The 111,194-nt window shown below is 64.7% G+C and carries 117 protein-coding genes (2 of these 117 running past the window's edge); 48 read left to right on the forward strand and 69 right to left on the reverse strand.

Annotated features, from left to right (window positions below; genetic code table 11):
• Positions 1-725 carry the 3' portion of an SDR family oxidoreductase gene (locus tag KEC45_RS15590; protein ID WP_062176890.1) on the forward strand. It extends 37 nt beyond the left edge of the window, so 725 of the gene's 762 nt are visible here — the last part of the coding sequence; the start codon falls outside the window, past its left edge; the stop codon is at positions 723-725.
• Positions 726-853: 128 nt separating this feature from the next.
• On the opposite strand, the gene KEC45_RS15595 is transcribed toward KEC45_RS15590, so the two are convergent.
• Positions 854-2,287: an NAD-dependent succinate-semialdehyde dehydrogenase gene (locus KEC45_RS15595; protein WP_062176887.1), complete on the reverse strand. Its 1,434-nt coding sequence runs from the start codon at positions 2,285-2,287 to the stop codon at positions 854-856.
• 137 nt (positions 2,288-2,424) lie between these two features.
• Complete coding sequence (locus KEC45_RS15600; RefSeq protein WP_062176884.1) at positions 2,425-3,024, reverse strand: TIGR02466 family protein; 600 nt, start codon at positions 3,022-3,024, stop codon at positions 2,425-2,427.
• Positions 3,025-3,070: 46 nt separating this feature from the next.
• On the opposite strand from KEC45_RS15600, the gene KEC45_RS15605 reads away from it, so the two are divergent.
• From KEC45_RS15605 to KEC45_RS15615, 3 genes are read left to right on the forward strand one after another with little or no spacing between them, the layout of a single operon-like run.
• Positions 3,071-3,991 carry an SMP-30/gluconolactonase/LRE family protein gene (locus tag KEC45_RS15605; RefSeq protein WP_062176881.1) on the forward strand — a complete coding sequence of 307 codons (921 nt, stop codon included), beginning with the start codon at positions 3,071-3,073 and terminating at the stop codon, positions 3,989-3,991.
• A gap of 27 nt (positions 3,992-4,018) precedes the next feature.
• Entirely contained in the window at positions 4,019-4,483 is a 465-nt protein-coding gene (locus KEC45_RS15610; RefSeq protein WP_083435623.1) for a heme-binding protein, read from the forward strand.
• Between the two features lie 34 nt (positions 4,484-4,517).
• On the forward strand, positions 4,518-5,207 hold the full coding sequence (locus KEC45_RS15615) for a VIT family protein (protein WP_062176875.1): 690 nt from the start codon (positions 4,518-4,520) through the stop codon (positions 5,205-5,207).
• Positions 5,208-5,233: 26 nt separating this feature from the next.
• Here the strand turns inward: KEC45_RS15615 and KEC45_RS15620 are convergent, their stop codons facing one another.
• The gene (locus KEC45_RS15620) at positions 5,234-5,617 is read right to left on the reverse strand and encodes a DUF488 domain-containing protein (RefSeq protein ID WP_252171140.1); all 384 of its coding nucleotides are present in this window, start codon (positions 5,615-5,617) and stop codon (positions 5,234-5,236) included.
• Positions 5,618-5,673: 56 nt separating this feature from the next.
• Between KEC45_RS15620 and KEC45_RS15625 the strand changes: the two genes are divergently transcribed.
• Genes KEC45_RS15625 through KEC45_RS15635 form a run of 3 tightly spaced genes read left to right on the forward strand, consistent with a single transcriptional unit; the run spans position 5,674 to position 7,903 of the window.
• A complete protein-coding gene (locus KEC45_RS15625; RefSeq protein ID WP_062176869.1) occupies positions 5,674-6,777 on the forward strand; it encodes a DUF2855 family protein in 1,104 nt (367 codons plus the stop codon).
• 45 nt (positions 6,778-6,822) lie between these two features.
• Positions 6,823-7,224, forward strand: a complete 402-nt coding sequence (locus KEC45_RS15630) for a hypothetical protein (protein ID WP_062176867.1) — start codon at positions 6,823-6,825, stop codon at positions 7,222-7,224.
• 19 nt (positions 7,225-7,243) lie between these two features.
• Positions 7,244-7,903 (forward strand): HAD-IA family hydrolase, encoded by a 660-nt coding sequence (locus KEC45_RS15635; protein WP_062176864.1) that lies wholly within the window; start codon positions 7,244-7,246, stop codon positions 7,901-7,903.
• A gap of 203 nt (positions 7,904-8,106) precedes the next feature.
• On the opposite strand, the gene KEC45_RS15640 is transcribed toward KEC45_RS15635, so the two are convergent.
• Positions 8,107-9,000, reverse strand: a complete 894-nt coding sequence (locus KEC45_RS15640; RefSeq protein ID WP_062176861.1) for a LysR family transcriptional regulator — start codon at positions 8,998-9,000, stop codon at positions 8,107-8,109.
• Between the two features lie 90 nt (positions 9,001-9,090).
• On the opposite strand from KEC45_RS15640, the gene KEC45_RS15645 reads away from it, so the two are divergent.
• The 7 genes from KEC45_RS15645 (at position 9,091) to KEC45_RS15675 (ending at position 14,821) form a co-directional block, all read left to right on the forward strand.
• Positions 9,091-9,801, forward strand: a complete 711-nt coding sequence (locus KEC45_RS15645; RefSeq protein ID WP_062176857.1) for a CoA transferase subunit A — start codon at positions 9,091-9,093, stop codon at positions 9,799-9,801.
• Positions 9,801-10,679, forward strand: a complete 879-nt coding sequence (locus KEC45_RS15650; RefSeq protein WP_062176854.1) for an HAD family acid phosphatase — start codon at positions 9,801-9,803, stop codon at positions 10,677-10,679. Before KEC45_RS15645 ends, KEC45_RS15650 begins: the two co-directional genes overlap by 1 nt.
• A 1-nt stretch (position 10,680) precedes the next feature.
• Entirely contained in the window at positions 10,681-11,316 is a 636-nt protein-coding gene (locus tag KEC45_RS15655; RefSeq protein ID WP_252171141.1) for a CoA transferase subunit B, read from the forward strand.
• Positions 11,309-11,758 carry a hypothetical protein gene (locus KEC45_RS15660; RefSeq protein WP_062176847.1) on the forward strand — a complete coding sequence of 150 codons (450 nt, stop codon included), beginning with the start codon at positions 11,309-11,311 and terminating at the stop codon, positions 11,756-11,758. The genes KEC45_RS15655 and KEC45_RS15660 overlap by 8 nt, the downstream gene beginning before the upstream one ends.
• Before the next feature lie 70 nt (positions 11,759-11,828).
• Positions 11,829-13,109, forward strand: coding sequence for a serine hydrolase (locus KEC45_RS15665; protein ID WP_062176844.1), 1,281 nt, complete (start codon positions 11,829-11,831; stop codon positions 13,107-13,109).
• Between the two features lie 66 nt (positions 13,110-13,175).
• On the forward strand, positions 13,176-14,153 hold the full coding sequence (locus tag KEC45_RS15670; protein ID WP_062176842.1) for an NAD(P)-dependent oxidoreductase: 978 nt from the start codon (positions 13,176-13,178) through the stop codon (positions 14,151-14,153).
• Positions 14,141-14,821: a glutathione S-transferase family protein gene (locus tag KEC45_RS15675; RefSeq protein ID WP_252171142.1), complete on the forward strand. Its 681-nt coding sequence runs from the start codon at positions 14,141-14,143 to the stop codon at positions 14,819-14,821. Before KEC45_RS15670 ends, KEC45_RS15675 begins: the two co-directional genes overlap by 13 nt.
• Before the next feature lie 92 nt (positions 14,822-14,913).
• Here the strand turns inward: KEC45_RS15675 and KEC45_RS15680 are convergent, their stop codons facing one another.
• Positions 14,914-15,432: a sterol desaturase family protein gene (locus KEC45_RS15680; protein WP_062176837.1), complete on the reverse strand. Its 519-nt coding sequence runs from the start codon at positions 15,430-15,432 to the stop codon at positions 14,914-14,916.
• 208 nt (positions 15,433-15,640) lie between these two features.
• Between KEC45_RS15680 and leuC the strand changes: the two genes are divergently transcribed.
• From leuC to KEC45_RS15705, 5 genes are all read left to right on the forward strand, one after another.
• The gene (leuC, locus tag KEC45_RS15685; RefSeq protein ID WP_062176836.1) at positions 15,641-17,071 is read left to right on the forward strand and encodes a 3-isopropylmalate dehydratase large subunit; all 1,431 of its coding nucleotides are present in this window, start codon (positions 15,641-15,643) and stop codon (positions 17,069-17,071) included.
• A complete protein-coding gene (leuD, locus tag KEC45_RS15690) occupies positions 17,068-17,658 on the forward strand; it encodes a 3-isopropylmalate dehydratase small subunit (protein WP_062176833.1) in 591 nt (196 codons plus the stop codon). The genes leuC and leuD overlap by 4 nt, the downstream gene beginning before the upstream one ends.
• Before the next feature lie 31 nt (positions 17,659-17,689).
• Complete coding sequence (locus KEC45_RS15695; RefSeq protein ID WP_062183374.1) at positions 17,690-18,685, forward strand: NADPH:quinone oxidoreductase family protein; 996 nt, start codon at positions 17,690-17,692, stop codon at positions 18,683-18,685.
• A 71-nt stretch (positions 18,686-18,756) separates the two neighbouring features.
• The gene (locus KEC45_RS15700) at positions 18,757-18,963 is read left to right on the forward strand and encodes a DUF167 domain-containing protein (protein WP_083435622.1); all 207 of its coding nucleotides are present in this window, start codon (positions 18,757-18,759) and stop codon (positions 18,961-18,963) included.
• Positions 18,964-19,037: 74 nt separating this feature from the next.
• Positions 19,038-19,331: a hypothetical protein gene (locus KEC45_RS15705; RefSeq protein WP_062176830.1), complete on the forward strand. Its 294-nt coding sequence runs from the start codon at positions 19,038-19,040 to the stop codon at positions 19,329-19,331.
• Positions 19,332-19,394: 63 nt separating this feature from the next.
• Here the strand turns inward: KEC45_RS15705 and sdhA are convergent, their stop codons facing one another.
• The 6 genes from sdhA to ald all read right to left on the reverse strand — a co-directional run bounded on the left by sdhA (position 19,395) and on the right by ald (position 24,634).
• A complete protein-coding gene (sdhA, locus tag KEC45_RS15710; RefSeq protein WP_062176828.1) occupies positions 19,395-21,197 on the reverse strand; it encodes a succinate dehydrogenase flavoprotein subunit in 1,803 nt (600 codons plus the stop codon).
• 1 nt (position 21,198) lies between these two features.
• The gene (gene sdhD / locus KEC45_RS15715; RefSeq protein ID WP_062176825.1) at positions 21,199-21,606 is read right to left on the reverse strand and encodes a succinate dehydrogenase, hydrophobic membrane anchor protein; all 408 of its coding nucleotides are present in this window, start codon (positions 21,604-21,606) and stop codon (positions 21,199-21,201) included.
• Positions 21,599-22,048, reverse strand: a complete 450-nt coding sequence (gene sdhC, locus KEC45_RS15720; RefSeq protein ID WP_083435621.1) for a succinate dehydrogenase, cytochrome b556 subunit — start codon at positions 22,046-22,048, stop codon at positions 21,599-21,601. Before sdhC ends, sdhD begins: the two co-directional genes overlap by 8 nt.
• Positions 22,049-22,159: 111 nt before the next feature.
• A complete protein-coding gene (locus tag KEC45_RS15725) occupies positions 22,160-23,227 on the reverse strand; it encodes a S9 family peptidase (protein ID WP_083435620.1) in 1,068 nt (355 codons plus the stop codon).
• A gap of 37 nt (positions 23,228-23,264) precedes the next feature.
• A complete protein-coding gene (locus KEC45_RS15730; RefSeq protein WP_252171143.1) occupies positions 23,265-23,495 on the reverse strand; it encodes a hypothetical protein in 231 nt (76 codons plus the stop codon).
• A gap of 23 nt (positions 23,496-23,518) precedes the next feature.
• Positions 23,519-24,634: an alanine dehydrogenase gene (gene ald, locus KEC45_RS15735; RefSeq protein ID WP_062176813.1), complete on the reverse strand. Its 1,116-nt coding sequence runs from the start codon at positions 24,632-24,634 to the stop codon at positions 23,519-23,521.
• A gap of 159 nt (positions 24,635-24,793) precedes the next feature.
• On the opposite strand from ald, the gene KEC45_RS15740 reads away from it, so the two are divergent.
• The 4 genes from KEC45_RS15740 (at position 24,794) to KEC45_RS15755 (ending at position 28,583) form a co-directional block, all read left to right on the forward strand.
• On the forward strand, positions 24,794-25,294 hold the full coding sequence (locus KEC45_RS15740) for an Lrp/AsnC family transcriptional regulator (RefSeq protein ID WP_193749080.1): 501 nt from the start codon (positions 24,794-24,796) through the stop codon (positions 25,292-25,294).
• 105 nt (positions 25,295-25,399) lie between these two features.
• A complete protein-coding gene (locus KEC45_RS15745) occupies positions 25,400-26,752 on the forward strand; it encodes a methyl-accepting chemotaxis protein (RefSeq protein WP_062176810.1) in 1,353 nt (450 codons plus the stop codon).
• Between the two features lie 163 nt (positions 26,753-26,915).
• On the forward strand, positions 26,916-27,608 hold the full coding sequence (locus KEC45_RS15750; RefSeq protein ID WP_252171144.1) for an SDR family NAD(P)-dependent oxidoreductase: 693 nt from the start codon (positions 26,916-26,918) through the stop codon (positions 27,606-27,608).
• A 3-nt stretch (positions 27,609-27,611) separates the two neighbouring features.
• Positions 27,612-28,583 carry a 50S ribosomal protein L11 methyltransferase gene (locus tag KEC45_RS15755; protein WP_062176802.1) on the forward strand — a complete coding sequence of 324 codons (972 nt, stop codon included), beginning with the start codon at positions 27,612-27,614 and terminating at the stop codon, positions 28,581-28,583.
• 41 nt (positions 28,584-28,624) lie between these two features.
• On the opposite strand, the gene phhA is transcribed toward KEC45_RS15755, so the two are convergent.
• The 14 genes from phhA to KEC45_RS15825 form a co-directional block, all read right to left on the reverse strand.
• Positions 28,625-29,500, reverse strand: coding sequence for a phenylalanine 4-monooxygenase (phhA, locus tag KEC45_RS15760; protein WP_062176799.1), 876 nt, complete (start codon positions 29,498-29,500; stop codon positions 28,625-28,627).
• 39 nt (positions 29,501-29,539) lie between these two features.
• The gene (locus KEC45_RS15765) at positions 29,540-30,160 is read right to left on the reverse strand and encodes a molybdenum ABC transporter ATP-binding protein (protein WP_062176793.1); all 621 of its coding nucleotides are present in this window, start codon (positions 30,158-30,160) and stop codon (positions 29,540-29,542) included.
• Positions 30,150-30,845, reverse strand: coding sequence for a molybdate ABC transporter permease subunit (gene modB / locus KEC45_RS15770; RefSeq protein ID WP_083435619.1), 696 nt, complete (start codon positions 30,843-30,845; stop codon positions 30,150-30,152). The genes KEC45_RS15765 and modB overlap by 11 nt, the downstream gene beginning before the upstream one ends.
• Before the next feature lie 107 nt (positions 30,846-30,952).
• Positions 30,953-31,717 (reverse strand): molybdate ABC transporter substrate-binding protein, encoded by a 765-nt coding sequence (gene modA, locus KEC45_RS15775; protein WP_062176788.1) that lies wholly within the window; start codon positions 31,715-31,717, stop codon positions 30,953-30,955.
• A gap of 7 nt (positions 31,718-31,724) precedes the next feature.
• Positions 31,725-33,077: a PepSY domain-containing protein gene (locus tag KEC45_RS15780; RefSeq protein WP_062176786.1), complete on the reverse strand. Its 1,353-nt coding sequence runs from the start codon at positions 33,075-33,077 to the stop codon at positions 31,725-31,727.
• Positions 33,078-33,092: 15 nt separating this feature from the next.
• On the reverse strand, positions 33,093-35,102 hold the full coding sequence (locus KEC45_RS15785; RefSeq protein WP_062176783.1) for a TonB-dependent receptor: 2,010 nt from the start codon (positions 35,100-35,102) through the stop codon (positions 33,093-33,095).
• 69 nt (positions 35,103-35,171) lie between these two features.
• Positions 35,172-35,564 carry a DUF2946 family protein gene (locus KEC45_RS15790; RefSeq protein WP_152682260.1) on the reverse strand — a complete coding sequence of 131 codons (393 nt, stop codon included), beginning with the start codon at positions 35,562-35,564 and terminating at the stop codon, positions 35,172-35,174.
• A 164-nt stretch (positions 35,565-35,728) separates the two neighbouring features.
• Positions 35,729-36,898, reverse strand: coding sequence for a sterol desaturase family protein (locus tag KEC45_RS15795; RefSeq protein WP_062176777.1), 1,170 nt, complete (start codon positions 36,896-36,898; stop codon positions 35,729-35,731).
• A 226-nt stretch (positions 36,899-37,124) separates the two neighbouring features.
• Positions 37,125-39,299 carry an NAD-dependent DNA ligase LigA gene (gene ligA, locus KEC45_RS15800; protein ID WP_062176774.1) on the reverse strand — a complete coding sequence of 725 codons (2,175 nt, stop codon included), beginning with the start codon at positions 39,297-39,299 and terminating at the stop codon, positions 37,125-37,127.
• Positions 39,296-39,691: a putative quinol monooxygenase gene (locus KEC45_RS15805; protein ID WP_238586533.1), complete on the reverse strand. Its 396-nt coding sequence runs from the start codon at positions 39,689-39,691 to the stop codon at positions 39,296-39,298. The genes ligA and KEC45_RS15805 overlap by 4 nt, the downstream gene beginning before the upstream one ends.
• Positions 39,691-40,377 (reverse strand): GNAT family N-acetyltransferase, encoded by a 687-nt coding sequence (locus KEC45_RS15810; protein WP_062176771.1) that lies wholly within the window; start codon positions 40,375-40,377, stop codon positions 39,691-39,693. Before KEC45_RS15810 ends, KEC45_RS15805 begins: the two co-directional genes overlap by 1 nt.
• Positions 40,374-42,059, reverse strand: a complete 1,686-nt coding sequence (gene recN, locus KEC45_RS15815) for a DNA repair protein RecN (protein WP_062176768.1) — start codon at positions 42,057-42,059, stop codon at positions 40,374-40,376. Before recN ends, KEC45_RS15810 begins: the two co-directional genes overlap by 4 nt.
• 47 nt (positions 42,060-42,106) lie before the next feature.
• A complete protein-coding gene (locus KEC45_RS15820; protein ID WP_062176765.1) occupies positions 42,107-42,916 on the reverse strand; it encodes an outer membrane protein assembly factor BamD in 810 nt (269 codons plus the stop codon).
• Positions 42,917-42,977: 61 nt separating this feature from the next.
• Positions 42,978-43,673, reverse strand: a complete 696-nt coding sequence (locus KEC45_RS15825) for a peptidylprolyl isomerase (RefSeq protein WP_193749079.1) — start codon at positions 43,671-43,673, stop codon at positions 42,978-42,980.
• Positions 43,674-43,784: 111 nt separating this feature from the next.
• Here KEC45_RS15825 and KEC45_RS15830 point away from each other — a divergent pair, with 111 nt between their 5' ends.
• The 5 genes from KEC45_RS15830 to KEC45_RS15850 all read left to right on the forward strand — a co-directional run bounded on the left by KEC45_RS15830 (position 43,785) and on the right by KEC45_RS15850 (position 46,218).
• Positions 43,785-44,471 carry a hypothetical protein gene (locus KEC45_RS15830; protein ID WP_062176759.1) on the forward strand — a complete coding sequence of 229 codons (687 nt, stop codon included), beginning with the start codon at positions 43,785-43,787 and terminating at the stop codon, positions 44,469-44,471.
• A gap of 48 nt (positions 44,472-44,519) precedes the next feature.
• Entirely contained in the window at positions 44,520-44,900 is a 381-nt protein-coding gene (locus KEC45_RS15835; RefSeq protein ID WP_062176756.1) for a helix-turn-helix transcriptional regulator, read from the forward strand.
• Positions 44,900-45,433, forward strand: a complete 534-nt coding sequence (locus KEC45_RS15840) for an SRPBCC family protein (RefSeq protein WP_062176753.1) — start codon at positions 44,900-44,902, stop codon at positions 45,431-45,433. The genes KEC45_RS15835 and KEC45_RS15840 overlap by 1 nt, the downstream gene beginning before the upstream one ends.
• Positions 45,434-45,623: 190 nt before the next feature.
• Positions 45,624-45,770, forward strand: coding sequence for an acyl-CoA thioester hydrolase/BAAT C-terminal domain-containing protein (locus KEC45_RS15845; RefSeq protein WP_193749078.1), 147 nt, complete (start codon positions 45,624-45,626; stop codon positions 45,768-45,770).
• Positions 45,754-46,218 (forward strand): nucleoside deaminase, encoded by a 465-nt coding sequence (locus KEC45_RS15850; protein ID WP_062176750.1) that lies wholly within the window; start codon positions 45,754-45,756, stop codon positions 46,216-46,218. The genes KEC45_RS15845 and KEC45_RS15850 overlap by 17 nt, the downstream gene beginning before the upstream one ends.
• Before the next feature lie 179 nt (positions 46,219-46,397).
• On the opposite strand, the gene pnp is transcribed toward KEC45_RS15850, so the two are convergent.
• The 8 genes from pnp to KEC45_RS15890 form a co-directional block, all read right to left on the reverse strand.
• Positions 46,398-48,710: a polyribonucleotide nucleotidyltransferase gene (gene pnp, locus KEC45_RS15855; RefSeq protein WP_062176747.1), complete on the reverse strand. Its 2,313-nt coding sequence runs from the start codon at positions 48,708-48,710 to the stop codon at positions 46,398-46,400.
• A 192-nt stretch (positions 48,711-48,902) separates the two neighbouring features.
• Positions 48,903-49,172 (reverse strand): 30S ribosomal protein S15, encoded by a 270-nt coding sequence (gene rpsO, locus KEC45_RS15860; RefSeq protein ID WP_252171145.1) that lies wholly within the window; start codon positions 49,170-49,172, stop codon positions 48,903-48,905.
• 28 nt (positions 49,173-49,200) lie between these two features.
• A complete protein-coding gene (gene truB, locus KEC45_RS15865) occupies positions 49,201-50,103 on the reverse strand; it encodes a tRNA pseudouridine(55) synthase TruB (protein WP_062176743.1) in 903 nt (300 codons plus the stop codon).
• 31 nt (positions 50,104-50,134) lie between these two features.
• Positions 50,135-50,545 (reverse strand): DUF6491 family protein, encoded by a 411-nt coding sequence (locus tag KEC45_RS15870; RefSeq protein ID WP_238586532.1) that lies wholly within the window; start codon positions 50,543-50,545, stop codon positions 50,135-50,137.
• Between the two features lie 115 nt (positions 50,546-50,660).
• Positions 50,661-50,996 (reverse strand): hypothetical protein, encoded by a 336-nt coding sequence (locus KEC45_RS15875; protein ID WP_062176739.1) that lies wholly within the window; start codon positions 50,994-50,996, stop codon positions 50,661-50,663.
• Positions 50,993-51,538: a GNAT family N-acetyltransferase gene (locus tag KEC45_RS15880; protein ID WP_062176736.1), complete on the reverse strand. Its 546-nt coding sequence runs from the start codon at positions 51,536-51,538 to the stop codon at positions 50,993-50,995. Before KEC45_RS15880 ends, KEC45_RS15875 begins: the two co-directional genes overlap by 4 nt.
• Positions 51,538-52,815, reverse strand: coding sequence for a M20/M25/M40 family metallo-hydrolase (locus tag KEC45_RS15885; protein WP_062176732.1), 1,278 nt, complete (start codon positions 52,813-52,815; stop codon positions 51,538-51,540). Before KEC45_RS15885 ends, KEC45_RS15880 begins: the two co-directional genes overlap by 1 nt.
• A 50-nt stretch (positions 52,816-52,865) precedes the next feature.
• The gene (locus KEC45_RS15890; RefSeq protein WP_062176729.1) at positions 52,866-53,468 is read right to left on the reverse strand and encodes a thymidine kinase; all 603 of its coding nucleotides are present in this window, start codon (positions 53,466-53,468) and stop codon (positions 52,866-52,868) included.
• A gap of 124 nt (positions 53,469-53,592) precedes the next feature.
• On the opposite strand from KEC45_RS15890, the gene KEC45_RS15895 reads away from it, so the two are divergent.
• Positions 53,593-55,014: a wax ester/triacylglycerol synthase family O-acyltransferase gene (locus tag KEC45_RS15895; RefSeq protein WP_062176726.1), complete on the forward strand. Its 1,422-nt coding sequence runs from the start codon at positions 53,593-53,595 to the stop codon at positions 55,012-55,014.
• 7 nt (positions 55,015-55,021) lie between these two features.
• Here the strand turns inward: KEC45_RS15895 and rbfA are convergent, their stop codons facing one another.
• Genes rbfA through rimP form a run of 6 tightly spaced genes read right to left on the reverse strand, consistent with a single transcriptional unit; the run spans position 55,022 to position 61,569 of the window.
• Positions 55,022-55,423: a 30S ribosome-binding factor RbfA gene (gene rbfA, locus KEC45_RS15900; protein WP_062176723.1), complete on the reverse strand. Its 402-nt coding sequence runs from the start codon at positions 55,421-55,423 to the stop codon at positions 55,022-55,024.
• 3 nt (positions 55,424-55,426) lie between these two features.
• Positions 55,427-55,978 carry a DUF1697 domain-containing protein gene (locus KEC45_RS15905; protein ID WP_062176720.1) on the reverse strand — a complete coding sequence of 184 codons (552 nt, stop codon included), beginning with the start codon at positions 55,976-55,978 and terminating at the stop codon, positions 55,427-55,429.
• 36 nt (positions 55,979-56,014) lie between these two features.
• Entirely contained in the window at positions 56,015-58,579 is a 2,565-nt protein-coding gene (gene infB, locus KEC45_RS15910) for a translation initiation factor IF-2 (protein WP_062176718.1), read from the reverse strand.
• A gap of 17 nt (positions 58,580-58,596) precedes the next feature.
• On the reverse strand, positions 58,597-59,367 hold the full coding sequence (locus KEC45_RS15915; RefSeq protein WP_062176715.1) for a DUF448 domain-containing protein: 771 nt from the start codon (positions 59,365-59,367) through the stop codon (positions 58,597-58,599).
• A complete protein-coding gene (gene nusA / locus KEC45_RS15920) occupies positions 59,348-61,024 on the reverse strand; it encodes a transcription termination factor NusA (protein WP_062176712.1) in 1,677 nt (558 codons plus the stop codon). The genes KEC45_RS15915 and nusA overlap by 20 nt, the downstream gene beginning before the upstream one ends.
• A complete protein-coding gene (gene rimP, locus KEC45_RS15925) occupies positions 61,024-61,569 on the reverse strand; it encodes a ribosome maturation protein RimP (RefSeq protein WP_062176709.1) in 546 nt (181 codons plus the stop codon). The genes nusA and rimP overlap by 1 nt, the downstream gene beginning before the upstream one ends.
• 210 nt (positions 61,570-61,779) lie before the next feature.
• On the opposite strand from rimP, the gene KEC45_RS15930 reads away from it, so the two are divergent.
• The gene (locus KEC45_RS15930) at positions 61,780-62,619 is read left to right on the forward strand and encodes an ABC transporter ATP-binding protein (protein WP_062183361.1); all 840 of its coding nucleotides are present in this window, start codon (positions 61,780-61,782) and stop codon (positions 62,617-62,619) included.
• 26 nt (positions 62,620-62,645) lie between these two features.
• Positions 62,646-63,581, forward strand: a complete 936-nt coding sequence (gene dmeF / locus KEC45_RS15935) for a CDF family Co(II)/Ni(II) efflux transporter DmeF (protein WP_062176706.1) — start codon at positions 62,646-62,648, stop codon at positions 63,579-63,581.
• 21 nt (positions 63,582-63,602) lie between these two features.
• Here the strand turns inward: dmeF and KEC45_RS15940 are convergent, their stop codons facing one another.
• Entirely contained in the window at positions 63,603-64,106 is a 504-nt protein-coding gene (locus KEC45_RS15940; protein WP_062176703.1) for a hypothetical protein, read from the reverse strand.
• Between the two features lie 166 nt (positions 64,107-64,272).
• Between KEC45_RS15940 and KEC45_RS15945 the strand changes: the two genes are divergently transcribed.
• Both KEC45_RS15945 and KEC45_RS15950 read left to right on the forward strand, forming a co-directional pair.
• Complete coding sequence (locus KEC45_RS15945; protein ID WP_062176699.1) at positions 64,273-65,403, forward strand: cell wall hydrolase; 1,131 nt, start codon at positions 64,273-64,275, stop codon at positions 65,401-65,403.
• A gap of 42 nt (positions 65,404-65,445) precedes the next feature.
• Entirely contained in the window at positions 65,446-65,832 is a 387-nt protein-coding gene (locus KEC45_RS15950; RefSeq protein WP_062176696.1) for a VOC family protein, read from the forward strand.
• Between the two features lie 97 nt (positions 65,833-65,929).
• On the opposite strand, the gene KEC45_RS15955 is transcribed toward KEC45_RS15950, so the two are convergent.
• The 5 genes from KEC45_RS15955 to KEC45_RS15975 all read right to left on the reverse strand — a co-directional run bounded on the left by KEC45_RS15955 (position 65,930) and on the right by KEC45_RS15975 (position 72,169).
• Positions 65,930-67,519 (reverse strand): ATP-binding protein, encoded by a 1,590-nt coding sequence (locus tag KEC45_RS15955; protein ID WP_238586711.1) that lies wholly within the window; start codon positions 67,517-67,519, stop codon positions 65,930-65,932.
• Between the two features lie 311 nt (positions 67,520-67,830).
• A complete protein-coding gene (locus tag KEC45_RS15960; protein ID WP_062176691.1) occupies positions 67,831-68,601 on the reverse strand; it encodes a TIGR02186 family protein in 771 nt (256 codons plus the stop codon).
• Entirely contained in the window at positions 68,598-69,506 is a 909-nt protein-coding gene (locus KEC45_RS15965) for a sulfite exporter TauE/SafE family protein (RefSeq protein WP_252171146.1), read from the reverse strand. The genes KEC45_RS15960 and KEC45_RS15965 overlap by 4 nt, the downstream gene beginning before the upstream one ends.
• 114 nt (positions 69,507-69,620) lie before the next feature.
• Positions 69,621-70,748 carry a hypothetical protein gene (locus tag KEC45_RS15970; RefSeq protein WP_152682259.1) on the reverse strand — a complete coding sequence of 376 codons (1,128 nt, stop codon included), beginning with the start codon at positions 70,746-70,748 and terminating at the stop codon, positions 69,621-69,623.
• Entirely contained in the window at positions 70,745-72,169 is a 1,425-nt protein-coding gene (locus KEC45_RS15975) for a glycosyl transferase family protein (RefSeq protein WP_062176682.1), read from the reverse strand. Before KEC45_RS15975 ends, KEC45_RS15970 begins: the two co-directional genes overlap by 4 nt.
• A 136-nt stretch (positions 72,170-72,305) precedes the next feature.
• Between KEC45_RS15975 and nhaA the strand changes: the two genes are divergently transcribed.
• Both nhaA and KEC45_RS15985 read left to right on the forward strand, forming a co-directional pair.
• Entirely contained in the window at positions 72,306-73,589 is a 1,284-nt protein-coding gene (nhaA, locus tag KEC45_RS15980) for a Na+/H+ antiporter NhaA (RefSeq protein WP_062176680.1), read from the forward strand.
• Positions 73,589-74,935, forward strand: a complete 1,347-nt coding sequence (locus tag KEC45_RS15985; RefSeq protein ID WP_252172043.1) for a hypothetical protein — start codon at positions 73,589-73,591, stop codon at positions 74,933-74,935. The genes nhaA and KEC45_RS15985 overlap by 1 nt, the downstream gene beginning before the upstream one ends.
• A 3-nt stretch (positions 74,936-74,938) precedes the next feature.
• On the opposite strand, the gene KEC45_RS15990 is transcribed toward KEC45_RS15985, so the two are convergent.
• Complete coding sequence (locus KEC45_RS15990; RefSeq protein WP_062176673.1) at positions 74,939-75,946, reverse strand: NAD(P)-dependent alcohol dehydrogenase; 1,008 nt, start codon at positions 75,944-75,946, stop codon at positions 74,939-74,941.
• Positions 75,946-77,685 carry an amidohydrolase family protein gene (locus KEC45_RS15995; RefSeq protein ID WP_062183354.1) on the reverse strand — a complete coding sequence of 580 codons (1,740 nt, stop codon included), beginning with the start codon at positions 77,683-77,685 and terminating at the stop codon, positions 75,946-75,948. Before KEC45_RS15995 ends, KEC45_RS15990 begins: the two co-directional genes overlap by 1 nt.
• 140 nt (positions 77,686-77,825) lie before the next feature.
• On the opposite strand from KEC45_RS15995, the gene KEC45_RS16000 reads away from it, so the two are divergent.
• Both KEC45_RS16000 and KEC45_RS16005 read left to right on the forward strand, forming a co-directional pair.
• Positions 77,826-78,575 carry a class I SAM-dependent methyltransferase gene (locus KEC45_RS16000; RefSeq protein WP_062176670.1) on the forward strand — a complete coding sequence of 250 codons (750 nt, stop codon included), beginning with the start codon at positions 77,826-77,828 and terminating at the stop codon, positions 78,573-78,575.
• A gap of 4 nt (positions 78,576-78,579) precedes the next feature.
• On the forward strand, positions 78,580-78,891 hold the full coding sequence (locus tag KEC45_RS16005) for an alkylphosphonate utilization protein (protein WP_062176668.1): 312 nt from the start codon (positions 78,580-78,582) through the stop codon (positions 78,889-78,891).
• On the opposite strand, the gene KEC45_RS16010 is transcribed toward KEC45_RS16005, so the two are convergent.
• The 9 genes from KEC45_RS16010 to sucC all read right to left on the reverse strand — a co-directional run bounded on the left by KEC45_RS16010 (position 78,888) and on the right by sucC (position 89,274).
• Positions 78,888-79,412: a hypothetical protein gene (locus tag KEC45_RS16010; RefSeq protein WP_062176664.1), complete on the reverse strand. Its 525-nt coding sequence runs from the start codon at positions 79,410-79,412 to the stop codon at positions 78,888-78,890. The two genes, KEC45_RS16005 and KEC45_RS16010, sit on opposite strands and share 4 nt — an antisense overlap.
• Before the next feature lie 65 nt (positions 79,413-79,477).
• Entirely contained in the window at positions 79,478-80,773 is a 1,296-nt protein-coding gene (locus tag KEC45_RS16015; RefSeq protein WP_062176661.1) for an acyl-CoA dehydrogenase family protein, read from the reverse strand.
• Between the two features lie 20 nt (positions 80,774-80,793).
• Positions 80,794-82,137: a phosphotransferase family protein gene (locus KEC45_RS16020; protein WP_062176658.1), complete on the reverse strand. Its 1,344-nt coding sequence runs from the start codon at positions 82,135-82,137 to the stop codon at positions 80,794-80,796.
• A gap of 123 nt (positions 82,138-82,260) precedes the next feature.
• Positions 82,261-83,256, reverse strand: coding sequence for a cupin-like domain-containing protein (locus KEC45_RS16025; protein ID WP_062176655.1), 996 nt, complete (start codon positions 83,254-83,256; stop codon positions 82,261-82,263).
• Between the two features lie 54 nt (positions 83,257-83,310).
• Complete coding sequence (locus KEC45_RS16030) at positions 83,311-84,591, reverse strand: serine hydrolase (protein ID WP_062176651.1); 1,281 nt, start codon at positions 84,589-84,591, stop codon at positions 83,311-83,313.
• 95 nt (positions 84,592-84,686) lie between these two features.
• Complete coding sequence (locus KEC45_RS16035; protein WP_062176648.1) at positions 84,687-86,033, reverse strand: DUF389 domain-containing protein; 1,347 nt, start codon at positions 86,031-86,033, stop codon at positions 84,687-84,689.
• Between the two features lie 6 nt (positions 86,034-86,039).
• On the reverse strand, positions 86,040-86,972 hold the full coding sequence (locus tag KEC45_RS16040; RefSeq protein WP_062176645.1) for an electron transfer flavoprotein subunit alpha/FixB family protein: 933 nt from the start codon (positions 86,970-86,972) through the stop codon (positions 86,040-86,042).
• 112 nt (positions 86,973-87,084) lie between these two features.
• Positions 87,085-87,834 carry an electron transfer flavoprotein subunit beta/FixA family protein gene (locus KEC45_RS16045; RefSeq protein WP_062176642.1) on the reverse strand — a complete coding sequence of 250 codons (750 nt, stop codon included), beginning with the start codon at positions 87,832-87,834 and terminating at the stop codon, positions 87,085-87,087.
• 234 nt (positions 87,835-88,068) lie between these two features.
• Complete coding sequence (gene sucC, locus KEC45_RS16050) at positions 88,069-89,274, reverse strand: ADP-forming succinate--CoA ligase subunit beta (RefSeq protein ID WP_062176639.1); 1,206 nt, start codon at positions 89,272-89,274, stop codon at positions 88,069-88,071.
• Between the two features lie 209 nt (positions 89,275-89,483).
• Here sucC and KEC45_RS21895 point away from each other — a divergent pair, with 209 nt between their 5' ends.
• Positions 89,484-90,614 carry a M23 family metallopeptidase gene (locus KEC45_RS21895; protein ID WP_083435618.1) on the forward strand — a complete coding sequence of 377 codons (1,131 nt, stop codon included), beginning with the start codon at positions 89,484-89,486 and terminating at the stop codon, positions 90,612-90,614.
• Between the two features lie 3 nt (positions 90,615-90,617).
• Here the strand turns inward: KEC45_RS21895 and KEC45_RS16060 are convergent, their stop codons facing one another.
• From KEC45_RS16060 to KEC45_RS16085, 6 genes are all read right to left on the reverse strand, one after another.
• Complete coding sequence (locus KEC45_RS16060) at positions 90,618-90,929, reverse strand: hypothetical protein (protein ID WP_062176633.1); 312 nt, start codon at positions 90,927-90,929, stop codon at positions 90,618-90,620.
• Positions 90,930-90,934: 5 nt separating this feature from the next.
• Positions 90,935-92,080, reverse strand: coding sequence for a serine hydrolase (locus tag KEC45_RS16065; RefSeq protein WP_062176630.1), 1,146 nt, complete (start codon positions 92,078-92,080; stop codon positions 90,935-90,937).
• Between the two features lie 141 nt (positions 92,081-92,221).
• Positions 92,222-92,902, reverse strand: a complete 681-nt coding sequence (gene msrA / locus KEC45_RS16070) for a peptide-methionine (S)-S-oxide reductase MsrA (protein ID WP_062183351.1) — start codon at positions 92,900-92,902, stop codon at positions 92,222-92,224.
• Between the two features lie 352 nt (positions 92,903-93,254).
• On the reverse strand, positions 93,255-94,466 hold the full coding sequence (locus tag KEC45_RS16075; protein WP_062176627.1) for a pyridoxal phosphate-dependent aminotransferase: 1,212 nt from the start codon (positions 94,464-94,466) through the stop codon (positions 93,255-93,257).
• Positions 94,467-94,595: 129 nt separating this feature from the next.
• Positions 94,596-96,428 (reverse strand): aminodeoxychorismate synthase component I, encoded by a 1,833-nt coding sequence (gene pabB, locus KEC45_RS16080; RefSeq protein WP_062176623.1) that lies wholly within the window; start codon positions 96,426-96,428, stop codon positions 94,596-94,598.
• Positions 96,429-96,466: 38 nt separating this feature from the next.
• Positions 96,467-97,003: a hypothetical protein gene (locus KEC45_RS16085; protein ID WP_062176619.1), complete on the reverse strand. Its 537-nt coding sequence runs from the start codon at positions 97,001-97,003 to the stop codon at positions 96,467-96,469.
• A 135-nt stretch (positions 97,004-97,138) separates the two neighbouring features.
• Here KEC45_RS16085 and KEC45_RS16090 point away from each other — a divergent pair, with 135 nt between their 5' ends.
• On the forward strand, positions 97,139-98,809 hold the full coding sequence (locus KEC45_RS16090) for an AMP-binding protein (RefSeq protein WP_062176616.1): 1,671 nt from the start codon (positions 97,139-97,141) through the stop codon (positions 98,807-98,809).
• Between the two features lie 8 nt (positions 98,810-98,817).
• Here KEC45_RS16090 and KEC45_RS16095 read toward each other — a convergent pair whose 3' ends face one another.
• On the reverse strand, positions 98,818-99,369 hold the full coding sequence (locus tag KEC45_RS16095; protein ID WP_252171147.1) for a glycosyltransferase: 552 nt from the start codon (positions 99,367-99,369) through the stop codon (positions 98,818-98,820).
• 246 nt (positions 99,370-99,615) lie between these two features.
• On the opposite strand from KEC45_RS16095, the gene KEC45_RS16100 reads away from it, so the two are divergent.
• From KEC45_RS16100 to KEC45_RS16130, 7 genes are all read left to right on the forward strand, one after another.
• Positions 99,616-100,017: a hypothetical protein gene (locus KEC45_RS16100; RefSeq protein ID WP_152682258.1), complete on the forward strand. Its 402-nt coding sequence runs from the start codon at positions 99,616-99,618 to the stop codon at positions 100,015-100,017.
• A 61-nt stretch (positions 100,018-100,078) separates the two neighbouring features.
• Positions 100,079-100,513, forward strand: a complete 435-nt coding sequence (locus KEC45_RS16105; protein ID WP_083435616.1) for a MerC domain-containing protein — start codon at positions 100,079-100,081, stop codon at positions 100,511-100,513.
• Positions 100,514-100,616: 103 nt separating this feature from the next.
• The gene (locus KEC45_RS16110; protein ID WP_062176607.1) at positions 100,617-101,081 is read left to right on the forward strand and encodes a Fur family transcriptional regulator; all 465 of its coding nucleotides are present in this window, start codon (positions 100,617-100,619) and stop codon (positions 101,079-101,081) included.
• Positions 101,082-101,233: 152 nt separating this feature from the next.
• A complete protein-coding gene (locus tag KEC45_RS16115; protein WP_062176604.1) occupies positions 101,234-102,757 on the forward strand; it encodes a fumarate hydratase in 1,524 nt (507 codons plus the stop codon).
• 19 nt (positions 102,758-102,776) lie between these two features.
• The gene (locus KEC45_RS16120) at positions 102,777-103,268 is read left to right on the forward strand and encodes a hypothetical protein (RefSeq protein WP_062176601.1); all 492 of its coding nucleotides are present in this window, start codon (positions 102,777-102,779) and stop codon (positions 103,266-103,268) included.
• 92 nt (positions 103,269-103,360) lie between these two features.
• Positions 103,361-104,896 carry a M20/M25/M40 family metallo-hydrolase gene (locus tag KEC45_RS16125; protein ID WP_062176598.1) on the forward strand — a complete coding sequence of 512 codons (1,536 nt, stop codon included), beginning with the start codon at positions 103,361-103,363 and terminating at the stop codon, positions 104,894-104,896.
• A gap of 10 nt (positions 104,897-104,906) precedes the next feature.
• Entirely contained in the window at positions 104,907-105,362 is a 456-nt protein-coding gene (locus KEC45_RS16130; protein ID WP_062176595.1) for a VOC family protein, read from the forward strand.
• Here KEC45_RS16130 and KEC45_RS16135 read toward each other — a convergent pair.
• Positions 105,359-106,540: a YdiY family protein gene (locus KEC45_RS16135; protein ID WP_238586531.1), complete on the reverse strand. Its 1,182-nt coding sequence runs from the start codon at positions 106,538-106,540 to the stop codon at positions 105,359-105,361. The genes KEC45_RS16130 and KEC45_RS16135 overlap by 4 nt on opposite strands.
• Before the next feature lie 132 nt (positions 106,541-106,672).
• Between KEC45_RS16135 and KEC45_RS16140 the strand changes: the two genes are divergently transcribed.
• Entirely contained in the window at positions 106,673-106,948 is a 276-nt protein-coding gene (locus KEC45_RS16140; protein ID WP_062176593.1) for a hypothetical protein, read from the forward strand.
• 7 nt (positions 106,949-106,955) lie between these two features.
• Here the strand turns inward: KEC45_RS16140 and KEC45_RS16145 are convergent, their stop codons facing one another.
• The 3 genes from KEC45_RS16145 to KEC45_RS16155 all read right to left on the reverse strand — a co-directional run bounded on the left by KEC45_RS16145 (position 106,956) and on the right by KEC45_RS16155 (position 109,785).
• A complete protein-coding gene (locus KEC45_RS16145; protein ID WP_238586530.1) occupies positions 106,956-107,891 on the reverse strand; it encodes a TraB/GumN family protein in 936 nt (311 codons plus the stop codon).
• The gene (locus tag KEC45_RS16150; protein ID WP_062176590.1) at positions 107,891-109,030 is read right to left on the reverse strand and encodes an MBL fold metallo-hydrolase; all 1,140 of its coding nucleotides are present in this window, start codon (positions 109,028-109,030) and stop codon (positions 107,891-107,893) included. Before KEC45_RS16150 ends, KEC45_RS16145 begins: the two co-directional genes overlap by 1 nt.
• A gap of 122 nt (positions 109,031-109,152) precedes the next feature.
• Complete coding sequence (locus tag KEC45_RS16155; protein WP_062183339.1) at positions 109,153-109,785, reverse strand: DUF1013 domain-containing protein; 633 nt, start codon at positions 109,783-109,785, stop codon at positions 109,153-109,155.
• Between the two features lie 271 nt (positions 109,786-110,056).
• On the opposite strand from KEC45_RS16155, the gene KEC45_RS16160 reads away from it, so the two are divergent.
• The gene (locus tag KEC45_RS16160) at positions 110,057-110,413 is read left to right on the forward strand and encodes a hypothetical protein (RefSeq protein WP_062176588.1); all 357 of its coding nucleotides are present in this window, start codon (positions 110,057-110,059) and stop codon (positions 110,411-110,413) included.
• Positions 110,414-110,444: 31 nt separating this feature from the next.
• On the opposite strand, the gene KEC45_RS16165 is transcribed toward KEC45_RS16160, so the two are convergent.
• Positions 110,445-111,011, reverse strand: a complete 567-nt coding sequence (locus tag KEC45_RS16165) for a hypothetical protein (RefSeq protein ID WP_062176585.1) — start codon at positions 111,009-111,011, stop codon at positions 110,445-110,447.
• A 74-nt stretch (positions 111,012-111,085) separates the two neighbouring features.
• A protein-coding gene (locus KEC45_RS16170; RefSeq protein WP_062176582.1) for an NAD(P)H-quinone oxidoreductase crosses the window boundary here: on the reverse strand, positions 111,086-111,194 show its end. 872 nt of this gene lie beyond the right edge of the window; only the last 109 of its 981 coding nucleotides appear in the window; the start codon falls outside the window, past its right edge; its stop codon occupies positions 111,086-111,088.

The following is a 111,194-nucleotide window of genomic DNA, read 5'->3' on the forward strand; positions in this document are numbered from 1 at the left end:
ACCGCGTCGGTGCCGCGATTTCGGCGCGCCTCGCGCGCGAAGGCTATGCGCTGGCGATCCACAAGCGCAGTCCAGGCGACGCCGATCCGGTACTGGCGGATGCGCTCGCCGAGACGGGAGCGCTTGGCCACCGCTTCGCCGCCGACCTCGCCGATCCGGCGGCGGTCGACGGGCTGATCCCCGCGGTGATCGAGAAATTCGGCCGCGCGCCCGATTTGCTCGTCAACAATGCCGCGCTCTTCGCCGAAGGTGAGTGGCCCGACCTGTCCGCCGCAAAGCTGACCGAGATGATGCAGGTCAATCATCACGCCCCGGTGATGCTGGCGAAAGCGCTCGTCGCGGCGAGCGAGGGCAAGCGGCCCGCGATCGTCAATATCGTCGATCAGCGCGTCGTCCATCCGGTACCCGACCAGGTCGCATACAGCCTGTCGAAATCGGCGCTGTGGCAGGCGACCCAGACGCTTGCCGTCGCGTTCGGAAGCCGCGCGCGCGTCAATGCCGTTGCTCCCGGGCTGACAATGGCGACCGACGATTATTCGGCGGCGCAGGTCGAACGGCTGGCCAAGCTCATGCCGCTCGGCGCGCTGCCGACGCCGGCGCAGATTGCCGATGCGGTGGTCTATCTCGCGCGTGCCGAGGCGGTGACGGGGCAGACGATCTTCGTCGACGGCGGCGCGCATCTGGCACCGATGGAGCGCGATTTCGTCGCGCTGGAGCGCGACTGACCATATACTTGTTTCGTCAGCCCGGGCTTGGCCCGGGATCCCGCTTTTTCGGCGCCGGCTGACCTCGATTTACAGCGGGACCCCGGGTCAAGCCCAGGGTGACGAGAGAAAAGAAGGACCGACGCCCGTCAGTAAATATGGACGGCCTTCGTCGCGAGATATCCATCCAGCCCCTCGGGCCCGCTTTCGCTGCCGAAGCCGGATTCCTTGATCCCGCCGAACGGCATGTCGTTTGCCGAGATCACGAAGCTGTTGATCCCCACCATCCCGCTTTCGACGCCGTCGGCGATACGGTTGATACGGCGGCCATTCTCGGTGAAGGCAAAGGCGGCGAGGCCATAGGGCAGCCGGTTTGCCTGTTCGAGGGCCTCGTCCTCGGTCCCGAACGGGCGGATTAGCGCCATCGGGCCAAAGGGTTCGTTGTTCATCGCATCGGCGTCGAGCGGCACATCGGCGAGTGCGGTCGGCTGGAAGAAATAGCCCTCGCCTGTGGGCGCGCCGCCTGCGATGACTCGCGCGCCCTTCGCGGTCGCATCGGCAATCATCGCTTCCAAGGCGGGGGCGCGGCGGGCGTTGGCGAGCGGCCCCATCTGCGTATCGGCGTTGAGTCCGCTGCCGATCTTCACCTTCCTCGTCCGTTCTGCGAAACCCGCGACGAAGGCGTCATAGATGCCCTCCTGAACGTAGAAGCGCGTCGGCGAGATGCAGACCTGCCCCGCGTTGCGGAACTTCTGCAGCACGACGCGATCAAGCGTCGTTTCGAGATCGCAGTCGTCGAAGATCAGCACCGGGGCGTGGCCGCCCAGTTCCATCGTGATCCGCTGTACCCGGTCGGCGGCGAGCTTCATCAAATGCTTGCCGACTGCGGTCGAACCGGTGAAGCTAACCTTGCGGATCACTTCGCTGCCGAGCAGGTGGCGGCTGATCATATCCGGATTGCCATAGACGAGCTGGACGACATCGCCAGGGATACCCGCGTCGGCGAGGCAGCGCATGATCGCGCTGGTGCAGCCTGGCGTTTCCTCGGGCGCCTTGGCGATCACGACGCAGCCCGCCGCGAGCGCGGGGGCGATCTTTTTCACCATCAGATTGACCGGAAAGTTCCACGGGCTGAACGCTGCGACCGGGCCCACGGGCTGGCGCAACACCATCGCGCGCTGGCCCGCGGGACGCTGGACGACGCGGCCCCCGATGCGCTTTCCTTCTTCCGCGAAATATTCGAGCAGCGACGAGGCCGACAATACTTCGCCCCGCGCTTCGGCAATCGGCTTACCCTGTTCCAGCGTCAGCAGCGTCGCGATATGGTCGACGCGCTCACGGATGATGCCCGCGGCCTTGCGCATCAGCGCGGCGCGTTCGTCGGGGGTCTTCGCGCGCCATACCGGCCAGCCGCGCGCCGAGGCGGCGAGCGCCTCATCGAGATCGGCTGCGGTCGCGACCGGCAATTCGGCGATGGTGCCTGCGGTCGCGGGATTATAGACCGGCCGCGCCTCGCGCCCCTCGCCGCTCCGCCATGCGCCATTGATGAAGAGCTGGAGGTCGGCGTCGTAGGTCGCGGTCATATGCATTTCCTGTCTGATCCGTTCGCATCGAGCGAAGTCGAGATGCCCCTCGACCTTGCTCCACGCCGATGGGTGTCTCGACTTCGCTCGACCCGAACGGAAATGGGGGTGGTCAGATGCCGACCATATAATGCCGATCAGCGATAGTTAAAGCTGATGCTGATCCGTTCGCCCTTGCCCGAATGCGGCATGACCTCGTGACGCAGCCAGCTTTCCCATAGAAAGACGCGGCCGGCGGCCGGTTCGGCATAGATGAAGGGGCGCAGATGCTCGGGCGCGTCGTCGGTCCGGCCGGGCGCCGCCATCAGCATCGGCAGGCGCGGATCCTCGAGCTTGAGGGCGCCCGATCCCGGCGGGACCGCGACGTAAAAGGTGCCCGACACGATGCTGTGCGGGTGAATATGCCCGCTGTGCGTGCCGCCGGGCTTCAATATATTCACCCACAGGCTGTCGAGCTTGAGCGGCTTGGCGAGGTCGAAGTGGCAAGCCCTGGCAAACGCCTTCACTTCCTTGTCGAGCAGCTTCTTGAGGTCGTGGAACGCGGGGTCGCGCTCGGGCAGATCGCCGAGGCTCGCATAGCTGGTGTAACCCTTATAGCCATGCTCGCGGCTCCAGCGCCGCCCCGCGCCATCCTCTTCGGCGAACAGACGGCTGCTTTCCTCCAGCTCTTCGAGCAGGTCGGGCGTGCCGATGTCGGCCTCGTAAAAATTGGTGGCGAAGAGCGTGCGAACGGGCATGATGGCCGCAAAGCACAGCAAGTGCGGACACGCAAGGGAGATGGGGATGGCCGAGTTTGAACTGATCGCCGACGGATTACGCTTTCCCGAGGCGCCGGTGGTGATGGAGGACGGCAGCGTCATCGTCGTCGAGATCGAGGCGAAGCGCATCACGCGCTGCTGGCCCGGCGGAAAGAAACAGGTCATCGCGACCCCCGGCGGCGGCCCTAACGGCCTCGCCATCGGCCCAGACGGCAAGCTTTATTGCTGCAACAACGGCGGGTTCAACTATGTCGAATCGAACGGCTATCTGGCGCCGCACGGTATCGCCGACGATTATTCGGGGGGGCGAATCGAGCGCATCGATATCGAAACGGGCGCGGTCGAGGTGCTGTACAAATCGGGCGACCATGGCGTCGTACTGCGCGGGCCGAACGATATCATGTTCGACGCCCACGGCGGCTTCTGGTTCACCGATCATGGCAAGGTCGATTATGCGAAACGCTGCCACGACATCGTCGGCATCTTCTATGCCAAGGCCGACGGCAGCTTCATCGAGGAAGTGATCTTCCCAAGCTATAACCCCAATGGCGTCGGCCTCTCGCCCGATGGCAGCAAGCTCTACGTCGCCGAAACCTACACTTGCCGTCTGACCCAGTTCAACATCGTCGCGCCCGGTAAGGTCGACGATGCGGCGGGTCCCGGCGGCCCCGGCATCCCGCTCTATCGCCCGGCAGGTTATAAATTCTTCGACAGCCTCGCGATGGAGGCGAACGGAAATATCTGCGTCGCGACGATCGGCGAGTGCGGCATTTCGGTCGTCGGCCCCGATGGCTCGCTCGTCGAATTTGTCGCGACCGACGACATCTTCACGACCAACATCGCCTTTGGCGGGTCCGACCGGCAGGATGCCTATATCACCCTGTCGGGGACGGGCCGGCTCGTGAAGACGCGCTGGGCCAGGCCGGGGCTGCAACTGCAGTACTGACCCCGCGCCTCTGCAAGGGAGGCGAGGATGAGAATGATCCTGGTGGCGGCGCTGCTGATGGCGGCGCCCGCGAATGCGCAGGTGCTGAACGCCGAACAGGCCGATGCGATCATCAAGGGCTGCGCCGCGCACGCGCGTGCCAAGGGTCAGGGGCATGCGATCGCGGTCGTCGACCTCGGCGGCCATCCGGTCGCGATGTGGCGGATGGACGGCAATGCGTTCGGGATGATGGAGTTTTCACTCGAAAAGGCGCGCGCGGTCGCCGCATGGGGTTTCCCGACAAGCGGGATGGAGGAAGCAGCCAAGGGCACGCCGGGCTTCGCCGATGCACCGCATGTGGTCACCGTCGCCGGCGGCGTGCCGATATTCAGCGCCGACGGACGGACGCGGCTGGGCGGCGTGGGTGCATCGGGCGAGGCGCCGACCGACGATGCCGCTTGCGCCGCCGCGGGGATCGCGGCAGCAGGGCTGAAATCGGAGCGCGCGCGCTGACCATCGTGGCGCCTCCTGCAACAGGGAGCTCACGATGCACGAGGAAACCCATGCCGTCACGCGGATCGGCTGGCTGCGCGCCGCAATCCTTGGCGCCAACGACGGGATCGTGTCGACCGCAAGCCTGATCGCGGGCGTCGCGGCGGCGGGTGTGTCGCAATCCTCGATCCTCGTTACCGGCACCGCTGGACTGGTTGCCGGCGCGATGTCGATGGCGGCGGGCGAATATGTGTCGGTGAGTTCGCAGGGCGACGCCGAAAAGGCCGATGTCGAGCTGGAGAAGCGGCATCTCGCGGCCGACCCAGAGTTCGAGCTTGAGGAGCTGACCCAGATTTATCAGGACCGCGGGCTCAACCGCGCGCTTGCCGAAGAGGTGGCGGTGCAACTGACGGCGCACAATGCGCTCGACACGCATCTGCGCGACGAATTGGGCATGACCGACGCGATGGCAGCGCGCCCGGTGCAGGCAGCGGCGGCCTCGGCGGCAAGTTTCGCGATCGGTGCGGCGCTGCCGCTGGGGACTGTACTGGTCGATCGGGGGGATTCACTCCCCCTCACCGTATCGGCGGCATCGCTCGTTTTCCTAGCGATTCTCGGCGCGCTCGGCGCATGGGCGGGCAAGGCGCCGATGCTGCGCCCCGTCGTTCGAGTCACTTTCTGGGGCGCGATTGCTATGGCGGTGACGATCGCGATCGGATCGTTGCTGGGGACAACGGTGGGTTGATAGCTGCATGTGCAGCTTTTTATGATCTAGCGCCGCTTCAGCCACTCGCGCAGCGCGATGGCATTGTTCCGTTCCTCGCTCTTCGCGGCATAGAGCAATGTTACAGGTCCCGCCTGCGCCGCAGCATTCAGCGTGAAGAGCGCCGCCTTCACCTCCTCGCCGCCCGCTTCGAGCTCGGCAAAATAGTCGCGGCGGAATGCGTCCCACGCCTCGTCCGAATCGGCAGTCTCGCCGTGGAAACGCTTGCGTAGGCCATCACTCGGCGACAGTGGTTTGAGCCACGCCGCGAGCGCCGCCTTTTCCTTCGACACGCCGCGCGGCCACAGCCGGTCGACAAGGAAACGCGTACCGTCGCCGGGAGCCGCCGGTTCATGAATGCGCTTGACCGCGATTGTCAGGGGCGGTGCCATCTGTATGACTATCGATCATCCCGCGTTCGCGGGCAAGTCAATCGGAGGGGTCCGGAATGAGCGCAAAAAGCTGGGCGATCGACATCGATCGCGACGATATCACGCAAGTTCAACTGGTTGAGGAAGCCCCGGCGCCGCTCGCGCCGGGTCAGATCCGTGTCCATCTCGACAGCTATGCCATGACCGCGAACAACATCACCTATGCGGTGTTCGGAAAGCCCGCCGGGTTGTTCGGCAATGATCAGGGCTATTGGGATTTCTTTGCCGAGCCCGGCGAACCCGGCCGCCTGCCCGTCTGGGGTTTTGCGACGGTGACCGAAAGCGCCGCCGAAGGCGTGGCGGTCGGCGACCGTTTCTATGGCTATTATCCGATGGCGAGCGATGCGGTCCTCAATGTCGGAAAAGCGGGGCCCGGCGGCTTTACCGACGTGACACCGCGGCGCACCACCCTGCCCCCCATTTACAACAATTATCAGCGAATCGCGGCGCTGCCCGACTATCGCGCCGCCGACCATGATTACTGGCCGGTGTTCCGCCCGCTCTTCCTGACCGGATGGCTGATCGCCGACCAGTTCGAAGATGAGGCCGATTATGGCGTCCAGCAGATACTGATCGCCAGCGCATCGAGCAAAACGGCCATCGGTCTTGGCTTCGCGCTGGGCCAGCGCGCAGAGCGTCCCGAAACGATCGGGCTGACCAGCGCCGCCAATGTCGATGCACTCGCCGCGCAGGGCATTTACGACCGCGTCGTCAGCTATGACCAGATCATGACGCTGAACGCGTCGACGCCGGCCGCGCTGGTCGACATGGCGGGCAATGGTGCGGTGACGCGTAGCGTGCACAGCCATTTCGGCAACCAGCTCAAGGCATCGATCATCGTCGGCAAGTCGCATTGGGATGCGCAAGCCGATGTCGAAGGCCTGCCCGGCCCCGAGCGGCAGGGCTTCTTCGCGCCGGGCCGCAGCCAGAAGCGCATCACCGATTGGGGCGGCGCGGCATTCGGGCAGAAGATTGCCGAGGCGTGGCTTGCCTTCATGGATGTTGCACCGCGGCTGGCATCGGTCGATAAGCGCAGCGGCGGCGACGCGGCGCTCGCTGCCTATCGGGAGATGCTCTCGGGACAGGCCGACCCCAAACAGGGGATCGTCGTCGTCCCATGAGGGTCGCATGAGCAGTCCCTTCCCCGCCGCACGAAAGGACCGACCATGCTTCGTACCCTAGTCTTCGCTGCCTCGCTCGCGCTCCTGCTTCCGGCGGGAGCGGCACTTGCCGAAACACCCAAGGCCACACCCGCGCACAAGCCCGACCTGGCGGACCGCGTCGCCGGCACTTACAAGGGCGACATCATCTCCGACGCACGCGGCTCGTCGAAAAACGGCGTGACGATCACGGTTACGCGCACCGGACCGAACAAGGTCGAGATCAAATCGAGCCATGCGCGCATCCCGACCGTCACCATCCCGCTCGAAAAGGCGATGGAAGCGATCCTTGCCGCAAGCGGACCCTATGTCTTCCTGCTCGACACGGTACGCTCGCCCGACCGGCTCGACCTTACCATCGACGATGCGAGTTGGTCGGGCAACCGCTCGGCCAGTCCCGCCAAGTAACAAGGTTCATCCCTCTCCCATGACTTATACGACCGTTATTTTCGATTTCGGCGGCGTCATCACCGCCTCTCCCTTCGAAGCGTTCAACCGGCTGGAGGGTGAGCGCGGCCTGCCGCGCGATTTCGTGCGCCGCGTCAACGCAATCAATCCCGACGCAAATGCCTGGGCGAAATTCGAGCGCGCCGAGATCGATGCAGCGACCTTCGACACGCTGTTCGCCGACGAGGCGCGCGCGCTGGGGCATGAGCTGGAAGGCGAAGCGGTGCTCGCCGTGATCGCGGGCGCGGTACGTCCGGCGATGGTAGCGGCGCTCGACACGCTGAAAGATCGAGGCTTCACCATCGCGTGCATCACGAACAATGTGCCGGGCGGCAAGATGGGCATAGGCGGCGCGGGCATGACGCGCAGCGAAGAGGCCGCGATCGAGGTCGCCGATATCATGGCGCGCTTCGCGCATGTTATCGAATCGAGCAAGGCCGGGGTGCGCAAGCCCGATCCGCGGATTTACCTGATGATGTGCGAGAAGCTGGGCGTCGAACCCGCTGAATGCATCTATCTCGACGACCTCGGCATCAACTGCAAACCGGCAAGCCAGCTTGGCATGCACGCTATCAAGGTGACGAGCGGCGAACAGGCGCTTGCCGACCTGTCGGCGGTGTTGGGGGTGAAGCTGCCCTGACGGTGACCTTTCTGTCCCGCCAAAGATGGCGGCATCGGGGTGGGGTGCTGACGTGCAGTCACTCTCTTCCGTCATCCCGGGCTTGACCCGGGATCCCGCTTTTTGAAGGCACCGGCACGCTTCACGAAATAGCGGGACCCCGGATCAAGTCCGGGGTGACGATATGGAGAGGCTCGAAACCCGTCGCTTGCGGCTCGTTTGGCTCAGACCGTCGCCTCCGCAAGATTCAGCCTCGCCGCGCGCTCGAAAATCTGCGTCAGCACCGGCTCGGTGTCGGCAACGCGCATCGCGACCTGAAACTCGACCGGGGCCAAAGCCGGCATCGCGTCGATTTCGACGAGCGCGCCGCTCGCCACTTCGCTGCGTACCATCGGTTGCGGAAAAATGCCGATGCCTCCGCCTGCCTTTGCGATGTCGATCATCGTGCGGGCATTGTTGCAGAGGTTGAGCGATTTTTGCGCGATGCGCGACGCCTCGATCGCCTCGCGCATACGGCCGTGGATCGGCGAATGGCTGGCGAGCGACCATATGGGAAGCATCGCCTTGCCGCCGGCAAAGGCCGATGCGACGGTGGGGCTAGCGAGCCAGACGAGTTCGACCGCACCAATCGGGCTGGTTTTCAGCGCCGGGTGCGCAATCGGTCCTGCGGCAAAAGCGATGTCGGTGCGGCCGGTGAGCAGTTGCTGGATCAGGTTCGCGGTGAGGTCGATTTCGATTTCGAGCCCGACATTGGGCATGTCGGTCTTGAGTCCGGCCACAAACGCCGGAAGGCAGCTCGCCGCCGCGATTTCTCCCGCACCGATGCGCACGACACCGCTCGCCTCGCCATAACCGCCGCTGCCGAGGAGCGCGACCTGCATGTCGCGGAGCAGCGGATCGCAATCGCGTACAAGCTTGCGCCCCGCCGCGGTGAGCGACATCGCGCGCCCCTCGCGGCGGAACAGCGCGGTGCCGAGCCGCTGTTCGAGTTCGCGCATCCGCGCCGAGACCGTCGGCTGCGTTGTATTGAGCCGCTCGGCCGCGGCCGAGAAGGTGCCGAGCCGGTCGATCCAGAGCAGAGTTTCGAGATGATAGAGCGAGACGCGATTGATAGACATCGTCTATGTATAATCCAAAAATCGAACAATTAGAATTGATGGATCAAATGCGCCAAGGTCGCGCGCGAAATCACTCAGGAGAGCCATCCCATGGGGAAGAAGCAATATCCCGACGCCGCCGCCGCCCTCGAGGGCCTGCTGTTTGACGGAATGCAGATTTGCGCGGGCGGTTTCGGCCTTTGTGGTATTCCCGAACGGCTGATCGACGCGATCCGCGATGCCGGGACGAAGGACCTCACCATCGCCAGCAACAATGCCGGAATCGACGGCGAAGGGCTGGGCAAGTTGCTCCGCACCAAGCAGGTCAAAAAGATGATCTCGTCGTACGTCGGCGAGAATAAGGAGTTCGAGCGGCAATATCTGGCGGGCGAACTCGAGGTTGAATTCTGTCCCCAGGGCACGCTGGCCGAACGCTGCCGCGCGGGCGGCGCGGGCATTCCAGGCTTCTATACCAAGACCGGCGTCGGCACGCTTGTCGCCGAGGGCAAGGAAGTGAAGAATTTCGACGGGCAGGATTATATCCTCGAACGCGGCATCTTCGCCGACCTTGCGATCATCAAGGGCTGGAAGGCCGATGAGAGCGGCAACCTCATTTTCCGCAAGACCGCGCGCAACTTCAACCAGCCGATGGCGACCGCGGCGAAAATCTGCGTCGCCGAGGTCGAGGAAATCGTGCCGGTCGGCAGCCTCGATCCCGACACGATCCACTTGCCCGGCATCTATGTGAAGCGGCTCGTCCTCGGCGCGCCGTACGACAAAAAGATCGAATTCCGCACGACACGCCCGCGCGAGACGGCGTGATGCGTAGCCTCGCCATCACGGCGACGTTGCTCCTCTCGGGCTGCGCCAGCGCGCCGGCCGAGGTGGCGGCGGTCCCGGCTCCGCCCGCAACGGCGGCCCCCGCTGAAGCCGCAAAGCCGCCCGTCGCGCTGCAATATCTCTATGGCTCGCCCGAAGCCGCGGTTGCAGTGCGCGCGACCAATGCGCGGATCGCCGATTATGGCGTGTGGCGGATCAAGCAGCGCCCGAAGGACAGCGTTGTGCTGGCGGCCGGGGCGTCGATCGACGCGCCGACGTTCGAGCCGTGCGGCGACAAGCCCTTCGCTGCGGTCTTCGACGCCGACGAAACGTTGATCTGGAACCTCGGCCCGATGCGGCATTTTGCCGAAAAGGGCACCGGCTTTGACCTCAAGGTCTGGGATCAGTGGGAAAAGACCGGCGCCGGCAAGGCGATCGCGATGCCCGGCACGGTCGAGATGGTGAACCGGCTCCGCGCTGCGGGCATCACCGTCATCGCCAACACCAACCGCAGCGCCGCCAATGCCAAGGGCAGCGAAGATACGCTCCGCGCCGCCGGGCTCGGCGAGTTCAAGCATGGCGAGACGTTGTTCCTGATGGGCGACGACGCCGGCGGGTCGAGCAAGGACCCGCGCCGCGCGACAATCGCCTCGAAATATTGCGTGATCATCCTCGGCGGCGACCAGCTTGGCGATTTCAGCCAGCAGTTCAACGTGAAGGATCTGCCCGCCGCGCAGCGCATGGCGCTCGCCACCAGCGCGGGCGCCATCGCACTCTGGGACAAGGGCTGGTTCCTTTTTCCCAACCCCGTCTATGGCCCGTGGGAAAAACTGGGCTGGGGCGACGCCTTCCCCTCCGACAAGCAATGGGAGCCTAACTGACATGGCCTGGACGCGTGATGACATAGCGGCGCGCGCCGCGAAGGAGCTGCAGGACGGCTATTACGTCAACCTCGGCATCGGCATCCCGACGCTCGTCGCGAATCATATCCCGGCGGGGATGACCGTGACGTTGCAGTCGGAAAACGGCATGCTCGGCATCGGGCCCTTTCCGTATGAAGGCGATGAAGATCCCGACCTGATCAATGCGGGCAAGCAGACGATCAGCGAATTGCCGCAGTCGGCCTATTTCTCGTCGAGCGACAGCTTTGCGATGATCCGCGGCGGGCATATCGACCTCACCGTATTGGGGGCGATGGAGATCGCCGAAAATGGCGACATCGCCAACTGGATGATCCCCGGAAAGATGATCAAGGGCATGGGCGGCGCGATGGACCTGGTCGCGGGCGTCAAGAAGATCATCGTGGTGATGGAACATAATGCCAAGGACGGCAGCCCCAAGTTCATCCCCGAATGCACGCTGCCGCTGACCGGCAAGAATGTCGTCGACATGATCATCACCGACCTCGCGGTGTTCAAGCGCGACAATCATGACAGCCCGTTCAAGCTGATCGAATTGGCGCCGGGCGTCACCGCCGAGGAAGTCGCGGAAAAAACGACGGCGCATTATATTGCATAATGTTGCGGCCAATCCCGGGACCACCTGGCTGATTGTCGGCGGGTGGCTGTCGGTCCTGGCCGCGCTGCTTCATATTGCCTGCATTTTCGGCGGCCCCGACTGGTATCGTTTTTTCGGCGCGGGCGAAGGCATGGCGCGCGCGGCAGCGCGCGGCGATCTGCGGCCGACGCTGATCACGCTGGCAATTGGTGCCATCCTGCTTGTCTGGGCCGCTTATGCCTTTTCGGGAGCCGGCTCGCTCCCGCGTCTGCCCTTGCTGCGGACGGGGCTGATCGTCATCGCCGCCATCTATCTGCTCCGCGGGCTCATTTTCGTACCGCTCCATATGTGGCGGCCGCAACATAGCGACAGTTTCGCGATCTGGTCGTCGCTGATCGTCCTTGTCTATGGTGCGGTTTACGCCGCCGGGACGTTCAAGGCGTGGCGCCATCTTGCACCCTGAGGGGTGACGGCCGCGGAAGTCGCGGCTAAGACGGCCGCCAATTACGAGGTCGCAGTCCAATCGAGAGTCAATGAAGCGGGTTTTTGTTTTTCTGATCGTGGCCGCCGCGCTGGTGGCCGCCGGCTGGCTTGGCATTCACGCCCTTGGCGGCAACCACCCGCTTGCGAGCGTACCGATCCCGATTTCGGCGCCCGAGAACCTGCCCGACACGCCCGCCGAATGGCGCGGCCGCATCGACTATCGCGCACTCGACCGGCAACTCGCCGCCCTGTCGCAGCGTCCCGAGATGGCAGGGCTGGCGGTGGCCGTGGTCGAAGACGGAAAACTCAGCTTCGTGCGCACCTATGGCGTTTCCGACGCCTCGACCGGTGCACCCGTAACGGCGCAAACGCTGTTTCGCTGGGCCTCGGTTTCCAAGACCGCAACGGGCGTTCTCGCTGCCGCGTTGGCCAACGACGGCTCGCTCGACCTGAACCGCCCGGTCGCGAGTTGGGGCACATCGCTGCGCCTGCCCCGCGGCGCCGAGGCGCACGTCACGCTGGACCAGCTATTGGCCCAGCGCACCGGCCTCACCAAAAACGCCTATGACGAGAAACTGGAGGAAGGGCAGGATCCGGCCGCGCTGCGCGCCAGCCTTGCCGCGGCACCGCTGCAATGTGATCCCGGGACGTGCCATACCTATCAGAATGTCGCTTTCGACACCGCGAGCGAGATATTGGGCAAGGCCGCGAACGAGCCTTTCGCCGACGCGGTCGAGGACCGTTTTTTCCGCCCGCTCGGCATGGTCAGCGCAGGCTATGGAAGGGATCGGCTGACAAGCGCAAAGGATTGGGCGAAGCCGCACCGCGGCGCGCAGATCCGCCCGATCAAGGAAGCCTATTGGCGCGTCCCCGCCGCCGCAGGGGTCGAAAGCGATATCGTCGATTTCGCCAAATGGATGCAGGCCATGATGGGGAAGCGCCCCGACGTGCTGCCGGATCCGGTGTTGCAGCTTGCCCACCACCCGCGCGTCGGCACCGGACGGCTTTATGGCGGCACCTTGCGGGCCGCGACGGGTGACGCGGGTTATGGCCTTGGCTGGCGGAGCTTTACCTATGCCGGCAACCGACTCGAAGGCCATTCGGGCGCGGTCGAGGGATATCGCGCGACGATGATCTTCGAACCCGCGACGCGGACGGGCGTCGTGGCGCTGTGGAACAGCGATTGGGGATTTCCGTTCCGTATCCCGTTCACGGTGATCGACAGCTATCACAAACGCGACGACGCAGGCTGGCTCGACCTGAGCGAACTGCCACAGCCGACAGCCGCCACCGCGAAGCCCAGACCGGCCACCGCAGATCCGAAAGGGTAACTGGCTTTCCCCACGTCCGCCGCCTGTGTATGAGGCGCGCGGACAAGGCCGGGAGGAGATTGATCGATGCGCGTGCTGCTGACCGGATCGTCGGGCTGGCTGGGGCGCTATCTCGCGCCGCTGCTCGCTGGAAACGGCCATGAGGTCACCGGGCTCGACGTCGTTCCCGGCGCGCACACGCAGGTGATCGGCACCGTCGCCGACCGCGCGCTGATCGACCGGACGATGGGCGAGCATGGCATCGATGCGGTCATCCACGGCGGCGCGCTGCACAAGCCCGACATCGCGCGTTATCCGCGGCAGGCATTCGTCGACGTCAATGTCAGCGGCACGCTCAACCTGATCGAGGCCGCGGTGGCCGCCGGCAACGACCGTTTCCTTTTTACCTCGACGACGTCGCTGATGATCCGCAGCGACGTGCGCGCCGGCGCAGGCGCGGCGGGCGCCTGGTGGATGGACGAGGATTTCGGTCCGATCGAACCGCGCAACATTTACGGGATCACCAAGCTTGCGGCCGAGCAGGCATGCAAGCTGGTCCACCGCGAGCATGGCATCGCCGCGCTGATCCTGCGTACCGGCCGTTTCTTCCCCGAGGATGACGACACGCATGCCGTGCCGAGCGGTCCGAACCTGAAAGCGAATGAGCTGCTCAATCGCCGCCTGACCGTCGAGGATGCCGCCGCGGCGCATCTCGCTGCGCTCGAGGCCGCGCCGTCGATCGGTTGCGACACCTTCATCCTCTCCGCCCCGCCGCCCTTCGCGCGCGAGGAAGCCGAGGAGCTCGCCCGCGATGCGCGCGCCGTCATCGCACGCCACTATCCAGACGCGGCCGACCTTTATGCCGCCAAGGGGTGGGTGCTCCCGGAAATCATCGACCGCGTTTACGATCCGTCGCGCGCCGAGCGTCGCTTCGGCTGGCGCGCCGCGACCGATTTCGGCAGCGTGCTCGCGGCGCTGCGCGAGGGCGCCGAGCTGCCCTTTGCACACGATCCCGACTATACCTCGCCCATCATCGCACAGGAGCGCCAAGCATGTATGTGCTGATCACCGCCAACCGCAATTATTCGAGCTGGTCGCTCCGCCCGTGGATGCTGATGCGCGCGCTGGGCATCGCGTTCGAAGACCAGATCGAACCCTTCAGCAACCCGATCAACTATGACGAGTTTCGAAGCTTTTCGCCGACGGGGCAAGTGCCCGCATTGCTCGACGAAGGGCGGACGGTTTACGACTCGCTCGGCATCACACTCTACCTCGCCGATCGGCATGACGGCCTGTGGCCGACCGACCCCGATGCGCGCGCCTGGGCGCAATGCGCGGCGGCGGAGATGCACAGCGGCTTTTCGGCGCTGCGCAACGATTGCACGATGAACGTCGGCGTTCGCGTCACGCCCAAGCCTCCGTCGGGGGCGCTGCGGCTCGACGTCGCACGTATCCGCGAATTGTTCGCCGAGGGCCTGTCGCGCTTTGGCGGCCCCTTCCTCGCGGGCGACCGCTTTACCGCAGTCGATGCCTTCTTTGCCCCTGTCGCCTTTCGCATCCGGACCTATGGCCTCGACGTTGGCGCCGGACAGGCGTGGGTCGACCATATGCTCGCACATCCGGCGATGCAGGACTGGGAACGGCAGGCGCTGGCCGAAAGCTGGCGGGAGGAAAGCCATGAGGCAGAGCTGATGGCGGCCGGCGCGATTACCGCCGACTATCGAACAGCCTAAGCCCCCTATCCGTCGTCATTGCGAGCGTAGCGAAGCAATCTAGAGCGGTTACGCTACTCTGGATTGCTTCGCTGCGCTCGCAATGACGGGAGTTAATCGACCAGCGCCTCGCGCACGACCGCGACTCCAGCCTCGCGTTGCGCCTTCAATTCGGCCTTCAGCTTCGCGGGATCGCGCGCGAAAACGAAACCGAAGCTCACGCCGCCTTCCTTGCCGATCGTCGCATGGTGGAGTTTGTGCGCCTGAACGAGCCGCTTTGCATAGCCGCGCCGCGGGACCCAGCGGAAATAGCGCTGGTGGACGAGCCCGTCGTGCACCAGCGTGTAGATGATCCCGTAAAAGAGGATGCCGAGCCCGATCCAAGTCCCAGGCTCCCACGCATCCGCGCCCATGATCATCGGGCTGCCGACAACGAACATCGAAATGCTCATCGCGGCGCCGACGAGGCCGAACAGATCGTTCTTTTCCAGCATCTTGTCGTGCGGCTCATGATGGTCGCGGTGCCATGCCCAGCCAAAGCCGTGCATGATATATTTATGGCTCGCCCAAGCGACCAACTCCATCGCCACGACGGTGGCGAGAATGAGCGCAAGGATGGCGAGCGTCGACATGCGAGGGATTATAGAACGGTTACAGCGACCGCGCCATCACCTCTCCGTCGCCCCGGACTCGATCCGGGGTCCCGCTTGTCACCGTCGCAATGAGGGATGTCGGATCAAGTCCGGCATGACCAAAGAAGGCAGAAAACGGCGCGACCGAAAATTGCGTTTTTGATCGCCACTCGCTTGCATTGTTATGCCACAGGCTTAAGTGAACCGCATGACTCGGCCCCGCACCCTTTATGAGAAAATCTGGGACGCGCATGTCGTCGAACAGCGCCCCGATGGAACCGCTCTGATCTTCATCGACCGCCACCTTGTCCATGAAGTCACCAGCCCGCAGGCTTTTGCAGGGCTTCGCGCGACTGGCCGCACGGTGCGCCGCCCTGATCTGACGCTTGCGGTCCCCGACCATAATGTGCCGACGACGGCCCGGCTCGACGCGGCCGGACACAAGCTGCCGATCGCCGACCCTGAAAGCGCGGCGCAATTGGCGGCGCTCGAAAAGAATGCGCCTGAATTTGGCATCCGCTACATCGACGCTGTCGCGCCCGAACAGGGCATCGTGCATGTCGTCGGCCCCGAACAGGGCTTTTCGCTGCCCGGGACGACGATCGTCTGCGGTGACAGCCATACGGCCTGCCATGGCGGCATAGGCGCGCTCGCCTTCGGCATCGGGACAAGCGAGGTCGAGCATGTGCTCGCGACGCAGACCCTGCTGCTCCAGCCGTCGAAGACGATGGAAGTGCGCGTCGAGGGCGAAGTCGGCCCCGGCGTGTCGGCCAAGGACGTCATTCTCCACATCACCGGCGTGATCGGCGCTGCGGGCGGAACCGGACATGTCATCGAATATACCGGCAGCGCGATCCGCGCCTTGTCGGTCGAAGGGCGGCTGACCGTCAGCAATATGGCGATCGAGGGCGGCGCGCGCGCGGGCCTGATCGCGCCCGACGAGGTCACATTCGCATACCTCAAGGGCCGTCCCTATGCGCCGAAGGGCGCCGACTGGGATGCCGCAGTTGCATATTGGAAGAGCCTCACGACTGATTCGGGTGCGACCTACGACAAGGTGGTGGTCATCGACGCCGCGGACATCGCGCCGAGCGTCACCTGGGGCACCAGCCCCGAGGATGTCGTGCCGATTACCGGCGTCGTGCCCGCCCCCGACAGTTTCGCCGATCCGTCGAAGCAAACCGCCGCCGCCAAATCGCTCGCCTATATGGGGCTCGAACCCGGCACGCGGATGCAGGATGTGCCGATCGAGAATATCTTCATCGGCAGCTGTACCAACAGCCGCATCGAGGATCTGCGCGCCGCCGCGGCGGTGATCAAAGGCCGCCACAAGGCCGACAATGTCCGCTGGGCGATCGTCGTCCCCGGGTCGGGGCTGGTCAAGGCACAGGCCGAGGCCGAGGGGCTAGACCGCATCTTTACCGACGCCGGCCTCGAATGGCGCGAGCCCGGCTGCTCGGCCTGCCTCGCGATGAACCCCGACAAGGTGCCTGCAGGCGAACGCTGTGCCTCGACGAGCAACCGCAACTTCGTCGGCCGTCAGGGTCCGGGCGCGCGCACGCACCTCGTCAGCCCCGCGATGGCGGCGGCGGCGGCGGTGACGGGCAAGCTCACCGACGTCAGGGAGCTGATGGCATGACCCCGCTCGACAAGGTCGAAGGCCGCGCGATCCCGTTCGGGCTCAAGAATGTCGACACCGACGTCATCATTCCAGCGCACTGGCTGAAGACGACGACGCGCGAGGGCATGGGGCGCGGAGCGTTCGAGAGCCTGCGCGCCGATCCCGACAATCTGTTCGACAGCCCCGAATATAAGGGCGCGCCGATCCTGATCGCGGGCGACAATTTCGGTTGCGGGTCGAGCCGCGAACATGCCGCATGGGCGCTCGGCGACCTTGGCATCCGCGTCGTGATTGCCCCCTCCTACTCGGACATCTTCTCGGGCAACGCGGTGAAAAACGGCATTCTGCCCGTCGTCCTGCCCCAGGCGGCGATCGACCGGTTGATGGAGGTAGCGGCCACGGACCCGGTGTTCGTCGATCTCGAGCATCAGACGGTGACGACGCAGTTCCAGGACCGCTTCACTTTCGAGATCGACCCGTTCCGCAAGATGTGCCTGCTCGAGGGGCTCGACGAAATTTCGCTGACCGAAAAGAGCGACGCGGCGATCGGCGCTTACGAAGCCAAACTCGACACCGAGCGGCCGTGGATGCGGCCCGCAGCATAAGGCACGATAAACACCATAAGAGGAGAAGATGATGAAGGCTCTCTTGTCGACCGCAACCGGCGGCCCCGAAACGCTCACTTTGGGCGAACTGCCACGCCCCAGTGCGGGCAAGGGCCAGATCGTGATCGACGTGAAGGCCTGTGCGGTCAACTTCCCCGACGTGCTGATCATCGAGGATAAATATCAGTTCCGCCCCGAACGCCCCTTTGCACCCGGCGGCGAAGTCGCGGGGCTTGTCGCCGAAGTTGGCGAAGGTGTCACGGAGTTCCAGGTCGGCGACCGCGTAATCGCAGGCTGCGGCAACGGCGGCATGTCCGAGGCGGTCGCGGTTTCGGTGCATAATGTCTATCACCTCCCGGAAGCGCACGGCTTCGCGGAAGGTGCCTCCTTGCTGATGACCTATGGCACCAGCATCCACGCACTTGTCGATCGCGGTCACATCGAGGAAGGCGACACCCTGCTCGTTCTCGGCGCCTCGGGCGGTGTCGGCATCGCGGCGGTCGAACTCGGCAAGGCATTCGGCGCGCGCGTCGTCGCCGGCGTGTCGAGCGAAGAAAAGGCCGAAATCGCTCGGGCCGCAGGCGCCGACGATGTGGTCGTCTATGGCCGCCAGCCGTTCGACAAGGATCAGTCGAAAGAACTCGCGAACAAGTTCAAGGAAGCCGTCGGGCCCAATGGCGCGAACGTCATCTATGACGCGGTCGGCGGCGACTATGCCGAGCCCGCGCTGCGCTCGATCGCGTGGGAGGGACGCTATCTCGTCGTCGGCTTCCCCGCGGGTATCCCGCGCCTGCCGCTCAACCTGACCTTGCTCAAGAGCTGCGACGTCGCCGGCGTGTTCTGGGGCGCCTTCGTGATGCGCGACCCAGTCCGCAACCGCGCCAATATCGCGCGGCTGTTCCAGCTGTGGGAACAGGGCAAAATCCAGCCGCGCGTCACCGAAAGCTTCAGCCTCGAAGACGGCGGCAAGGCGATTGCCAAGCTTGGCGACCGGACGGCGGTCGGCAAGCTGGTCATCACCATCTGAAATATCGCCCCGATCCCGCACTGACCGATGCGCTGCGCGCGCTCGCCGCATCGGGGCGGATCGAGGTCCGCGTGACGCCCGGCGCACGGCGCGACGAGGTTCGCGTCGAGGACGGCGCCGTGCAGGTCCGCGTCACCTCGCCGCCCGCCGACGGCGCCGCGAACGACGCGGTTCTGCGGTTGCTCGCCGCCGTGCTCGGCTGCCCGCCGCGCGATTTGACACTGCTCCGCGGCGCGGCGGCCCGCGTCAAACTGATAGGAATTGCGACGAGTCGATAGCGCCGGGTTAACCAATTAGCAGGAGCCGCGCGCTATAGACGGAGGTAGGACTAGCTGGGGCCAGGGTTGGAGCAATGGCGAAACGCCGATCGAAATCCGCGGAAGGTGACGCGAGTATCGCGAATATTTCGCGTACCCGCCGTGCTCAACTCGTCGCCGAATTCGAAGGCGAACTAGGCATCGACCACAAGGCCCGGGCCAAGGCTGCAGAAGCCGAACGCCGCTGGATCGCTCGCAAGACCTTCATCGTCTGGACGATTGCGGCAATGTTCTTTGCCATCGCGTGCCAGAAATTGTGGCTCATGGGCGAGGACGTCGATGTGCCCTTTTCCGACATCAACCCCGTGCGCAGTCTGTTCGGCGAGTAACGCAACCACTGGACAAAAAAGGGGCCGCGATCACTCGCGACCCCGTCTATCCCGCAAAGCCGATCAGTAAACGCGTGCTTTCGGCTTGATATACTCAACATCGTCCGACAGCGTATATTCGTGGACCGGACGGTAATCGAGGCGAACGCCGCCGCCCTTGCCGCCCCAACCGTCGAACCATGCGATCGTGTGCTTCATCCACGTCGCGTCGTCGCGATTCGGGAAATCTTCGTGCGCGTGAGCGCCGCGGCTTTCCTTGCGGTTGAACGCCGAATGCATCGTCACCGTCGCCTGGCTGATGAGGTTGTCGAGCTCCAGCGTTTCGACAAGATCGGTGTTCCAGATCAGGCTGCGGTCGGTGACATGCACGTCGTTCATGCGCTGATAGGTCTTGGTGAGTTTTTCCTTGCCCTCCGCCATCAGCTCGTCGGTGCGGAACACCGCCGCGTGCTGCGACATCGCGCGCTGCATCTCCGTACGGATTTCCGCGGTCGGCGAGCCGCCGTTCGCATTGCGGAAATGATCGAGGCGCGCGAGCGCGAGGTCGGCGCTGTCCTTCGGCAGCGGCTGCTGCGCCGCACCGGGCTTCAGGATCTCCTTCAGGCGATGCCCCGTGGCGCGGCCAAAGACGACAAGGTCGATCAGGCTGTTCGACCCAAGGCGGTTCGCGCCATGGACCGACACGCACGCGGCTTCGCCGACCGCGAACAGGCCCGGAACCACGGTGTCGGGACCGTCCTTGCCCAGCGTGACGACTTCGCCATGATAGTTACAGGGAATGCCGCCCATATTGTAATGGACCGTCGGCACGACCGGCAGCGGCTGGCGCGTGAGGTCGACGCCCGCGAAAATCTTGCCGCTCTCGGTAATCCCCGGCAGGCGCTCGGCGAGCACGGCGGGATCAATATGGTCGAGGTGCAGGAAGATATGGTCGTTGTGCGGGCCGACGCCGCGGCCTTCGCGAATTTCGAGCGCCATCGAACGCGACACGACGTCGCGCGACGCCAAATCCTTCGCCGACGGGGCATAGCGTTCCATGAAACGCTCACCTTCGCTGTTGGTCAGATAGCCGCCCTCGCCGCGCGCACCTTCGGTGATCAGCACGCCCGCGCCATAGATGCCGGTCGGGTGGAACTGGACGAACTCCATGTCCTGAAGCGGCAGGCCGGCGCGTAGCACCATGCCGCCGCCGTCGCCGGTGCACGTATGCGCCGAGGTCGCGGTGAAATAGCAACGGCCGTAGCCGCCCGTTGCAAGCACGACGGCCTGCGAACGGAAGCGGTGGATGCTGCCATCCTCCATGCACAGCGCAATCACGCCGCGGCACTCACCATTTTCCATGATCAGGTCGAGCGCGAAATATTCGATGAAGAAGTCCGCGTCATATTTCAGCGACTGCTGATAGAGAGCGTGGAGCATCGCGTGACCGGTGCGGTCGGCCGCGGCGCAGGTGCGCTGCACCGGCGGGCCTTCGCCCATATTCTGCATATGGCCGCCGAACGGGCGCTGATAGATGGTGCCGTCGGCGTTGCGGCTGAACGGCACGCCGGCGTGCTCGAGTTCGTAAACCGCGTTCGGCGCCTCGCGCACCATATATTCGATCGCGTCCTGGTCGCCGAGCCAGTCCGAACCCTTGACGGTGTCGTACATGTGCCACTGCCAATGGTCGGGCGAATTATTGCCGAGCGATGCCGCAATGCCGCCCTGCGCCGCAACCGTGTGACTGCGCGTCGGGAACACCTTGGTGATGCAGGCGGTCTTCAGCCCCGCTTCGGCGCTGCCCATCGTGGCGCGCAGGCCGGAGCCGCCGGCACCGACGACGACGGTGTCATAGATATGGTCGATGATCTTGTAGGCGTCGGTCATCTTACATGCCCCCCGGAGCGAGCCCGGCGGCGGGCGCAAGCGCGATGCGGATGATGGCGAAAATGCCGTAGGCAGCGCCGCCGATCGCGTAGAAGTTCAAAAGGACGAGCGACAGGATCTTGGTCGCTTCGCCGTGGACATAATCCTCGATCATCACCTGAAGCCCCAGCCGCAGGTGCCAGAAGACGCTGGCGGTGAGCAGGATCAGCGCGAGCGCGACGGTCGGGTTCGACGCCCAGCGCAGCACCGCAGCATGATCGCCGAGCGGCAGGCGGAACATCGAGACGACGAACCAGGTGACGAGCAGGACGTTGGCGAGCGCGGTCAGGCGCTGCTGGATCCAGTGGTGCGAGCCATGGTGCGACGAACCAAGCCCGCGCACGCGGCCGAGACGCGTTCCGTTACCCATTGAGCGCCTCCGCAAATACATAGAGCCAGACCGCAGCGGTCGCCGTGATCGAACCCACGAAAACGAGCGTCGACCAGATTTTATTGGTCTTGAGCTCATAGCCCGCGCCGGTGTCGAGCACGAAGTGGCGCAGGCCCGAGAAGAGATGCTGGAAGAAGGCCCAGGTCAGCCCGATCAGCACGACCTTGCCAAGAATGTTGGTGACCTGGTGCAGCGTGCCGACTTCGGGGCTGGGATCGTGCCAGACGCACGCGATGAACGCCGCATAGGCGTCGGGTCCCGCGGCGAGCGCCCCCAGCCACCAAAGGAACATCAGGCCGCCGACGATCGCGAGACCATCGCCGCTGACGCGGTGAAAGATCGAGACCGCCATCGCTGGGGTCCATTTATACACCTGTAGATGCGGAGAGCGCGGACGCGCGCTCGGTTGATTGCCAGCCATATCAGCCCTGTCCTGACTCTAAACGGTCGATGCGCCGCCGGTTAAGCCTTCCCGCCGCGATATGCAATTGCTTAGGAGCATAGGGGAATAAATCGCTCGGTTTCCGGCTATTCAGTTGGCGACGAACCCGTTGATCGCGAGCCAACTCGCCAGAAGAGCGATATATTCGGCCGAATCCGGCCGCTCGGTCCCGTCATGTTTCGGATCGAGCGAGACTTTCCGGTCGGCGGACATCTCCATAGCATGATCGGCGCCGGCGATGCTGTGCACCGCCATCTTCGGCTTTTGCGCCGCGATGGCTTTCAGACGCTCGACCGAAACCGCGACCGGCACGACCGCATCGTCGGCGCCATAGAGGACAAGCGTCGGGACGGTGACCGCCGACAGATTCTTGAGGGGATCATTCTCGATCTCGCGGCGCCAGCCCGAAACCGCGCGGTCGCGTACCGTTTCGCCCATATAGGTATATTTGAACCACGGCTGCGTCTTGGCCGCGTCGATCATTTTCTGCGCGGCTTCGCGGCTGCCCGACCCGCGCATATAATCGTCGACCGCTTTGCGCGTCGCAGCCATCTGGTCGACCTCGGCCTGCGAATGGCCGTTGGCGATGAGATGATTGGTCGAGGAGAAGAGCATCTGCACGTCCGCCGTCACGACGGGTGCCGAGACGGCGATCACAAACGCGATATCGGTACTGCGCGATGCCGCGAGCGGCGATATCCAGCCCCCTTGACTCAGTCCCCAGGTGCCGATGCGTTTCGGATCAATGCGCGGGTCCGCCTTCAGGCTCCGCACCGCAGCAACCGCATCGTCGGCGAGGAGCGCGAAGTCGCCCCCGGCCGTCTTTGTCCCGGATTGCCCCGATCCGCGCCGGTCATAGACAAAGACCGCAATCCCGAGTGCGGGGAGCGCAGTCTTGAGATGATCGTAAAGCGATGCGGTGCGAAGCGGCGACGAAGCGCTGTGCGTGACGACGACCGCCGCGACGGGCTTGCGGCTGGCCGGCATGTAGAGCGTGCCGACGAGTTCGGTATCGCCGCTCATGAAGCGGCGATCCTCGGTCGTCACCCGTGTCGTAGCGGGCGCGCTCCAGGGCGGCGGCGCGGCCGGGCTGGCTGTGGCGGGCTGCAAAACCGCAACGCCGGCCATGATGGCCCAAAGACCGGCGGCGGTTCGCATCAGGCCACCCGCACGCCCGAAGACGCCGGGAACAGCCTCACTTGATCTTGCCGCGGTTCGCGTAGAGCAGCGCCGCAATCACCGCAGCCGAGCCGATGCCAAGCCCAGCCGCCGCCGCGGTCTTCCAGCCGCGCTTGCCCTTGCCCGCTTCCTGATCGGCAGCTTGCGCCGCTTCGGCGGCTTCGCGCTGCTGTTGACGCTCGCGCGCCGCGCGCAGCACTTCATTTTCTTCCTCTTCGGGCGGGGGAGGTGCCACTGGCTCGGTCATCGTCTCTCTATATCCTTGTCTTATCAGGCGAGCGCCTGTTCGACAGGCACATAATCGGTTCCGACCGCTTCCGCTACGGCTTCGAACGTCACCTTACCATTCCAAACGTTCAAACCCTGCGCAAGATGCACGTCGCGCTTCAAAGCTTCCTTCCACCCCAGATCGGCGATGCGCAGCGCGTGCGGCAGGGTTACGTTGTTGAGCGCATAGGTGCTGGTGCGCGCGACTGCGCCCGGCATGTTCGCGACCGCATAATGGACGATGCCGTCGACGACGTAGGTCGGGTCGGCGTGCGTCGTCGCGTGGCTCGTCTCGAAGCAGCCACCCTGGTCGATCGCGACGTCGACGAGCACCGAGCCGGGGCGCATCGTGCCGAGCATCTCGCGTGTGACCAGCTTCGGCGCTTCGGCACCCGGGATCAGCACCGCGCCGATGACGAGGTCGGCCTCGGCGACGCATTCAGCCAGGTTCGCGCGATTCGAGAAGCGCGTCTTGGCGCGCGCCTCGAAAAAGGTGCCGACGCGTTCAAGCACTTCGGGATCGCGGTCGAGGATGGTGACATCGGCGCCGAGGCCCGCCGCCATCTGCGCCGCGTTGAAGCCGACGACGCCGCCGCCGATGACGCAGACCTTGCCCGGCGCGACGCCGGGGACGCCGCCGAGCAATACGCCGCGGCCGCCATGCGCCTTTTCGAGCGCGGTCGCGCCGGCCTGAATCGACATGCGACCCGCAACCTGGCTCATCGGCTTCAGGAGCGGCAGGCCTCCGTGCGGGCTGGTGACGGTTTCATAGGCAATGCAGACGGCGCCCGATTTCATCAGGTCGCGCGTCTGGTCGGGATCGGGCGCGAGGTGGAGGTAGGTGTAGAGGATCTGGTCAGGGCGGAGCATCGCGCGCTCGACGGGCTGGGGCTCCTTGACCTTCACGACCATTTCGCAGGTGGCGAAGATTTCTTCGGCGGTCTGAACGATCTCGGCGCCCGCTTCGACATAATAGCGGTCGTGCGCGCCGATCCCCTCGCCCGCGCCGGTCTGGACGAGGACGCGGTGACCGTGAACGACGAGTTCGCGCGCGCTCTCGGGGGTCAGGCCGACGCGATATTCGTGGTTCTTGATTTCCTTGGGGGTGCCGATGATCATGGTCGCTCTCCGAATATTGGGTGTCATCGGCGATCGATTATTGCCGCCGAAAACTTGTCGGCGCTTTTAACAGAAATAGCTCGCGAGGTGCTTGCATATCCTTCGCAGATTCGCGACATAATTGCACGATTTTGGCGTGAAATGGATCGATGGCGCACAATGATTGATCGGATCGACGTGAAGTTGCTCGACTTGCTCCAACGCGGCGGCCCGCGACCGGCGGCCGAACTGGGCGAAGCCGTCGGCCTGTCGGCGTCGGCCTGCCACCGCCGTATCCGCGCATTGGAGGCGGCGGGCATCATCGCCGGCTATACCGCGCGCCTGAATCCCGAAAGCATCGGGCTCGGGCTCGACGTGTTCGTCGACATCAGCCTGACGTCGCAAAGCGAGGAAGCGCTGACCGCGTTCGAGAGCGCGGTGAAGAGCTTCGACGAAATCCTCGAATGCCAGCTTTTGTCGGGGGCGTCGGATTACCGGCTGCGCGTCGCGGCGCGTAACGTTGCCGATTTCGATCGGCTGCACCGTCATTGCCTTTCGCGCCTGCCGGGTGTCGCGGCGATGCACAGCGCCTTTGCGCTGCGCACGATCAAGGCGTTCGAGGGCTATCCCGTGCCGTCCCCATCGACGGGCGCCGAAGGCAAGACGCTAGCCCGGGGTTAACACCGCTTTTACCATTTCCGTCGCATATCCCGTTCACCAGTTTCATGGGACGCATGCGGGCAACAGACCCGCGCGCCTTTTGGGTCGATCAGGGAAGCCAAGATCATGGTGAAGGAAAATCCGATTCACAAGCAGCAGATCGATCCGGTGCCGATGGCCGATCGCTTCCCTTATTATGATCTCGACGGACGCCTTGCCGCCAATGCCACCGAGATACATGGCATCATCGCCGGACGCGAAGAGGCGATCGCGAAAGCCTATTGGGACGCTTTCAACGCGCTGCCCGGCGTCGATCGCAAGGTCGAGGGCGAGCTTCTCGACAGCTATATCCGTGGCAGCGCGCGCCACACCTTTACCAAATATGCCGATGCCGCCGGACAGGAAGTCGCGACGATCGCGTGTCAGAACGCCCATATGGCGCGGCGCGTAAAGCTGCCGCTTGCTTCGGTCCTGTCGTGCATCGCGGAAAGCCAGCGGCTGACGATCGAATATATCGTCGAAGCTTGCATCGGCGAGCCTGAGCGGCTGGCGCGGCTGACGAGCGCGGTGAACCGCCTCGCGCTGCTCGAATTCGATATCATGCAGCGATATGCGAACAAGCTCGACCGCGCGGTCTTTTCGAGCGAGCGGCAGGCGCTCGCGGGCGATTTCGATCGCTCCATCGCCTCGCTGGTGCAGGATACCGACGGGGTGCGCGATCAACTTGCACGGCAGGCGGCTTCGGCCGACCAGGCGGCGAAGGGAATGATCGCGAAGACGAGCGAAGTCGCCGCCGCCTCCGAACAATCGGCGATGGCGATGCGCGAAGCGGCTTCGACCGCCGCCGGGCTGATCCGCGCGATCGAGGACGCACGCAGCGAAGTCGAAGCCTCTGCCAGCGTCGCGACGCGTGCGTCGGAACAGGCGGGCGAAGCCGTCGTCATGTCCGAAACGCTGTCGCACCATGCCGAGTCGATCGAATCGATCTTGGGCCTGATCCGGGAGATCGCGGGCCAGACCAACCTCCTCGCGCTCAACGCCACGATCGAGGCGGCGCGCGCGGGCGAATCGGGTCGCGGCTTTGCGGTCGTCGCGCAGGAGGTGAAAAGCCTCGCCAACGAAACCGCGCGCGCAACCGACGATATCGCGGGCAAGATCACCGCGATCCAGCAGGCGACGCGCGGGTCGGTTTCGGCCAACCAGTCGATCCGGCAGACGATCGTCGAAGTGCAGAATTCGGCGCAGCGCATCCGTGACGCGATGGACGCCCAGGCGCAGACGGTCACCTCGATCACCGCGGCGGTCGACGAAACCGCGCTCGCCGCCGACAGCATGTCGTCGACGATCGCGAGCATCCGCAACGATTCGGGCATGGTCGCGAACGAGATCAGCGTGCTGAGCGAGGAATTCGCCAAAATGGGCGGCCGCCTGCAGCAGCTCGAACGCGCCGCGAGCGAATTCAGCCGCCGCGTGGCTTAACGCCGACAACCCAACCCATATCGTCATCCCGGCGAAGGCCGGGATCTCGCCATCGCCCTTTTACGCACCGGTGTGATTCCGGCCTTCGCCGGAATGACGGATGGTCGGATGCGCCACGACTGCTCGCGCTTGGCAAGGTCCGCCCCGCTGCCTAAGGCGGGCTATGACCACGCACATCCTGATCACCGGCGCGAGCCGCGGTATCGGCGCGGCGATCGCCGAGGCTCTCACCACGGGCGCGACCAAAGTCGTCGCGCTGTCGAGCGCCGATGGCGACCTCACCGACCCGGCGACGCCCGATCGACTGTGGCAGGCGAGCCTCGACCGGTTGGACGGACGGATCGACGTTCTCGTAAACAATGCGGGGATATGCGAGGACAGCCCGCTGGGCGATCCCGACGCCGACTGGCTGGCGAGCTGGAACCGCACGATGCAGGTCAATCTGACCGCGAGTGCGCAGCTCTGCCGTCGTGCGGTGCTGCACTGGCAGGCACGGCAGTCGGCCGGGCGAATCGTCAATATTGCGAGCCGTGCGGCATACCGCGGCGACAGCCCGGCGCACTGGCATTATGCGGCATCAAAATCGGGCATGGTCGCGATGACCAAAACAATCGCGCGCGGATATGCCAAGGACGGCATTCTTGCCTTTGCGATCTGCCCCGGCTTCACGATGACCGGTATGGCCGAGGAATATCTGGCGGGTCGCGGCGGCGAGCAACTGCTTGCCGAAATTCCCCTTGGCCGCGTCGCCATGCCCGACGAAGTCGGCGAGATGGCCCGCTGGTGCGCGCTCGACGCGCCCGCGGCAATGACTGGCGCCGTGCTCGACGTGAACGGCGCGAGCTATGTCCGTTAACCTATGAGCTGGATCGTCTCCCTCCCCTGCACGCGCGCCGAAGCCGAGGCGCTGTCGGGCGAAATCCCCGAACTCGACGCGATGCCCGAGGCTCCCGTCGTGGTAACGCGCGAGATCGACGAAGATGCGGGGCTGTGGCAACTCGACGCCTATATGGACGACAGGCCGGGGGCGTCGCTGCTCAAACTGCTCCAGTCGTTCGTGCCGAGCGCCAAGGGCAAAAAACCCGTCGTCGAAGAATTGCCCGAAGAGGATTGGGTCACGCTGTCGCAGCAAGGGCTCGAGCCCGTGCAGGCGGGACGCTTCTTCGTCCACACAAGCAGCTATGCAGACCGCGTTCCCGCGGGCAGCACGCCGTTCCTGATCGACGCGAGCCAGGCGTTCGGGACGGGCGGACATGACACGACCGCCGGCTGCCTGTCGATGCTCGACCGGCTCGCGCAGGCAGGCGCGAGTCCGCGCAACATTGCCGATATCGGTACCGGCACGGGCCTGCTCGCCTTCGCCGCGATGGCGCTGTGGCCCCGCGCGAAGACGATCGCATCGGACATCGACCCCGCAAGCATTTTCGTGACGCGCGACAATGCTTCGATCAATAATATCCCGCTCGGCAGCGGCGGCGGACGGCTTGCGCTTGCGGTCGCGCCGGGAACCGATCATCCCGCGATCCGCCACTGCGCGCCCTATGATCTGGTTATCGCCAACATTCTCGCCGGGCCGTTGATCACGCTCGCCCCCGATATCGCCGCGGCGACCGCACCCGGCGGCCATGCGATCCTCGCGGGGCTGATCGCGCGGCAGATGGAACCGGTGCTCGCCGCCTATCGCGCGCAGGGCTTTCGCCTTTCAGCGCGCGGCGGCAGCGCCGAATGGCCGTGCCTGCTGCTGGTCAAGCGCCGCCGCTATGGCTGGCGCCGCAAGGAACGCGCGTTCCACCGAGCGAGCCCGTCGGACGCAAGTTTCGGGAGCTGGTAAGAAGCGGCGTCCCAGGCTCCGTTCGCGTCGCGCGAACGGATTTAAGCGGTCTGCTTACTGAGCGCATACTCCTGTGTGCCGCGCGTAATCACCTCATCATCCGGTAAGATATCGGCGATGGGGATCGGCGGCAGCGCGGCGTTTCTCGTATAGAGCGGCGCGAAGTCGGTGTTCACCGTCGTGCCCAGAAGCTGCTCCAGACTGTCGATGACGAAATAATTCTGCTGGAAATCGTCGATCCGATAGTCGGTGCGCATCACGCGCGCGAGGTCGAAACCGATGCGGTTCGGGCTGTCCGAATCGAGCGCGAAGACGCTTTCGGCAAAGGAGGAGACGATGCCCGCGCCATAGATGCGCAGGCCGCCCGCCTCACGGATCAGGCCGAATTCGACGGTATACCAGTAAAGCCGCGCGAGCTGTTTGAGCGCGTCGAATTTCAGGCTGCGCAACCCGCCTTCGCCATAGGCAACCATATAGTCGGCGAACACCGGGTCGGCGAGCATCGGAACATGGCCGAAGACGTCATGGAAAACGTCAGGTTCCTGCAGATAGTCGAGCTGTTCGGGCGTACGAATGAAATTGCCCGCGGGGAAACGCCGGTTCGCGAGATGATCGAAAAACACATCGTCTGGAACGAGACCCGGCACCGCGATCACTTGCCATCCCGTCGCCGCCATCAGCCGCGCGTTGAGTTCGCGATAGTCAGGAATACCCGGCTTTTCGAGGCGCAGAACGTCAATGCCACGCAGAAAGGCGTCAGCGGCGCGGCCGGGCAGCATGTCCGACTGACGCGCGAAGAGGCGGTCCCACATCGCATGTTCGTCGGCGGTAAAGGCATCCCAATTTTGCGAAATCGTCCAGTCGGCCGCAGCACCGGGCGGCGGCGTGTCATGGACATGGGTAAACTGTCTTTCCATCGGCACGCTTCTATCATCAAAATGGTTTCAAGTGAAACTTTATTCGCCAATCGCCACGACCGAAGTTGCAAGCCGGTCGACTTCGGCGCGATCATGGCTGACATAGAGGATCGGCAGTTTGAGTTCGTCGCGAATCCGTTCGATCACCGTCATGATCTCGCTGCGCCGCGCCGCGTCGAGCGACGACAAAGGTTCGTCCATCAGCAAGATTTCGGGCGCCGCGAGCAACGCCCGCCCGATCGCCACGCGCTGCATCTCGCCCCCCGACAGCGTGTGCGGCCAGCGGTCGAGCAGGTCGGCAATACCAAGAAAGCGAACGGCTTCGCCGAGGCTCATCCAGCGGTCGGTGGGATCGACAAGATCATGGCCATAGAGCAGATTGGCGCGGACGCGGCGATGCGGGAACAGACGGCCATCCTGAAACACATAGCCGATGCGCCGCGCCTCGGGCGGCAGATCGACGCCGTCGCCGAACAGCGTGCGGTCGCCGATCCGTATATGACCGCGGTCGGGCTTCAGCAGCCCGGCGACCATGTTGAGAATGCTCGTCTTGCCCGCGCCCGACGGCCCAAACAGCGCGGTCAGCCCCGCCCCTGCGTTGAAGCGCGCGGCGATGATCCGATCGCCGCGCCGCTTTTCGACGTCGATATCAATCGCCATGGTCGCGCTTTCCCGCGTGCGTACGCCGCACCAGCCATTCGGACAGGACCAGCGCGCCGAGCGACAGCGCAACCGAAAGCAGCGCGAGGCGCGTCACCATCGCCTCTCCATCAGGCACCTGCAGCGCTGAATAGATGGCGAGCGGCAAGGTGCGCGTTTCGCCGGGGATGTTCGACACGAAGGTGATCGTCGCGCCGAATTCGCCGATCGAGCGCGCGAAGCCGAGGACGAGCGCGGCGAGGACGCCGGGGAGCGCGAGCGGCAGGCTGATCGTCCAGAAGCTGTGCCAGCGTCCGGCGCCGAGCGTCCGCGCCGCGCCCTCGAGCCGCCGGTCGATGCCCTCGATCGACAGCCGCATCGCACGCACCATCAGCGGCAGCGCCATGATCGCGGCGGCGAGCGCGGCGCCGGTCCAGCGGAACATCAGGCTGACCCCGAACCAGCTTTCGAGCCAGCGCCCGACGGGACCGAACGGACCGAAGGCGATCAGCAGCAGCCAGCCGGTGACGACGGGCGGCAGGACGAGCGGCAGATGCACCAGCGCATCGAGAACGACGCGCCCGGGAAAGCGATAGCGCGCGAGAAGCCAGGCGAGCGCGAAGGCGATCGGCAGCGTGACGAGCACCGCGACGCCGCCGACCTTGAGCGATAGCGCGACGATCCCCCACTCTTCGGGTGAAAGCATCAAACGTGAGCCCTCCCGTCATTGCGAGCGAAGCGAAGCAATCCAGCGCGCGCGTAGACCGCTCTGGATTGCTTCGCTTCGCTCGCAATGACGAGGTTTTTCATTCGTTATGGCGCCGAGAAGCCGTGGCGCGCGAAAATCGCGCGGCCCTGTTTCGAGAGGAGGAATGCCCGGAAGGCGGCGGCGTCCTTGCTCCGCGACGCCTTGAGCAGCGCGACGGGGTAGCGGATCGGCGGATGGCTCGCCGCCGGGAAGGTCCCGACGATCCGCACCGCTTTCGATGCGCGCGCGTCGGTGGCGTAGACGATACCGAGCGGCGCCGCGCCGCGTTCGACGAGCGCCATTGCAGCGCGGACATTTTCGGCGGGAGCGGTTTTGGCCGCGACACTGGGCCAGACGCCGAGCGCGGTGAGCGCGGCTTTCGCATATTTGCCCGCGGGCACCGCGTCGGGATCGGCGATCGCGAGGCGGCCGGTGCCGAGCGCCTTGGCGATCGGGAAGCCGCGCGCGGGGTTCAGCCGCACCTTGCTCGACGCCGGGGCGATCAGCACGAGGCGGTTGCCGAGCAAGGTCGTGCGCGTGCCGACGCGAAGCAGTCCCGCCCGTGCCACGGCGTCCATCCATTCCTCGTCGGCCGACAGGAACAGGTCGGCGGGCGCGCCCGCGATCACCTGCCGCGCCAGCGCCGACGAGGCGGCGAAGGAGAGGATCGGCTTGGCGTGGCCCTTTGCCGCCCAGACATTCGCCGCCTCGGTCAGCGATTCCTGCAGACTCGCCGCCGCGAGCACCACCGGGCCGCGCCCCTGTGCCATCGCTGCTGGAGCGAGCAGCAGAGCAACAAGCGCGACGAGCAGGTGGAGGATGCGGGTCATGCCGCTACTATAGGCGCGGCTGTGCCCTTGCCGCAACGCCAAGCCAGCGCGCGGCGCGCGGAAGACGCGGCAGCACCAGCCGCTCGGCGATCCATAGCAGGATCAGCGAGGCGGCGAGCAAGGGAAGCAGCGCCGCGAGGATGGGGATCAGCGCGGCAACGCCCTTCAGCTTTCCGGGATCGCGCGGCCCCGGCGGCGCGCCGAGCGCATCATCGGGCTTGCGGCGACGCCACATCAGAAAGCCCGAGATCGCGAGCGTGAACAGCGCGAGCGCGGTCGCGACGCCGATGAGCTGGTTGGCAAGGCCGAACAATTGCCCCTCGTGCCAGGCGATGCCGAAACCGACGGCGCGGTCGATCGCATGTTTTTCGGCAAAGCCGCTACGCCCGACTTCGATGCTTGTTTCGGGATCATAGCTGACCTTGCGCACCTGCGGGCGGTTCTGCGTCAGCGTGGTGAGCGTCCAGACATTGCCGTTCGGCGGCCCGAAATCATTGGGCGCGCCGGGCGGCTGGACGATCGCCGGTGCAGGCATCCCCTCACCTCGCGCGCGCAGCACGATATATTGCAGCGACGCCGATGGCGCGGGGCCCGTCGGTGCCGTAGCCGCCATCGCGCTATGGTCGTGCGCCGCGTGCGGATCGGAGCCGCCCTTCCAGTCCTGAACCCCCGACACCCAGCCCATTTCGGAGCGGACAATGCGAAAGCCGCTCGCCCACACGTCGGTCCATGGCAGCGCGGTAAAAAGCAGCACGAGCGCGAGCCCCGAGACCCAGAAGCCCGTGACCGCATGAAGATCGCGCAGCGCCGCGCGGCCGCCGAGCGACAGCCGCGGCCAGACAATCCCCGCCGCACCGCGCCCGCGCGGCCACCAGAGATAGAGGCCGGTGAGGATCATCACGATCGCCCAGCTTGCCGCGAGCTCGACGAGCAGGCGACCGGCACGGCCGATCAGTAACGTGCCATGGATACGCGACAGCCACGCCGAGATGCGCTGATCGGGATCGGCGGCGCCGATCACCCGGCCCTGCGGCGAAATAGCCACGTCGCGCATTGTGCCGCCGGGCAGCGCAACATGGACGACAGCGGCGTCGCCGGGCGCCTCGGGAATCCGGTAGTAATGAAAAGCCGCGCCCGGAAAGGCTGCGAGCGCGGCGGCAACCTGCGCATCGGCATCGACCGCGCCCTGCACCGAAAGCCCGCGCCACTCGCGCTCCTCCCAGCGGTCCACCTGCGGCTTGAACAGATAGGCCGCGCCGGTCAGCGACAGGATGAGGATGAAGGGGATGACGAACAGCCCGGCATAGAAATGCCAGCGCCAGATCGTGCGATAAAGCGGAATCCGGTTGATGTCGGTCATCCCCTGCCTTCCCCTTTAGAACCGCGCCCGGACGCCCGCGGACACCGCGCGGCGCTCGACCGGATAATAGATCGCCGACGCAGGCGTAACGTTGATCGCCGCGCTGATGTCGCCGATCGCTTTCTTGCCGGTGATATTGCGGACGTCGACGAAGGCGTCGATGCCCTGCGCGATCGTTGCGCCGCCGGTGACGCCGATCAGCGCATAGCCGGGGGTTCGAACCTGATTGCGATAATCGGCAAATGGACCATCGGGCACCCATTCGAGGTTCGGCGCGATATGCAGCGCATCGCTGCCGAGCCGCAGCTCGGCGCGATACGCGTGTTTCGGGACGACCGGCAGGCGGTTGTCGCCGAACTGCGCGTCATCGCGGAAGCGGAAGTCGCTGTAGGTATAGACTTGCCGCAAGCGCAGCCAGTTGGTCGGCGCGAGGTCGAGCCCGGCCTCGACACCCTGATGCAGCGTGCGGTCGGCGTTGAAGGTCGCAGCGGGAATATTCGGATTGACCGTGAACTGGAGTAGTTCGCCCTTGAGCGTCGAGCGGTAGAGCGCGAGGTCCCAGCTGGCGAAGCCGAGCTTGCCGCGCGTGCCGATTTCCGCAGTCCACGCGCGCTGCGGACGGATATCCGACACGACGCTGCTGGTCGGCGGGGTTCCGATCGTCTGGAACACTTCGCCAAAGCCCGGGAATTCGGCCGAGCGGCTGTAATTGGCGAATATCTGAATGTCCGCCGACGGTTCGAACAACAGCCCGAATTTGGGCGAGAAGGCATCGAAGTCGATGCGGCCGTCGGTCGCGGGGGTAGTAGAGAAATTCACCTGCCGCTTGCGCCAGCCATCGGCGTAGACGCCTCCGGCAATCAACGACAGCGCGGCGACGGGCCGCACGCGCACTTCGCCATAGAGCGTCGCGGTCTGCGCCTTCTGGTCGGCGTCGAAGGTGAGCGCGCCGCGCCGGCCGCCCGAGTTGACGAACTGGCGCGCATCGGTGCTGCCACGGCGAATCTCACCGCCGAATGTCAGTTCGACCGGGCCGCTGGCGTAATCGGCACGGAAGAAGCTGCCGATATCTACCGATTTCTGGTCGATAAGCTGGAAGATCGGGTGGTGCAGCGACTTGGCGTTGACGAAGCCGCCAACGTCGAGCGTGAGCACGCCCCAGTCGAAGGTCGTGCGGTTCTGGAGGCGCAGCGAATCGATATCGCGCCCCTGGTCGCCGGCAACGGCGCCCGCATTGGCCTTGCGCGGCGTCGTGAGCGCCTCGCCCATCGTCAGTGCGCCGGGGAGTTGCTGCTTGATGTGGTTGATGCTGGCATAAAAGCGCGTGCTGACGACATCGCTCAGCTTCATCCCGACATTGCCCTGAAAGCGCAGGCTGCGCCGCTGGGCATGATCGCGATCGCCGTCCGACCTATCGGCGCTGATCGCACCCCATGCGTCGACGCGGTCGGTTGCGACGCCCGCCGAGACAAGACCGCGCACGCTGTCGAAGCTGCCCACATCGCCGCGCAGATAGACGCCCCCCGCCGTACGCCCCGTCGGCGTCACGCCGTTGATCGCGCCGCCGAGCGTCCCCGATCCGAAGCGCAGCGCATTTGCGCCGCGATAGACCTGAAGATGATCGAAGAAGATCGGTTCGAGTTCCTGGAAATCGCCATTGTCGTCGGCGAGATTGATCGGCACGCCGTCCTGCAGCAACGTCAGCCCGCGCATATGAAAGCCGCGCGACAGCCCCGAGCCGCGGATCGAAATGCGGACTTCCTGACCATAGCGCGGCTGAAGATAGATGCCCGGCGAGAAAGCGAGCGTGTCGCGGAGCGAGACGACCGATTTGTCGGCATAATCCTTGTAGGAGACGACATCGGTGCCGCCGGGAGTTGCGGCCGCGCGTACTTCAGCTGCGTCGGTGGCGGTCGGCGCGGTGACGATGATGGTGGCGTCGGTCTCTTCGGCGTGGGCCGGAGCGGCGACAAGACAGGTTGCAAGCGCCAGCAACGGCGCCGCCCCATGGATACGGGTTTTCATGTATATTCCTTCGCTGAATGCAGTCACGGGCCGCGCCGCGCGAAAGCGCGGGCAGCCGATCGGTCTGGATCAGGCGAAGGCGGGCGGTCCGGTACTCGGCGGCAGCGGCGAGGCGATGCCCGGCGCAAAGCCGAGCGAGCGCACCGCGACCGGCACAGGTTCGGGGGCGATCGGCGCGGCGGCGAGCACCGGCGTGTCGGGCACGATCGGCGCATTGGCGAGCGCGCCCCATGGGCAATGCTGCTGCGGCTCGCCCGCATCGTGGCTGCCAGCCTTTTCGAGCGGAATCGTCATCGTGCCGCCGGGGTTGGCGGGGTCCGAACAGATACGCACGGTGATCGAGCCACCCGCATCGCTTTCGATCATCCAGCCCGGCGCGACAATCACCCGCGCGGCGAGCGCGAGCAGCAGCGGCAGAAGCAGCAGGATGCCGGGACGGCGAAAGGCGGCGAGCAGGCTCACGCTGCGCGCCTTATGGCGCGGCCGTGCGAGTGGCAAGCGGACAAAGCGTCCCACCAATCATCGTCACCCCGGGCTCGACCCGGGGTCCCGCTTCTTTCCGTCGCAGAGCGGGACCCCGGATCAAGTCCGGGGTGACGAAAAGAGTTTGGGGCCATGACTGGCCATCACTCCGCAGGCGTCTCGTCGGTTTTCTTCCCGGTACGCGTCCAGGGATAGAGAAACTGGCCCCAGTAACTGCGCGGAACATCCTCGGGGATGCCGTAATTTTCGGGCCAGCGGTCCTTGGGCAGGTGGAAAGTGCCGAACATCTTGTCGATCCAGGGGAAGTGGATCGCGAAGTTGACGTCGAACGCCTCGCGCTCCAGCCCATGGTGCCAATGGTGGAACCGCGGCGTTGCGATCCAGTGACCGAGGCGGTTGAAATTGCCGCCGACATTGGCGTGGAGCAGCGACGACCAGACATAGACGAAACCGATATAGGCCTGCATCACCGACGGCGCGAAGCCGAGCGTGAACAGCGGCAGCGAGGTAATCGAGCGGAGCAGGATGATCTCGACGAAATGCATCCGCGATCCCGCAAGCCAGTCCATCGATTTCGCGCTGTGGTGGACCGCATGGAAGCCCCAGAGGAAGGGGTAGCGGTGGAAGGTGCGGTGGAACCAATATTGCGCCATGTCTGACGCGACGAGCACGATGAGGAACTGCACAATCCACGGCAGCGAAGCGACCCCGGCGCGGAACGCCTCCCAATTCGACGTATTCTCGTTGATGATCGTCGACGGCGCGAGCGCGAGGAAGCCAAGCACCTGCACGAACATCGTGCTCACGAGATAATAGAAGAGATCCTCGCGCCATTCGGTGCGGAACAGCCGCTGCGTCCGGCGATGCGGGAACGCGCGTTCCAGCGGCGCGAACATGAAGCCGGTGACGAGCAGGTTCACGACGAAGAAGTCGAGTCCGAAGAAAATCCCCCAGTCGCGCGTTTCCTGCGGCTGGACGTTCGCGCCGCCGACGAGAATCGCGGCGAGCCCGATCATGAGCGCAGTTAGGCCGAGCACCTTTCGGGGCCGCAGCAACAGGCTAAGCAAAGACAGGCCATAGCTGATCAGGAGCGTTGCGTGGACCACACCGCGAAAGCCGCCCCAGTGTTTGATGATTTCAAGCTCGGGCGTCGCGAACCAGTCGGGGAACCGCAATGCGATCACCATGCCGAAGCCCGCGATTGCAAACAGCAGCCCGAAAAATCCCGACAGCCAACCGCTGCCGAAACGTCTTACCTCGGTGTGCGATTCGAGATCGCGCATCAGGCTGTTCAGATAATCACGCTTTGCCATGTGGCCCCCTCACAGCATTTTCGCCGCCCCGTCTGTGATGGCGCGCACCGCTTACTATCACGCTAAGCCAAAGTTCGTCATGCCGGTCGAGCGAATATGTGTTCCCCGGCGAAAGCCGGGGCCCAGAGGGCACAGGCCACGCCGCATGGGCCCCGGCTTTCGCCGGGGAACAGGATGAGGATCGTGTCACCGATCAAGTCCGGGATGACGAGGGTCGTCGGATAGATCAACCCGCCGCCGCAACAATCTCAGCCCATTGGGCCTCGTCGATCACGCGGATGCCGAGCGCGCTTGCCTGTTTGAGCTTCGAGCCTGCCCCCGGTCCCGCGACGACCAGATCGGTCTTCGCGCTCACGCTGCCCGCCGCCTTGGCGCCAAGCGCCTCGGCTTGCGCCTTGGCCTCGTCGCGGCTCATCGTCTCGAGCTTGCCGGTGAACACCACCGTCATTCCCGAAACTTCGCTCTCGCGCGTCTCGACGACATAAAGCGGCGGCGACACTTCGGAGAGGAGATCGTTCCAGAGGTCGCGATTGTGCGGTTCGTGGAAGAAATCGGCGAGCGCCTCGGCCACCGCGGGGCCGATGCCGTCGGCGCGCACTTCGAGGATCGATTTGAACGCCTCGACCTTGCGCGTCATATATTTGCCGTCGGACTCACCGTCAGCTTGCGGGTTCGCCTCGATATAGGCGTGCAGTTCGGCTGCCTTTTCGGGAAGCCGCGCAATGTCGCCGAGGCCTTTGAGCAGGTCGCGCGCGGTCACCGCGCCGACATGGCGAATGCCCAGACCAAAGAGCAGCCGCGCCGCGTCGGGCTGCCGCTTCGCCTCGATCGCGGCGAACAGATTGTCGACCGACTTTTCCTTCCACCCCTCGCGCGTCAGGAGGTCGGCGCGGTGCGCCTTCAGGCGGAAGATGTCGGCAGGTCCCTTGTCGAGCCAGCCGAGGTCAAGAAATTCCTGAATGCTCTTTTCGCCCAGTCCCTCGATATCGAGCGCGCCGCGGCTGACGAAATGACGCAGGCGTTCGAATTTCTGCGCGTTGCAGATCAGGCCGCCGGTGCAGCGCACATCGACTTCGCCCTCTTCGGCGACCGCCTCGCTGTTGCAGACGGGGCAATGGTCGGGGAACGCATAGGCAGCGCGATCCTCGTCGCGGGTGAGATTCTCGACGACCTGCGGGATCACGTCGCCCGCGCGTTGAATGACAACGCGGTCGCCGGGGCGCACGCCGAGGCGGCCGATCTCGTCGCGGTTGTGGAGCGTAACGTTCGACACTACGACCCCACCGACGGTTACGGGGACGAGCCGTCCGACGGGGGTGAGTTTGCCGGTACGCCCGACCTGGATGTCGATCGCTTCCAATGTCGTCTGCGCGCGTTCGGCGGGGAATTTATGCGCGATCGCCCAGCGCGGTGCCTTAGCGACGAAACCGAGGCGCTGCTGCCACGCCAAGCTGTCGACCTTGTAGACAACGCCGTCGATGTCATAATCCATGTCGGCGCGGCGTCGCTCGATCTCGGCATAATGCGCGAGGATATCTGCGACGCTTTCGTAACGCACCAGCAGCGGCGATACTGGCGCGCCCCAACGCGCGATCTGCTGCATCACCTCATATTGGGTGTCGGCGGGAAGCGCGCTGACCTCTCCCCAGCCATGCGCGAGGAACCGCAGCGGGCGCGACGCGGTGACGCTGGCATCCTTCTGGCGCAGCGATCCCGCTGCGGCGTTGCGCGGATTGGCAAACTGGCGGACGGCGGCGGGATCGAATTCCTGCTCGCGCTGCGCCGCGAGCGCGCGGCCTTCGTCCATCAGCCGGTCGTTGAGCGCGGTAAAGTCGGCTTTCGACATATAGACTTCGCCGCGGATTTCGAAGACGTCGGGCGCGGCGCCTTTCAGCTCCTCGGGAATGTCGGCGATGTGACGGACATTGGCGGTGACATCCTCGCCCACGCTGCCGTCGCCGCGCGTTGCGGCCTGAACGAGCTTGCCCTTTTCATAGCGCAGCGAGCAGGAAAGACCGTCGATCTTGTCCTCGGCGGTCATCGCGACGACCGCACCGCCGGGAAGATTGAGGAAGCGGCGCACGCGCGCGGCGAATTCCTCGACATCCTCGCCCGAAAAGGCGTTGTCGAGACTCATCATTCGCTGCGCATGCGTGACCTTGGCAAGCGGCGACGCCTCGACCGCGGCGCCGACCGCATTGTTCGGGCTGTCGGCGCGGATCAGCGCCGGGAAGGCGGCTTCGAGTTCGTTATTGCGGCGGACGAGCGCGTCATAGTCGGCGTCCGAAATCTCGGGCGCATCCTCGGCATGATAGCGCTTGCTGTGATAGGCGATTTGCTTCGCCAGCCGCATCAACTCATTGGCGGCGTCGGCCTGCGACATGGATTCTATTTCGGTCATGCACCGGCCTTTGCCACCGGCTTGAATTCGGCGCGAGTACCAAATCCTGCGATTAGCGGGCGACCTTTTTTAATCGCCGCCTGCACGGCGGGCAGTTGCAGCGAGGCGGCGTGCGCCTCCTTGCTATCCCACAGCTCGACGATCCAGATCGCGTCGGCGTTCGCGCTGTCTTCGCCGATCAGATAGGCCGTATTTCCAGGCATCTCGCCGGTCCCTTCGGCGAGGATCGCGACGAGTTCGGCGCGCTTGCCGGGCTGCGCCATCATCTGGCCGAGCAGGCCATATTGCGGATCGGCTTCTTCCATCTTTGCCTCCAGAGCACGGAGTTTCGTGGCGGGGAACAAGGCAGCCGCCATCGCCAGCATTGCGGCGAGATGTTCGCGCCGGTCCATCATTTCGCAATAGCCAGCACATGCACTTCGCGCCGGATCCGGAAACCGAGCGTTTCATAGAGCGCGATCGCGCCCGCATTGTCCGCATAGCTGTGCAGGAAAGGCTGTTCGCCGCGGGCGACCATCTTGCGCATGACGTGACCGATCAGCGCGCGCGCCAGCCCCCGGCCACGGCAATCCTCCCATGTCGCAACGCCGCTGACTTCCGCCATTCCGGGAACCAGGATGCGCTGCCCCGCCATCGCGAGCAGGCGGCCGTTCTCGCGGATTCCAAAGAAGGGACCATAAAGATGCGTCTTGGGACCCCATGGTCCAGGCTTTGCATGCTCGGCGAGCGCCGCCATTTCGGGGGCGTCGTCATCGCCCAGCGCAACGATTTCGGGCTCACCATCGCGCGCCACGGGCGGCGGGCCCTCGGCGATCATCTGCGCGAGCACCGCACGCTTCACTTCGCGCGTGCCGGCCGGTACCGGCCAAGGCTCTCCCTCGACGATCCAGATTTCTCCGTCATCCGGGACGAGTGCAGCAAGCGCGGCGAGAGCTTTGGCGCCGGTATCGGGGGCCGCTCCGAAAACGCCATAGCCGCGATCGATCCGCACCGCGCGTGCATCGCCCTCCGCAAGATGCGCCTGCCGGCCGGTAAGCATGCTCCATACCGGACGGTCGAGCGGGTGCGACGCGGTCATACCGCCGTCTCCAACAGCCTCTCGGCCTGCGCTCGTGCCTCCACGGTCACCTCGGCGCCTGAGAGCATGCGGGCGATTTCCTCGCGGCGGCCCGCTTCGTCGAGTTGGTGCACGCTGGTGCGCGTAACCACGCCTTCGCTCGACTTGGCGATGATGAAATGCGCGGCGCCCTTGGCCGCCACCTGTGGGCTGTGCGTTACGGCAAGAAGCTGCTTGCCCGCTCCGTCTCCCGCTCCCTTGGCCAACCTTGCCAGCCGTTCGCCGATCGCGCTGGCGACTGCGCCGCCGACGCCGCGATCGATTTCGTCAAAGATGATCGTGTCGGCCCCGCCCTCTTCGGCGAGCGCGACTTTCAGCGCGAGGATGAAGCGCGAAAGTTCACCGCCCGAGGCGATCTTGGCGAGCGGCGCGAAGGGCGCGCCGGGGTTGGTAGAGATGAGAAATTCGACGCGGTCCATGCCGTCGGCGCCCCAACGATCGGCGGGAACGCGTTCGACAAGAGTCTGGAAACGCGCCGCATCAAGCTTGAGGGGCACAAGTTCGCCCGCGACCGCGGCGTCGAGCCGGGTTGCTGCCTTAGCGCGCTGGTCGGACAGAGCCGTCGCCGCGTGTGTGTAGGCAGCCGCGCTTTCGGCGACCGCGGCTTCCAGTTTGGCGAGCCCCGCGCTGCCGCCTTCGATCGCATCGAGCCTTGCCGCGAGCGTGCCGGCGAGTTCGGCAAGGGCGTCGGGCTGGACATTATGCTTGCGCGCCATCGCGCGGAGTTCGAACAGCCGTGTTTCCGTCGCCTCTAACCGTTCGGGATCATATTCCATGGCGCGCGCGGCTTCGTGGAGCTTGGCCTCCGCTTCGTCGGCCTCGATGATAGCGCGATCAAGACCGGCGAGTGCTTCGGCGAGCAAGGGATGATCGCCCGCAAGCCGGTCGAGCCGCCGCGCCGCGCCGCGAAGCTGCGCGGGACCGCTGTCGCTACCCTCGAACGCCTCCATGATCGCGCCGAGGTCGCCTGCGACCTTCTCGCCCTTTTGCATCGCAGCGCGTGCTTCGGAGAGTTCGGCATCCTCGCCAGCTTGCGGCGCGAGCGCCTGCAATTCGGCGACGCAATGTTCGAGCCACTCGCGGTCGCGTTCGGCTTCGGAAATAGCCGCGCGCGCGGCGGCGAGGTGGTCCTCGGCGGCGCGCCATGTTGCATGGGCCGCTGCAACGCCGCGGGTATCGGCGCGTGCATAGGCATCGAGCAGCGCGCGGTGCCCTGCGGGGGCGAGCAGGCCCCGGTCGTCGTGCTGACCGTGAATTTCGACGAGATGGCCGCCGACTTCGCGCAGCAGCGCTGCCGAACAAGGCTGATCGTTCAGGAACGCTCGGCTGCCGCCGTCCGCCTTCAGCGTGCGGCGGATCAGCAGCGGCTCCCCAGCCTCCAACGCGATCTCATTCTCGGAGAGCAGCGAAGCGAGCTTCGTTCCCGATGCGGGCGCGGCAAAACTGGCCGTGACCTGCGCCTTGTCGGTACCCTGACGCACGAGCGCGCTATCAGCGCGCGCGCCCAGCGCGAGGCCGAGCGCGTCGAGCAGGATCGACTTGCCCGCCCCGGTCTCGCCAGTCAGCACGCCCAGCCCGGCCTCGAAATCGAGGTCGAGCCGTTCGATCAGAACGATATTGGCGATGGACAAAGCGGTCAGCACAGGGCGTCCTTACCGCAGAACAAAGGCAGAATCTATTCCCGGCGCGATCAGGCGCTCGGCGCGTTCTTCTGCATCAGCTTGTAAGCGCGCTGATACCATTCATTGCCCGGATAGTTGGCGCCGAGCACCGCAGCCGATTTCTTCGCCTCGGCAGGGATGCCGAGCGCGAGATAGGATTCGGTCAAGCGATAGAGCGCCTCGGGCGCGTGGCTGGTCGTCTGATATTTGTCGACGACCTCGCGAAAACGGATCGACGCCGCGAGCCAGTTCGAGCTGCGCTGGTAGAAACGGCCGATTTCCATTTCCTTGCCCGCGAGGTGATCCTGCACCAAGTCCACCTTAAGGCGCGCGTCGGATGCATAGCGGCTGTCGGGGTAGCGGCGGATCACTTCGCCAAGCGCGTTCTGCGCCTGCTGGGTGATTTTCTGGTCGCGGGTCACGTCGCTGATCTGCTCATAATAGCTGAGGCCGATCAGATAATAAGCGTAGGGCGCGTCCTTGTTGCCCGGGTGGATCGCGAGGAAGCGCTGCGCCGCCTCGATCGCCGGGGTATATTCGCGGTCCATATAATAGCTGAACGAGCTCATCAGCTGCGCGCGGCGCGCCCAGGGTGAATAGGGATGCTGACGCTCGACCTCGTCGAACAGCGCTGCAGCCAGTCCGTACTGGCGGCGTTCGAGCCGGTCCTGTGCCGCGCGGTACAGCGTGTTGACGTCACGCGCGACGTAACGCGTGTCTTTCTTCACATTGCCGCCCCCGGCACAGGCCGCCAGCATGGGGGTAATCGCAAGTGCTGCGGCGAGCAGGCGCGGCGACACACGGAAAGCGCGCGCGCGCGAGGAAGAAGGATGAGTCATGCGCGCGGTATAGCCACAGCGCAGATGAACGCAAAATAAATGATGGGGGTCCGGCGCAGCTTTACGGCGCCTTGACGACGCAGCCTTGCGGCGCGCCAGCGGGTGCAGGCACGCGGCGCGCGGTTTTGATTGTCACTTGCGGGTCGAGCATCTGGCCGACCATCACACCTTCGCCCGCCGTCGGGGAGATCGGGGCGTTGAAAATCTGCTCAGCAATGTCGGCGCCCGAGATGATTTCGCCGAACACGGCAAAGCCCGCGCCGTCGCCGCCGGGTGCGTCGCTGTCGAAACCCTTGATGTCGGATAGCAGCAGGAAGAAGTCGCTCGTCGCATCGCCGGGGTTGAGCCGCGCCATCGATAGCGCGCCCTTGCAATTCGTCAGCCCGCTGACCTTCGTCGGCTCATGCGCGATCGGCGGGAAATTCTTGCGCGCGTCGCCGCGATTGCCGGCCTGGATCAGTTGGTTCGCGGGTCCCCAGCTTTTGGTCGAGCGATAGAATTTGAACCCGTCCATCCGTTTTGCATCGACATAGCGCAGGAAATTTCCGGCGGTGATCGGCGCACGCTTGTTTTCGATCCGCACGGTGATCGTGCCGAGATCGGTGACGAGTGCGACATAGGGCCGCGTATCCGCCTCAACTACGGGCGTAACGGGCGCGGGCACCGTCGGGACCGGCGGGGGCAATTGCGTCGCCTGCGGCGGAACGGGGGCGGATTGGGCGGCGAGCGCGAGCGCGGATATAAGCGTGGTCAGCATGACATCGATCATAAACGCAATGCGCCGATCGATGCGAGAGGTTTCAGAGCGATTGGAAAATGCCGAAAGCCCGTTTAGGCATACCGACCGAACGAGCAAAAGAGGAACGTGATGAGCGAAACGCCGAACCGTGACGCCGCGCCGGCGCCTGCCGTGCCCGCACCGGACGCCGCGGCAATCGGAACACGCCTGCTGCGCTATCTACCCCTGATCACGATCGCGCATTTCCTGATCGGCCTGCCCGCGCTGATCGCGTCGCTCGCGCTCGCCTGGTTCGCCTTCGTCCAGGCCGATGCGACGCAAAAGATGCAGACGGGCGGCGTGATGCCCTTTGTCACCTTCGGGACGAGCAACGGGGACGAGGAAGGCAATCAGGATATTGCGCTGACGCTGACGAACAACGGCGTCGGTCCCGCGATCCTCGGTCCGATCGAAATCCGTTATGAAGGCAAGCCGGTAAAAACCCCGATCGATTTGCTCAGGGCATGTTGTACGCAAGCCGAGGCGCGCGCCCTCACCTTTTCCACTTCGCCTTCGACCGGAATCGCCGTGCGGCCCGGCGAGACAATCGAATTCGTCAGCTTTCCACGCACCCCCGCGTCCGAGAAAGTCTGGCAGACCTTCAACAAGGAGCGGTGGAAGCTCAAGGTCCGTGCCTGCTATTGCTCGATCTTCAACGATTGCTGGATCACCGAAGGCATGCAGGGCTTGCCGAAAGCGGTGAACAAATGTCCCGCCGACTGGTCGCTCTATCGCGAGGACGCCGGAAACCGCATCGCCGGGGTCAACGCGCAATAATTCAACCAATCGGTTGACAATAAAATCGGATGGCTCATATTCAACCACATGGTTGAATATGATTCGCACGCTCTCGACACGATCTTCCACGCCCTCGGCGATGCAACGCGCCGCGCGATGTTGGGCGAACTCGCCGCCGGTGAACGGACGGTGGGTGAACTCGCGGAGCCCTTCGCCATGTCGCTCGCCGCGGCATCGAAACATATCAAGGTGCTGGAAAATGCGGGGATGGTCCGCCGCAACGTGCGCGGCCGCACCCATGTCTGCAGTCTCGACCCCGTACCGCTTATGAGCGCCGATCAGTGGATCGGCGTTTACCGCCGCTTCTGGACCGACCGGATCGACACCCTCGAACGACTTTTGCGCGCGGAGGACGCCTCGCCCCCTCCGCCCAAGAAACCCCTCCCCGGGAAAGAAGGAGAAAAGTGATGACGACGATGCTGACCGACGACAATTACGGCGTGCTCACCGAGCCCGCGACGCTGACCATCGAACGCCTGCTTCCTGGCCCGGTCGAGCGCGTCTGGTCGTACCTGACCGATGGCGACCTGCGCCGCCAATGGCTCGCCGCGGGTGCGATGGAGCACATGGTCGGCGCGCCTGTCGAGTTGGTCTGGCGTAACGACGAGTTGACCGACCCGCCAGGCGAACGTCCCGAGGGCTTTGGCGACGAACACCGGATGACGTGCGAAGTCCTCGCGATCGACCCACGACGCCTCCTGTCGATCAGTTGGGGCAACACTGGCGGCGTGACTTTCACGCTCGAAGAAAAGGGCAACGAGGTTTTGCTGACGATCGTCCACAAACGCGTCGAGGATCCCTCGGTTCTGCTCAACGTCAGCGCGGGCTGGCACAGCCACATCGATGTGCTCGAAGCAAAGATGCGCGGAATGGCAGCGACGCCGCACTGGGACAATTTCTCGCAGTTGCGTGGTGTTTACGCCGAGCGCTTGTTCGGCTGATCCCGCCGCTATCGGAAGAGGAAGGGGCTGCACGAGCGGCCCCTTCCTTTTTGTGGAAAAGCCCGCTGCCTGAAGACGCTGTTCGAAGGTAGCTCGAAGCGAACTCGACAAGAATCCCGTTGCGGTCACCTCGGTCGAGAAGCTTCTGCTCGTCTGCGGCGAGGCGGAAAAGCTCTGGCCGAGTTGCCCGATGACCGAGCAGGTCAGGGGAATGGAGCAGTTCGGGGGAGCGGCGGAGGAGAACGCCGCTGCGCGTATCGACAGCTGGCCGAAAATTGTGGCATTCCTGAACGCCGAACTCGAACCGAAACGAATGCCGGATGACGGACGACAATGAAATCTTTCTGCGCGAGGCGATCGCGCTCGCCTATGCCAATGCCGAAAAAGGCGGCCGCCCGTTCGGCGCGGTGATCGTCCGCGACGGTCAGGTCGTCGCGCGCGGTGTGAACGAGATATTGGCGACCGGCGATCCGACTTCGCATGCCGAACTGAACGCGATCCGGCTCGCGAGCCAATCGCTGGGAGCTGACCTCAGCGGCTGCAAGGTTTTCGCCAGCGGCCACCCCTGTCCGATGTGCATGGCGGCAATGCGTCTCGCGGGCATCGCTACGGTAACCTATGCCTATTCGAACGAGGATGGCGCGCCTTACGGGCTCTCGACAGCGGCGATCTATGATGATCTCGCCAGGCCCTTTGCCGAACAGTCGATGGAAATCCGTCACCTGCCGGTCCGCAACGAGAACAAGCCCGACCTCTACGCCGACTGGCGGCAGCGGCAGGGTTGATCGCTGACGCAGCATATTACGGAGGGGTTAGCGACCGATAACGGCCATCATTTTATCATCATCCCGGATCAAGCGCGGGACGACGGAAGTAGGTGACCGAAAGTCCGCTCCCCACCCCATAGCCGTCAAAAAGGGGCCGCCTTTCGGCAGCCCCTCCTCTGTTCCGATAAGCGGAAGACTTAGTCCTTCAGGAAGTCGGGCACGTGACCCTGATCTTCCGGGCCTTCGCTGCGTTCGCGGCGCGGACCGCGGTCACCACCGCCGTCGCGGCGCGGGCCACGATCGCGGTCACGACCACCGCCGCCACGCGGGCCGCGATCGCCACGGTCGCCGCCGTCCCGACGCGGGCCACGATCACCGCGCGGTTCGCGCGGCGGGCGGGTATCTTCGAGTTCTTCGCCGGTTTCCTGGTTCACGACGCGCATCGACAGGCGAACCTTGCCGCGCTGGTCGATCTCGAGGACCTTGACCTTGACTTCCTGGCCTTCGGACAGGACGTCGGCCACCTTCTCGACGCGCTCGTTGGCGATTTCGCTGACGTGGACGAGACCGTCCTTGCCGCCCATGAAATTCACGAACGCACCGAAATCGACCAGGTTGACGACCTTGCCGTCATAGATCTTGCCGACTTCGGCTTCCTCGACGATGCCGCTGATCCACTTGCGCGCCGCTTCGATCTGCGTGAGGTCGCTCGACGAGATCTTGATCAGACCTTCGTCGTCGATGTCGACCTTGGCGCCGGTGGTCGCGACGATCTCGCGGATCACCTTGCCGCCGGTACCGATGACGTCGCGGATCTTCGACTTGTCGATCTGCATCGTCTCGATGCGCGGCGCGTGCGCCGACAATTCGCTGCGGGTTTCGCCGAGCGCCTTGTTCATCTCACCGAGGATGTGCGCGCGACCTTCCTTGGCCTGATTGAGCGCGGCCTCGAAGATCTCGCGCGTGATGCCCGCGATCTTGATGTCCATCTGCATCGTGGTGATGCCTTCGGACGTGCCCGCAACCTTGAAGTCCATGTCGCCAAGATGGTCTTCATCGCCCAGGATGTCCGACAGGATCGCATAGTCCTTGCCTTCGAGGATCAGGCCCATCGCGATGCCCGAGACGGGGCGCTTGATCGGCACGCCGGCGTCCATCATCGCGAGCGAACCGCCGCAAACCGACGCCATCGACGACGAGCCGTTCGACTCGGTGATGTCGCTGGTCAGGCGGATCGTGTAGGGGAATTCGTCCTTCGTCGGCAGCACGGGGTGCAGCGCGCGCCATGCCAGCTTGCCATGACCGACTTCGCGGCGGCCCGGCGCGCCGAAGCGGCCGACTTCACCGACCGAATAGGGCGGGAAGTTATAATGCAGCATGAAGTTCTGGTACGACAGGCCGTTGAGGCCGTCGATCATCTGCTCCGCATCCTTGGTGCCCAGCGTCGCGGTCGCAATCGTCTGGGTCTCGCCACGCGTGAACAGCGCCGAGCCGTGCGCGCGCGGCAGGAAGTGCGTTTCGGCAACGATCGGACGGATCTGCGTCGTCGTGCGGCCGTCGATGCGCTTGCCGTCCTTGAGGATGGCGCCGCGAACGATTTCGGCTTCGAGCTTCTTGGTCAGCTTGATGCCGGCCATAACGTCCTGCGGCGACAGGCCGTCGGCGACGAACGATTCCTTCGCCTTCGCACGCGCTTCGTTGAGCGCGTTCGAGCGGGCCGACTTGTCGGTCAGCTTGTAGGCGGCGGCAATGTCCTTGCCGATCAGCTTCTTCAGCTTGTCCTTGATCGCAGCATTGTCGTCGCCTGCGGCGACTTCCCACGGATCCTTGGCAGCCTGTTCGGCGAGCTTGACGATCGCCTTGACGATTTCCTTGCACGCGTCGTGCGCGAACAGGACGGCGCCGAGCATGATTTCTTCCGACAGCTCATTGGCTTCGGATTCAACCATCATAACGGCGTCATAGGTGGCGGCGACGACGAGATCGAGGTCGCCCTCGGCAACCTGTGCGTCGGTCGGGTTCAGGATATATTCGCCGTCGACATAACCGACGCGCGCGGCGCCGATCGGGCCCATGAAGGGCACGCCCGAGATGGTGAGCGCGGCCGAAGCGGCGACCATCGCGAGGATGTCGGGCTCGTTGTGGCCGTCATAGCTCAGAACCTGAGCGATGGCGTTGATTTCGTTGTAGAAACCTTCGGGGAACAGCGGGCGGATCGGACGGTCGATCAGGCGGCTGACAAGCGTTTCCTTTTCGGTCGCGCCGCGTTCGCGCTTGAAGAAGCCGCCCGGGATGCGGCCGGCGGCCGAATATTTTTCCTGATAGTGGACGGTGAGCGGGAAGAAGTCCTGCCCGTCCTTCACCGACTTCGCGGCGGTCACGGCGCACAGGACGACCGTTTCGCCCAGCGTCGCCATCACGGCGCCGTCGGCCTGGCGGGCAACCTTGCCCGTTTCGAGAGTCAGCGTTTCACCGCCCCACTCGATCGATACTTTTTTCACGTCAAACATGTGGTTTCCTTCGCCCGCCGGGCCCTATGCCGGGCGGGGCCTCTGATTCCGGGCAATCCGGCCCGGGGCGGTGTAGGGCGTCTGTCTGCCCCGATGGCGGTCCCGCCGGATGCGGGAGCGGCCCTGTGGTCCGGCACTTTGCGCGGAGCCAATATGACAGCGGCCCCGGAAATCCGGGGCCGCCAGAAATTCTTATTTACGAAGACCCAGCTTCGCGATGAGAGCCTGATAGCGACCCTCGTCCTTCTTCTTCAGATAGTCGAGCAAGCTGCGACGCTTGTTGACCATCATGAGGAGGCCGCGACGGCTGTGATTGTCCTTGTGGTGCGCCTTGAAGTGGTCGGTCAGCGTGTTGATGCGGTCGGTGAGGATCGCAACCTGGACTTCCGGCGAACCGGTGTCGCCCTGGTCACGGGCATTGTCCTTGATGACTTCGGCTTTGCGCTCGGCGGTAATCGACATATTCAATCTATCCTTCGAACATCCTTGCTTAAAGATTGAAGCCCCGGACGACTTTCAGCGTTCCCGCCAAAACCTCGATCAGGGCGACAGGACGCATATCGCTGTCCCTTCCCCAATAGAGCCCGTCTTCCGTGCTACCCCCGGTCCAGACGCGACCCTGACGGATCGCCCCTGCCGCTTCCGGGGAAAGGTTCAGAGCCGGGATGTCGACCAGCCCTGCCTCCAGCGGCAGAAATATTTCTGATTGCGCGGCCCCTTGGCCGAATGCGTTCAATTTGTCCAGCGAAATCGCCTGTTCCAGCGTGAACGGCCCCGCCCTGGTGCGGCGGAGCATCGTGACATGCCCGACGCTGCCGACCGCATGAGCGATATCGCGCGCCAGGCTGCGGATATAGGTGCCCTTCGAGACGTGAGCGGTAAGGGTGATGGAGTCAAAGCGCCCACCCCCATTCTCGTCACCCTGGGAGTGACGAAGAGAGTGGATCGTCACCGCCCGCGCCTTCATTTCGACCGCTTCGCCCTTGCGCGCGCGGTCATAGGCGCGCTGGCCATCGATCTTGATCGCCGAATAGGCAGGCGGCACCTGCTCGATGGGACCGGTGAAGCGTGGCAGCACCGCCTCGATTTCGGCCAGCGTAGGGCGTGCATCGCTGGTCGCAACGACCTCGCCCTCGGCATCCAGGCCTGCCGTTTCGGTCCCAAAGGCGATGGTGAAGTCGTAAATCTTGCTCGCGTCGAGCATCCGCCCGCAAAGCTTGGTCGCCTCGCCGAGCGCGATCGGCAGCACCCCCGACGCGAGCGGATCGAGCGTCCCGCCATGGCCGACCTTGACCTTGCCGAGCCCGGCCTCGCGGCACACGCGCTTCACCGCGCCAACCGCCTGTGTCGAACCCAGGCCCACGGGTTTGTCGAGAATGATCCAGCCGTTCATCCCGCGCCGCTAGGGCGCGGGTCAAAGCCTGTCAATTTTGCGCGGCCTTTTCGGCTTCGCGCGCGGCCTTGCGCTCTTCCTTCGAAGGCGGCGGCGCCGAGGTCACGAAGGAGGAGAGCTGGCAGCGCTCGCCGCGCACGATGATCGACGAAAATTTGTCGAGCCGGCCGGCGCCGCGCGTTTCAAAGCCGATTGCCTGCGCGAAATCGAGATCGCGGCAGAAACCGGCGAAGCTGCCATAATACCAGTCGTTGCCGCGGCCCTGGATCCAGATGCCGCGATCGCGGTCCGCCTGCCAGTTGCGGATCGAGCTGTCGCTGGGAAAGACGATGCTCGATTCGACGCCGAGCGCGCGGGGCTCTTTCGCGGGCTCGTTGGCCGCCGCAACCGCAGAAAGGGGGAGCAGCACGGCGGCCAGGGAGAGTGCGAGATTCGGTTTCATATTGTGTCTTTCGGTGGGTTTTACCCTACCCGATACGGGTGCTAGCATGGGCAATCTGAACCGGCACTGACCCGAAGCATGGTCTCGATCCGCTTTTCGCAAGCTTTTTGGATTGTCAGGAGAAGATATCGCGCAGCGCGGCCGCCTGAAGCTCGGCAGGTCGCGCGCGCCGCCGGCGATACAGGATGATCGCCGCCAGCATCGCGATCGCCGTGCCGCTACCGCCCATCATTGCCGTGCCGTATAGATTGACCCCGTCGCCAAAGACGAGCAGTCCGAAAAACCACAGAGTTGTTGCCAAGATCGAGGCGGCGATCGTCGCTTGAATGATCCCGTCATCCGGTCCGCCGAACGTCGCGCGTCGGCGGTCGATGAACCACCCGATCGCAAAGATGGCAAGGCCGTTCGCCGCAGTGACCGCAATGTTGAGGAGGATCTGAAGGCTACTCACATCTTTCCCGGCGTCCATTCGCTGGCGAGCAGCGACCAGAGACCGGTGTCGCGGACATAGCCCGTCCAGGTAACACGTTCCGACCGCAGCACGCCTTCCTTGGTACAGCCAAGCTTGGCGACCGCAGCCTGCGACCTCTTGTTACGCTCGTCGATACGGAATTCGATGCGGCGGATGCCGACCGCAAAGGCATGATCGAGCATCAGGCGCTTGACCCGGCCGTTGAACCCGGTGCCGCGCGCTGCGGGGTGAATGAAGCTATTGCCGACCTCGACCGTCTGCGCCGACATATCGGGGCGGAGCCAGGCGGTCATGCCGACGAGCGTGTCACCATCCATGATCGCATAGGGCATGCGTCCGACGCCGCCGATCAGCACGCCGAAGCTCTTGTCGAAATGCTCGGGACCAAAGCTCGACGAATAGATCGGCCAGATGTCGGCGTCGGCGGCGCAAACGGCACGCAGCGCCTCGCGATATTCTTCCGTCAGCTTGATGAGCCGCAACGCACCGTCGCTCAGTTCAACATATAGCCGATCGAGCATCACTGAATCTCCGCAGTCGCAAGCAGTATAGCAAGACCGACGGCGGCGCCCCGCACACTTTTTGTCTTTTCGACGTCGATCCATTCGTCGAGCGCATGTGCACGCCCACCCTCACCGCCCGACCCGATCGTCATGGCGGGGATGCCGAGGCTCATCGGCAAGTTGGAATCGGTCGACGAGTAGGTGGGCTTCGGATCGAACCCGCTCGCCCGAATGATCGCATTGGCGGTGCGGACAATGGGCTGCGTTGCCGCGGTCTCGCCCGCCGGACGGTCGCCGATCAATTTGATATCGGCGGTGATCGGCCCTTCCCTGACCGAACGCACGGCATTTTCGCCTTCGACGCTCTTTTTGACGACGGCCAGAAACGCCTGTTCCAGCTTGGCGAGTTCCGCCGGGCTTTCCGAACGCATATCGAATTCCATGAAGGTTTCGTTCGGGATCGAATTGACCGATGTGCCGCCGTCGGTAACGCTGGCGGCATAAGTGGTCTTGGGCCGCGCAGGAACCGGGATCTTGTAGAAATCGACGACGGTCTGGCTCATCGCCGCCATCGGATTGACCAACCCGAATGCGCTATAGCTGTGCCCGCCCGGCCCCTTGTAGGTGATGCGATAGCGTTTCGACCCGACACCGCCGGTCACGATGTTCGACACATCGATCCCGTCCATCGAAAAAAAGGCCTTTACCCGGTCCTTATATTTGCCCTTGGTGAGGAGGTAGCGGACGCCGCGCAGGTCGCCGGGCCCTTCCTCGCCGACATTGCCGACAAAGATGATATCCTGCTTCACGCGGATGCCGCTTTCCTTCATCGCGCGCGCATAAGCGAGCAGGACGGCAAGGCTGCGCGTATCGTCACCGATGCCGGGGGCATGGAGGCGCGTGCCCTCGCGGCGAACCTTGACCGGCGTGCCCTCGGGAAAGACGGTGTCGAGATGCGCGGCGATCATCACCGCCGGACCGCCGACGGGCCCGGTTCCGCGATAGACGCCCATCGCATTGCCCTCTTCGTCGATTTCGACGTCCTCAAGTCCCGCATCCGTCAACATGTCGCGATAGGCGGCGGCCCGCGCGGCCTCTTTAAAGGGGGGCGCAGGAATCTCGGTCAGCTTCACAATCTCTTCGACCATCCGGTCATGATTCCGATCGAGGATATTGAGGGCCGCCTTATAGGCTTTGGTCTTGAGCACCGCCTCGGGCTTCGACGCCGGCGCCGCCTGTGCGGAGGAGACGGTGAGCAGCGCAGCGGCGAGGCTCAGCGACACGATGTTACGCATGATATTCCTTTCGCAAAAACTGTGGGGAGGCCGGGTTCTGCCCTGAAAGATCAGGCCGCCACCGGCGGCGTCGCTGCTTCGCGCCGCTTTTGCATGAAATGGCGGCGGCACATCGCGACATAGCGGTCGTTGCCGCCGATCTCGGTCTGCGCGCCCTCGACCACCGCGCGACCATTTTCGTCGACGCGCAGGTTCATCGTCGCCTTGCGTCCGCATTCGCAGACCGCCTTGAGTTCGACGAGCGCGTCGGCGATCCCGAGCAGGGCCGCCGATCCAGGGAAAAGTTCGGCCGAAAAATCGGTACGCAGGCCATAGCAGAGCACCGGAATATTCACCTCGTCGGCCAACCGCGCGAGATCGAGCACCTGCGCGCGCGTCAGGAACTGCGCCTCGTCGACAAGCACGCAGGCGAGCGGGCGTTCGGCATTTTCAGCGGTCACTGCCGCGAACATGTCGCTGTCGGGATCGAATTTATGCGCCTCTGCCATCAGTCCGATACGGCTTGTCACCTGCCCGGCCCCGTACCGATCGTCGAGCGCCGCGGTCCACAGCATCGTTTCCATCCCACGCTCGCGATAGTTGAAATCCGCCTGAAGCAGCGTCGTCGATTTGCCGGCGTTCATGCTGGCGTAGTAGAAATAGAGCTTGGCCATCGGCGTGCGATAACGCGCCGATGCGCCGCCGTCACCCGAAGAGTCGGCGCCCCGCTTGACTCCCCCCTCACCCCTGTCATGCTGCGCACAAATATGCAGCACAATCAGTGGGGGAGAGCTGCCGATGCGCCTGATGCCGATCAGCGATGCGATGTTCCTGGTGGGCGAAAGCCGCGAGATGCCGATGCACATCGGCGGGATCAACCTTTACACCTTGCCCGACGATGTCGACGAGACCGACTGGCTCAACGAACAGCTCACCCTGCTTCGCCAGTCCGAAGGTTTGCGGCGCCCGTTCAGCGAAGTGCTGAAACTGACCCCGCTCGGGCAATATGGCCCGATCCGGCTCGAACCCGACCGCGACATCGACATGCACTACCATGTCCGCGCCTCCGCGCTGCCCAAGCCGGGGCGTTACCGCGAGATGTTCGAGCTCGCCTCACGCCTTCATTCGGGGCTGCTCGACCGCACCCGGCCCTTGTGGGAGATCACGTTGATCTCGGGCCTGCCGAACCGGCAGATCGCGACGTTCAAAAAGATCCACCACGCGCTGATGGACGGCGCGGCAAGCATTCATTTCTATAATTCGATGCTCTCGCCCGACCCCAAGGAACGGCGCAGCGCCTCTCCGCTCTCGGTCGAGGCCTATGAGGCGTATAAACGCAAATTCCCTGCCCCCAAAAAGGCGCCACGCCCCAGCCTGACCGACATCGCGGCGATCGGCGAGTTTCTGAAGGAGCAATGGGGCAACAGCGTCGGGGTGACCAAGGCGCTCAACCAATATGTCGCGGCGATGTTCGGTCTCGGCGGCGAAGGCCTCGTCACCCCCTTTGCCGGGGTGCCGCGCACCAGCTTCAATCGCAACATCACCGGCGCGCGGCGTTTCGTCGCGCAAAGCTGGTCGCTGGAACGCGTACGCCGCGTCGGCAAGGCCTATGACGGCACGATCAACGACGCAGTGCTCGGCATGTGCGCCGGCGCGATGCGCAAATATCTGCAGTCGCTGAACGAACTGCCCGACAAGCCGCTGAAGGCCATGGCGCCGGTGTCGATCCGGCCCAAGGACGATATCGATTCGGGCAATTCGGTCGCGTCGGTGACCGCGAACCTTGCGACGCATATCGACGACCCGGCGAGCCGCATGGCGGCGATCCAGGAGTCGATGAACTCGGCGAAGGCGCAATTGCGCGCGATGACCGCGGCGCAGATCCAGCTCTATACCGCGATCACCAGCTTTCCGATGATGCTCACCGCGCTGACGCGCACCGCCGACAAATTCCCCGCCTATTCGGTGACGATATCGAACGTCCCCGGCCCGCGCGAGCAGATGTATTGGAACGGCGCACGGCTCGACGGCATGTACCCTGCGAGCATCCCCGTCGACGGCATGGCGATGAACATCACGCAGGTGTCGAATTTCGAGAATATCGACTTCGGCATAACCGCCTGCCGCCGCAGCGTGCCGCACGCGCAGCGAATGATCGACTATCTGGAGGAAGCGCTGGTCGAACTGGAGGCAGCGGCGGGCATCAAGGCGAAGAAATAGCGACGCATCACTCGTCGGCCTCGGGCGCCGCCAAATCCCGCGCCACCTTCGGATCGCGCAGCAATTTCTCGATATGGCTCGCCTCGTCGAAGCTTTCGTCGGCGAGGAATTTCAGCTTCGCGGCATATTTCATCCGTACCTTCGACGCGACCGTCTTCTGCAAATAGGCGGTGTTGGTGCGCAGCGCCTTCAGCACCGCTTCCTCGTCCTTGCCGAGCAACGGCTTCACGAACACGGTTGCATGGCGCAGGTCGGGCGACATCCGCACTTCAGTGATGCTGACGGGGTGCGTCGCGAGCACATCGTCATGCACATCGCCGCGCGCGAGAATTTCAGACAGGAGGTGGCGCACCTGTTCGCCGACGCGCAGCACGCGGACCGACGGGCCTTTTTCTTTTTCGGTCTTCATCGCCTAACCCTTTGCCTCTTCGTCCAGTTTCGCGATGATCCGTGCGATCGAGCGCATGTTGCGTGCGGTGCCCTTGTGCCCGAGCCGGCGCTCGATCAGTCGCGGATGCAGCTTGCTGTCAGCCGCTCCATCGCCAAAATCGATATGGAGCGCCCGGTCGCCGAGCGCGAGGCGCTCGTTCGGCCGGACCCGATGGTCGGTCGCCAGCGCATCGAACTGCTCGGCCGTCGGCTGCCCGTCGAGGAACATCGTGTGGACGATCCTGTCCTCGTTCGTGCCCGCAAACGGATTTCCGGCGATGGCCGCGGCAAGCTCGTCGCGGCTGCGCACCAGCGCCGCGCTCGTCATGTCGAAACGATCCTCGACCATCATCGACAATTTCTCCTCGAGCCCGCGCGTCGGCCGCGCGTCATGGTCGAACAGCACATTGCCGCTGGCCACGACGGTTTCGACGTTGCGAAAGCCCTCGGCCTCGAACGCCGCGCGCAGGTCGGCCATCGTCAGCCGGTTGCCGCCGACGTTGATGCTTCCGAACAATGCCACATAGCGAGCCATGCCGGCACCTCCCGATCCGCGCGGAGCGGACGCCCGTTAGAGCGTCCGTTCGCGCAGTTCGACTTCGAAGACTTCGAGGTGGTCGCCCGCCTTGATGTCGTTGGTATCCGCCAGCACGACACCGCATTCCAGACCGGCGCGCACTTCGGCGACATCGTCCTTGAAGCGGCGGAGCGACGAGATGGTCGTTGCCGAGATGATGACATCCTCGCGCGTGAGACGGGCATGAAGGCCCTTGCGGATGACGCCTTCGAGCACGAGAAGGCCCGCGGCCTTGTCGCGCTTGCCGGCCGGGAACACGTCCTTGACCTCGGCGCGGCCGACGACATTTTCGATGCGCTCCGGACCCAGCTCGCCCGCCATCTCCTTCGCCACTTCGGCGGTCAGGTGATAGATGACGTCATAGTACATGAAGCGCACTTTTTCGCGGTTCGCAATCTCGCGCGCCTTGGCGTTCGGACGGACGTTGAAGCCGATGATCGGCGCCCCGGTCGAAGCCGCACGCGTCACGTCGCTCTCGGTGATCGCACCGGCGCCCGACAGGAGCACGCGCACGCGGATCTCGTCGGTCGACAGCTTGTTCAGCGCATTGACGATCGCCTCGACGCTGCCCTGCACATCGCCTTTGACGATGACCGGATATTCGATGACGTTCGCCTTGTCGGCGAGCGCCTCGAACATGCCTTCGAGGCTGACCGGCGCCTGGACGGTGCGCTTGCGGGTCGCCTGTTCCTGACGATAGGTCGCGACCTCGCGGGCGCGGGCCTCATTCTCGACGACGGTGAGCGTATCGCCCGCCATCGGGACGCCGCCAAGGCCAAGAACCTCGACCGGCATCGACGGCGTTGCCTGCTTGATCTGCTTGCCATGATCGTCGACGAGCGCACGCACGCGGCCGCTTTCGGCGCCGCAGACGAAGATATCGCCGACCTTCAAAGTACCACGGCGGACCAGGATCGTCGCGACGGGGCCGCGGCCCTTGTCCAGCTTCGCCTCGATCACCGTGCCTTCGGCGGCGCGATCGGGGTTGGCTTTCAGCTCCATGATTTCGGCCTGCACCGCAATCGCGTCGAGCAGCTTGTCGAGGCCGGTCTTCTTCAGCGCCGACACTTCGACATTCTGCACGTCGCCGCCCATTTCCTCGACCACCAGCTCATGTTCGAGCAGACGTTCGCGGACACGCTGCGGATTGGCGCCTTCCTTGTCGACCTTGTTGATCGCAACGATGATCGGCACGCCGGCCGCCTTCGCATGGTTGATCGCCTCGATCGACTGCGGCTTCAGGCCGTCATCGGCCGCCACCACAAGGATGACGATGTCGGTGACGTTGGCACCGCGCTGGCGCATCTCGGTAAAGGCTTCGTGGCCCGGCGTATCGAGGAAGGTGATAACGCTGCCGTCCTTCGCCTTCACCTGATAGGCACCGATATGCTGCGTAATGCCGCCGGCTTCGCCCGCCTGAACATTCGCACCGCGGAGCGCGTCGAGCAGGCTGGTCTTGCCGTGATCGACGTGACCCATGATCGTGACGACCGGTGCGCGCGGCTTGAGATGCGCGGCGTCGTCGACATCTTCGTCGTGACGAATGTCGATGTCGCCTTCGCTGACGCGCTTGATCTCATGCCCGAACTCGGTGACGAGCAGTTCGGCCGTATCCTGGTCGATCGTCTGGTTGATCGTGACGGGCATGCCCATCTTGAACAGTGCCTTGACCAGATCGCTGCCCTTTTCGGCCATGCGGTTCGCCAGATCCTGAACCGTGATGCTTTCGGGCACGACGACTTCGCGGACCTGCTTTTCGCGCGGACCCGACGAGGTCATGTGCGAACGCTTTTCCTTTTCGCGGGCGCGCTTCAGCGCGGCGAGGCTGCGCGCACGTGCGCCCTCGTCATCGTTGAGCGCGCGCGTGACGGTCAGCTTGCCCGACTGGCGGCGATTGTCGGTGCCGCGGTTCGCCTTCGGCTCGGGACGCTTGGGTTCGGGGCGCTTCGGCGCTTCGACAGGCGTGAAACGGCGCGGCGCCGGAGCGGCGCTGGTCGTCGCCGGACGCGGCGCTGCAGGAGCGGCTTCGCTCTGCGGCTCGGCAGCGGCAGCGGCTGCGGGCGCTTCGGCAGCGGGTTCGACGGCGGCGGGCGCAGCCGGTGCGGGCTCGGCCGCCTTGGCCGCCGCCTCTTCGACACGGGCTTCGGCGCGGGCCTTTTCTTCCTCGGCAGCGCGGGCGCGCGCGGCTTCGTCGCGGCGGCGATTTTCCTCGAGCGCGGCCATGCGCGCTTCTTCCGCCTCGCGCAGCAACTGCGCCTGACGTTCCTGACGCGACATCAGGCTGTCATTCTCGCTGGCGCGCGGCGGGGCCGGCTTCGGCGCGGGGGCGGGTGCCGGAGCGGGGGCAGGCGCGGGCGCCGGGGCGGCCTCGACCTCTTCGACCTCGGTGGCCGGCGCGGCTTCGCCCGGACGGCCGAGCACGCGGCGACGCTTCACCTCGACCACCACCGTATTGCGGCGGCCGTGGCTGAATTGTTGCTGCACCTGGCCGGCCTCGACCGTCCGCTTAAGCCCCAAGGGCTTGCGGGTAAGGGTCGGCTTGTCCTGTTCGTCGCTCATCTAAACTCTATTTTCCTTCAATACGCGCCCGAAGCGTCGGAAACCGTATCGGAATCCGTGGACGCCATCCCATCACCCGCAATGCGGGAATCTGTATCGGAAACGCGGTTGGCCGCGTCCCTACTCCATCCGGTGAAAAACTGCCAGCGGCTCAAATGCGCCAGCACCCGGTCGGCGGCGCGGGCGTCGACAATCGCCAGATGCACCGCATTCTCTCGCCCCAATGCCATAGATAGGGATTGCCGGTCCACCGGCAAGATCAACCCTTCGCGGCCGGAGCCTTCGTCTTCCTCGCCGACGCGCCATGCCTGCGCCAGCTTCTTGCGGCCGTCCTCGCCCGCATCGCTGGCGTGGAGGAGCAAGCGGACCTGTCCGCGGCGCGCGGCCTGTTCGATCTTTTCATTGCCGCTAATCAGCGTACCCGAACGCGATTCAAGCCCCAGGCGGTCGAGCGTCGCGCGCATCAACTGCGCCTCGATACGTTCGCCCAGATCGTCAGGAATGGCGATATTGCCTTCGTGAAGCGCGCGGGCGAGCCCGCCCTTCAGCTTGCCTTTGGCCTGCGCGGCTTCGAGTTCGGCGCGGCCCACACCGATCCACGCCCCGCGCCCCGGCGCCTTGGCATGGACGTCGGGGGCAATGCTGTTGTCGGGGCCGAGCGCCAGACGCACGAGCTGCTCCGCCGGCGAAACCTCACCGGTTACGACGCAGCGCCGCTCGGGCACATGCTGGCCGCGCCCCTTTGCGCGGTCGGTTTCGGTCAGCTGATCATTGCGCGGGGTCCGCATCGGCGGCCTCCCCGGTTTGCGGCTCCGCCGCGGGTCCGGCTTGCGGCTCCGCCGTGGGCTCCGCTTCGGCAGGCGCAGCCGCTTCGGGTTCGTCGTCGAACCAGTGCGCACGCGCCGCCATGATGATCTCGTTGCCCTGCTCTTCGCTCAGGCCATATTCGCCCAGCACGCCGCCCTTGTCCTCGGCGCGTTCGCTACGCGGCGGGCCACGACGGTTGTCGGTGCGCTTCTTGGCGATCAGTTCGTCGGTCGCAAGGTCGGCCAGATCGTCGAGCGTCTTGATGCCAGCCTTGCCCAGCACGACCAGCATCGCTTCGGTCAGATGCGGGATATCGGCCAGCGCATCTTCGACGCCGAGTTCGCGGCGCTGCGCGCGCGAGGCTTCCTCACGGCGTTCGAGCCCTTCGGCTGCACGGCTCTGGAGTTCCTGCGCCAGTTCGTCGTCGAAACCTTCGATGCTCGCCAGTTCGTCGATGCCGACATAAGCGACTTCTTCGAGTTCGCCGAAGCCTTCGGCAACCAGCAGCTGCGCAAGCGTTTCGTCGACGTCCAGTTCTTCCTGGAACATCGTCGAGCGTTCGACGAATTCGCGCTGGCGCTTTTCGCTCGCGTCGGCCTCGGTCATGATGTCGATCTGGCTGCCGGTAAGCTGGCTGGCGAGACGGACATTCTGCCCGCGGCGACCGATGGCGAGCGACAACTGATCGTCGGGAACGACGACTTCGATGCGGCTGTCATCTTCGTCGATCACGACGCGCTGGACCGTTGCCGGCTGAAGCGCGTTGACGACGAAGGTCGCGGTATCTTCCGACCAGGGGATGATGTCGATCTTTTCGCCCTGCATTTCCTGGACGACCGCCTGAACGCGGCTGCCCTTCATGCCGACGCAGGCGCCGACGGGGTCGATGCTGCCGTCATAGCTGATGACGCCGATCTTCGCGCGCGAACCCGGATCGCGGGCCGCGGCCTTGATCTCGATGATGCCGTCATAGATTTCGGGCACTTCCTGCGCGAACAGCTTCTTCATGAAGTCGGGGTGTGCGCGGCTGAGGAAAATTTGGGGCCCGCGCGTTTCGCTGCGCACCGACAGGATCAGCGCGCGGACGCGATCACCGACGCGCATCAATTCGCGCGGGATCTGCTGGTCGCGGCGGATCACGCCTTCGGCGCGGCCAAGGTTGACGACGATGTGGCCGAATTCGACCGACTTCACGACGCCGGTGATGATCTCACCCGCGCGATCCTTGAATTCCTGATACTGGCGCTCGCGATCGGCTTCGCGGACCTTCTGGAAGATCACCTGCTTCGCCGACTGCGCGTCGATGCGGCCAAGGTCGACCGCGGGCAGCGGATCGACGATGAAGTCGCCGATCTTGGCGTCCTTCTGCAGCTTCTGGCCGGCGGCCAGGTCGACCTGTTTGAAATAATCCTCGACCGCCTCGACGACCTCGACGACGCGCCACAGGCGAAGGTCGCCGGTCTGCGGGTCGAGCTTTGCGCGGATGTCGTTCTCGGCGCCGTAACGGGCGCGCGCGGCGCGCTGGATCGCTTCCTCGATGGCCTCGATGACGATGCCCTTGTCGATCATCTTCTCGCTGGCGACGCTGTTGGCAATCGCGAGGAGTTCGGCCTTGTTGGCGGAAATGGCAGTGGCCATCAGTCCTGTCCTTCTTCTTCCATTTCGTCGGCGCCCTCGATCGAGAGCGGGACGGTTGCGGCAATCAATTTGTCGGTGAGAACCAGCTTCGCCGTATCGATCGCGTCGAACGGCAGCTTGTGCTCCACCCCTTCCTTATCCGAAATCGTGACGACATCGCCGTCGATGCCGACCAGTTCACCGTTGAAACGCTGGCGGCCGTCGCGCTTTTCCTTCAGCGCAATCTTCGCCTCATGCCCGGCCCAGTCAGCGAAATCGGCGCGACGCGTCAGCGGGCGGTCGATGCCCGGCGACGAAACTTCCAGCCGATAGGCGGCGTCGATCGGGTCCTTGCCGGCCTCTTCAAGCGCGTCAAGCTGCGCCGAAATGCGGCGCGACAGGTCGGCGCAATCCTCGATCGTCAACTGGCGCGTGTCGGGCCGCTCGGCCATCACCTGCAACGTCGGATCGCTCTCGCCGCCAAAAAAGGCGACGCGCACGAGCGCTAGACCCATCGCCTCGGCTTCGGGCGCGATGATCGCATTGAGGGCGTCGATATCGACCAAGACAATTTCCCAAATCGGATGACCGGAAAACCATGCGGGTATAGCCGCCGCGGCCCGCGGCCCCGACGTCCCAACTGGCTAACCATGTCAAGAAGTAGGGCGCATATAGGCTTTGGCGCGTGAGTCGGCAAGGGAAGAATGGGGAGAATGCAAAGCCGGACACCGATGCCGCCCCTTGCCCTGCACGCGGCGCTGGGCAAAAGGGCCGGCATGACCGAAACGATCCCGCCGCCGTCGGCACACGCCGACGCCCCGCCCGCCGAAGCGCTGCTTTCGATCGCCAATGTGCGCGTCATGGCGGATGAAGCGTGCATTCTCGACCTTCCGGCGCTGACCATCGGCGCGGGGGAAAGCGCCGCCATCCTCGGCGCCAACGGGTCCGGCAAGTCGACGCTGGTCAAGCTGATCACGCGCCAGCTCTATCCCGCCTATGGCGCCGATGTCCGTATCTTTGGACAGGATAGCTGGAATGTTTTCGACCTTCGCAAACTGCTCGGGATCGTGTCGACTACCGAACAGCTCGATTTCGATGCCGACCCGCCGCTCGAAACGCTCGACTGTGTCGTCTCGGGCTTTTTCGCCTCGCGCGGGTTGTGGGCGCATCAGCATTATACGCGCGAAATGGTCGACGCGTCGCTCGCCGCGCTGGAAGATGCGGGCGCGAGCCATCTGGTCGGACGCAGCATGGCAAGCCTTTCGACCGGCGAGGCGCGCCGCGTCCTCATCGCCCGCGCGCTCGCACACCGGCCGCGCGCGCTGTTGCTCGACGAACCTTGCGCGGGACTTGACCCCGCGGCCCGGCACCATTTCCTCGACATGCTGCGCGGCATCGCGGGCACGGGGATCGCCCTGCTGCTCGTGACCCATCATATCGAGGAAATCCTGCCCGAGATCGACCGCATCATCATGCTGCGCGGCGGGAAACTCGACCGCGACGGCCCCAAGGAGGCGCTCCTGACCAGCGACACGCTGACCGACCTTTTCGGCCTGCCGATCGAGGTCACCCCGCGCGGCGAGTGGTACGACGCCGCCATCCGCCACTTGCCATAATTTTTCCATCGGATAGGCAGGCGTCCATGTCGTTCGATAGCGAAATCGAGGCGCTGGCCCACGACCATGTCTTCCTCGGCAAACGGCATGACGAAAATGCTCGCCGTACCCTGTGGGTGGTCGCGCTCACCGCGGTGATGATGGTGGGCGAGATCGCTGCGGGGATCGCGTTCAACTCGATGGCGCTGCTCGCCGACGGCTTTCATATGGCGACCCATGCCGGCGCGCTCGGTATCGCCGCGGTCGCCTATGCCTATGCGAAGCGCCATGCCTATGGCCGCCGCTACAGCTTCGGCACGGGAAAGGTCGGCGACCTTGCCGGCTTTGCCTCGGCGCTCGTGCTCGGCATCGTCGCGCTCGGAATCGCCTTTGAATCGGTCACGCGCCTGTTCGACCCGCGCCCGGTCGCCTTTGTCGAGGCGACGGTCATTGCCGTCATCGGCCTTGGCGTGAACGTCGTCAGCGCGCTGCTGCTCGGGCACGGGCATGACCATGGCCACGACCATCATGGCGACCATCACCATGGCGACGGGCATGCGCATGGCCATCACCATCACGAGACGGACAATAATCTCCGCTCCGCCTATCTGCATGTCATCGCCGACGCACTCACTTCGGTCCTTGCGATCGCCGCGCTCCTCGGCGGGCGCTATCTCGGCTGGGTGTGGCTCGATCCGTTGATGGGGATCGTCGGATCGGTCGTCATCGCGGTCTGGTCCTGGTCGCTGATGCGCGACACCGGCGCCGTGCTGCTCGACGCCACCGACGCCGCGCTCGAAACCGAAATCCGTGCGTTGGTCGAAGGACCGGGCGATGCGAAGATCACCGACCTGCACGTCTGGCGCGTCGGTCCGGGCGCGCATTCCGCGATCATCAGCGTCGTGGGTACGACGCGCGAGGTCATTTGCGCACGGGTCAAACCCGTCCGCGCAATCGAACATCTGACGGTCGAGATCCGGTGAAGCGGCGCCGGTCGCCGGCGCCTAATCGACCCGCTCGACCTCGATATGCGGCCAGTGCGCCGCAAGCCGCTTCGCCCAGCGGTCATAGGGCCACGGGATCACCTCCTCGTCGAACCAGAAGAGCCGGTTTCCTTCCAGATCATAGAGATGCACCTCATCATCGCTCTCGTCCTGCCGGACGATGCGCAGCTTGCCGATGCGCGACGGGTGGATGCGGCCTTCGTCGCCGCCGCGCGTCCCTATGCGCCGCTGCCACCAGACCAGGTCGCCTGTCGCGGGTTCGATGAAGCTTCCCCGGTTCGGGTTGGCGAGCATGTTGAGCCCCGCGCCAAGCGCGACCAGCGCCCCAAGCCCCTGCGCCAGCGGCACCAGCCACGGGGCGCACTCGCGCCCGCCCTCGCTGCAATTGTCGGCGGGGTCGATCGTCGAACCCGCCCAGAAAAAGAAGAGGCCGAAGGTGAGCAGCAGCCACATCCGAAAGTCGGTCCGCGCGCTTCGCCGATAGGAGGGGACGGTGTCGGTCATCGCACCCAGGCTAACGCAATAACCTCAACGCTTGGCTAATCGCCGATCCGCTGTGGATGCGCCGAACGAGGATGAAACATTTTGTTGGCGTTTCAGCGTATAAGGGAGACTGGCCCCGTTGGCGCGAATCGCGCGCGGAACGGACGCGACGGAATTTGACACACGCATGAAGCCCGAACTGTCCCTGACCGCCCGCTCGACGTGGCGCGACCCGGTGCCGGAAAAACCGGCCGGGCCGGGACGTGCCTTCTGGGCGGCGATCATCGCGGTCGTTACGGTCGCCTGCCTTGCCTTTCTGCTGACGAGCGGACAGTTTCGTGCCCCCCGCTTCTTCGGTCCATACAGCGTCTCGGTACCCTTGAGCTTCAAAGCCTATGATCCCGAGCGCTGGGCAATCATGAATGCAGAGGATTATGCCGACGCGCTGAAGATCGATCCGACCCTGCCCAATCCGGACAGCGTCGGTTATGGCGACGCGGCGGCCTCGCCGCCCGCCGATCCGGCGATGCTGCGCGACGAAGCCTTTGTCGGGCCGCCCGCCAAATCCTATGTTTTCCGCGGGGTCACCGCGCTCGACCGCGAGCGCGCGCATTATTGCCTGACCGCCGCCATCTATTATGAGGCCGCGTCCGAAACAGACGACGGGATGCGCGGCGTCGCGCAGACGGTGATCAACCGCGTGCGCCACCCAAGCTTTCCGAACACCGTGTGCGGCGTCGTCTTCCAGGGATCGCAGCGCGCGGGCGTGTGCCAGTTCACCTTCAGCTGCGACGGCGCGATGGCGCGCGCGCCCGAACGCCGCAACTGGCTCCGCGCGAGCCGCATCGCCTCGGCCGCACTCGGCGGCTATGTCTTCCCCAAGGTCGGCCTGGCGACCCATTACCACACACAGGCGATCTGGCCGCGCTGGGGCAAAAGCCTTGTGATGACCAATATCGTCGGCGCGCATATCTTTCACCGCTGGCGCGGTCGCTGGGGCATGCCCGACGCATTCCGCGCGCCCTATCTCGGCCGCGAGCCGGTGCCCGGCCCCTATCTGCCGCTGGCACAGCAGCTTGCGATCCTGAAGGGTCAAGGCCTTCCGCCCGGTGCTGGTCCCGCCCCATTGCTCACCGGCGCCGCCGCGCCGCTTCCCGACACCCCCGCCGCCCCGCTGCCGGGCACGATGGCGCCCACGGCGCCGGTCGCGCCGCCGCCCGTCGCGGCTCCCGCGGCGCAAACCTATGCCGATCCGCGGCTGAACCAGTCGGGCCAGGTCCGCGAAGAATTCCGCGGCAGCGGAGAGTGGAAACAGTGACGCAAACGGCCTAGGCTGCCCGGATCATCACGGGAGGCCAGGATGGGACATGTCAAAGGCATCGGTGGACTGTTTTTCCGGGCGCGCGACCCAGAGGCGCTGAGCGCCTGGTATCGCGAACGGCTGGGCGTCGGCGGCGGATGCAGCGCGGACGACAGCGTGCCGCCGAACCAGTGGGTATGGAATGTGACGGCGGGTCCGCTCGTCTTTGCGCCCTTCAAGGCCGACACCGACTATTTCGCGGCCGACCGCCAGTTCATGATCAACCTGCGCGTCGACGATCTTGACGCGGTGCTCGCGCCGTTCCGCGACGCGGGCGACGAGATCATCACGAAGGACGAATGGGACGACCCCGCGATCGGCCGCTTTGCGCGCGTGCACGACCCCGAGGGCAATCCTATCGAGCTTTGGGAACCGCCCGCGACCTGAAAAGCGAAGTCATTGCGAGGAGCCGAAGGCGACGTGGCAATCCAGAGAAGGCCCAAACCGCCCTGGATTGCTTCGCTTCGCTCGCAATGACGAGCGCTTATCTGCCCTGGCTGCGCCAGCGCTTGACCACGCGTTCGAGGATTTCGGCCTCGCCGCCGGTTTCGCGCCACAGTTTCGAGAAGAGCGGATCGCTCGACGCGGGGCGCTTCTCTTCCTCGAGCGTGTCGAGATAGACGCGGATCGGGATCGACACGCCTTCGCCGCAGACGATGCATTCGCGGTTGCGGAGCGCCGGGATCGAATCGATGAAGCCGCGCGCGCCTTCGGGCATCGCAGCCTTCACGAAATGCTGGTCGCGCTCGTTGTTGAGGCGCATCGAGATGATCGTGCCGCACTGCGACAGCACGCCTTCGGCAAGGTCGGACGGACGCTGGGTGATGAGACCCAGCGACACGCCATATTTACGGCCTTCCTTCGCGATACGTTCGAGGATCTTGCGGACCGCCTGTCCCTGCCCCGTGTCCTTCGACGGAATATAGCGGTGCGCCTCTTCGCAGACGAGCAGGATCGGGCGCTGCGGCTCGCCGCGCGACCAGATCGCATAGTCAAAGGTCAGGCGCGACAGCACCGCGACCACGACGCCGGTAATGTCCGACGGCACGCCCGACACGTCGATGATCGAAATCGGCCGGCCGTCCGACGGCAGGCGGAAGATCTTGCCAAGGAAGCCCGCCATCGTGTCGGCGACAAGCATTCCCGAGAACATGAAATTATAGCGCGGATCGGCGCGCATTTCCTCGATCTTGCCCTTGATGCGCATGAACGGCGCCGACGAGGTCGCCTTGTCGAGCTTGCCCATCTCGTTTTGCAGGATGTTGAGCAGGTCCGAGAGCAGATAGGGGATCGGCGAGTCGACCGTGATCTTCGTCATGCCCTCGGCAAGCCGGTTCTTGGTGCGCGCCTGAAGCAGGCAGCGCGCCAGAACGTCGCAGTCGGCCTGACGATCGCGGCCTTCGGCGGTGACGAACACTTCGCAATGCTCTTCGAAATTCATCAGCCAATAGGGCATGGCGAGATTGTCGACGTCGAACAGCGCGCCGGTGCCCTTGAAGGCGGCCGAATATTCGCCGTGCGGGTCGATCATCACGATATGACCCTGCGGCGCGAGTTCGCAGATCTTGTGGAGGATCAGCGCCGCGCTGGTCGATTTACCCGTACCCGTCGAACCGAGCAGCGCGAAATGCTTGCCGAGCATTGCGTCGACATAGAGCGACCCGCGAATATCCTTGGTCGGGTAGACGGTGCCGATTTCGACGTGCGCGCGTTCATCGGCGGCGTAAATCTGTTTGAGATCGGCGCTGGTCGCCGCAAAAACCTGGCTGCCCGGGATCGGATAGCGCGTTACGCCGCGACGGAAATTGTGAATGCGGCCGGTGATCTTCTCTTCCTCACCTTCGCCGAGAAAATCGATCGTCGCGACGATCAAACCCTCCCCGCGCTCGTGCAGTTGCTGGTCGCGGATGCTGGCGATCAGCCAGATATTGCCGACGCGCACCTTGACCTGCGCACCCACCTGCCCCGCCATTGCGACGGCCGCATCGCTGGACGACGCCAATTTGCCGATCACGGCAGCATCGAGCAGAATGCGCGACGCCGAGCCCGAAATATCGACGACTTCGCCGATCATCAGGTCATCGCGATGATGGTTGGCTACCGGTGCAACCGACGCCGCTACGCCGCCGCCGCCGGCGAGCCTCACATGCTGTGCCGCCGTCAAATCGCTGGCGCCAAATCCGCCACCTTGCATATCCATGTATCCCGCCCCGCCTTTTGATGGTCCCGGCTCGGGATATCGCAGACGAGGGTAAATAGGCCGTGAATGATGATTAGGGTCAGCCCCTCTTATTGCGCGATCGAGGGTTGAAGCGATTTTGTTCAGTGCGAGGAGGCAAGGCGCGGGAATATGTCGATATTTCCAGACTTAAAGGGAGCCTGACCCTAACGACGGCGGAAAATAGCCGACGCGCCGTAACCGAGCACCAGCGACAGAAAGACCGCGGCGAGACCATAGAGAAAGCCGTGCCGCTGCGCTGCGAGCGCGACGAAGCGTTCGAACCCTGCCTTGCGGATCTGCACGTCGCGCGATGCGACGGCGAGCACGCGTCCGCGGCTGATCAAATAGGTTTCGGCGCGATAGGTGCCGACGGGAACGCGCGCCGGCACCGGAATGCGCGCGCGATAGAGCACGCCTTCGGTGATTTCGACCGCCGAAGGATTTTCGACGAAGAGACCCGATCGGCGATAGAGATCGGTTAGCCCCGCCTCGAACCGCTCCAGCTTCTTTGCCTCCGAAAATCCGCTGGGCGACATCGACAGATTGGCAAGGCCGAGTTCAAAGATCGCTGCGGTCCGCTCGTCGACCAGCTTGTCGATCGGGCGCGACGATCCGATCGCATAGAAGCCCGGCGAGGTACGCAGGCGGATACTGCTCGCATTGACCCAGATACCCGCGACGCGCCGCTTTTCGCGCAGCACGATCGGTCGCACGGGTCCCTTCAGCACGACCACGATGTCGGCACGGTCGTCGGGCAGCCGCTGCCCGGGATAGAGGATCGCGCCGAAAAGCAGCAATTCCTCGCCGGTGAAGCTGTACTGGATGTCGATCGCACGGCTCGACACGTCAGGCACCAGCCGGGGGTCGGCGGCATTGGCGGCCGCCGGCAGCGACAGCGCCGCGAGCAACGGGAGCAAGGCGCGCGGCGCGATCATTGCACCGTGTAGATTTCTTCGGGGCGGATAAAGAGGTCGACCCCCATGCGGAGCGCGACGAGCAGCACGATTGCGGCGAGCGCCATGCGCAGATATTCGGGCTTTGCCTTTTGCGCAAAACGCGCGCCGATCTGGGCGCCGACGACGCTTCCGAGCAGAAGCAATCCTGCGAGCACGATGTCGACCGCGCCGGTGGTCAGCGCGTGAACCATCGTCGTTGCGATGGTCACGAATAATATCTGGTACAACGACGTGCCGACGACGACCTGCGTGCCCATGCCGAGCAGATACAGCATCGCCGGCACCATGATGAAGCCCCCGCCGACACCCAGCAGCATCGTAAGTACGCCCCCGACGATACCGAGAAGCAGCGGCGCGAGCGGCGAGATGTAAAGGCCCGAGCGATAGAAACGCCAGCGGAGCGGCAGGTTCGCGACCATCGGATGGTGGCGCCGCTTGCGCGCAGGGGCCGGCAGTCCGGCCTGTGACGCTCGAAAGCTGCCCCATGCCTCGCGCCCCATGAATGTCCCGACGGTCCCGAGCAGCGCGACATACAGGATGTTGATCACCGTATCGATCTGCCCCAAGGAGGTGAGCAGTTCGAATAGCCCCGCGCCGATCAGCGAGCCGATGAGGCCGCCCGCAACCAATACCCCGCCCATCCTGAGGTCGACCCCGCCGCGCTCGAGATGCGCCATCACCCCCGAAACGCTGGCGCCAGTCACCTGCGTCGCCGCCGACGCCGCCGCGACCGTCGGCGGAATGCCGTAAAAGATGAGCAGCGGCGTCGTCAGGAATCCGCCGCCAACGCCGAACATGCCCGACAGGAAACCCACCCCGCCGCCCAGCAGGATGATCACCAGCGCATTGACCGACAGATTGGCGACTGGGAGGTAAAGATCCAATTGTCAGGGCCTGTGAATTGCGGGTCCGAGGCGCCGAAACTGCGCCGAGTCCCGCGACCCTAGAGCATTTTTTCGCGGCGGGGAATCGGCGGCGGTGGCTAAATTTTCCGGCGTTCAGAAGTCGCTCGCCAGCGTCAGCGCCAGGCCGCTTTCGGGGCGCGCATTGCCAGCAAGGCGCTGGCGCCAGTCGAGCGCGATGCGGGTGCCCTCGCCCAGATCGGGCAGGAGCAAAGTCAGCCGCGGACCGACATCGGCCCGCGCGGCGCCCGGCTGTACCGCTCCCGCAACGAGCGCGCCAAGCCGCAGGAGAGACGTGTCGTCGGGGCCGAGGTGGCGATCGACGACGATTGCGCCGTCGGCGAAAGCGTCGCGCCGCCGCACGCCGACGACGCCCGCCTGCGCATAGGCGTCGAGCCGGAAACCGGCCGTCAGCGCAACCCTCGAAACGCCGCCGCTCGCCATCATCACGATCGCGGTGCGCCCCTCTCTGCCCAGCGTGACGCGCTGCTCGATCGCAATATCGACCGGCAGGTGCGCGAGTGGGGCAAGGGCGAGGCCGAACGCGATCTCGCGCTGCTGCGGGCGCTGAATGGCAACCGTCGCGCGCCCATAGGCGCGGACGCGCCCGTCATCGCGAAAGCCATAGTCCAGCCGCACACCCGCCTGACTCCCACCCAATTGGCTCGCCGCACCGATGTTCTCGGGCGCGGAGCCGGAGCCTTGGCGCAAATAGACCCAGTTCGCGAGCGCCCATCCGCCAAGCTGCCGCTGAATCCAGAATGGCTTGCCGTTCCCCGGATCGGAGTGTTCGGCAGGTGCGAGCGGAAACCAGAGCCCTCCGATAGTCGGGGAGGCAGAGAGCGCGACATCATCTGGCGGCGAAGGCGACAGCGGCGCGACCGGGGCAAGCCGAAGACTATCGCGATCGGCGCCCAAATCGACGGAAACGGACTCGTTTTCGATCGAAGCCGGGGCGACCTCGAAGAAGGCCGGCACGCCAACACGCCGGTGCGTCGAGAGATCTTGCTCATCGATGCGGGCGACAGGCGGGATGTCCGCGACGGCACGGCCCGCCGCAAGGGGAGACGGCGACAAAGGCGCTTCGACGGGATCGAGCGCAAAAGAGGTGGCCGGATTCCCGACCATCACAACCCGCATCGCTATCCAGCCGCCGACGCATAACAGCAGAAAGCGCAGTGCGGGCGCGTCACGGCGCACGTCGAGGCGGCGCATCATCATCACGCCCCCATCCTGACAAAGCCGTCCTGGTGCGCGACCTCATGATCCGGATGGTCGGTCTTGTCCCAAACAACCTTGCCCGACCGCAGCATCCGCCAGTAAAGTCCGATCGCACGTCGCGCAGCGAGCATCGCGATCACATTGGCAAAAAAGACACGCGGCAACGAAATCATCGCCTCGCGCAAACCGTACCAGCGCGCCGTAAAATGCCCGCGAACGCCGATCCGCCAACACAGCATCACGGCATTGAACATCAGCAGCAACCGCATGCCGCCGCCCAGCTCGACGGCACGCCAGTCCAGCAGAAACTGCCCCGCCCAGCCAGCGATCGTGAAGATCAGCCCTGCATAAGCCGCCATTAGAATGAGCGCGGAAAGCGGCGCGCGACGATCGCGCCACAGCATCCAGCGCCCGATCCACGCCCGGCCGGCGCCGGCGCCTATGGCCTTATCACGCCGCGCACCAAGCCAGCCGAGATGGTCCCAGCCCGCCAAGGCGATCCCGGTAATCCAGCGCGACTTCTGCCGCACCGCCTTTTCGATTTCCCCCGGAAAAGCCCCTCGCGATACGATCCTGTCACCCGCGGGTCCGACCGTGTCGATAAAGCGCGTTCGAAGGCCATAGGCGCCGATCAGCATGCCCATCTCATAATCCTCGGTCAGGCTGTCGCAGCGAAAAGGCTCGCCGCCACGCTCGAGCGCCAGCAACGCCAGCGAGCTACGCGTCAGCGCGCAGCCGACTCCCGCTGACGGCAGCGGCAGGCCGAGGCGCGAGCGAACGACCAATTCCTTTCCATGCGCTTCGGCAAATTCGTCGCCATAATGCCCGCCGATCCAGCGTTCTCTGTGCCTGATCAACGGCACGACCGGAATCTGCACCATCGAATTTTCGCCGAGATAGCGGCGGTAAAGTGCGAGTTCGGCCGGATGAACATGATCTTCGGCGTCGTGCAGGACGATGGCGGCGAAACGCATGCCCTCGGCGCGCTCGTCATCGCCAAGCGCGCGCCACAAGCCGTTGAGATTGTCGCCCTTGGTGGTCGGCCCCTCGACGCTGCCCACGACAAGCCGCAGCCGCCGGTCGCGCGCGACGAGCGGCGATACGGCAAAGAGGGTCGCGGCATCATTGGGATAGCAGCCGAGGTAAAGTCGAAAATCCTCGTCCCTCCACGCCGCGAGCGTCCGATCGAGCATTGCCGGAAGCGCATCGGCTTCGTCCCATGCGGGCACGAAGACCGCGAAGCGTCCCTCCACCGGCGGCGCGTTCGGGGCGAGCGATGGTCCACGGCGGCGGGTCACCAGCCACAACGCATCGAACAGCAGGTCGTCGAGCCCGAACAGCAGAATCCCGACCGAGGCGAACAGCATCAGTTCGTGACTGGCCCCCATCACCAACCATTCCAGCCATGCGGTCGACTGCTCCAATGTGCTAGCCCTGCCCCCACCGATCACCTAATGTCATCAATATCGATACTGCTAGTGAACAGAGCAGATTTGTAAAGACGACTATATCATTGATTAACTGTCAATTTCACTGACAAATCAAAGAAACACCTGACCGATGATCCGCAGATTTCCACCCCATTCAGCATTGATAGAATTCCTGAGAAGTGAAAGCGCAGGCGGAATTCTTCTTATTTTCGCATCCATTTTGGCGATGATCGTTGCCAATTCGTCGTTCGCGCCGCTTTATCACGACGCGATTCACGCCGTTACCGGACCGATACTTACCGACAAGCTCGGCCCGATGACGGTCCATCTGTGGATCAACGACGGATTGATGGCGGTTTTCTTCCTGCTCGTCGGGCTGGAGATCAAGCGCGAGTTCGTCGACGGAAGGCTCGCAAGCTGGGACCGGCGCCGATTGCCGTTCATTGCAGCGGCAGCCGGAATGGCGGTTCCTGCAGTCATCTACATTCTCTTCGCGGGAAACACATCGGGGCTGGCGCAAGGCTGGGCTATCCCTGCGGCCACCGACATCGCCTTTGCGATGGGCGTGCTTGCGCTGCTTGGCAAACGCGCGCCGACCTCGCTCAAATTGTTCCTCGTCACCGTCGCGATCGTCGACGACATGGGCGCGGTCGCGATCATCGCGCTCTTCTATACTGCGAAGATCAATCTCGCCGCGCTCGGGGTGGCGGCGGTCATCCTTGGCCTGATGTTCGCGATGGCACGCCTGCGCGTGAAGAGCCTGCCCCTTTATCTCCTGATGTTCGCCTTCCTCTGGTACGCGATGCTGCTTTCGGGCGTCCACGCCACGATCGCCGGGGTACTTACTGCGATGACCATCCCGTTCGAACGCACGCCGGGGGAACCCAACAGTGCACATTCGCCGCTTCACAAGCTCGAACATGCGCTGCACCCTTGGGTCGCGTTCGGCATTGTTCCCCTGTTCGGCTTCGCCAACGCCGGGGTCGATATCAGCGGGCTCACCGCCCAGCAGATTTTCGCGCCGCTGCCGGTCGGGATCGCTGCCGGCCTTTTCCTCGGCAAGCAGATCGGCATTTTCGGCAGCGTCTGGCTGGCGGTCAAATTGGGAATCGCGGGCCGACTGCGCGGCGCGACCTGGCTCCAGGTCTATGGCGTCGCGATATTGTGCGGCATCGGCTTTACGATGAGCCTGTTCATCGGCGGCCTCGCCTTTCCGGGCGATGCGCTGCTGGTCGAGGAGGCGAAGATCGGTATCCTGACAGGATCGCTGATGGCAGCGCTTGTCGGTTTCGCGGTGCTGCGCTTCGCACCGCTCCATCCCGATCATGACGCGGCCGAAAGCCAGTCCGATGCGGAAATCGCCGCTGACGGCGATGTGCGTGACACCAGCGAAAGCAGCGGTATAGCCGCGTGATGCGCAAACTCATCGCCCTGTCGCTGATCGCCCTCCTTTCGGGGTGCGCCGCAAGCGAAACCCGACCTTCGGCGGCCAAGCCGGACCTCGCCACACTCGACGTCCGCCGCACGGCCGCCTCGACCAAGGCGCTCGACGAGATTGCAGCCGCATATCTGCGGCTCACCCTCGAAATCGGGACGCACGAGCCCGGCTATATCGACGCCTATTACGGCCCGCCCGAGCTTCAGAAGGCGGCCGAAACGGCGCCGCGCGACAAACCAGCGCTGCTCACGGCGACGCGTGCGTTGATGGCAGAGGTCGATCTTGCGGCCCGGCGCATCTCTGACCCGCTCGCGAAACGCCGCGCGACCTTTCTCCGGGCGCAGCTCCGCGCCGCCGAAACGCGGCTGCAGATGATGCAGGGCACCCGCTTCGCCTTTGCCGACGAGGCCGAGCGGCTGTTCGGTGTGCGCCCGCGACTGAAGCCGCTCGCGAGCTACGACGCCGAACTCGCGAAAATCGAGGCGCTCGTCCCTGGCGACGGCGCGCTCGCCGATCGCGTCGAGGCGTATCTCGACGCCTTCACCATCCCCAAGGACCGCCTGCAGAAAACCTTCGACGCCGCGATCGCGCGATGCCGCGGGCGCAGCATGGCGCATATCCCGATGCCCGAAGGCGAAAGCTTTCGGCTGGAATTCGTGACCGGCAAGAGCTGGAGCGGCTATAATTATTATCAGGGCGGCTATCACAGCCTGATCCAGGTCAACACCGACCTGCCGATCCGCCTGTCGCGCGCACTCGACCTTGGGTGCCACGAGGGCTATCCGGGACATCATCTCCTCAACATGAAACTTGAGGAAAAGCTGGTGAAAGAGCGCGGCTGGAACGAATTCAGCGTCTATCCGCTCTATAGTCCGCAGAGCCTGATCGCCGAGGGCAGCGCGAATTACGGTATCGACCTCGCCTTTCCCGAAAGCAGCAAAGCCGACACCGAACGCGACGTGCTGATGCCGATCGCCGAGATAGCGGTGCCGTCGGACGACCGCTATTGGCAATTGCTCGCGGCGATCAAGCGCGCTTCGGGGGCGCGGCTGACGATCGCGCAGCAATATCTCGACGGCGCGATCGATCGCCCGACAGCCGTCGCGCTCACCCAGAAATATCTGCTCGTCTCGCCGCAGCGCGCCGAGCAATCGATCAGCTTCACCGATCAATATCGCAGCTATGTGATCAACTATGGTCTCGGCGAGACGATGGTCCGCGCCTATGTCGAGCGCGGCAAGCCCAGTCGCGACGAGATGTGGCGGCGCATGGCGAAAATCGTCAGCGAACCGACCTTGCCTTCGGACCTGCTCACGCGCTGAGCGTCAGATATCGACGATGATCTTGCCGAAATGCGCGTTCGCCGCCTGATGCCGGAAGGCATCGGCAAGACTTTCGAGGGGAAAATGCTGGTCGAGGATCGGGCGGATGCCGTTCGCCTCGACTCCCGCGATCATCGCAAGTTGCTGCGCGCGACTGCCGACGGTAAGACCCTGTACGCGCAGATTCTTGCTCATCAGCAGCGCTGTTTTCACCGGCCCGACTATGCCGGCGAGCACACCGATCAGCGCGACATGCCCACCGACGCGCGTTGCAACCATCGACTGGTCGAGCGTGCCCGCACCGCCGATCTCGACCACCGTATCGACACCGCGCCCGCCGGTGAGTTCGAGCGCCCTGGCGCCCCACTCCGGGACGTCCTTGTAATTGATCAGCTCGTCGGCGCCGAGCGCCTTCAGCCGATCGAGCTTCGCATCGGACGAACTTGTCGCGATCACCCGCGCGCCCGCCGCCTTGGCGAATTGTAACGCGAACACCGAAACCCCGCCGCTGCCCTGCACCAGCACGGTCGAGCCCGGCTGCGTCACGCCATCGACGAACAGCGCGCGCCACGCGGTCAGTCCGGCACAGGTCAGCGTCGCCGCCTCGGCCGCCGACCAGCCTTTCGGCGCATGGGTGAACCATTGCTGCGGCGTCACCACCACTTCGCGGGCATAGCCGTCGATGCTGTCACCCGGCACCTGCGTGAAGGCGTTCGGCGGCGCCGCACCATCGGCCCAGAAGGGAAAGAAGAGCGACACGACATGGTCGCCAACGCGATAGTCGGTGACGCCCTCACCGACCGCCTCAACCGTCCCCGCGCCGTCGGACATCGGAATACGTCCGTCGACGGTGGGGATCATCCCGGCGACCACCGCAAAGTCGTGGAAGTTCAGCGACGAGGCTGCCAGCCGCACACGAATCTCACCCGGCCCCGGGTCGCCGGGGTCGGGAAGATCGGTCAGCGTCAGATTGTCGAGCGAGGCGGGCGCGCGAAGCTGGACCGCTCGCATCACTCCGCCGCCATCGCCATTTCAACACGCTGCGGACCGCGGATGACGCCGCCCGGCGTCGGCCCCTGCATTTCGCCGTCCTTGAACGTCACGACACCCGACTTGACCGTCGCGACATAGCCGTCGGCCTTTTGCAGCAGGCGCTTGCCGCCCGCGGGCAGGTCGAATGCGAGCCAGGGCTTGCCGAGCTTGATCGAATCCATGTCGATGACGTTCAGATCGGCAAGATAGCCCGGCGCGAGCACGCCGCGATCTTCGAGGCCATAGAGTATCGCCGTGTCGCGACACTGACGTTTGATTGCGTGTTCGAGTGCGATGCGATGGCCTTTGCGGTCGCGAACCCAGTGCTGAAGCATGAAGGTCGGCGAGGCGGCGTCGCAGATCGTGCCGCAATGCGCGCCGCCGTCCGACAGGCTGTTCACCGTATCGTCCGACGCCTGCAAATCCTCCAGGAAATTGAGGTTGCCGTCGCGGTAGTTCAAAATCGGGAAATAGATGAAACCCTTGCCGTCATCCTTCATGAGGAGGTCGTATGCATATTCGGAGGGCGAGACGCCCGCGGCGACCGCGCGCGCCATGATGCTCTCGTCCATCTTGGGCTCATAGTTGAAATCGGGGTCCATTTCGAAATGGACCGGCCAGCCTTCGGCGACGACCTTCAGAAAGTCGAGAATGTCGCTTTCGGGCCAGACATTCGCCTCTTCGATCATCCGTGCCTTGAACGCGGGATCTTTCAGCTTCGCGAGCTGCTCGGCCCAGGGCAGGTCGATAATCTCGTTCCATGCGGGCTTGAAACGGAACGGATGCACGGTGCCCTGCCACGCCATGATGATGCCGTTGCCGCGGAGTGCGATCTGCGCGACGATGTTCGCGCCGGTCGAATTCTGTTTCCGCATTTCCGCAATCTGCTCTTCGAGCGGCAGCTCCTTGGCGATCGATTGCAATGCGGCGAAGGTCACCGGCAGTCCGGTTTCGCGGCTGAGGTCGCCCATCCACTGAAACTCGTTCCACTCGCGCTTCATGTCGCTCGCCATTTCGAACACACCGTAACCGACGCGTCCCATTGCGCGCCCGATCGCGACCAGTTCCTCGGCGGTCGCAGTGGTGCCAGGGACGAGTTCGCCGTCGATCGACTTGTGCAGCACGGTGCGGCTGGTCGAGAAACCAAGCGCGCCGGCGCGCACGCCCTCCTCGACGATGCGTGACATTTCGGCGATGTCCGCGTCGGTCGGGATCGCACCGGGTTTCTCGCGGTCGCCGAGCACATAAGCGCGGACGGCACCGTGCGGGACGTGGCACGCCACGTCGACCGTGCGCGGCAGTTTTTCGAGCGCGTCCATATATTCGGGAAAGGTTTCCCAATCCCACGACATGCCCTCGGCAAGCGCGGTGCCGGGAATATCCTCGACGCCTTCCATCAGCGAAATCAGCCATTCGTGGCGGTCGGGCTTGGCGGGGGCGAAGCCGACGCCGCAATTGCCCATCACGACGGTGGTAACGCCGTGCCAGCTCGACGGCGCCATTTCGGCGTCCCACGTCGCCTGCCCGTCATAATGGGTGTGGACGTCGACGAAGCCCGGGGTGACGATCTTGCCGGCAGCGTCGATTTCCTCCCGTCCTGAGCCGAGATTTTCGCCGACCGCGACGATCCGGTCGCCATCGATCGCAACGTCCGCGACAAAGGGCGCTCCGCCCGAACCATCGACGACGGTGCCGCCGCGAATCACCAGATCATGCATGTCCGCTCTCCCAAGCATTTTGGCCAGATTTTTTAGTTTCACGAAGAAACCTATCATCAAAATTGCGATATGCAAATAAACGCGCGGCGCCCGCGACAAGGCGCTATGGTGACGGGACAAAATCATTGGGAGTTGCTGCCATGATCCGTCCGCTCACGTTCGCCCTGTTGTTCGCCGTTTCGGCGACCCCGCTCGCCGCCAAGGACTCGCCCGCCCCCGACTATAAGGCCGCGCTCGCCGATCCCGCGCGCCCCGCCGCCGACCGCGAACGCGATGCGTCGCGCAAACCCGCCGAACTGCTCACCTTTGCGCAGATCAAGCCCGGGCAAAAGGTCGGCGATTTCGTCATGGGCGGCGGCTATGTGACGCGCCTGCTAGCCGGCGCAGTCGGCCCGGCGGGCAAGGTCTATGCCTTCCAGCCCGCCGAATTCATCGCCTTCAAGAAACAATATGGGGACGATCAGGCCGCGATCGACGCCGCTTATACCAATGTCGATGCCGTCGCCGGTCCGTTCGCGGCGCCCGCCTTTCCCGAACCGCTCGACACGATCATCACCGTGCAGAATTTCCACGACCTCTATCTGAAACCCTTTGCCGCGGGCACCGGCGACAAGGCGAGCGCAGCTTTGTTCGCGGCGCTCAAACCCGGCGGCACGCTCGTCGTCGTCGACCATAGCGCGGCGAAGGGCAGCGGTACGACGCTGTCGGACAGCCTGCACCGGATCGACAAGGATGCGGTCATCGCCACACTGACCAAAGCGGGTTTCAAGCTTGATGCGGAAAGCGACCTCTATCGCCTTCCCGCCGATCCGCGCACGGCCAATGTCTTCGACAAGGAAATCCGCGGCAAGACCGACCAGTTCACCTTGCGCTTCCGCAAACCGGGATAAAAGAATGACCAGCGACGACCAGGATTATGTCTATGACGAAGCGAGCGGCGAATGGATGTCCGCCAGCGACATTGCCGCGCGCGACGCCGCGGCCGCCGCGGGTCCCGAAGTACGCGACGCGGTCGGCAATCTGCTCGCCGATGGCGACTCGGTCGTGCTGGTCAAGGATTTGAACGTGAAAGGCGCGGGCCAGACGCTGAAGGTCGGCACGGTGATCAAGTCGATCCGCCTGACCGGCGACGCGCAGGAAATCGACTGCCGCCACGACGGCATCAAGGGGCTGGTGCTGCGCGCGGAGTTTGTGAGAAAACGCTAAGCACGCCCGGAAGGCGGCGCTTCCGAACTCCAAGCGGGCCGCGCGGCATCCATCCCCGCGACGACCTTGTCCCAATAGGCCTCGGTCCGGCCCTGGAACTTCATGTCGAAGCTTTCGACCGTTCGGAATTCGAGCACTTCGACCCCATCCGGGCCGGGCTTGTACGTGTAGGGCACGTCGCTGCCGACGAAAAAACCGTCGCCCGCGCCCAGTTCCTCGGTGCCGAGCTTCAACGAACCCGCGATGATATAATAGAGGCAGTCGGCATTATGGCTGTGCAGCGGCAATGCGAAACCGCTTTTGAACCACGCATAGGTCAGGCTCATATGCGGGAGCGAGAACAGCGCTTTGGTGATGTTCCCTTCGCCAACGCCAGCGGCGACCCAGCGCCCGATGCCCGCCTCGACGATCGGTGTCAGGCCGGCGAGCGTCATCTTGTCGGTTTCGTTGAGATCGGGAGCGTCGGCGCCCCGGAATATCCGGAACGATGTCGCATCCTTGGCGCGGTCGGCTTCGGCCATGGTCCTCTCCTCTTCTGCTCGTTGCGCCGATCATGCCGCAACCGGAAGAGGAGAGTCCATCCCGATCAGATTCGGCCCAGCGTCTCTTTGCGCGGCCCCATATAGCCGAACAGATAGGCCGCGACCTTGCGCATCTGGATTTCCTCGGCGCCTTCGGTGATGCGATAGCGGCGGTGGTGGCGATAGATATGCTCGAACGGCTTGTGCCGCGAATAGCCGATGCCGCCATGCACCTGCATCGCGCGGTCGGCAGCTTCGCAAACGAGGCGGTTCGCCCAGTAATTGCACATACTGACCTTGTCCGAGAGCGTGCGCTCGACCTCCTTGTGCGGGGTGTTGTCCATGTCCCACGCGGTCTTGCGGATCAGCAGGCGCAACATCTCGGCCTGTGTCGCGAGTTCGACGAGCGGGAACTGGATCGCCTGATTCTTCGCCAGCGCCTCGCCGAACGGCTTACGCTCACGCGCATATCGAACGCTTTCCTCGATGCAGAACACCGCCGCGCCCAGCGAGCTTGCCGCCTGCCGAATGCGGTTCTGGTGAACGAAGCTCTGCGCGATCGACAGCCCGCCGCCCTCCGGACCGAGCCGCGCATCGTCGGGCACCCAAACGTCGATGAAGGTCATGCGCGGATGGTCGGTCGGCATGTTGAACGTCCACATATATTCGTCGACGGTCATGCCCTCGGTCCCCGTCGGCACGAGCAGGCAGGTGATGCCCTTCGCATCGCCGTCATTGCCGCTGGTGCGGCAGAAGGTCGCGCAATGCGTCGCGACATGCATGCCGGTGATCCACATCTTGCGCCCGTTGATCAGCCAGCCGTCGACGCCATCGCGCGTCTCGCGGACCGCGCGCGTCTCCATATGTGTCGCGTCGCTGCCATGGTCGGGCTCGGTCAGCCCGAACGCGGTGCGGCGCTTGCCCTCGAACCCGCCGAGGATGAATTCCTGCTTCTGTTCGTCGCTGGTGCCGAACTGTTCGAACATTTCGACGAAGGGGAAATTGCCGACGATGCTGTGCTCATTCTGAAGATCGTTGTGGAGCCCCAATCCCTTCGCCGCGAAATGCTCGCGGATCACCGCCATCCACAGATTGCTGCCGTCCTTGCCGCCGTACTTCTTGGGCGCCGAGAAGCGCCAGTGCCCCGCCGCATCGGCCTTGCGCGTCGCCTGTTTGAGCAGGTCTTCCCAGTCGTGGCGCGGCAGCCCCTGATTGTCCCAGTCGGTGCGCGCATGTTCGCGGCGATGGTCGAAGAAACGGATATTGTCGTCCGCAAGTTCGAGCGGTTTGATCTCGGCGTCGATAAACGCATCAAGCTCGTCCAGATACGCCTGCAGGTCGGCGGGCATCGCAAAATCCATGTCTCTCTCCCTTTTATCTTCTATCCGCGCCACGCCGCGCGCGCCGCGCCGAGCGCAGCATATTTGGGGCTGTCGATCGCGCATTTGTCGAGCAGGACACGCCGCAGCTTTGCAAGCAGCCCCGGCTCGGCGAGCGTCGTCGCTCCCGACAGCAGAGCCGCCGACAGCACGGCATCCTCGGCGCGCACGCCAGCGTCGAGATCGCGCAATATGATCCCGAGCGCGTTCATCGCGACCACCGCCTCAAACTTGGCATGGCCCTCCGCTTTCGGTTTGATCGATGCCTCGATCCAGTCGCGCACCGCCTGCACCATCTCGGCATTCGTCGGCTCGCCCACCGGCGCCGGTGCGGCATCCGGCGATGGCGGCAGCGGCCGATCGCGCTCCACTTCCGGCGCTTCGGCTTCGAGCAGCAAGAGCAGATCAAGCTCCTGCTCGGCGGTGCGCCGGCCGATCACGACGCGCTCGACCGTCCGGTCGGCGCCGTTCCGCCACATCTGCCCCATCTGCAAACAGCCGAGCGCCCACCACAAGGTCCGATAGACGAGCCAGAAACGAAAGCGGCCGCGGTCGACCTTCGCTCCGCCCGCCGCTTCATAGGCCGCGAAATAATCGTCGATGCTGCCGACCCCGAACGCGGGCTTGTCGAGCCGCCCAAAGCGCCACACGGTCATGCAGCCAAACGCCAGATCTTCATGCGCGTCACCGCGATGCGCAAGTTCCCAGTCGAGCACGGCGGCCAGGCCCTCACCGTCGACCATCACATTGCCCATCCGATAATCGCCATGGACCAGCACAGGCATCGCCGGTTCGGGCAGATGATCCTCGCACCATTTGATCGCGAGCGCGATCGCCGGCCGGTCGCCGCCGTACGACAGAAAGCGGGCCTTGAGTTCGGCCAGTGCCTCGGCCGTGTCCATCAGCGGGATCGCCGCTGGGATCGTGCCGGCCGGGATCGCGTGGATGCGCGCAAGCTCGCGCCCCAGGTCGGCGAGCAGCGACGGCGGCGGGTCCGCAAGAATCTTCGCCGGGCTCACTTCGGCGATCACGCGCCGCATCACATAGCCGGTGCCCATGCCGTCGCCCGGCTCCAGCACGCCGACGACTTCGGGCGCCTTTACCCCGGCATCATGCGCCGCGATCACCAGCGCCGCCTCGTCGGCATGGCCATAGGGCCGACCTTCCATATAGTCCGCCGACGGCGCGCGGCGCAGCACATAGCGATCCACCTGCTCCGCCTCGCCCCAGTCGAACGCCCAGCTTTCCATATTCGCCCCGCCCGACAGGCGGGCGAGTCCCGAAAGGGCGCCGGGGCGAGCGACGCGGGTCATGAAGGCGGAAAGCGGTGCGGCGAGATCGATCATTACTTAATGATGCTAAGGATTTTTGACGGCCGCAAGCCGTAATCGCATCCGGGTCGGCGCAATCGCAGGAAATGCCAAATAATGCCGCAACGCCGGAGCGGCGCGATTCGCGGCAGAACGGAATCAGTCGAGCGCCCCGTAAGAGGCATAATCATCGACATGCGCGTTCGAGCGGCGAAAGCTGGTGAAGCTCATGCTTGCCGACAGGTCGAGCGCCTCGACCTGATGCCACCAGCCGACGGGCAGGAAAATCGCCTCGCCGGGGCCGATGACCGTTTCGAGGATCGGCGGGGTGTCGGCGTCGCCGGGGCCTGCGGGCAGCGCGTCATTCGTCCAATCGGAAAAACAGTGGCGGCTGTTCTTCATGCGGTCGAACGCCCAGGGCGGCGCCATGCGCACGCGCTTGCGCCCCATCACCTGGACGAGCAGATTGTTGGTGAGATCATGATGCCAGGGGGTCAGCGTGCCCTTTGGCCCCAGCCAGAAAAAGCCGTCGCGCTGCCGCGTGTCGTCGAGCAGGGCGATCGGCGCCATATCGTCCCACAAGGGCGCCAGTGCCGCAGCATTGGTGCCGCTGTTATAGGCGGTGAGATAGATGTCGTTGCTCGCTTCGTCCTTGCGCAGCCAGTCGATCAGTTCGGCGAAGCGGACAAGGCGGCGGTGATCGTCCTTTGCGAGTTCATAATCGGGACTGCGGTCACGCTCGACCTGCGCCTCGACGACGGCGTCCCCCGCGACCTCTGTAAAATGATCGAGCGACCAGCGCGTCAGCGCCGGCCAGTGATCGATGATGCCGCTGAGCTTCGCCGGGCGGTTCACTTCATAATGATGGCGATAGAAATGACCGGAGTCGGGCGCATCGAGCGTATCGAGCGCGAAGCCGCCCTCGCCCTCGCGCGCCAGCCGATCCTGATTGGCGAGCAGCCAGCGCTGTTTCGCCATGCGCGCCGCCTGCCGGCGCAGCATCGCCGCCATCGGGTCCTTGGCCAACCGGTCGACTTCATATTTCGCGGCGGCGGCCGACACGCCTGCGGCGACGAGCCGCGCATGCAGCGCGGCATCTTCGTCACCGGCGGCGAGGCCTTCTGCAAGCAGGGCGCGTTTGTCGGGCTGGGGCATGTAAAAAACTCCTCGGCCCGCTCAAGGACATCCAGATGACAAAAGGATGACAGCCTAATCCCCCGTCGGCCCCTTATAGTCCAGCCCATAGACCGCGGCGCGGAAGTCGCGGTGGAGCGTGCCGTCATAGGGCATCGTCTGGACGAAGAAGACCGCGGTGAGCCGGTTCGCGGGATCGACCCAGAACAAAGTCGAGGCGGCGCCATCCCAGAAAAACTCGCCGACCGCACCGCGGTTTTCCTCGCGCGTCTGCGGCGGCGATTTGCGCACCGCAAAGTCGAAGCCAAAGCCGACCGCCCCCTTGCCGGGAAGCCACGCGCGTTCGGTTATCGCAGGATCGAGCTGGTCGGTCGACATCAGTTCCACCGTCGAGGGTTTGAGGATGCGCACGCCGTCGAGCGCGCCCCTGTTCAGCAGCATCCGCGCGAACCGCTGATAATCGTCGAGCGTCGAGGCGAGCCCGAAACCGCCCGGGGTCAGCGCATGATCGCGAAAGTTCAGCGTCTGCGCCTCGGCCGCCGCTTGCTGAACGAGCTTGCCGTCCTTGTTGACATTCATCGCGGCAAAGCGCGGCAGACGCGCATCGGGCTGGCGCCAGGCGGTCTCGGTCATCTTCAGCGGTTCGAAGATATGGGCGCGGACATAATCGGCGAAGCGCTCGCCCGACAGCTTCTCGACGAGCGCCGCCTGCACATCGACCGCGATGCTATATTCCCATTGCCTGCCCGGCTGGAACAGCAACGGCACGCGCGCGAGGCGCCTGCTCGTTTCGGCCAGCGGGATCGTCAGCGCGAGCGGATCGGCGGCGACATAAGCTTCGTGCGCGGGCGTCGGCCCCGCGCCATAGGCAAAGCCAGCAGTATGGCGCATGATGTCGCGCACCGTGATCGGACGCTCGGCGGCGATATAGCCCGGCTGCCCCGCCGCATCCTTGCCCGCATAGACGCGCATATCGGCATATTCGGGCAGATATTGCGACAGCGGATCGTCGAGGCGGAATTTGCCCTGTTCCCAAAGCTGCATCAGCGCGACGCCGGTGACGGGCTTGGTCATCGAATAGATTTGCGCGATCGTGTCGCGGCGCATCGGGCGCTTTGCGTCGCGATCGGCCATGCCCGCACTGCCGAAATAGACCTCGCGCCCGTCCTGCCAGATCAGCGCCGAAGTCCCGGCGGCGCGGCCGTCGGCGATCATCGCCTTCAGCACCGCATCGATCCGCGCCTTGTCGATTTTCAGCACTGCGTCAGGCGCGGTCCGCGCCAGCAGCGGCGGCGCGACCGCGGCCGAACCTGCACATGCCATCATCATCGCCAGAGCCAGTCGCGTGCCGCGCATATCGTCTCTCCCCTGTCCCGGCCGTTCGCCCGGGATCGGGGTACATCACATGGTATCGGGCCGGACAGGTCAACCCGAATAGGTCTGCGAGAGCTCTATTCGGTCGCCGCAGCTTCCGCGACAGGAGCCTTGGCGGCTGTCAGACTGCCGTTCTGGATCAACCATTGCGGGTAGCCCGCCTGCACCGACGCCATGATCCGGTCAATCGCCGCCGCGACCTGTTCGCCCTCCGCCTCCCGGTCGCGCTGGACGATCACGCGGCGGGCCTGCGCATCGATCAGTAGTTGGCCGCGCGGCAGCAAGTCGCCGACGGTCAAGCTCGACAGGATCGCGCGGCTTTCCTCCTCGCGCTGTTCGAGCGTCGCGATGCGGCTGCTGAGCCGCTCCTCAAGCTGCGCGGCGGCATTGGTCTGTTTCCGAAGCTGCGCGAGATTGACGCGAACGTCGCGATCGAGATCCCCGCGGACTTTGGCCTCTAGCTCCCGGTTGAGCTGCCCCGCGTAGCGATCGACGAGCACAACGCCGTCGATCTCGATCGCATCGCCCTCCAGCCGCACATTGAGGCTGTCGATCTGGTCGCCATCGCCAAGCAGGGCCCGAAGTTCGGACTGAACCGCGGTGCGCGCGCGAATTTCGCGAACGATATTGTTGAACGAGATCGCGAGCGGGATCGACAATATGCCGAGCGTCGCGACGATCCCGACGACCTGCATCGCTGTGTGCTGCGGCGTCAGCGAGGGGCCGAATTTGTTGAGCCGCGCGACGATCGTCACCGAAAAAGCGATCGCGAGTGTGTTGGTCAGGAATAGAAGGCCGCCGCCCATCGCGAAATCGGGCCGGCCGGTGACGAGCCCGAAGGCGACGGTCGAAAGCGGCGGCAGCAGCGCCGTCGCGATCGCGACGCCGACCATCACCCCCGATAATTTGCGCAAGATCGCATAGACGCCGGCGATGCCGCCGACCACCGCGACGCCAAGGTCGATCAGCGTCGGCTGGGTCCGGGCACGAATTTCGGGCGTGACGTCCTTGATCGGCGACAGCCAGATGATGAGGGCCGCGATGATGATGGCGACCAGTGTGCCCGCAGCAAGCGTAACGAGCGAACGCTTGATCAGATTGCTCTCGATCGTCGCGAGGCCAAAGCCGATTCCCATGATCGGTCCGAGCAGCGGCGATACGAGCATCGCACCGATCACGACCGGTGCCGAGCTTTGCAGCAACCCAAGTGTCGCAATCGCGGTCGCCATGACGACAAGCAGCAGAAATTTGGTGTCGAGGCGGGCATCGCGCGCGACGCTCGCCAGAATCAACGAGCGGCCGTGAGCATCGCCCACGGCCGCTTCGTCGTTATGATCGTCGGGTCCGGCGCGCGTCGCCCGGCGTCCGCCCGCGTTGAACGGCGTTTCACCGAGACCGGGCACACCGGGATGATCGCCGGCCACGGCGGATCAGATCTTGGCCGTCAGGTCCGGAACGGCGTTGAACAGATCGGCGACCAGGCCGAAGTCGGCGATCTGGAAGATCGGGGCGTCTTCGTCCTTGTTGATCGCGACGATCGTCTTCGAATCCTTCATGCCGGCGAGATGCTGGATCGCGCCCGAGATGCCGATTGCGAAATAGACCTGCGGCGCGACGATCTTGCCGGTCTGGCCGACCTGATAGTCGTTGGGGACATAGCCCGCATCGACCGCGGCGCGCGAAGCACCGAGCGCGGCGCCGAGCTTGTCGGCAAGCGGGACGATCACTTCCTGGTATTTCTCGCTCGAACCGAGCGCGCGGCCACCCGAGACGATGATCTTCGCCGAGGTCAGTTCGGGGCGATCCTGCTTGGCGATTTCGGCGCCGACGAAGCTCGAGATACCGGCGTCGCTGCCGCTACCGACGACGGCTTCGACCGTACCCGAACCACCCGAGGTTGCGGCCTTGTCGAACGCGGTGCCGCGAACGGTGAGGACCAGCTTCGCATCCGACGATTCGACGGTCGCGATCGCGTTGCCGGCATAGATCGGGCGCGTGAAGGTCTTCGGACCCTCGACCGACAGGATTTCCGAAATCTGCATCACGTCGAGCAGCGCGGCGACGCGCGGCGCGACATTCTTGCCGGTGGTCGTCGCGGGCGCGAGGAACGCGTCATGCGATGCCATCAGTTCGGCGACGAGCGGCGCGATGTTTTCGGGCAGATTGTGACCGAAAGCGGCGTTGTCAGCGACATGCACCTTGCCGACGCCGGCGATCTGCGCGGCTTCCTTGGCAACCGCGTCGACGCCCGAACCGGCGACGAGCAGGTGAACTTCGCCAAGCTTCGATGCGGCCGTGACCACCGCGAGCGTGGCGTCCTTGACGGCCTTGCCGTCATGTTCGACCCAAACCAGAGTTTTCATAAGTTTGTTCCTTCAACCCTTCCCGTTCGCATCGAGCGAAGTCGAGATGCCTCTCGATCTTGCGCTGTCCGATGGGTGTCTCGACTTCGCTCGACACGAACGGGGGTAGAAATCAGCTATGGACGCCAATCGCTTTCAGCTTGGCAACCAGTTCATCGACATCGGCGACCTTGACGCCGGCCGAGCGCACGGGCGGTTCCGAAACCTTGACCGTCTTCACGCGCGGCGCGGTGTCGACGCCGTAATCGGCGGGGGTCTTGGTATCGAGCGGCTTCGACTTGGCCTTCATGATGTTCGGCAGCGACGCATAGCGCGGCTCGTTCAGACGAAGGTCGGTGGTGACGATTGCGGGAAGCTTGAGCTTCACCGTTTCAAGGCCGCCGTCGACTTCGCGCGTCACGCTGACATGATCGCCTTCGACGTTCACGGCGCTGGCGAAGGTGCCCTGCGCCCAGCCGGTGAGGGCTGCGAGCATCTGGCCGGTCTGGTTGTTGTCGCCGTCAATCGCCTGCTTGCCGAGGATCACGAGACCCGGCTGTTCGGCATCGGCAATCGCCTTGAAGATCTTGGCGAGCGCGAGCGGTTCGACTTCGTCGTCGGTCTGGACGAGGATCGCGCGGTCGGCGCCCATCGCGAGCGCAGTGCGGAGCGTTTCCTGCGCCTTTGCGGGGCCAACGGAAACCGCGACGATCTCGGTCGCGACGCCCTTTTCCTTCAGGCGGATCGCTTCTTCGACACCGATCTCGTCGAACGGGTTCATCGACATTTTGACATTGGCCAGGTCAACGCCGGTGCCGTCGGATTTGACCCGCGGCTTCACGTTGTAATCGAGCACCCGTTTAACGGGGACGAGGATTTTCATAGCTTCGACAGCTCCTCTCGAAAAATTGTGCACTGCGCCATAATTGGCGTTTACGTAAACGTCAACCAGCAGTCCCTTCGTTCCTCTCCCCTTGGGGGAGAGGATAGGGAGACTTGGTCCGCAAGGACCTAGTCGGACTTGGTGAGGGTACGGACGTTGCCGCCCTCACCGCTGCGACCAGGCAGCAAGCTGCCAAGTCTCGCTGCCTCTCCCCTCAGGAGAGAGGCAATTACCTTAAGCCGCGCGAACTTCGGCGACGATCTTCTTTGCTGCGTCGCCGAGATCATTTGCCGCAACGATCGGCAGACCCGAATTGGCGAGGATGTCCTTGCCCTGCTGGACGTTCGTGCCTTCGAGGCGGACGACGAGCGGCACCGACAGATTCACTTCCTTCGCCGCGGCGACGATGCCGTCGGCGATGATGTCGCACTTCATGATGCCGCCAAAGATGTTGACGAGGATGCCCTTTACGGCGGGATCCTTCAGAATGATCTTGAACGCCGCGGTGACCTTTTCCTTCGAAGCGCCGCCACCGACGTCGAGGAAGTTCGCGGGAAATTCGCCGTTGAGCTTGATGATGTCCATCGTCGACATCGCAAGGCCGGCGCCATTGACCATGCAGCCGATGTTGCCGTCGAGCTTGATGTAGGCAAGGTCATATTCCGACGCTTCGACTTCGGCCGGATCTTCTTCGGTGAGGTCGCGCAGCTCGGCGAGGTCCTTGTGGCGGAACATCGCATTGCCGTCGAATGCCACCTTGGCGTCGAGGACGAGCAGTTCGTCGCCGTTCGCGCCTTCGCAGACGGCCAGCGGGTTGATTTCGATCTGTTCGGCATCGGTGCCGAGGAATGCGGCATAAAGGCCTGCAAGAACCTTCGCGGCCTGCTTGGCGAGGTCACCGGACAGCCCCAGTGCTGCGGCAACGCTGCGGCCATGATGCGGCTGCAGGCCCGTCGCGGGGTCGATGGTGATCGTGTGGATCTTTTCCGGCGTGTCGTGCGCGACGGTTTCAATGTCCATGCCGCCTTCGGTCGACGCAACGACCGCGACCCGGCTCGAACCGCGATCGACGAGCAAAGCGAGATAGAATTCCTGCTTAATGTCGGCACCGTCGGTGATGTAGAGACGGTTGACCTGCTTGCCGGCTTCACCGGTCTGAATCGTCACCAGCGTGTTGCCGAGCATGTCCTTGGCGTGCGCTTCGACCTCTTCGATCGTCTTGGCGAGGCGGACACCGCCCTTCGCGTCGGGGCCCAGTTCCTTGAACTTGCCCTTGCCGCGGCCACCGGCGTGGATCTGCGATTTCACGACATAGAGCGGCCCGGGGAGCTGCTTTGCCGCGGCGACGGCTTCCTCGACGCTCATCGCGGCGATGCCCTTGGGGACAGCGACGCCAAATTTCGCGAGCAGTTCTTTCGCCTGATATTCGTGGATGTTCATGAGGTCTGCCGGGCCTTTCGACTCTGGAGCGGGGAGAAGTTTGGCGCCGCATAAGCACAAGTTCGCGCGCAACGCTACCCCCGGGGTCCCCAGATATTCTTGTCCGCGGCAAAGGCTTTCAGCCAATCGGTCCGTCTTCGGGATGACGGCCCCGACCCAAGCTGATAATCGGGCGGCGCCGGGGATCAGGATGAGGGGAGCCGTGGAAGATGCAGATAAAAGTTCCGGTTTTGGCGTTTCTGGCGCTTGTCTGCCCCGCTGCGGCGACGGCGCAGACCAATCAGGCGCTCGACATCCGGGTCGTCGAGGCGCCCGATCTTGTCCGGATCGGCACCGCCGACCAGCTCATCTACGAACTGCATCTTACCAATTTTGCCAGCCTGCCGCTGCGGCTGGACCGGCTTGTCGTGAAGGCGGGCAGCACGGGAACACCGCTCAAAACCTATGACGGTGACGAACTGGCGAAAGCGATCGGGCTCGTCGGCCCGGCCGAGGCCGATGCGCGGATTGTTCCGCCGGGGCGCCGAGCCGTCCTTTACATTAACGCCCCCGTCACCGCCGGCCTGCCGCGCGGCGCCATTTCGCACGAACTGACGCTCGGCAAGGTCGGCGCCGATGGCGCCAGCTTCACGATTTCGGGCGGCACGGCATCATTGGCCTCGGCACCCCTCCCCCGCCTGTCGCCGCCGCTGCGTGGTGGGCCGTGGGTCGCGGTCTATGATCCCGGCATGGAGCGCGGCCACCGGCGGGTCTTCTACGCCACCGAGGGAACGGCGACCTTGCCTGGCCGCTTCGCGATCGATTTCATGAAGGTCGACACGGGCGGCAAGCTGTCGGCGGGCGACGCCAATGTTCCCGCGAACCATTATGGCTTCGGTGCCGCGGTGCTCGCGGTCGCCGACGGCACGGTCGTCGGGGTGCGCGACGACGTGCCCGATCCGGCGGCGGTCAAGGGCCGTGCGAACCCCACTATCGCCGATGCGAGCGGCAATTATCTCATGCTCGATATCGGCGGCGGGCGCATCGCGACCTATGAGCATCTGAAGCAGGGCGCACCGGTCAAGGTGGGAGATCGAGTCAAGGCGGGGCAAGTCGTCGGCTTTCTCGGCTTCACCGGACAGGCGAGCGCGCCGCACCTGCATTTTCATCTCGCCGACCGCGCGTCGATCCTCGGCGCCGAGGGCCAGCCCTATCTCTTTGCCTCGCTCACGCGGCTGGGACAATATGGGGCGATCGGCGATTTTTTCCGCGGCGAGACATGGCCGCCTACCGACCGCTCCGAAACAGTGCGTGACAGTTTTCCGCCGCCGAACCTCGTCGTCCGCTTTCCGGGCGACTGAGACCTAGCGCAGCGCGCAGAGCGCCGCCGAGCTGGTCGAGACGGTCAGGATTTCCGGATCCTTGAGCGCGCGGACCTTGTGGAAGAACTGATCGAGCGTCAGGTCGGTGACGCGCTTGTCCTTGAGGCTGCCGAGCGCCGACAGGCGGCGGAGCTGGAGCAGCGACAGCCGGTCGACCATGCGCTCGGCCATGCACGCCGACATCGCTTTCGACAGGCCGGCGTTGTTGAGGCCGGTGCGCAGCCGCGTCTCGGGCGTCGCACAGCCCGCGAGCGCGAGCGACAGCAGCGCCAGCGGCAGGACAGCAAATTTCATCGGGATTACCTTCCGTGATATTCGGCGACCGCCGACGAGACCGACTGCATCAGCGCCATGCGCGCGGGGATGCCCGCGGTCGTGCTGCCCATCATCACGACGATCGCATAGCGGGTGCCGTCGGGCGCCGTCGCGATGCCGATATCGTTGTATCCGGCGGTCATGCCGCCCAGATTCTGTCCGGTGCCGGTCTTGTGCATGAACTGCCAGCCCGGCGGCAGCCCGGCCTTGAGGCGCCGGGGCCCGCTCTTCGTCCGGCTCATCACGCCTTGCAGATATTCGGTCGATTCGGGCGAAAGCAACGTGCCGCGCGCAAGCCGCGTCAGGGCGCTCGCGATCGCCGCGGGGCTGGCGCCATCGACTGGATTTGCGAGATAATTGTTCATCGCGGTCTGACGCGCTGCGGCGGGCAGCGCCGCACGCGCGCTCTCGAAATTGCGGCCTACCGAATAGCTCTGCTGCCAGGTCAGTCCGGCTGTCCCCGCCTGGAGCATTCGTTCGCCGGGGCCAAAGCGAATCGAACCCAGATCCTTTTTCGCGATGAAGCTACGCACGGCACTGGGACCGCCGACGGTGCGCAGCAAGCTGTCATTCGCAAGATTGTCGCTGTGGGTGATCGCGGTCTCGATCAGGTCACGGACACTCATCGTAACCGAACCCTCAGCCCGCACGCGTGCCGCGAGCGGCTGGTGAAAGACCACCAAATCCTCGGGCCCGATGCGGACGCGCTGGTCCATCTTGATGCGCCCCTGATCGACCGCGTCGAGCACGGTCAGCGTCACCCAAAGCTTGGACACGCTTTGCTGCGGGAACAGGTCGCCGCCCCGCTGCGCCAGCGCCCATTCGCCGTCGATGCGCTGGACCGCGATGCCGGTCTTGCCGGGAAAGGCTTTCCACAATTCAAAGATGCGGTCCTGAAGACCGGCGGGCGCGCGGCGAAATCCGGGATCGGCTGGCCCGGCGGGGCGCGGCATGGTCGATCGCACCGGCTGGCCGATCGGCACGGTGACGGCACCAGAGGGACTACGCACCGCCGTTTGCGGCTGCGTTCGCGGCTGCGGCACGATCGCGGCGCTGCTGACGCAGCCTGCGAGCACCGCTGCGCCCATCGACGTGGCGAGGAGCGGCCTGCCGGAAAAGCTGAACTTCATTCTAACCCCGCACTTGCGACTACTTTATATATACCCGACCCCTCTCGGGCATTTTCCTCGTCTCGCAGGCGTCCGGGGCGGGCCAGCGATTTGCGGTGAATGATTCTTCTACCGCGACCAATGGCGGGAACCCGGCAGATTTCAGGGAGCAGGCCGGGCGCGTACCATGTCAGGATAGAGTCGCTTGAGCGCCGCAAGCTTGGGCGCGTCCCAGCGCAGGATATAGCCGTTCGATGGATTGCGGCGCATGAAATCCTGATGGTTCGCCTCGGCGGGGTAGAAGCGTTTATAGGCCTCGACCGGCACGACGATCGGCTTGGCAAAATATTTCCCGCCGCCGATCTGCGCCAGATAGGCGGTGGCGACCTGGCGCTGCGCGGCGTCGAGCGGAACGATCGCCGCGCGATATTGCGAGCCTGTATCGGGACCCTGACGATTTTTCAGCGTGGGGTCGGCGACGACCGAAAAGAGAATGCGAAGCAGACTGCCATAGCTGACCTGCGACGGGTCATAGACGATGCGCACCGCCTCGGCATGGCCCGACTTGCCGTCGTGGGTGAGTTCGTATCGGGCGGTCGCGGCGCTGCCGCCATGATAGCCCGATTCGACCGAAATCACGCCTTTGACGTTGGAAAAGACGCCCTCGACGCCCCAGAAACACCCGCCCGCAAGCACCGCGGTTGCGCGCTTGGAATTGACGACGGGATCGACGAGTGCGGCGGGCAGTTTTACGGCGCTTTCGGCCTGCGCCGGGGCGCATTGCGCGACGATCGCGCCTGCGACCAGCGCCGTGACGGCGCGAAGCGACAGGCTGCGTCGCAGCGGCGTCACGCGGGGATCGGAAGCGCCGGCTGATTGAGGACGATGTAGGTCGCGCCAATCGCGAAACCTGCGAGCATGGTCAGAAACCAGTCGGAGCGAAGCATGGAGAGCATATGGGCCTCTTTTTTTCATATCTGTCAGTTCGCGGCCGAGACCGCATTGGTTACACCGACGATATGGAGCGCCCCGACCAGCCGTGCAGTGATGGCAGTCACCCTTAAAGGAAATGACTTACCATCCGGTGAACCGGGCGGTTAACCGCCGTTCAGGTTCAAATAGGCTCCGCAATCGGGATTACAAGACCGATCGGTACAAAATAATCTTGCGCAGATTATTTTGTACCGAAAACATGTCAGCTGAGCGCGGCGCACGCCTGCTGGATGCGCACGCATGCTTCCTTCAGCACCGCTTCCGACGTCGCATAGGAAACGCGAAACGCGGGCGACAGGCCAAAGGCGCCGCCGTGCACCGCTGCAACCTTGGCGCTGTCGAGGAAATAGTCGATCAGCGCCTCGTCGCTGTCGATCAGCTTGCCGTCGGGGGTCTTCTTGCCGATGCAGCCCGACGCGTCGGGATAGACATAGAAAGCGCCGTCGGGGACGGGACAGTTGAGGCCGGGCGCGTCGTTGAGCATCGCGACGACCATGTCGCGGCGCTTGCGGAATGCGGCGTTGCGATCGTCGAGGAACTGCTGCGGCCCGCCGAGCGCGGCGGCAGCGGCCGCCTGCGCGATCGAACAGGGGTTCGACGTCGACTGCGACTGCAGCTTGCCCATCGCCTTGATGATCCATGCGGGACCGCCGGCATAGCCGATGCGCCAGCCGGTCATCGCATAGGCTTTCGAACAGCCATTCACCGTCAGGATGCGGTCGATGAGGTCAGGGCAGCGCTGCGCGATCGTCGAGAATTCGAAATCGGCGTACCAGACATGCTCGTACATGTCGTCGGTCATCACCATCACATGCGGGTGACGGCGGATCACCTCGCCGATCGCGTCGAGTTCTTCGCCCGAATAGGCGGCGCCCGACGGGTTCGACGGCGAGTTGAACATCACCCAGCGCGTCTTCGGCGTGATCGCGGCGTCGAGCTGCGCCGGCGTGATCTTGTAATTCTGCGCCGCGGTCCCCTCGATGATCACCGGCGTGCCGCCCGCGAAGGCGACGATGTCGGGATAGCTCACCCAATAGGGCGCGGGGATGATCACCTCGTCGCCCGGATCGACGGTCGCGACCAGCGCATTGAACAGCGTGTGCTTGCCGCCGACATTGACCGAAATCTGGTCGAGCCCGAATTCGAGCCCGTTGTCGCGGCGGAACTTGCCGCGGATCGCTTCCTTCAGCGCCACCGTCCCGTCGACCAGCGTATATTTGGTCTGGCCGTTCCGGATCGCCTCGATCGCCGCTTCCTTGACGAAGTCGGGCGTGTCGAAATCGGGCTCGCCCGCCGAAAGGCCGATGACGTCGACGCCCGCGGCTTTCAGCGCCGAAACGCGCGCGGTCATCGCGAGCGTCGCCGACGGCTGGATGCGGTTGAGGGCGGCGGAGACATGGGGCTTCAGCGACATGACGATATCTTCCGTGGCTTGCGCGGTCGGGCTGCAAAATGACAGGAAATTGCGCGGGGCCGCGCCTAGAGCCTCTGATCGATATTCGCAAGCGCGCTGGTAGATAATTTACCTATGCGGGCGCGCAGGTCAGCCTATCGAGGATGCCGCAGCGTCCGCCAGCCGTGCCGGGATCAATCCGCGCAGCGAATTTCCGATAAAGAATCCGCTCTCCAGATCGGCGAGGCGCAGGTGCGATTCGACCGCGCGCCCCTTGTCGATCAGTTCGGCGCGCAGCACGCCAGGAAGCAGCCCGAGCGCGAGCGGCGGGGTGAGCAATTGGCCGCCGCGCTCGACGAAGATATTGCTCCAGCTCCCCTCGGTGACGAACCCGGGCTCGTCGATGAAGACGACTTCGGCGGCGCCGCTTTCCCGCCGCGCGCTGTCATAGGCGGCGCGCAGGCTGGTCTTGTGCGTCAGGCGGAAGTCGTCCGCAGCCATCGGCGCCGGGCATATCGCGACGGGCACCGGCAGTTCGGCAAGCCGCGGCAGCGGCGACACCTCGATCGCGAGCGCGCCCGACGGCGCAAGCCGCATCCGCACGCGCGCGGCATTGCGCAGGCGAAAAGTCGCCGATTGCAGGCTGTTACGCGCACCGTGGCGATCGAACACAAAGCCCAGCGCCGCGGCGCTCGCCTTCATCCGCGCCAGATGCCCCTCAAGCCGCTGAACACCATCCACCGGATCGAAAAACATCGTTTCGATAAGGTCGAAACTTTCCCCGGCTGCGCCCACAAATTCCCCCTTGGCCAGACATTCGCGCCATTCTTCAGCCGGTTCGCTGTCGGCGACGATTCCGGAGCCCAGTCCCAGCGTGGCGCAAGGCGGATTATCGCGCAAGCCGCTTTGCGGTAACACCAAAGTCCTGATCGCGACATTGAACGCCGCGTCGCCCCCCGCTTCGATGAAGCCGATCGATCCCGTATAGACGCCGCGCGGCTCCGCCTCGAGCTCGTCGATAATCTCCATCGCGCGGACTTTGGGCGCACCGGTGATCGAACCGCATGGAAAGGCCGCACGCAGCACGTCGACCGCGCCCGCACCGCCGGGCAACCGCGCACTGACGTCCGATACGAGTTGATGGATCGTCGGGAAGCTTTCGACACGGAACAGGTCGGGCACCGCGACCGATCCCGGCAAGGCGACGCGCGACAGGTCGTTGCGGATCAGGTCGACGATCATCAGATTTTCGGCGCGCTGCTTCGGGTCTTCGGCCAGCGCGCGCGCCGCGTCCGCATCGGCCGCGGGATCGGCAAGCCGCGCCGCGGTCCCCTTCATCGGCCGCGCCATGACGTGCCCGTCGCGCAGCGCGAAAAAAAGTTCGGGCGACAGCGACGCGATCGCCCGGTCGCCGGTCCAGATGAAGCCGCCATAGCCCGCGCGCGCCGTCTGCCGCAGCCTCGCATAGATCGCGAGCGGATCGCCGAGCACCGGGACATCGGCACGAAAGGTCAGGTTCGCCTGATAGATATCGCCCGCGCGAATATAGGCGAGGACCCGCTCGACCGCGGCGATATAGTCGGCGCGCGCCACCCGCGGCGCCACTGCGCCGACCCACGCCGACGCCGGATCGGGGAGCCGCGCCGAAACCTCATCGGCTTCGATCCGCTCCACGCCGCGAAACAGCCCGAACCATCCCAGCGGCGCGTCGCCCGCGCCGCCTTCCGCCGCGCCGCGCCATGCGGGCGCCAACCCCCTGCCGGCTTCATAGGCAAGATATCCGGCCGCGTGCAGCCCGCGCGCCTGCGCCGCTTCGAGCGCCGTCAGAAGCGCCGGGACCTCGGCCGCCGTTGCGGCGGACAGGATATCGACCGGATCGACGAACAGCCGCGCCGCCGCCGCGCCGTGCACCCGCGCATCGTCGAGCAGCACAAAGGGCGGGCAGTCGGTCCCCAAAGCCGGAATCGCGTTGTCGTCCGCCATCACTATCTCACATGGGGCCGATCACGCGACCGCCGCGTTCAGCGGTCGCGCTTCATGCGGATCGCGCGGCCGCCCTCGATCGTGGCAAAATAGCTGCCCATCGTCGCAACCCGGATCTTGGCCTTCTGCCCCGTCTTGGGCTGTCGCGGCAAATGGGTGGTATCGATCTGTATCCACACCGAATCATCCTCCATGCCGAGGATATATTTGCCCGACCGGTCGGTGCTGACCGTGCGGATCGTCGTTTCGATTTCCTTGATCGCATCCTCCTCGCCGCCAAAAATGCCGCCGAGCTTGGGGAAGGAAAAGCCGAACAGCCCGCGCCGCGTCTCCTTTGCGGTTTCCTTGTCGGTAAAGACGATCTCGCGCGCCTGATCGGCCGCCGACAGTTCGCCGACCTCGCGGTCGAAACAGGCGAGCCGCGCCGTCGGATCGGCAATGTCGCGGCAAGCATAAAGTTCGCGGATCTGCGTCGGCGGCACCGCGGGCGACTTGTCCTTCGCGACCACCGGAACGGCGGCGGTGCCGGCGAGAATGACGAGCGCCACAGCGACGCGCGATGACAGTTGCAACATGGCGGAACCCCCTGCGATGACGATGGCCTTGCCTAGCCGCCGCGTCGCGGCGCCGCAAGCGAGCCGGTTGCAAATCGATGCTTACTGACCCTAGTGTAAGGAAACCTTGCAATATTGAGAGGATCCCAGCCCCCGATGGACAGCCGCTTTTCCTGGTCGACCGATTATCGCCACCCCACGGCATGGGATCAGGAGTTTGCGCCGCTGTCGCTGCCCGACATGCTGGCCGCCAGCGTTGCGCGAAAAGGCGATGCGCCGATGCTCGACTTCCTCGGCCGCCAGTTCGGCTATGCCGAGGTTGCGACCGGCGTCGCGCGCGTCGCGCGCGGCCTGCAACAGCGCGGCATCGGCAAGGGCAGCCGCGTCGGCCTGTTCCTCCCCAACGTCCCGCATTATGTCGCGGCCTATTATGGCGCGCTCGCCGCCGGGGCGACGGTGGTCAATTTCTCGCCGCTCTATACGGTCGCCGAACTGGAGGCGCAGGTCGAGGATTCGGGCACCGAGACGCTGTTCACGATCAGCGCGGCGGCGCTGCTCCCCACCGCACTCAAGGTGCTCGACGGATCCAGCCTCAAGCAGCTCGTCGTCGGGTCGGTCGCCGGCGGATTGCCGTCCGCCAAATCCATCCTCTATCGCCTGTTCAAGCGGAGCGAAGTCGCCGCGATGCCCGCGGACCCGCGCGTGATCCGCTTCTCGGCACTCACCGACAATGACGGCAAGCCCGACCCCGTCGCGATCGACGCCGAAAAGGATATCGCGCTGATCCAATATACCGGCGGGACCACCGGCACGCCAAAGGGCGCAAAGCTGACGCACCAGAATCTGACCGCCAACGCGCGGCAGGTGAATGCGATCGATCCCGACCATGATGCCGCCGACCGCATCCTCGGCGTGCTGCCCTTTTTCCACGTCTTCGCGAACACCTGCGTCCTCAACCGCACGATCCTGAACGGCGGCACGATCACCATGCTCCCGCGTTTCGATGCGAAGCAGGCGCTGGAGGCAATCACGCGGACAAAGACGACCGCGCTCCCCGGCGTGCCGACGATGTATCAGGCGCTGCTCGACCATCCCGACCTCGCAAAGACCGACTTCTCTTCGCTGCGCATCTGCATTTCGGGCGGCGCGCCGATGCCCGCCGAGCTGCGCGAGAAATTCGTCGCGGCGACCGGCGCGTCGCTTGTCGAAGGCTATGGCCTTACCGAAAGTTCGGGCGTGGTCGCGACCAACCCTTATGAAGGCCCCGTCCAGCCCGGCACCATCGGCCAGCCGATTCCCGCGACGCATATCCGCCTGCTCGACAAGGAAGACCCGTCGAAGGACGCGCCCGATGGCGAGCCTGGGGAACTTGCGGTGAAGGGGCCGCAGATCATGCAGGGTTATTGGAACCGCGCCGAAGCAGACAAGGACAGCTTCACCGACGACGGCTGGCTGCGGACCGGCGACGTCGCGGTGGTCGAGGCCGACGGCTATATCCGCATCGTCGACCGGTTGAAGGACATGATCGCGGTCGGCGGGTTCAAAGTGTATCCAAGCGTGATCGAGGCCCATCTCCACGAACATCCGGCGGTGAAGGAAGCGATCGTGCTCGGCGTTCCCGATTCCTATCGGGGCGAGGCGCCCAAGGCGTTCGTCACGCTGGAGGACGGTTTCCAGGTCAGCGGTGAAGCACTGGCCGCATGGCTCAATCCCCAACTCGGCAAGCACGAACGGGTGATCGCTGTCGAGGTGCGACTGAACCTGCCCAAGACGATGATCGGCAAGCTGGACAGGAAGGCGTTGCGCGCGGAGGAGAGCGCGGCCTGACCGCAGCCTTACCCCGTCAAAGCGCCGATGTGGCTCTCGATCGCGTTTCCTATGCGATAGGGAGCGGCCCTTTCCTGCAGGAATGCACGGTCGCCGGCATGACTGCCCGCACTTTCACAAATGGCCGCGGCCAGTGAGCCGGAATCCCGGGGCGGCACCACTTTGCAGCCCGGCATATTGCCCAGCATTTCAACGGCGCTTGGGAAACAGTCCGTCGAAATGACCGGACAACCCGCGGCCAACGCCTCCAGGACCACGGCGGGCAGTCCTTCGTAATCCGACGATAGCAACAGACAATGTGCTCCGCTCAAATACTCAGTGATATTGGGCCGATAACCAAGGAAATCCACCGATCCGGCAATGCCCAATGCTTCCGCCTGCGCCACCAACTGATCGCGCAGCGGACCCTCCCCGGCTATTTGCAACCGGGCGCTCGCCAAATTCGCCTGCGCCCATGCGTCCAGCATCAACGACAGGTTTTTCTGGTGATGCAGACGCCCTATGGCCAGAAAGGTACGTCTTGTGGTTGCCGCCTCACGCTTCGCGCACAAATCGACCATAGCGTCGGTAACATAAGGATTTTGTACGACCCTTATGTTGCCCGACAGGTCCGGGTACAGCTCGGTAAGCCGCAGCGCCTCGCCCTGCGAAAGAGCAAGAATATGCGAGCATCGGCCAAGGACAAGGCGATAGAGGGCTTTTGCACGTTGAGCAGCACGGTTTCAAAGCGCTGAGCAAAACCGTTGGCCAGATGGACGGCAACACGGTCGGTGCCGCCCGTCGCAAGGCTATGGGTGACGACAAGGATGCGCATCACCCTGCACGCCTATAGTTTCCCCGGCCTTTTCGGCGGGCACAATCAACCGCGCCAGCGAATATGCGTCCAGCTTCCCGCCTCTTCAACGTCCGCAACACCTTCTACAGTTACAACTATCAAAGACGCACTCGGACAGACAGCCACCACGCCTGCATGGAGAAAGGATGCGAATGGGATTGAGCTGATGATGAAAACCGCGCTTTTGATCGGCGATCTATTGAAGAGAGATTGCTACAAAACTGCGTCGTTATCGACGCAATCCATCACCGGGACATGGCCGCCGCCGCTGACGTCGATCGATCGTGACGCACGACAAAGCGAAAAGGGAAAGCGATCAAGTCCGGAGGAGCGCCGCGGCGGCGACGCGCTGAACGACAATCGGACAATGTAATATTGTAACCTAGGTCATGTTATGCCATATCAGAGGCCATAGTCGTTGAACGGAGAATCGGGTGACCCATGTCGCCAGCCATGCCCCTGCACTGACGCGTCTCGGCGCGCTGATTCGGGCTGCGCGCGATTCGCGTCCGCTGACGTCACTCAGCGGCGACCAGCTCGCGATGGGCCTGTCGGGCCTGTGCCTGGTCCACTGCCTTGCAACGACGATCTTTTTCGCCTCGATCGCTTCGGTCGGCGGGGTGTTTCTCGAAAACCATCTGTTCCACGAGATCGGGCTGATCGTCGCGATCGGCTTTGCGCTGATCACGCTCGTTTCGGGCGTGCTGAGCCATGGTTATATGATGCCGTTCGCGGTCGGCAGCTTCGGGCTCGGCATGATGGCGGGCGCGCTGTCGCGGCCGCACGACGGCAGCGAAGTTCTCGCGACGATGATCGGCGTCGCGGTCGTTGCGCTCGGTCACGACCTCAACCGCCGCGCGCGGCACTGACGGCTCACCGATACGGGCCGGTCCGCCGCTTGCGGGGGACGGGCAAACAGCCTACATTGGGACGATAGTTAGCGCGGGATTTCCCACGCATGAGGAAACGCCAATGGGCAAGCATGATCATCCGCACGTCGAGGCCAGCGGCGCCTCGCTCGCCAAGGCGGCGCAGACCGCGCTCGAAGGCGCGGGCGAAGCATGGACCGATATGCGCGCCGAGATTTTCGACGCCGTCGCCGAAATCGGCAAACCCGCCAGCGCCTATGAAATTGCCGACATCGTATCGCAAAAGCGCGGCAAGCGCGTCGCGCCGAACAGCGTCTATCGCATCCTCGATCTGTTCGTTGCGAACAACCTCGTCCGCCGCGTCGAAAGCGCCAATGCCTTTGTCGCGAACAGCCACCCAGGCTGCCTCCACGACTGCATCTTCCTGATCTGCGACACGTGCGGCAGCGCGGTGCATGTCGACAATGACAAGATTTCGGGCGGCGTCCGCGCCGCAGCCGAAGCGACGGGCTTTGCCGCCGAACGCCCGGTGATCGAAGTGCGCGGCAAATGCGCCGAGTGCCAATAGGCTAAGCGAACACTTTCTGCAGGAGGGTCTGCGCGGCGCCCATGCGTGGGCGCGGCGCGTCTTTGGCCGCCCCGGCGCCTGACGCCCCTTTTCACTCCGGCCGTGCAGGTCTAGGGAAACCGCGAATCCCCAAAAAGGGCGAAAGGCTGCACATGAACACCGTGATCATCCGCGAAGACGATCTGATCGAAACGATCGCCGACGCGCTCCAGTACATCAGCTATTTCCATCCGATGGATTATATCCGCGCGCTGGGCGCCGCCTATGAACGCGAAGTGTCGCCTGCCGCGAAGGACGCGATGGCGCAGATCCTGTCGAACAGCCGCATGTGCGCCGAGGGCCACCGCCCGATCTGCCAGGACACCGGCATCGTCACCGTCTTCATCAAATGGGGCATGGACTGCCGCCTCGACAGCCCGCGCAGCCTGCAGCAGGTCGTCGATGAAGGCGTCCGCAAGGCGTATCTCCACCCCGACAACAAGCTTCGCGCCTCGATCCTCGCCGATCCGGCGTTCAGCCGCGTCAACACCAAGGACAACACGCCCTCGGTGCTCAACGTCGAAATGGTGCCCGGCGCCAAGGTTCACATCGACGTCGCCGCGAAGGGCGGCGGCAGCGAGAATAAGTCGAAGTTCAAGATGATGAACCCCAGCGACAGCATCGTCGACTGGGTGCTCGAAATGGTCCCGCAGATGGGCGCCGGCTGGTGCCCGCCGGGCATGCTCGGCATCGGCATCGGCGGCACCGCCGAAAAGGCAATGCTGCTCGCCAAACAATCGCTGATGGACCCGATCGACATGACCGAGCTGCTCGCGCGCGGTCCGTCGAACCCGACCGAAGAATTGCGCATCGAGCTGTATGAAAAGGTCAACGCGCTCGGCATCGGCGCGCAGGGCTTGGGCGGACTCGCGACCGTGCTCGACATCAAGATCGCCGACTGGCCGACGCATGCCGCGTCAAAGCCCGTCGCGATGATCCCGAACTGCGCCGCGACGCGCCACGCACACGTCACCCTCGACGGCAGCGGCCCGGCCTTCCTCGAACCGCCGGTACTCGCCGACTACCCTCAGATCGACTGGGCGCCCGACAAGGCCGCAATCCGCGTCGACCTCGACAATCTGACCCCCGAAGTCGTCGCAAGCTGGAAGCAGGGCGACCGCCTGCTCCTCAACGGCAAGATGCTCACCGGCCGCGACGCGGCGCACAAGCGCATCGCCGACATGCTGGCGAAGGGCGAAAAACTGCCCGTCGAGTTCAAGGGCCGCGTCATCTATTATGTCGGGCCGGTCGATCCCGTCGGCGAAGAAATCGTCGGCCCCGCCGGCCCGACGACCGCGACGCGCATGGACAAGTTCATGGACATGATGCTCGATCAGGGCCTGCTCGCCTGCGTCGGCAAGGCCGAACGCGGCCCCTCCGCGACCAACGCGATCGCCAAGCACAAGAGCGCCTATATGATGGCGGTCGGCGGCGCGGCATATCTGGTCGCCCGCGCGATCAAGGGCAGCAAGGTCGTCGGCTTCGCCGACCTTGGTATGGAGGCGATCTACGAATTCGAAGTGAGCGACTTCCCCGTCACCGTCGCGGTCGACAGCGAAGGCCAGAATGTCCACGTCAACGCGCCAAAGCTATGGCAAAAGCGGATCGCGGACGAGGGGTTGCTGGAGAAGGCGTAAACGGCGGGAGGGCGAAACGATGTCGATCCACGACCCCATCGACCTCTACGCCCCCCATTCGCCCGAGCAGATCGCGCGCACGCTCAAGCGGATCATGGACGACCCGATGCCGGGCGCGAAGGCGCGTGTGTTCGGCAAGGGAAGCGAGCGCGAGATGACGCTGCGCTATCGCCAGCGCGACACGCGCACCAACATGGAACCGGTGCTCGACGCGGTGATGGAATCGTACAAGGGCGGCACGCGGATCACCGGCACGTTCGGCGCGCCGGCCGGGGCGCGCTATTTCCCCTATATATGGGTCGGCTTCCTGTCGCTGTTCGTGATCGGCGGGGTGCTCGCCTTTCTCTACATCCCCGGCGCCGGCCTGTTCGCGACGATCTTCGCAGGCATTCCGCTGCTGATGATCTTTGCCGGGCTCGCCGCCTTTCGCGCACAGCCCGACCCGGCCGAGGACAAGGCCAAGATTCTCGCCTTCCTCGCCCGCGAAATCGACGCGCGTCCGCTGACGTAACGGCCGGGTAACAGTAAGTCGCCGACACGCGCTTGCGTTTCTCCGCGGGATCGGCACACTGGTTCGTATACGAAGCAGGCAGGGGACGCATGATGGATTTTCGTGAGCTTAACCGACTGAACCGCCGCGACATGCTGCGCGGTACCGCGATGCTCGGGGCGGGCGCCGCCTTCATGCAGCCCTTGCCGCTCTGGGCGCAGTCGGGGACGATGACGGATATCCGCAAGGCTGCCGAAGCCGGCAAGGATGCCTCGATCAAGCGTATCCGCGACTGGATCGCACTCCCCTCGATCGCCGCCGAAAACCGCAGCATGCCCGAAGGCGCGGCCTATATGGCCGAACTCGCGAAAGACGCGGGCTTCACGAATGTCGAGATCGTACCCACCGACGGCCATCCCGGCGTCTTCGGCACGATCGACGTCGGCGCCAAGCGCACGCTCGGCATCTATTTCATGTACGACGTCAAACAGTTCGACCCCGCCGAATGGTCGTCGCCGCCGCTCGAGGGCAAGATGGTCGAGCGCCCCGGTTTCGGACAGGCGATCATGGGCCGCGGCGCGGTGAATCAGAAGGGGCCCGAGGCAACCTTCCTCGCCGCACTCCACGCGATCCGCGCCGCCGGACGCAAGCTGCCCGTCAACATCGTGCTCGTGTGCGAGGGCGAGGAAGAGATCGGCTCGCCGCATTTCCGCCAGATCGCGACCAAGCCCAACATCCTCGCCGCGCTCAAGAAATGCGAGGGCATTTTCATCCCCTTCGCTTCGCAGGGGAAGACCGGGAATGTCACGGTCAACCTGGGGTCGAAGGGGATCATCGAACTCGAACTGATCGCCAGCGGCGAGAAATGGGGCCGCGGGCCAAAGGGCGACGTGCATTCGAGCCTGAAAGCGATGGTCGATTCGCCCGCGTGGCGGCTGGTGCAGGCGCTCCAGACGCTCGTCACCCCCGATGGCAACAAACCCGCGATCGAGGGCTGGTTCGAAAATGTCCGCCCGCTCACCGACCGCGAGAAAACGCTGATCCGCGAAGCCGCGAAGGCGGGCGACGAAGCGCAGCAGAAAGCGGCGCTCGGCGTCACCCACTGGATCGATAACCTCTCCTACGACGATGCGCTGATCCGCCTCGCGCAGGAGCCGACGGTCAATATCGAGGGGCTGGTTGCGGGCTACACCGGCCCTGGCGGCAAGACGGTCCTGCCCGGCAAGGCGGTCGCGAAGCTCGACCTGCGCCTCGTCCCCAACCAGACGCGCGCCGAGGCCGAAAAGAAGCTGCGCGCGCATCTCGACAAACATGGCTTCACCGATGTCGAGGTGAATGTCTCGGGCGGCTATGACCCGACCGAGGTCGCCGAGGACAGCCGTCTCGTCCGCTCGGAACTCGCGACTTACAAGAAGCTGGGGATCGAAACGAGCATCAACCCGCGGATGGCGGGAAGCTGGCCGGGCTCGACCTTCACGTCGCCGCCGGTATCGATTCCCGCAGCGCATTTCGGCATCGGCCACGGGTCGGGCGCGCATGCCCCCGACGAATATTTCCTCATCGATTCGACAAATCCCAAGGTCGCCGGTCTTGTCGACGCGACGATGGGCTTCGCCGAATTCCTCTACGTGCTGGCAGCGATCAAATAGGGAGCGGCAAATGAGCGGCCTCAACGGCGTCGCGCACGTCATCCTGACCGCGGGCGATTTCGCGCGCTCGACCGCCTTCTGGCGCGCGATGATCGCCCATCTGGAGTTGAAGGTCGTTCTGGATAGCGAGCATATGCTCTATGGCGTCGGCGGCCGCACCGCGATCGGCATCCGTACCGGCAGCCTAGAAAACGCCGGAAAGCGCTTCGATCAGGGGGCGCCCGGCCTGCACCACGCCTGCTTCCGGATGCGCGACCGCGCGGCGGTCGACGCGGTGCATGGCTTCCTCGCGCGCCGCGACGATATCCGCATCGTCCACGAACCGCAGGAAGAACCCTGGGCGCCCGGCTATTATTCGGTGCTGTTCGAGGATCCCGACGGCATTCGTATCGAATTCAATCATGTCCCCGGCGTCGGCCTGCTTGCCGAAGGCGAGCAGATCGGCGCCGCGAACGCGTTCGATTAAAAGCCGTACACCAAAGTAAAGCGCGTCTGGGTGTCGACGCTTTCGATCCCCGGCGGCGGGCTCGTGTCGATCTGCGCCGAATAGGCAATCCGCGCCGACAGCGCGCCGGTCAGCTTGGCGCTGAGCGCGGTCTGCGAACTGGTCGACCCGTTAGCTTCGCCGATGATCGTCGATGCGACCTGCGTCAGCCGCAGCGTCGGCGATATCTGCCAGCCGAAATCGAGCCCCGCGAGCGCGGTCAGTTCGGTGTCCTCTTCGCCGCTGACGAAATCGGTCTGGCGGAACGCCGGTCCGCCTTTCAGGCTGAGCGTCATCTTCTTGTTGTCGATCACCTTGTAACCGAGCCCGCCCGACAGGTTCCAGCGCGTGTCATATCCAAGGATGCGATCATGTTCCCAGCGGCCGAGGCCGTAGGCAAAGGTGCGGTCGTTGATCCGATATTGCGGTTCCACCTCGGCCAGATAGCGTTCGACCGACGTCTGGCCATTGGTGCGCTGATAGTCGGCCTGCGCGCGCATCTTGTGCGTCCAGTCGATCCCCTTGCGCGCCAGCGCTAGGCCGGCGCTCAGCCCGACGGATTCGGTGTTGCCGCTGCTCTGCGACGCGCCGATCTGCCCTTCGCCCTTCCAGTTCTGCCAGAATTTCGCGGCCGCCAGTTTCGCGCGTTCGGCCGCCGCCACCTCGTCGCGCAGCCGCTTGCGTTCGGCGCGATAGGCGAGCAGCCGTTCCTCGATCTCCGCCGCATTCTCGGGATTGGTTTCCTTCGCGAGCTTGCCGACCGCCTCGACATCGGCATCCTTCGCGCTCGCCATCGCGGCCGCCAGCATATTGCCTATCGGGTCGGGCGGCGTCTCCGGCGGATGCCCGCTGCGATAATAAGCGAGCAGCGCGTCGATCTCGCCGATATTGGCGGGATTGGTCCGCCGGGCGAATTTTGCCACCGCCTCGACATCGTCATTGTCGCCGCTCGCGAAGGCGGCGTCGATCATCGCGCGCACCGCAACGGGCAGATCGGGATCGAGCGGCACGAGCGCGGTCGGGATCGGATTGCCCAGCACCGGATCGACGAGCAACGGGTTCGGCTGAAGCGACTCTTCGGGATCCTGCATCGCGTGCGCCGACGGAATGGCGAGAGCAAATGGCAGGCAAAGCGCGGCCAGTCGGGGGAGAGCTGTCACCGAAGACGTCCTTCTCTGGGGGCAGAAGCCGGGTTCGTTCGATCGTTCGCGCGGGGCCGGTACGCGAACGGTGCGCCCCTATAACCCGAATGTTGCTGGCATTTCCACCCCGCGTCCCCCATCTGCAAACCTATGCTCATCGCGCTCATCGCCATTTTCTGTGCCGGGGTCGGCAATTTCGCGATGCATCGCGCCTTCATGGAAAGCGACGATCCGCTGATCCAGCAGATGGTGAAGCCGCTCGCGGACAAGGTCGGGCCGAACATCACCTACGTCTTCGAATTCCTGCTGCTCGTCGGCGCGATGGCGATCGCGACGCGAAACTGGTTCACCGCGCTGATGCTCTATGGCCTCTACACCATCTTCAACGCGATGGCGTTCAGTTGGATCATGCAAAGACCGCGATAAGTCGCGCCTACCAGGCGGGGCCGGTGATCGGCAGCCCCTGCGCCTTCAGCAGGTCGAGCACCCCGCCGTCTTCGGCAAGGATGCGCAGCGGAACGACCGCAAGCGTCACGCCGGGTTGCGCGGTCGCCTCGCGGATCGCACCGACCCAGGTCTGACGCAGTTCGGGGCCGAAGCCGTCGTTGGTCCACGGCCAGCAGCGCCCGAGTGCCTCTTCGAGCGGGCTCGCCATCACCGCGGGAACATCGAACTCGGTCCATGCGCGCCCGCGCTCCATCACGATATCGCCGCCCGCTTCCGTCGCCGCCATCGCGGCTTCCAGGCATGGGATGTGCGTTTCGGGCGCTGCGGCGAACAGATTGTCGAGCATGTCCTCGCCGCGCACCTCGCCGACGGGGCGGGTTGGAATCTTCGACTGCCGCGCCGCCTTGCGCACGACGTCGGAGGCGTCGTCGGCGCTGTCCTTGTTGAAGGAAAGCCGCTTCGACAAAAGGTCGAACGCCGTCATCAGGAAATTCGAGCGCGCATAATCCTGATCGAACCGCGTTTCGAGCGCACGAAGCCGCTTGAGCTGATCGGCGGTCAGATAGTCGGCGGCGACGCGCCCCTTCGGTAATTTGGTGAGCCCGCCGCCCTTGAAGATCAGCCGCAAGATGTCGCCCGGCGACACTTTCGCCTTGGTGCCTAGGATGACGCGCTGCGCCCGGTCGGTCGCGCCTTCCAGCCGTTCGGGGCGCCAGGGCGTGGCTTTCGGAACCGCCGCGATCTCGCCGACGAGGATGACGACGCCGGCGCGCGTCTCGATCGTCCACATCGGCGCGCCCGATCGGCGTGCGGTGACGACGATCTCTTCATTGGCCTCGTCGGTGGCCGCCGGCTCGTTTGCCCAAAGGGGAACGGGCATCGCGACGATCGCGACGCCCAACCAGAAACCGGACCCGCGCATCACGCTACCCCGTGATACCACCACACGCCGTCGCGGTCTTCGCGCTTCACGCGACCCTCGACTTCAAGCCGCTTCAGATGCGCGAGCGCCTCGCCCGTCGCCAGCCCCTGATTATGCTCGCCGATCGGGCGGTTGAAGAGCAGGGGAAAGCTGTCGACCGCGCGCATCGGCGACTTCGCCGCCGCTTCGGCCAGATTATAGAGCCGCATCCGGTGCTCGTCGCGCAGCGCCATCAGGCGGACGTGCAGCCCCTTGAACGGCTCGCCATGCGCGGGACAGGTAACGACATCGGCAGGCACCGTGGCGAGCAATTTGTCGATCGACGCGAGCCACTCGCCCAGGGGATCGGCGTCGGGTTCGGTGATGTTGACCGACACGTTCGAACTGATCCGCGGCAGCACCTGATCGCCCGAGACGAGCACGCCCTCTTTCTCGTTCCACAGGCACGCATGTTCGGGGCTATGCCCCGACCCGGTGACGACGCGCCAGCGATGCACGCCCATGTCGAGCGTCTCGCCGTCCGCGATCCGCACATAGGATCGCGGCAGCGTGAAGATCATGCGCTGGAACATGTTCCAGCCGCGGCTGCGCTGCGTCTCGATCGCGGCCTCGTCCCACCCTGCGGCGCGCGACTGGGTGAGCACCTCGTCGGGCGCGGTATCGGAAGAATCGGCGACGATCGCGCGCGCGGTGAGCATCTCGCCGCGTGTCATCCACAGCTTCACATCCTGCTTCTTCGCGATCCAGCCCGCGAGGCCGATATGGTCGGGGTGCAGGTGCGTGCCGATGACGCGCGTGATGCGCTTGTCCTTCAGCGCCCCGGCATAAAGCGCCTTCCACGCATCGGAGCACATGGTCAGGCAGATGCCGGTATCGACGACGGCTACGCCGCCCTCCTCCCCATTGGCATCGTCGTCGAGAAGCCAGCTGTTGATATGGCCCAGCGACCCCGGCATCGGGATGCGTGCCCAACTGATCCCGTTCGCGATGCGGATCGTCTCGCCCGCGCCGGGCGCAGCCTCGCCCCATGGATAGGTGAGGCCCGCGTGACTGGTCGCGGTAAAGCTGTCGTCCTGGGTCAGCGAGGCATCCGGCGAACCGCTGGCCGCCGGAATATTATCCTCGTCACCTTGACCCATCTCAACCTCCCGTTGTCATTGCGAGGAGCGAAGCGACGCGGCAATCCATGATTGCGTAAACCGCACTGGATTGCTTCGCTTCGCTCGCAATGACGAGCAAGGGGCAGATCGCAACCAAGCCGTCAGGCCTGTTCTTCGCTGGCCTCTTCGGCGGCGCGCGCTTCGTTCGCGGCGGTGCGTTCGGCGCGCAGCTCTTCCAGCAGCGCTTCGCGGTCGCCCTCGAAACGGCTGTCCTCGGGGGCCTTGATGCCCGCCTTCTTCGCCGCCTTGGCGACCAGCGCGTCGAGTTCGCGTTGCGAGCAGAGACCAAGCGTCACCGGATCCTTCGGCACGATGTTCGCGCTGTTCCAGTGGCTGCGGTCGCGGATCGCGCCGATGGTGTTGCGCGTGGTGCCGATCAGCTTGCTGATCGCGCCGTCGGACACTTCGGGGTGGTTCTTCAGAATCCACGCGATGCCGTCGGGCTTGTCCTGGCGCTTGCTGACCGGGGTATAGCGCGGGCCCCGGGTACGACGAATCGTGTCCTGCGCCTGCTTGCTCATCTTCAGCTTGTAATTGGGGTCCTTCTGTCCCTTGTCGATCTCTTCCATCGACAGCTCGTGCGCGCGGACAGGGTCGCGGCCGGTATATTTGGTCGCGGCGGTCTCGTCGGCGATCGCCTGCACTTCCAGGATATGGATGCCGCAATATTCGGCGATCTGCACAAAGGTCAGGCCGGTGTTGTCGACCAGCCAGGCGGCGGTCGCATGCGGCATCAGCGGGGTGGCGTCGGCATTGGCCATGACGAAAAGTCTCCAAGCGGAAATAATAAGGGCCGCCCCTCGCGGGGCGGCCGTTCGGCGGCTGATGTAGACCTGTTTGCCCCATGGGGCAAGCATAAGGGTGAAAAGACCGCCGTTCGCGGGCGCCCCGCCCCTATGCGCAAATATTGTTGCCGCGCGATTTTGCTCAAGCTAATCAGTCTGACAGACACCCGGCCGCGCGGGGACGGCCGGAAACAGCAAGCCATTTGGGGGAAATACGGTCATGAAATATTTCGCAACGGCAGCCGTTCTGGCAGGCGGCCTCGCACTTGCCACCATGTCTGGTGCGACTGCGGCGCCCGCCGCGGCGCCGGCTACGGCAACGGCGGACGGGATCGCCCGCCCCGACGTGCCCGCGATGTCGCGGGCTGAAATCCGTGCCTTCAATGCAAAGCTGCCCCCGAACCATCCCTATTACATCACCTGTCGCCAGTCGTCGGTCACGGGATCGCTGGCCAAGGTGACGCGGGTTTGCCTGACGCGCGAGGATCGCGAGCGGATTGCCCGCGATGCGCAGGACGAGACCCACACCACGATCGACCGGTCGCGCGCCTCGGCCGGCTGCGATCCCTACTGCTAACAAGCTCGGGGCGCGGTAACCGAGCCCGCGCCTACGGACCGCAGCGCCACAGCCCTGCGAAGACGCGCTGCGCGCCGTCGGCGCGGTCGGCGGTCAGCGTCGCGGGGCGCGGCGGCGACTCACCGCCGCCCTGCGCCGGGCCGACCAGCGCGATGCGAAGCTGCAGCCCCTTGCCAAAGAATTTGGTGCCCTTTGCCATCGCATCGAAACCGCCGTTCGCCGACACGGCTTCAATCGTATCGCCGACCTTGACGATCCCGCGCGACGGGTCGGCCGAGGCGACGTCGCCCTGCGCGTGCAGGATCGGCTGCGCGGCTTCGTCGGCGGCAAAGCTGCACGCAAGCTCGCCCTTCAGCTTCGCCCCGCCGACATCGGCTTCGGTCAGCGCCGCCAGTTCGATCGGCGACCCGTCGCCGCCGCGCGTCGGGATATCGACGGGTTTGATCGCGGGAACGGCGGGCTCGGCCGCTTTGCCCGCGGGCACGACGTCGCCGTCATAGGATGCGGTCGGCGCCTTTTCGGTTTCGGCGGGCTGGGAACAGGCTGCAAGGACAAGGGAGAGCGCGGTGGCGGGCAGGAACAGGCTACGCATCTTCATCGGGAGAGATCATCCTCTTTTGATTAGCCCCCCCGGTCGCCTAACCGCCGATCGATACCGAATGTTCCCTCGGCTCATCCCGCCGTCAGCACGATCTTCCCCACATGCTCGCCCGCCTGCATCCGCGCATGCGCGGCGCTTGCCTCGGCAAGCGGGAAGGTCTGGTCCATCGCCGGCTTCCAT

This window comes from Sphingopyxis sp. USTB-05 (genome assembly GCF_023822045.1).
Lineage (GTDB): Bacteria > Pseudomonadota > Alphaproteobacteria > Sphingomonadales > Sphingomonadaceae > Sphingopyxis.

Excerpts from the sequence above, each read along its gene's own strand:
- modB (WP_083435619.1), bottom strand. The coding sequence starts at position 30,845 with ATGCTTTCACCCGAAGAGTGGGGGATCGTCGCGCTATCGCTCAAGGTC.
- KEC45_RS15680 (WP_062176837.1), bottom strand. The coding sequence starts at position 15,432 with ATGTCGACGCTCGCCATCCTTGCGCTCATTCTCGCCACCGTCGTGGCG.
- KEC45_RS15620 (WP_252171140.1), bottom strand. The coding sequence starts at position 5,617 with ATGGCACCGCCCCTGACAATCGCGGTCAAGCGCATTCATGAACCGGCG.
- KEC45_RS16020 (WP_062176658.1), bottom strand. The coding sequence starts at position 82,137 with ATGATCGATCTCGCCGCACCGCTTTCCGCCTTCATGACCCGCGTCGCT.
- sucC (WP_062176639.1), bottom strand. The coding sequence starts at position 89,274 with ATGAACATCCACGAATATCAGGCGAAAGAACTGCTCGCGAAATTTGGC.
- KEC45_RS15870 (WP_238586532.1), bottom strand. The coding sequence starts at position 50,545 with ATGAAACCGAATCTCGCACTCTCCCTGGCCGCCGTGCTGCTCCCCCTT.
- KEC45_RS15655 (WP_252171141.1), top strand. The coding sequence starts at position 10,681 with ATGGCCTGGACGCGTGATGACATAGCGGCGCGCGCCGCGAAGGAGCTG.
- pabB (WP_062176623.1), bottom strand. The coding sequence starts at position 96,428 with ATGGCGGACGACAACGCGATTCCGGCTTTGGGGACCGACTGCCCGCCC.
- KEC45_RS15750 (WP_252171144.1), top strand. The coding sequence starts at position 26,916 with ATGACCACGCACATCCTGATCACCGGCGCGAGCCGCGGTATCGGCGCG.
- KEC45_RS15820 (WP_062176765.1), bottom strand. The coding sequence starts at position 42,916 with ATGACTCATCCTTCTTCCTCGCGCGCGCGCGCTTTCCGTGTGTCGCCG.
- KEC45_RS15850 (WP_062176750.1), top strand. The coding sequence starts at position 45,754 with ATGACGGACGACAATGAAATCTTTCTGCGCGAGGCGATCGCGCTCGCC.
- KEC45_RS15780 (WP_062176786.1), bottom strand. The coding sequence starts at position 33,077 with ATGACCGACATCAACCGGATTCCGCTTTATCGCACGATCTGGCGCTGG.
- KEC45_RS15960 (WP_062176691.1), bottom strand. The coding sequence starts at position 68,601 with ATGATCGCGCCGCGCGCCTTGCTCCCGTTGCTCGCGGCGCTGTCGCTG.
- KEC45_RS15915 (WP_062176715.1), bottom strand. The coding sequence starts at position 59,367 with ATGCGGACCCCGCGCAATGATCAGCTGACCGAAACCGACCGCGCAAAG.
- KEC45_RS16005 (WP_062176668.1), top strand. The coding sequence starts at position 78,580 with ATGACCAGCGACGACCAGGATTATGTCTATGACGAAGCGAGCGGCGAA.
- KEC45_RS15665 (WP_062176844.1), top strand. The coding sequence starts at position 11,829 with ATGAAGCGGGTTTTTGTTTTTCTGATCGTGGCCGCCGCGCTGGTGGCC.
- KEC45_RS15595 (WP_062176887.1), bottom strand. The coding sequence starts at position 2,287 with ATGACCGCGACCTACGACGCCGACCTCCAGCTCTTCATCAATGGCGCA.
- KEC45_RS16065 (WP_062176630.1), bottom strand. The coding sequence starts at position 92,080 with ATGAAGTTCAGCTTTTCCGGCAGGCCGCTCCTCGCCACGTCGATGGGC.
- KEC45_RS15835 (WP_062176756.1), top strand. The coding sequence starts at position 44,520 with ATGGTTGAATATGATTCGCACGCTCTCGACACGATCTTCCACGCCCTC.
- KEC45_RS16015 (WP_062176661.1), bottom strand. The coding sequence starts at position 80,773 with ATGGATTTTGCGATGCCCGCCGACCTGCAGGCGTATCTGGACGAGCTT.
- KEC45_RS16075 (WP_062176627.1), bottom strand. The coding sequence starts at position 94,466 with ATGTCGCTGAAGCCCCATGTCTCCGCCGCCCTCAACCGCATCCAGCCG.
- infB (WP_062176718.1), bottom strand. The coding sequence starts at position 58,579 with ATGAGCGACGAACAGGACAAGCCGACCCTTACCCGCAAGCCCTTGGGG.
- KEC45_RS16090 (WP_062176616.1), top strand. The coding sequence starts at position 97,139 with ATGGACAGCCGCTTTTCCTGGTCGACCGATTATCGCCACCCCACGGCA.
- KEC45_RS15895 (WP_062176726.1), top strand. The coding sequence starts at position 53,593 with ATGCGCCTGATGCCGATCAGCGATGCGATGTTCCTGGTGGGCGAAAGC.
- KEC45_RS16130 (WP_062176595.1), top strand. The coding sequence starts at position 104,907 with ATGAGCGGCCTCAACGGCGTCGCGCACGTCATCCTGACCGCGGGCGAT.
- pnp (WP_062176747.1), bottom strand. The coding sequence starts at position 48,710 with ATGTTTGACGTGAAAAAAGTATCGATCGAGTGGGGCGGTGAAACGCTG.
- KEC45_RS15995 (WP_062183354.1), bottom strand. The coding sequence starts at position 77,685 with ATGCATGATCTGGTGATTCGCGGCGGCACCGTCGTCGATGGTTCGGGC.
- KEC45_RS16165 (WP_062176585.1), bottom strand. The coding sequence starts at position 111,011 with ATGAAGATGCGTAGCCTGTTCCTGCCCGCCACCGCGCTCTCCCTTGTC.
- KEC45_RS16150 (WP_062176590.1), bottom strand. The coding sequence starts at position 109,030 with ATGGGTCAAGGTGACGAGGATAATATTCCGGCGGCCAGCGGTTCGCCG.
- KEC45_RS15675 (WP_252171142.1), top strand. The coding sequence starts at position 14,141 with ATGTATGTGCTGATCACCGCCAACCGCAATTATTCGAGCTGGTCGCTC.
- KEC45_RS15630 (WP_062176867.1), top strand. The coding sequence starts at position 6,823 with ATGCTTCGTACCCTAGTCTTCGCTGCCTCGCTCGCGCTCCTGCTTCCG.
- KEC45_RS16115 (WP_062176604.1), top strand. The coding sequence starts at position 101,234 with ATGAACACCGTGATCATCCGCGAAGACGATCTGATCGAAACGATCGCC.
- KEC45_RS16095 (WP_252171147.1), bottom strand. The coding sequence starts at position 99,369 with ATGGTCGATTTGTGCGCGAAGCGTGAGGCGGCAACCACAAGACGTACC.
- KEC45_RS15640 (WP_062176861.1), bottom strand. The coding sequence starts at position 9,000 with ATGTCTATCAATCGCGTCTCGCTCTATCATCTCGAAACTCTGCTCTGG.
- nusA (WP_062176712.1), bottom strand. The coding sequence starts at position 61,024 with ATGGCCACTGCCATTTCCGCCAACAAGGCCGAACTCCTCGCGATTGCC.
- KEC45_RS15805 (WP_238586533.1), bottom strand. The coding sequence starts at position 39,691 with ATGGACCGGCGCGAACATCTCGCCGCAATGCTGGCGATGGCGGCTGCC.
- KEC45_RS15605 (WP_062176881.1), top strand. The coding sequence starts at position 3,071 with ATGGCCGAGTTTGAACTGATCGCCGACGGATTACGCTTTCCCGAGGCG.
- KEC45_RS15765 (WP_062176793.1), bottom strand. The coding sequence starts at position 30,160 with ATGGCGATTGATATCGACGTCGAAAAGCGGCGCGGCGATCGGATCATC.
- KEC45_RS15845 (WP_193749078.1), top strand. The coding sequence starts at position 45,624 with ATGACCGAGCAGGTCAGGGGAATGGAGCAGTTCGGGGGAGCGGCGGAG.
- KEC45_RS15880 (WP_062176736.1), bottom strand. The coding sequence starts at position 51,538 with ATGCTCGATCGGCTATATGTTGAACTGAGCGACGGTGCGTTGCGGCTC.
- KEC45_RS16145 (WP_238586530.1), bottom strand. The coding sequence starts at position 107,891 with ATGCGCGGGTCCGGTTTCTGGTTGGGCGTCGCGATCGTCGCGATGCCC.
- KEC45_RS15610 (WP_083435623.1), top strand. The coding sequence starts at position 4,019 with ATGAGAATGATCCTGGTGGCGGCGCTGCTGATGGCGGCGCCCGCGAAT.
- KEC45_RS15745 (WP_062176810.1), top strand. The coding sequence starts at position 25,400 with ATGGTGAAGGAAAATCCGATTCACAAGCAGCAGATCGATCCGGTGCCG.
- KEC45_RS15945 (WP_062176699.1), top strand. The coding sequence starts at position 64,273 with ATGAAGCCCGAACTGTCCCTGACCGCCCGCTCGACGTGGCGCGACCCG.
- ald (WP_062176813.1), bottom strand. The coding sequence starts at position 24,634 with ATGATCATCGGCACCCCCAAGGAAATCAAGAACCACGAATATCGCGTC.
- KEC45_RS15810 (WP_062176771.1), bottom strand. The coding sequence starts at position 40,377 with ATGACCGCGTCGCACCCGCTCGACCGTCCGGTATGGAGCATGCTTACC.
- KEC45_RS16155 (WP_062183339.1), bottom strand. The coding sequence starts at position 109,785 with ATGCCGCATGCGACCGCCGCCTGGCTGGTCGACAACACCGGCCTGACC.
- KEC45_RS15885 (WP_062176732.1), bottom strand. The coding sequence starts at position 52,815 with ATGCGTAACATCGTGTCGCTGAGCCTCGCCGCTGCGCTGCTCACCGTC.
- KEC45_RS15615 (WP_062176875.1), top strand. The coding sequence starts at position 4,518 with ATGCACGAGGAAACCCATGCCGTCACGCGGATCGGCTGGCTGCGCGCC.
- KEC45_RS15825 (WP_193749079.1), bottom strand. The coding sequence starts at position 43,673 with ATGCTGACCACGCTTATATCCGCGCTCGCGCTCGCCGCCCAATCCGCC.
- KEC45_RS15740 (WP_193749080.1), top strand. The coding sequence starts at position 24,794 with ATGATTGATCGGATCGACGTGAAGTTGCTCGACTTGCTCCAACGCGGC.
- dmeF (WP_062176706.1), top strand. The coding sequence starts at position 62,646 with ATGTCGTTCGATAGCGAAATCGAGGCGCTGGCCCACGACCATGTCTTC.
- modA (WP_062176788.1), bottom strand. The coding sequence starts at position 31,717 with ATGACCCGCATCCTCCACCTGCTCGTCGCGCTTGTTGCTCTGCTGCTC.
- KEC45_RS15950 (WP_062176696.1), top strand. The coding sequence starts at position 65,446 with ATGGGACATGTCAAAGGCATCGGTGGACTGTTTTTCCGGGCGCGCGAC.
- KEC45_RS21895 (WP_083435618.1), top strand. The coding sequence starts at position 89,484 with ATGCAGATAAAAGTTCCGGTTTTGGCGTTTCTGGCGCTTGTCTGCCCC.
- rbfA (WP_062176723.1), bottom strand. The coding sequence starts at position 55,423 with ATGAAGACCGAAAAAGAAAAAGGCCCGTCGGTCCGCGTGCTGCGCGTC.
- KEC45_RS15930 (WP_062183361.1), top strand. The coding sequence starts at position 61,780 with ATGACCGAAACGATCCCGCCGCCGTCGGCACACGCCGACGCCCCGCCC.
- KEC45_RS16040 (WP_062176645.1), bottom strand. The coding sequence starts at position 86,972 with ATGAAAACTCTGGTTTGGGTCGAACATGACGGCAAGGCCGTCAAGGAC.
- sdhC (WP_083435621.1), bottom strand. The coding sequence starts at position 22,048 with ATGGCTGGCAATCAACCGAGCGCGCGTCCGCGCTCTCCGCATCTACAG.
- KEC45_RS15905 (WP_062176720.1), bottom strand. The coding sequence starts at position 55,978 with ATGGCTCGCTATGTGGCATTGTTCGGAAGCATCAACGTCGGCGGCAAC.
- KEC45_RS16140 (WP_062176593.1), top strand. The coding sequence starts at position 106,673 with ATGCTCATCGCGCTCATCGCCATTTTCTGTGCCGGGGTCGGCAATTTC.
- truB (WP_062176743.1), bottom strand. The coding sequence starts at position 50,103 with ATGAACGGCTGGATCATTCTCGACAAACCCGTGGGCCTGGGTTCGACA.
- KEC45_RS16060 (WP_062176633.1), bottom strand. The coding sequence starts at position 90,929 with ATGAAATTTGCTGTCCTGCCGCTGGCGCTGCTGTCGCTCGCGCTCGCG.
- KEC45_RS15955 (WP_238586711.1), bottom strand. The coding sequence starts at position 67,519 with ATGATCGGCGAAGTCGTCGATATTTCGGGCTCGGCGTCGCGCATTCTG.
- KEC45_RS15600 (WP_062176884.1), bottom strand. The coding sequence starts at position 3,024 with ATGCCCGTTCGCACGCTCTTCGCCACCAATTTTTACGAGGCCGACATC.
- KEC45_RS15990 (WP_062176673.1), bottom strand. The coding sequence starts at position 75,946 with ATGCGAGCGGTCCAGCTTCGCGCGCCCGCCTCGCTCGACAATCTGACG.
- KEC45_RS15940 (WP_062176703.1), bottom strand. The coding sequence starts at position 64,106 with ATGACCGACACCGTCCCCTCCTATCGGCGAAGCGCGCGGACCGACTTT.
- KEC45_RS16000 (WP_062176670.1), top strand. The coding sequence starts at position 77,826 with ATGATCCGTCCGCTCACGTTCGCCCTGTTGTTCGCCGTTTCGGCGACC.
- KEC45_RS15890 (WP_062176729.1), bottom strand. The coding sequence starts at position 53,468 with ATGGCCAAGCTCTATTTCTACTACGCCAGCATGAACGCCGGCAAATCG.
- KEC45_RS15795 (WP_062176777.1), bottom strand. The coding sequence starts at position 36,898 with ATGGCAAAGCGTGATTATCTGAACAGCCTGATGCGCGATCTCGAATCG.
- KEC45_RS15705 (WP_062176830.1), top strand. The coding sequence starts at position 19,038 with ATGGCGAAACGCCGATCGAAATCCGCGGAAGGTGACGCGAGTATCGCG.
- KEC45_RS15645 (WP_062176857.1), top strand. The coding sequence starts at position 9,091 with ATGGGGAAGAAGCAATATCCCGACGCCGCCGCCGCCCTCGAGGGCCTG.
- KEC45_RS16045 (WP_062176642.1), bottom strand. The coding sequence starts at position 87,834 with ATGAAAATCCTCGTCCCCGTTAAACGGGTGCTCGATTACAACGTGAAG.
- KEC45_RS16120 (WP_062176601.1), top strand. The coding sequence starts at position 102,777 with ATGTCGATCCACGACCCCATCGACCTCTACGCCCCCCATTCGCCCGAG.
- KEC45_RS16085 (WP_062176619.1), bottom strand. The coding sequence starts at position 97,003 with ATGTTGCAACTGTCATCGCGCGTCGCTGTGGCGCTCGTCATTCTCGCC.
- ligA (WP_062176774.1), bottom strand. The coding sequence starts at position 39,299 with ATGACCGAAATAGAATCCATGTCGCAGGCCGACGCCGCCAATGAGTTG.
- KEC45_RS15840 (WP_062176753.1), top strand. The coding sequence starts at position 44,900 with ATGACGACGATGCTGACCGACGACAATTACGGCGTGCTCACCGAGCCC.
- KEC45_RS16160 (WP_062176588.1), top strand. The coding sequence starts at position 110,057 with ATGAAATATTTCGCAACGGCAGCCGTTCTGGCAGGCGGCCTCGCACTT.
- KEC45_RS15785 (WP_062176783.1), bottom strand. The coding sequence starts at position 35,102 with ATGAAAACCCGTATCCATGGGGCGGCGCCGTTGCTGGCGCTTGCAACC.
- nhaA (WP_062176680.1), top strand. The coding sequence starts at position 72,306 with ATGATCCGCAGATTTCCACCCCATTCAGCATTGATAGAATTCCTGAGA.
- KEC45_RS15670 (WP_062176842.1), top strand. The coding sequence starts at position 13,176 with ATGCGCGTGCTGCTGACCGGATCGTCGGGCTGGCTGGGGCGCTATCTC.
- KEC45_RS15650 (WP_062176854.1), top strand. The coding sequence starts at position 9,801 with ATGCGTAGCCTCGCCATCACGGCGACGTTGCTCCTCTCGGGCTGCGCC.
- KEC45_RS15730 (WP_252171143.1), bottom strand. The coding sequence starts at position 23,495 with ATGACCGAGCCAGTGGCACCTCCCCCGCCCGAAGAGGAAGAAAATGAA.
- sdhA (WP_062176828.1), bottom strand. The coding sequence starts at position 21,197 with ATGACCGACGCCTACAAGATCATCGACCATATCTATGACACCGTCGTC.
- KEC45_RS16125 (WP_062176598.1), top strand. The coding sequence starts at position 103,361 with ATGGATTTTCGTGAGCTTAACCGACTGAACCGCCGCGACATGCTGCGC.
- KEC45_RS16110 (WP_062176607.1), top strand. The coding sequence starts at position 100,617 with ATGGGCAAGCATGATCATCCGCACGTCGAGGCCAGCGGCGCCTCGCTC.
- KEC45_RS15625 (WP_062176869.1), top strand. The coding sequence starts at position 5,674 with ATGAGCGCAAAAAGCTGGGCGATCGACATCGATCGCGACGATATCACG.
- sdhD (WP_062176825.1), bottom strand. The coding sequence starts at position 21,606 with ATGGGTAACGGAACGCGTCTCGGCCGCGTGCGCGGGCTTGGTTCGTCG.
- KEC45_RS15830 (WP_062176759.1), top strand. The coding sequence starts at position 43,785 with ATGAGCGAAACGCCGAACCGTGACGCCGCGCCGGCGCCTGCCGTGCCC.
- KEC45_RS15755 (WP_062176802.1), top strand. The coding sequence starts at position 27,612 with ATGAGCTGGATCGTCTCCCTCCCCTGCACGCGCGCCGAAGCCGAGGCG.
- KEC45_RS16100 (WP_152682258.1), top strand. The coding sequence starts at position 99,616 with ATGCGCATCACCCTGCACGCCTATAGTTTCCCCGGCCTTTTCGGCGGG.
- phhA (WP_062176799.1), bottom strand. The coding sequence starts at position 29,500 with ATGGAAAGACAGTTTACCCATGTCCATGACACGCCGCCGCCCGGTGCT.
- KEC45_RS15635 (WP_062176864.1), top strand. The coding sequence starts at position 7,244 with ATGACTTATACGACCGTTATTTTCGATTTCGGCGGCGTCATCACCGCC.
- leuD (WP_062176833.1), top strand. The coding sequence starts at position 17,068 with ATGACCCCGCTCGACAAGGTCGAAGGCCGCGCGATCCCGTTCGGGCTC.
- KEC45_RS15725 (WP_083435620.1), bottom strand. The coding sequence starts at position 23,227 with ATGCGAACCGCCGCCGGTCTTTGGGCCATCATGGCCGGCGTTGCGGTT.
- KEC45_RS16030 (WP_062176651.1), bottom strand. The coding sequence starts at position 84,591 with ATGCGCGGCACGCGACTGGCTCTGGCGATGATGATGGCATGTGCAGGT.
- rpsO (WP_252171145.1), bottom strand. The coding sequence starts at position 49,172 with ATGTCGATTACCGCCGAGCGCAAAGCCGAAGTCATCAAGGACAATGCC.
- KEC45_RS16025 (WP_062176655.1), bottom strand. The coding sequence starts at position 83,256 with ATGCCCCAGCCCGACAAACGCGCCCTGCTTGCAGAAGGCCTCGCCGCC.
- KEC45_RS16010 (WP_062176664.1), bottom strand. The coding sequence starts at position 79,412 with ATGGCCGAAGCCGACCGCGCCAAGGATGCGACATCGTTCCGGATATTC.
- KEC45_RS15695 (WP_062183374.1), top strand. The coding sequence starts at position 17,690 with ATGAAGGCTCTCTTGTCGACCGCAACCGGCGGCCCCGAAACGCTCACT.
- leuC (WP_062176836.1), top strand. The coding sequence starts at position 15,641 with ATGACTCGGCCCCGCACCCTTTATGAGAAAATCTGGGACGCGCATGTC.
- KEC45_RS15985 (WP_252172043.1), top strand. The coding sequence starts at position 73,589 with ATGCGCAAACTCATCGCCCTGTCGCTGATCGCCCTCCTTTCGGGGTGC.